This window comes from Pedobacter sp. UC225_61 (genome assembly GCF_044452285.1).
In the GTDB taxonomy this organism is placed as follows: domain Bacteria; phylum Bacteroidota; class Bacteroidia; order Sphingobacteriales; family Sphingobacteriaceae; genus Pedobacter.
In genome coordinates, this window is record NZ_JBIOAL010000001.1 from 2,998,918 (window position 1) to 3,114,260 (window position 115,343).

The 115,343-nt window shown below is 33.0% G+C and carries 105 protein-coding genes, 1 tRNA gene, 4 pseudogenes and 1 riboswitch (2 of these 111 only partly in view); of the genes and pseudogenes, 49 read left to right on the forward strand and 61 right to left on the reverse strand.

From position 1 onward, the window contains the following. From thrS to ACHMWN_RS13700, 6 genes and pseudogenes are all read right to left on the reverse strand, one after another. Positions 1-1,297 carry the 5' portion of a threonine--tRNA ligase gene (gene thrS, locus ACHMWN_RS13675; RefSeq protein ID WP_397302070.1) on the reverse strand. The gene continues 629 nt to the left of window position 1, outside the view, so only the first 1,297 of its 1,926 coding nucleotides appear in the window; its start codon is at positions 1,295-1,297; its stop codon lies off the left edge, out of view. A 122-nt stretch (positions 1,298-1,419) separates the two neighbouring features. Next, the gene (locus tag ACHMWN_RS13680; protein ID WP_397302073.1) at positions 1,420-2,511 is read right to left on the reverse strand and encodes an acyltransferase family protein; all 1,092 of its coding nucleotides are present in this window, start codon (positions 2,509-2,511) and stop codon (positions 1,420-1,422) included. Positions 2,512-2,673: 162 nt separating this feature from the next. Further along, positions 2,674-3,585, reverse strand: coding sequence for a hypothetical protein (locus ACHMWN_RS13685; protein WP_397302075.1), 912 nt, complete (start codon positions 3,583-3,585; stop codon positions 2,674-2,676). Positions 3,586-3,687: 102 nt separating this feature from the next. After that, positions 3,688-4,426 (reverse strand): annotated as a pseudogene (locus ACHMWN_RS13690) ((Fe-S)-binding protein). Between the two features lie 25 nt (positions 4,427-4,451). After that, entirely contained in the window at positions 4,452-5,774 is a 1,323-nt protein-coding gene (locus ACHMWN_RS13695; protein WP_397302078.1) for an MFS transporter, read from the reverse strand. A 64-nt stretch (positions 5,775-5,838) separates the two neighbouring features. Beyond that, on the reverse strand, positions 5,839-7,731 hold the full coding sequence (locus tag ACHMWN_RS13700; RefSeq protein WP_397302081.1) for a RecQ family ATP-dependent DNA helicase: 1,893 nt from the start codon (positions 7,729-7,731) through the stop codon (positions 5,839-5,841). Positions 7,732-7,808: 77 nt separating this feature from the next. Between ACHMWN_RS13700 and ACHMWN_RS13705 the strand changes: the two genes are divergently transcribed. Further along, positions 7,809-11,054, forward strand: a complete 3,246-nt coding sequence (locus ACHMWN_RS13705; protein WP_397302084.1) for an amidohydrolase family protein — start codon at positions 7,809-7,811, stop codon at positions 11,052-11,054. 151 nt (positions 11,055-11,205) lie between these two features. On the opposite strand, the gene ACHMWN_RS13710 is transcribed toward ACHMWN_RS13705, so the two are convergent. The 3 genes from ACHMWN_RS13710 to ACHMWN_RS13720 all read right to left on the reverse strand — a co-directional run bounded on the left by ACHMWN_RS13710 (position 11,206) and on the right by ACHMWN_RS13720 (position 15,776). Beyond that, the gene (locus ACHMWN_RS13710) at positions 11,206-11,985 is read right to left on the reverse strand and encodes a hypothetical protein (RefSeq protein ID WP_397302087.1); all 780 of its coding nucleotides are present in this window, start codon (positions 11,983-11,985) and stop codon (positions 11,206-11,208) included. A 257-nt stretch (positions 11,986-12,242) separates the two neighbouring features. After that, the gene (locus ACHMWN_RS13715; protein ID WP_397302088.1) at positions 12,243-14,456 is read right to left on the reverse strand and encodes a B12-binding domain-containing radical SAM protein; all 2,214 of its coding nucleotides are present in this window, start codon (positions 14,454-14,456) and stop codon (positions 12,243-12,245) included. A gap of 90 nt (positions 14,457-14,546) precedes the next feature. Then, a complete protein-coding gene (locus tag ACHMWN_RS13720) occupies positions 14,547-15,776 on the reverse strand; it encodes an NAD(P)/FAD-dependent oxidoreductase (RefSeq protein ID WP_397302090.1) in 1,230 nt (409 codons plus the stop codon). 16 nt (positions 15,777-15,792) lie between these two features. On the opposite strand from ACHMWN_RS13720, the gene ACHMWN_RS13725 reads away from it, so the two are divergent. Together ACHMWN_RS13725 and purE are read left to right on the forward strand one after the other, a co-directional pair. Then, a complete protein-coding gene (locus tag ACHMWN_RS13725) occupies positions 15,793-16,932 on the forward strand; it encodes a 5-(carboxyamino)imidazole ribonucleotide synthase (protein ID WP_397302093.1) in 1,140 nt (379 codons plus the stop codon). A 25-nt stretch (positions 16,933-16,957) separates the two neighbouring features. Continuing rightward, positions 16,958-17,447: pseudogene (gene purE, locus ACHMWN_RS13730) on the forward strand (5-(carboxyamino)imidazole ribonucleotide mutase). Between the two features lie 15 nt (positions 17,448-17,462). On the opposite strand, the gene ACHMWN_RS13735 reads toward purE, so the two are convergent. Continuing rightward, positions 17,463-18,026, reverse strand: a complete 564-nt coding sequence (locus ACHMWN_RS13735; RefSeq protein WP_397302095.1) for a YqgE/AlgH family protein — start codon at positions 18,024-18,026, stop codon at positions 17,463-17,465. A 129-nt stretch (positions 18,027-18,155) separates the two neighbouring features. Here ACHMWN_RS13735 and pdxH point away from each other — a divergent pair, with 129 nt between their 5' ends. Continuing rightward, positions 18,156-18,806 carry a pyridoxamine 5'-phosphate oxidase gene (pdxH, locus tag ACHMWN_RS13740; RefSeq protein WP_397302097.1) on the forward strand — a complete coding sequence of 217 codons (651 nt, stop codon included), beginning with the start codon at positions 18,156-18,158 and terminating at the stop codon, positions 18,804-18,806. A gap of 54 nt (positions 18,807-18,860) precedes the next feature. On the opposite strand, the gene ACHMWN_RS13745 is transcribed toward pdxH, so the two are convergent. Genes ACHMWN_RS13745 through ACHMWN_RS13760 form a run of 4 tightly spaced genes read right to left on the reverse strand, consistent with a single transcriptional unit; the run spans position 18,861 to position 23,863 of the window. Next, positions 18,861-20,351, reverse strand: coding sequence for a RagB/SusD family nutrient uptake outer membrane protein (locus ACHMWN_RS13745; RefSeq protein WP_397302099.1), 1,491 nt, complete (start codon positions 20,349-20,351; stop codon positions 18,861-18,863). 11 nt (positions 20,352-20,362) lie between these two features. Further along, positions 20,363-21,961: a SusC/RagA family TonB-linked outer membrane protein gene (locus ACHMWN_RS13750; RefSeq protein ID WP_397302101.1), complete on the reverse strand. Its 1,599-nt coding sequence runs from the start codon at positions 21,959-21,961 to the stop codon at positions 20,363-20,365. Continuing rightward, complete coding sequence (locus tag ACHMWN_RS13755; protein WP_397302104.1) at positions 21,921-23,513, reverse strand: TonB-dependent receptor plug domain-containing protein; 1,593 nt, start codon at positions 23,511-23,513, stop codon at positions 21,921-21,923. Before ACHMWN_RS13755 ends, ACHMWN_RS13750 begins: the two co-directional genes overlap by 41 nt. 23 nt (positions 23,514-23,536) lie before the next feature. After that, positions 23,537-23,863 (reverse strand): hypothetical protein, encoded by a 327-nt coding sequence (locus ACHMWN_RS13760; protein ID WP_397302107.1) that lies wholly within the window; start codon positions 23,861-23,863, stop codon positions 23,537-23,539. 375 nt (positions 23,864-24,238) lie between these two features. On the opposite strand from ACHMWN_RS13760, the gene ACHMWN_RS13765 reads away from it, so the two are divergent. The 3 genes from ACHMWN_RS13765 (at position 24,239) to ACHMWN_RS13775 (ending at position 27,804) form a co-directional block, all read left to right on the forward strand. Further along, the gene (locus ACHMWN_RS13765; protein WP_397302110.1) at positions 24,239-25,126 is read left to right on the forward strand and encodes a 3-hydroxybutyryl-CoA dehydrogenase; all 888 of its coding nucleotides are present in this window, start codon (positions 24,239-24,241) and stop codon (positions 25,124-25,126) included. Between the two features lie 71 nt (positions 25,127-25,197). Then, on the forward strand, positions 25,198-26,220 hold the full coding sequence (gene ruvB / locus ACHMWN_RS13770; protein WP_397302112.1) for a Holliday junction branch migration DNA helicase RuvB: 1,023 nt from the start codon (positions 25,198-25,200) through the stop codon (positions 26,218-26,220). Between the two features lie 75 nt (positions 26,221-26,295). Next, a complete protein-coding gene (locus tag ACHMWN_RS13775; RefSeq protein WP_397302115.1) occupies positions 26,296-27,804 on the forward strand; it encodes a GNAT family N-acetyltransferase in 1,509 nt (502 codons plus the stop codon). A 17-nt stretch (positions 27,805-27,821) separates the two neighbouring features. Here the strand turns inward: ACHMWN_RS13775 and ACHMWN_RS13780 are convergent, their stop codons facing one another. Then, the gene (locus ACHMWN_RS13780) at positions 27,822-28,043 is read right to left on the reverse strand and encodes a hypothetical protein (RefSeq protein ID WP_397302118.1); all 222 of its coding nucleotides are present in this window, start codon (positions 28,041-28,043) and stop codon (positions 27,822-27,824) included. Between the two features lie 80 nt (positions 28,044-28,123). On the opposite strand from ACHMWN_RS13780, the gene queG reads away from it, so the two are divergent. Next, a complete protein-coding gene (queG, locus tag ACHMWN_RS13785) occupies positions 28,124-29,059 on the forward strand; it encodes a tRNA epoxyqueuosine(34) reductase QueG (protein WP_397302121.1) in 936 nt (311 codons plus the stop codon). Between the two features lies 1 nt (position 29,060). Then, complete coding sequence (locus ACHMWN_RS13790; protein WP_397302122.1) at positions 29,061-29,912, forward strand: hypothetical protein; 852 nt, start codon at positions 29,061-29,063, stop codon at positions 29,910-29,912. A 180-nt stretch (positions 29,913-30,092) separates the two neighbouring features. On the opposite strand, the gene ACHMWN_RS13795 is transcribed toward ACHMWN_RS13790, so the two are convergent. Then, positions 30,093-31,952: a M1 family metallopeptidase gene (locus ACHMWN_RS13795; protein ID WP_397302125.1), complete on the reverse strand. Its 1,860-nt coding sequence runs from the start codon at positions 31,950-31,952 to the stop codon at positions 30,093-30,095. A 23-nt stretch (positions 31,953-31,975) separates the two neighbouring features. Further along, positions 31,976-32,923 carry an exonuclease domain-containing protein gene (locus ACHMWN_RS13800; RefSeq protein ID WP_397302127.1) on the reverse strand — a complete coding sequence of 316 codons (948 nt, stop codon included), beginning with the start codon at positions 32,921-32,923 and terminating at the stop codon, positions 31,976-31,978. A 165-nt stretch (positions 32,924-33,088) separates the two neighbouring features. Between ACHMWN_RS13800 and ACHMWN_RS13805 the strand changes: the two genes are divergently transcribed. After that, entirely contained in the window at positions 33,089-35,062 is a 1,974-nt protein-coding gene (locus tag ACHMWN_RS13805; RefSeq protein ID WP_397302128.1) for a transglutaminase domain-containing protein, read from the forward strand. Continuing rightward, positions 35,062-36,966, forward strand: a complete 1,905-nt coding sequence (locus ACHMWN_RS13810; RefSeq protein ID WP_397302130.1) for a DUF3857 domain-containing protein — start codon at positions 35,062-35,064, stop codon at positions 36,964-36,966. The genes ACHMWN_RS13805 and ACHMWN_RS13810 overlap by 1 nt, the downstream gene beginning before the upstream one ends. Positions 36,967-37,145: 179 nt before the next feature. Here ACHMWN_RS13810 and ACHMWN_RS13815 read toward each other — a convergent pair whose 3' ends face one another. From ACHMWN_RS13815 to ACHMWN_RS13840, 6 genes are all read right to left on the reverse strand, one after another. Beyond that, positions 37,146-37,757, reverse strand: a complete 612-nt coding sequence (locus ACHMWN_RS13815) for a thioredoxin family protein (protein WP_397302133.1) — start codon at positions 37,755-37,757, stop codon at positions 37,146-37,148. Positions 37,758-37,762: 5 nt separating this feature from the next. Further along, positions 37,763-38,248, reverse strand: a complete 486-nt coding sequence (locus ACHMWN_RS13820) for a TlpA disulfide reductase family protein (protein WP_397302136.1) — start codon at positions 38,246-38,248, stop codon at positions 37,763-37,765. 10 nt (positions 38,249-38,258) lie between these two features. Then, positions 38,259-38,813: a redoxin domain-containing protein gene (locus ACHMWN_RS13825; RefSeq protein ID WP_397302139.1), complete on the reverse strand. Its 555-nt coding sequence runs from the start codon at positions 38,811-38,813 to the stop codon at positions 38,259-38,261. Between the two features lie 4 nt (positions 38,814-38,817). Beyond that, positions 38,818-39,318, reverse strand: coding sequence for a C40 family peptidase (locus ACHMWN_RS13830; RefSeq protein WP_397302141.1), 501 nt, complete (start codon positions 39,316-39,318; stop codon positions 38,818-38,820). Positions 39,319-39,320: 2 nt separating this feature from the next. Then, positions 39,321-41,897 carry a DNA mismatch repair protein MutS gene (mutS, locus tag ACHMWN_RS13835; protein ID WP_397303599.1) on the reverse strand — a complete coding sequence of 859 codons (2,577 nt, stop codon included), beginning with the start codon at positions 41,895-41,897 and terminating at the stop codon, positions 39,321-39,323. A 275-nt stretch (positions 41,898-42,172) separates the two neighbouring features. Then, positions 42,173-42,748, reverse strand: a complete 576-nt coding sequence (locus ACHMWN_RS13840) for a 2'-5' RNA ligase family protein (RefSeq protein WP_397302144.1) — start codon at positions 42,746-42,748, stop codon at positions 42,173-42,175. Positions 42,749-42,838: 90 nt separating this feature from the next. Here ACHMWN_RS13840 and ACHMWN_RS13845 point away from each other — a divergent pair, with 90 nt between their 5' ends. Then, complete coding sequence (locus ACHMWN_RS13845; RefSeq protein WP_397302146.1) at positions 42,839-43,231, forward strand: hypothetical protein; 393 nt, start codon at positions 42,839-42,841, stop codon at positions 43,229-43,231. On the opposite strand, the gene ACHMWN_RS13850 is transcribed toward ACHMWN_RS13845, so the two are convergent. The 5 genes from ACHMWN_RS13850 to ACHMWN_RS13870 all read right to left on the reverse strand — a co-directional run bounded on the left by ACHMWN_RS13850 (position 43,226) and on the right by ACHMWN_RS13870 (position 47,144). After that, positions 43,226-43,951, reverse strand: a complete 726-nt coding sequence (locus ACHMWN_RS13850; protein WP_397302149.1) for a menaquinone biosynthetic enzyme MqnA/MqnD family protein — start codon at positions 43,949-43,951, stop codon at positions 43,226-43,228. The two genes, ACHMWN_RS13845 and ACHMWN_RS13850, sit on opposite strands and share 6 nt — an antisense overlap. Before the next feature lie 65 nt (positions 43,952-44,016). Then, positions 44,017-44,628 (reverse strand): histidine phosphatase family protein, encoded by a 612-nt coding sequence (locus ACHMWN_RS13855; RefSeq protein ID WP_397302152.1) that lies wholly within the window; start codon positions 44,626-44,628, stop codon positions 44,017-44,019. A 14-nt stretch (positions 44,629-44,642) separates the two neighbouring features. Beyond that, the gene (locus ACHMWN_RS13860) at positions 44,643-45,290 is read right to left on the reverse strand and encodes a DUF4279 domain-containing protein (RefSeq protein ID WP_397302155.1); all 648 of its coding nucleotides are present in this window, start codon (positions 45,288-45,290) and stop codon (positions 44,643-44,645) included. Positions 45,291-45,298: 8 nt separating this feature from the next. Then, positions 45,299-46,483, reverse strand: a complete 1,185-nt coding sequence (gene mqnE, locus ACHMWN_RS13865; RefSeq protein ID WP_397302157.1) for an aminofutalosine synthase MqnE — start codon at positions 46,481-46,483, stop codon at positions 45,299-45,301. A gap of 169 nt (positions 46,484-46,652) precedes the next feature. Beyond that, the gene (locus ACHMWN_RS13870; protein ID WP_397302158.1) at positions 46,653-47,144 is read right to left on the reverse strand and encodes a hypothetical protein; all 492 of its coding nucleotides are present in this window, start codon (positions 47,142-47,144) and stop codon (positions 46,653-46,655) included. Between the two features lie 106 nt (positions 47,145-47,250). Between ACHMWN_RS13870 and ACHMWN_RS13875 the strand changes: the two genes are divergently transcribed. From ACHMWN_RS13875 to ACHMWN_RS13885, 3 genes are all read left to right on the forward strand, one after another. Beyond that, positions 47,251-48,366, forward strand: coding sequence for a trans-sulfuration enzyme family protein (locus ACHMWN_RS13875; protein WP_397302160.1), 1,116 nt, complete (start codon positions 47,251-47,253; stop codon positions 48,364-48,366). Positions 48,367-48,536: 170 nt separating this feature from the next. Continuing rightward, positions 48,537-48,649: riboswitch (SAM riboswitch) on the forward strand. 249 nt (positions 48,650-48,898) lie between these two features. Continuing rightward, positions 48,899-49,957 (forward strand): homoserine O-acetyltransferase, encoded by a 1,059-nt coding sequence (metX, locus tag ACHMWN_RS13880; RefSeq protein ID WP_397302163.1) that lies wholly within the window; start codon positions 48,899-48,901, stop codon positions 49,955-49,957. A gap of 42 nt (positions 49,958-49,999) precedes the next feature. Continuing rightward, positions 50,000-51,241 carry a homoserine dehydrogenase gene (locus tag ACHMWN_RS13885; RefSeq protein ID WP_397302166.1) on the forward strand — a complete coding sequence of 414 codons (1,242 nt, stop codon included), beginning with the start codon at positions 50,000-50,002 and terminating at the stop codon, positions 51,239-51,241. Positions 51,242-51,372: 131 nt separating this feature from the next. Here the strand turns inward: ACHMWN_RS13885 and ACHMWN_RS13890 are convergent, their stop codons facing one another. From ACHMWN_RS13890 to ACHMWN_RS13900, 3 genes and pseudogenes are all read right to left on the reverse strand, one after another. Further along, a complete protein-coding gene (locus ACHMWN_RS13890) occupies positions 51,373-52,716 on the reverse strand; it encodes a dihydrolipoamide acetyltransferase family protein (RefSeq protein ID WP_397302167.1) in 1,344 nt (447 codons plus the stop codon). 55 nt (positions 52,717-52,771) lie between these two features. Beyond that, positions 52,772-54,019 (reverse strand): competence/damage-inducible protein A, encoded by a 1,248-nt coding sequence (locus ACHMWN_RS13895; protein ID WP_397302170.1) that lies wholly within the window; start codon positions 54,017-54,019, stop codon positions 52,772-52,774. 10 nt (positions 54,020-54,029) lie between these two features. Further along, positions 54,030-56,605, reverse strand: a pseudogene (locus ACHMWN_RS13900) (putative LPS assembly protein LptD). A gap of 203 nt (positions 56,606-56,808) precedes the next feature. Here ACHMWN_RS13900 and ACHMWN_RS13905 point away from each other — a divergent pair. From ACHMWN_RS13905 to ACHMWN_RS13915, 3 genes are read left to right on the forward strand one after another with little or no spacing between them, the layout of a single operon-like run. Beyond that, on the forward strand, positions 56,809-57,687 hold the full coding sequence (locus ACHMWN_RS13905) for an N-acetylmuramoyl-L-alanine amidase (RefSeq protein WP_397302173.1): 879 nt from the start codon (positions 56,809-56,811) through the stop codon (positions 57,685-57,687). Between the two features lie 40 nt (positions 57,688-57,727). Further along, a complete protein-coding gene (locus tag ACHMWN_RS13910; RefSeq protein ID WP_397302175.1) occupies positions 57,728-58,501 on the forward strand; it encodes an N-acetylmuramoyl-L-alanine amidase in 774 nt (257 codons plus the stop codon). A gap of 15 nt (positions 58,502-58,516) precedes the next feature. Beyond that, positions 58,517-59,470, forward strand: a complete 954-nt coding sequence (locus ACHMWN_RS13915; protein WP_397302178.1) for an MlaD family protein — start codon at positions 58,517-58,519, stop codon at positions 59,468-59,470. 79 nt (positions 59,471-59,549) lie between these two features. Here the strand turns inward: ACHMWN_RS13915 and ACHMWN_RS13920 are convergent, their stop codons facing one another. The 5 genes from ACHMWN_RS13920 to ACHMWN_RS13940 all read right to left on the reverse strand — a co-directional run bounded on the left by ACHMWN_RS13920 (position 59,550) and on the right by ACHMWN_RS13940 (position 63,251). Beyond that, the gene (locus ACHMWN_RS13920; RefSeq protein ID WP_397302181.1) at positions 59,550-60,461 is read right to left on the reverse strand and encodes a ribonuclease Z; all 912 of its coding nucleotides are present in this window, start codon (positions 60,459-60,461) and stop codon (positions 59,550-59,552) included. A 6-nt stretch (positions 60,462-60,467) separates the two neighbouring features. Beyond that, positions 60,468-60,854 carry an STAS domain-containing protein gene (locus ACHMWN_RS13925; protein ID WP_397302184.1) on the reverse strand — a complete coding sequence of 129 codons (387 nt, stop codon included), beginning with the start codon at positions 60,852-60,854 and terminating at the stop codon, positions 60,468-60,470. Positions 60,855-60,959: 105 nt separating this feature from the next. Next, entirely contained in the window at positions 60,960-61,913 is a 954-nt protein-coding gene (locus ACHMWN_RS13930) for a phosphoribosylaminoimidazolesuccinocarboxamide synthase (RefSeq protein ID WP_397302187.1), read from the reverse strand. A gap of 93 nt (positions 61,914-62,006) precedes the next feature. After that, complete coding sequence (locus tag ACHMWN_RS13935) at positions 62,007-62,255, reverse strand: hypothetical protein (RefSeq protein WP_397302189.1); 249 nt, start codon at positions 62,253-62,255, stop codon at positions 62,007-62,009. Positions 62,256-62,291: 36 nt separating this feature from the next. After that, on the reverse strand, positions 62,292-63,251 hold the full coding sequence (locus tag ACHMWN_RS13940; protein ID WP_397302191.1) for a PhoH family protein: 960 nt from the start codon (positions 63,249-63,251) through the stop codon (positions 62,292-62,294). Positions 63,252-63,353: 102 nt separating this feature from the next. On the opposite strand from ACHMWN_RS13940, the gene ACHMWN_RS13945 reads away from it, so the two are divergent. The 3 genes from ACHMWN_RS13945 (at position 63,354) to ACHMWN_RS13955 (ending at position 65,069) form a co-directional block, all read left to right on the forward strand. Next, on the forward strand, positions 63,354-64,133 hold the full coding sequence (locus tag ACHMWN_RS13945; RefSeq protein ID WP_173269168.1) for an S-adenosyl-l-methionine hydroxide adenosyltransferase family protein: 780 nt from the start codon (positions 63,354-63,356) through the stop codon (positions 64,131-64,133). A 190-nt stretch (positions 64,134-64,323) separates the two neighbouring features. Beyond that, complete coding sequence (locus tag ACHMWN_RS13950; RefSeq protein ID WP_397303601.1) at positions 64,324-64,524, forward strand: putative quinol monooxygenase; 201 nt, start codon at positions 64,324-64,326, stop codon at positions 64,522-64,524. 11 nt (positions 64,525-64,535) lie between these two features. Next, the gene (locus ACHMWN_RS13955) at positions 64,536-65,069 is read left to right on the forward strand and encodes a hypothetical protein (RefSeq protein ID WP_397302194.1); all 534 of its coding nucleotides are present in this window, start codon (positions 64,536-64,538) and stop codon (positions 65,067-65,069) included. A gap of 134 nt (positions 65,070-65,203) precedes the next feature. Here ACHMWN_RS13955 and ACHMWN_RS13960 read toward each other — a convergent pair whose 3' ends face one another. The 7 genes from ACHMWN_RS13960 to rpsO form a co-directional block, all read right to left on the reverse strand. Beyond that, positions 65,204-66,442, reverse strand: a complete 1,239-nt coding sequence (locus ACHMWN_RS13960; RefSeq protein WP_397302197.1) for a DUF1015 domain-containing protein — start codon at positions 66,440-66,442, stop codon at positions 65,204-65,206. A gap of 129 nt (positions 66,443-66,571) precedes the next feature. Beyond that, positions 66,572-67,522 carry a D-2-hydroxyacid dehydrogenase gene (locus ACHMWN_RS13965; protein WP_397302199.1) on the reverse strand — a complete coding sequence of 317 codons (951 nt, stop codon included), beginning with the start codon at positions 67,520-67,522 and terminating at the stop codon, positions 66,572-66,574. Continuing rightward, positions 67,515-68,594: a 3-phosphoserine/phosphohydroxythreonine transaminase gene (gene serC, locus ACHMWN_RS13970; protein WP_397302200.1), complete on the reverse strand. Its 1,080-nt coding sequence runs from the start codon at positions 68,592-68,594 to the stop codon at positions 67,515-67,517. Before serC ends, ACHMWN_RS13965 begins: the two co-directional genes overlap by 8 nt. A 124-nt stretch (positions 68,595-68,718) precedes the next feature. Then, the gene (locus ACHMWN_RS13975; RefSeq protein WP_397302203.1) at positions 68,719-71,160 is read right to left on the reverse strand and encodes a carboxypeptidase-like regulatory domain-containing protein; all 2,442 of its coding nucleotides are present in this window, start codon (positions 71,158-71,160) and stop codon (positions 68,719-68,721) included. A 9-nt stretch (positions 71,161-71,169) separates the two neighbouring features. Next, entirely contained in the window at positions 71,170-71,841 is a 672-nt protein-coding gene (rpe, locus tag ACHMWN_RS13980) for a ribulose-phosphate 3-epimerase (protein ID WP_397302206.1), read from the reverse strand. Between the two features lie 237 nt (positions 71,842-72,078). Beyond that, positions 72,079-74,214: a polyribonucleotide nucleotidyltransferase gene (gene pnp / locus ACHMWN_RS13985; RefSeq protein WP_397302209.1), complete on the reverse strand. Its 2,136-nt coding sequence runs from the start codon at positions 74,212-74,214 to the stop codon at positions 72,079-72,081. Between the two features lie 120 nt (positions 74,215-74,334). After that, positions 74,335-74,613 (reverse strand): 30S ribosomal protein S15, encoded by a 279-nt coding sequence (gene rpsO / locus ACHMWN_RS13990; protein WP_397302213.1) that lies wholly within the window; start codon positions 74,611-74,613, stop codon positions 74,335-74,337. Between the two features lie 522 nt (positions 74,614-75,135). On the opposite strand from rpsO, the gene ACHMWN_RS13995 reads away from it, so the two are divergent. Both ACHMWN_RS13995 and ACHMWN_RS14000 read left to right on the forward strand, forming a co-directional pair. Next, complete coding sequence (locus ACHMWN_RS13995; protein ID WP_397302216.1) at positions 75,136-75,555, forward strand: acyl-CoA thioesterase; 420 nt, start codon at positions 75,136-75,138, stop codon at positions 75,553-75,555. A 202-nt stretch (positions 75,556-75,757) separates the two neighbouring features. Continuing rightward, a complete protein-coding gene (locus tag ACHMWN_RS14000) occupies positions 75,758-77,182 on the forward strand; it encodes an MATE family efflux transporter (RefSeq protein WP_397302219.1) in 1,425 nt (474 codons plus the stop codon). Positions 77,183-77,283: 101 nt separating this feature from the next. Here the strand turns inward: ACHMWN_RS14000 and ACHMWN_RS14005 are convergent, their stop codons facing one another. The 3 genes from ACHMWN_RS14005 to ACHMWN_RS14015 all read right to left on the reverse strand — a co-directional run bounded on the left by ACHMWN_RS14005 (position 77,284) and on the right by ACHMWN_RS14015 (position 78,993). Further along, a complete protein-coding gene (locus ACHMWN_RS14005) occupies positions 77,284-77,874 on the reverse strand; it encodes a hypothetical protein (RefSeq protein WP_397302222.1) in 591 nt (196 codons plus the stop codon). Positions 77,875-78,008: 134 nt separating this feature from the next. Then, a complete protein-coding gene (locus tag ACHMWN_RS14010; protein ID WP_397302224.1) occupies positions 78,009-78,830 on the reverse strand; it encodes a D-alanine--D-alanine ligase in 822 nt (273 codons plus the stop codon). Next, positions 78,811-78,993, reverse strand: a complete 183-nt coding sequence (locus ACHMWN_RS14015; RefSeq protein ID WP_397302227.1) for a hypothetical protein — start codon at positions 78,991-78,993, stop codon at positions 78,811-78,813. The genes ACHMWN_RS14010 and ACHMWN_RS14015 overlap by 20 nt, the downstream gene beginning before the upstream one ends. Before the next feature lie 121 nt (positions 78,994-79,114). On the opposite strand from ACHMWN_RS14015, the gene ACHMWN_RS14020 reads away from it, so the two are divergent. The 4 genes from ACHMWN_RS14020 to ACHMWN_RS14035 are packed head-to-tail and all read left to right on the forward strand — an operon-like array spanning position 79,115 to position 82,355. Then, on the forward strand, positions 79,115-79,888 hold the full coding sequence (locus ACHMWN_RS14020; protein WP_397302229.1) for a PASTA domain-containing protein: 774 nt from the start codon (positions 79,115-79,117) through the stop codon (positions 79,886-79,888). Between the two features lie 14 nt (positions 79,889-79,902). Further along, positions 79,903-80,952, forward strand: a complete 1,050-nt coding sequence (gene mltG / locus ACHMWN_RS14025) for an endolytic transglycosylase MltG (RefSeq protein ID WP_397302231.1) — start codon at positions 79,903-79,905, stop codon at positions 80,950-80,952. Then, complete coding sequence (locus ACHMWN_RS14030; RefSeq protein WP_397302234.1) at positions 80,952-81,362, forward strand: acyl-CoA thioesterase; 411 nt, start codon at positions 80,952-80,954, stop codon at positions 81,360-81,362. The genes mltG and ACHMWN_RS14030 overlap by 1 nt, the downstream gene beginning before the upstream one ends. Positions 81,363-81,365: 3 nt before the next feature. Continuing rightward, the gene (locus ACHMWN_RS14035) at positions 81,366-82,355 is read left to right on the forward strand and encodes a YihY/virulence factor BrkB family protein (RefSeq protein WP_397302236.1); all 990 of its coding nucleotides are present in this window, start codon (positions 81,366-81,368) and stop codon (positions 82,353-82,355) included. Positions 82,356-82,371: 16 nt separating this feature from the next. Here the strand turns inward: ACHMWN_RS14035 and ACHMWN_RS14040 are convergent, their stop codons facing one another. Further along, entirely contained in the window at positions 82,372-82,740 is a 369-nt protein-coding gene (locus tag ACHMWN_RS14040; protein WP_397302239.1) for a hypothetical protein, read from the reverse strand. Between the two features lie 386 nt (positions 82,741-83,126). On the opposite strand from ACHMWN_RS14040, the gene ACHMWN_RS14045 reads away from it, so the two are divergent. The 10 genes from ACHMWN_RS14045 to ACHMWN_RS14090 all read left to right on the forward strand — a co-directional run bounded on the left by ACHMWN_RS14045 (position 83,127) and on the right by ACHMWN_RS14090 (position 91,654). Further along, positions 83,127-83,213: transfer RNA gene (locus ACHMWN_RS14045), tRNA-Ser, on the forward strand. 86 nt (positions 83,214-83,299) lie between these two features. Next, complete coding sequence (locus tag ACHMWN_RS14050; RefSeq protein WP_397302242.1) at positions 83,300-83,617, forward strand: hypothetical protein; 318 nt, start codon at positions 83,300-83,302, stop codon at positions 83,615-83,617. Between the two features lie 25 nt (positions 83,618-83,642). Then, on the forward strand, positions 83,643-84,827 hold the full coding sequence (locus tag ACHMWN_RS14055) for a DUF1624 domain-containing protein (RefSeq protein WP_397302244.1): 1,185 nt from the start codon (positions 83,643-83,645) through the stop codon (positions 84,825-84,827). Between the two features lie 146 nt (positions 84,828-84,973). Beyond that, positions 84,974-85,732, forward strand: a complete 759-nt coding sequence (locus ACHMWN_RS14060) for an ROK family protein (protein ID WP_397302247.1) — start codon at positions 84,974-84,976, stop codon at positions 85,730-85,732. Next, a complete protein-coding gene (locus ACHMWN_RS14065) occupies positions 85,732-86,340 on the forward strand; it encodes an HAD family hydrolase (protein WP_397302249.1) in 609 nt (202 codons plus the stop codon). The genes ACHMWN_RS14060 and ACHMWN_RS14065 overlap by 1 nt, the downstream gene beginning before the upstream one ends. A gap of 1 nt (position 86,341) precedes the next feature. Then, entirely contained in the window at positions 86,342-87,766 is a 1,425-nt protein-coding gene (gene gndA / locus ACHMWN_RS14070; RefSeq protein ID WP_397302252.1) for an NADP-dependent phosphogluconate dehydrogenase, read from the forward strand. A gap of 11 nt (positions 87,767-87,777) precedes the next feature. Continuing rightward, positions 87,778-89,292, forward strand: a complete 1,515-nt coding sequence (gene zwf / locus ACHMWN_RS14075; protein ID WP_397302254.1) for a glucose-6-phosphate dehydrogenase — start codon at positions 87,778-87,780, stop codon at positions 89,290-89,292. A 98-nt stretch (positions 89,293-89,390) separates the two neighbouring features. Then, entirely contained in the window at positions 89,391-90,116 is a 726-nt protein-coding gene (pgl, locus tag ACHMWN_RS14080) for a 6-phosphogluconolactonase (protein ID WP_397302257.1), read from the forward strand. A gap of 66 nt (positions 90,117-90,182) precedes the next feature. Further along, positions 90,183-91,031 carry a bifunctional helix-turn-helix domain-containing protein/methylated-DNA--[protein]-cysteine S-methyltransferase gene (locus ACHMWN_RS14085; RefSeq protein ID WP_397302260.1) on the forward strand — a complete coding sequence of 283 codons (849 nt, stop codon included), beginning with the start codon at positions 90,183-90,185 and terminating at the stop codon, positions 91,029-91,031. A gap of 11 nt (positions 91,032-91,042) precedes the next feature. Then, positions 91,043-91,654 (forward strand): alpha-ketoglutarate-dependent dioxygenase AlkB family protein, encoded by a 612-nt coding sequence (locus tag ACHMWN_RS14090; protein ID WP_397302263.1) that lies wholly within the window; start codon positions 91,043-91,045, stop codon positions 91,652-91,654. Here ACHMWN_RS14090 and ACHMWN_RS14095 read toward each other — a convergent pair. From ACHMWN_RS14095 to ACHMWN_RS14105, 3 genes are all read right to left on the reverse strand, one after another. Then, positions 91,651-92,535, reverse strand: coding sequence for an exopolyphosphatase (locus tag ACHMWN_RS14095; RefSeq protein ID WP_397302265.1), 885 nt, complete (start codon positions 92,533-92,535; stop codon positions 91,651-91,653). The genes ACHMWN_RS14090 and ACHMWN_RS14095 overlap by 4 nt on opposite strands. A gap of 5 nt (positions 92,536-92,540) precedes the next feature. Further along, positions 92,541-94,598 carry a polyphosphate kinase 1 gene (ppk1, locus tag ACHMWN_RS14100; protein ID WP_397302267.1) on the reverse strand — a complete coding sequence of 686 codons (2,058 nt, stop codon included), beginning with the start codon at positions 94,596-94,598 and terminating at the stop codon, positions 92,541-92,543. 102 nt (positions 94,599-94,700) lie between these two features. Further along, on the reverse strand, positions 94,701-95,342 hold the full coding sequence (locus ACHMWN_RS14105; RefSeq protein WP_397302269.1) for a hypothetical protein: 642 nt from the start codon (positions 95,340-95,342) through the stop codon (positions 94,701-94,703). 14 nt (positions 95,343-95,356) lie between these two features. Between ACHMWN_RS14105 and ACHMWN_RS14110 the strand changes: the two genes are divergently transcribed. Both ACHMWN_RS14110 and ACHMWN_RS14115 read left to right on the forward strand, forming a co-directional pair. Next, positions 95,357-95,848, forward strand: a complete 492-nt coding sequence (locus tag ACHMWN_RS14110) for a YajQ family cyclic di-GMP-binding protein (protein ID WP_397302271.1) — start codon at positions 95,357-95,359, stop codon at positions 95,846-95,848. A 57-nt stretch (positions 95,849-95,905) separates the two neighbouring features. After that, complete coding sequence (locus ACHMWN_RS14115) at positions 95,906-96,349, forward strand: GNAT family N-acetyltransferase (protein ID WP_397302274.1); 444 nt, start codon at positions 95,906-95,908, stop codon at positions 96,347-96,349. Positions 96,350-96,368: 19 nt separating this feature from the next. Here ACHMWN_RS14115 and ACHMWN_RS14120 read toward each other — a convergent pair whose 3' ends face one another. From ACHMWN_RS14120 to ACHMWN_RS14135, 4 genes are all read right to left on the reverse strand, one after another. After that, on the reverse strand, positions 96,369-97,331 hold the full coding sequence (locus ACHMWN_RS14120) for a glycoside hydrolase family 43 protein (protein ID WP_397302276.1): 963 nt from the start codon (positions 97,329-97,331) through the stop codon (positions 96,369-96,371). 54 nt (positions 97,332-97,385) lie between these two features. Further along, positions 97,386-98,333 (reverse strand): 23S rRNA (adenine(1618)-N(6))-methyltransferase RlmF, encoded by a 948-nt coding sequence (gene rlmF / locus ACHMWN_RS14125; RefSeq protein ID WP_397302278.1) that lies wholly within the window; start codon positions 98,331-98,333, stop codon positions 97,386-97,388. Further along, positions 98,333-99,646 carry a nicotinamide mononucleotide adenylyltransferase gene (locus tag ACHMWN_RS14130; protein WP_397302281.1) on the reverse strand — a complete coding sequence of 438 codons (1,314 nt, stop codon included), beginning with the start codon at positions 99,644-99,646 and terminating at the stop codon, positions 98,333-98,335. Before ACHMWN_RS14130 ends, rlmF begins: the two co-directional genes overlap by 1 nt. 203 nt (positions 99,647-99,849) lie before the next feature. Next, positions 99,850-100,284, reverse strand: coding sequence for an Hsp20/alpha crystallin family protein (locus tag ACHMWN_RS14135; protein WP_397302284.1), 435 nt, complete (start codon positions 100,282-100,284; stop codon positions 99,850-99,852). A gap of 72 nt (positions 100,285-100,356) precedes the next feature. Between ACHMWN_RS14135 and ACHMWN_RS14140 the strand changes: the two genes are divergently transcribed. Next, positions 100,357-100,845: an acyl-CoA thioesterase gene (locus ACHMWN_RS14140; RefSeq protein WP_397302286.1), complete on the forward strand. Its 489-nt coding sequence runs from the start codon at positions 100,357-100,359 to the stop codon at positions 100,843-100,845. An 84-nt stretch (positions 100,846-100,929) separates the two neighbouring features. Here the strand turns inward: ACHMWN_RS14140 and ACHMWN_RS14145 are convergent, their stop codons facing one another. Both ACHMWN_RS14145 and ACHMWN_RS14150 read right to left on the reverse strand, forming a co-directional pair. After that, complete coding sequence (locus tag ACHMWN_RS14145) at positions 100,930-102,330, reverse strand: FAD-binding oxidoreductase (RefSeq protein ID WP_397302288.1); 1,401 nt, start codon at positions 102,328-102,330, stop codon at positions 100,930-100,932. A 2-nt stretch (positions 102,331-102,332) separates the two neighbouring features. Beyond that, the gene (locus ACHMWN_RS14150; protein WP_397302290.1) at positions 102,333-102,695 is read right to left on the reverse strand and encodes a dihydroneopterin aldolase; all 363 of its coding nucleotides are present in this window, start codon (positions 102,693-102,695) and stop codon (positions 102,333-102,335) included. Between the two features lie 126 nt (positions 102,696-102,821). Here ACHMWN_RS14150 and ACHMWN_RS14155 point away from each other — a divergent pair, with 126 nt between their 5' ends. The 5 genes from ACHMWN_RS14155 to ACHMWN_RS14175 all read left to right on the forward strand — a co-directional run bounded on the left by ACHMWN_RS14155 (position 102,822) and on the right by ACHMWN_RS14175 (position 105,890). Then, positions 102,822-104,012: an acyl-CoA dehydrogenase family protein gene (locus tag ACHMWN_RS14155; protein WP_397302292.1), complete on the forward strand. Its 1,191-nt coding sequence runs from the start codon at positions 102,822-102,824 to the stop codon at positions 104,010-104,012. A gap of 35 nt (positions 104,013-104,047) precedes the next feature. Continuing rightward, entirely contained in the window at positions 104,048-104,434 is a 387-nt protein-coding gene (locus tag ACHMWN_RS14160; RefSeq protein WP_397302295.1) for an SRPBCC domain-containing protein, read from the forward strand. Further along, positions 104,434-104,790 carry a DUF1801 domain-containing protein gene (locus ACHMWN_RS14165; RefSeq protein ID WP_397302297.1) on the forward strand — a complete coding sequence of 119 codons (357 nt, stop codon included), beginning with the start codon at positions 104,434-104,436 and terminating at the stop codon, positions 104,788-104,790. The genes ACHMWN_RS14160 and ACHMWN_RS14165 overlap by 1 nt, the downstream gene beginning before the upstream one ends. Positions 104,791-104,972: 182 nt before the next feature. Further along, positions 104,973-105,632 (forward strand): hypothetical protein, encoded by a 660-nt coding sequence (locus ACHMWN_RS14170; RefSeq protein ID WP_397302300.1) that lies wholly within the window; start codon positions 104,973-104,975, stop codon positions 105,630-105,632. A 45-nt stretch (positions 105,633-105,677) separates the two neighbouring features. Next, positions 105,678-105,890 (forward strand): hypothetical protein, encoded by a 213-nt coding sequence (locus ACHMWN_RS14175; RefSeq protein ID WP_397302302.1) that lies wholly within the window; start codon positions 105,678-105,680, stop codon positions 105,888-105,890. A 374-nt stretch (positions 105,891-106,264) separates the two neighbouring features. Here the strand turns inward: ACHMWN_RS14175 and lysA are convergent, their stop codons facing one another. Continuing rightward, the gene (gene lysA, locus ACHMWN_RS14180; protein ID WP_397302304.1) at positions 106,265-107,425 is read right to left on the reverse strand and encodes a diaminopimelate decarboxylase; all 1,161 of its coding nucleotides are present in this window, start codon (positions 107,423-107,425) and stop codon (positions 106,265-106,267) included. Positions 107,426-107,618: 193 nt separating this feature from the next. After that, complete coding sequence (locus ACHMWN_RS14185) at positions 107,619-108,932, reverse strand: aspartate kinase (RefSeq protein WP_397302307.1); 1,314 nt, start codon at positions 108,930-108,932, stop codon at positions 107,619-107,621. A 177-nt stretch (positions 108,933-109,109) separates the two neighbouring features. Between ACHMWN_RS14185 and ACHMWN_RS14190 the strand changes: the two genes are divergently transcribed. Further along, positions 109,110-110,843, forward strand: coding sequence for a phospho-sugar mutase (locus tag ACHMWN_RS14190; RefSeq protein ID WP_397302310.1), 1,734 nt, complete (start codon positions 109,110-109,112; stop codon positions 110,841-110,843). Between the two features lie 96 nt (positions 110,844-110,939). On the opposite strand, the gene ACHMWN_RS14195 is transcribed toward ACHMWN_RS14190, so the two are convergent. The 3 genes and pseudogenes from ACHMWN_RS14195 to ACHMWN_RS14205 form a co-directional block, all read right to left on the reverse strand. After that, positions 110,940-112,334 (reverse strand): glycoside hydrolase family 2 protein, encoded by a 1,395-nt coding sequence (locus ACHMWN_RS14195; protein ID WP_397302313.1) that lies wholly within the window; start codon positions 112,332-112,334, stop codon positions 110,940-110,942. Between the two features lie 15 nt (positions 112,335-112,349). Then, positions 112,350-112,508, reverse strand: a pseudogene (locus ACHMWN_RS14200) (glycosyl hydrolase 2 galactose-binding domain-containing protein); the annotation flags it as partial. Further along, the gene (locus ACHMWN_RS14205; protein WP_397302316.1) at positions 112,462-112,941 is read right to left on the reverse strand and encodes a glycosyl hydrolase 2 galactose-binding domain-containing protein; all 480 of its coding nucleotides are present in this window, start codon (positions 112,939-112,941) and stop codon (positions 112,462-112,464) included. The gene ACHMWN_RS14205 and the pseudogene ACHMWN_RS14200, both read right to left, overlap by 47 nt. 97 nt (positions 112,942-113,038) lie before the next feature. Between ACHMWN_RS14205 and ACHMWN_RS14210 the strand changes: the two genes are divergently transcribed. From ACHMWN_RS14210 to ACHMWN_RS14220, 3 genes are all read left to right on the forward strand, one after another. Further along, complete coding sequence (locus ACHMWN_RS14210) at positions 113,039-113,434, forward strand: hypothetical protein (protein WP_397302319.1); 396 nt, start codon at positions 113,039-113,041, stop codon at positions 113,432-113,434. A gap of 127 nt (positions 113,435-113,561) precedes the next feature. Beyond that, on the forward strand, positions 113,562-114,329 hold the full coding sequence (locus ACHMWN_RS14215; RefSeq protein ID WP_397302322.1) for an MbnP family protein: 768 nt from the start codon (positions 113,562-113,564) through the stop codon (positions 114,327-114,329). A gap of 2 nt (positions 114,330-114,331) precedes the next feature. Further along, positions 114,332-115,343, forward strand: the 5' portion of a protein-coding gene (locus tag ACHMWN_RS14220) for a cytochrome-c peroxidase (RefSeq protein ID WP_397302326.1). The gene runs 32 nt beyond the window's last position; 1,012 of the gene's 1,044 nt are visible here — the first part of the coding sequence; it begins with the start codon at positions 114,332-114,334; its stop codon lies off the right edge, out of view.

Genomic DNA, 115,343 nt, shown 5'->3' on the forward strand with positions numbered 1-115,343 from the left:
TGGCCTTATTTTCTGGATCACGTAAAGAAACTTGAGCGATATAATTATCAAATCCTAACGATTTGAAAACATATAACACTAAATCAATTACCTTTTTAAATTCTTCTTTTACTTGATCTGGGCGACAGAATAAATGTGCATCATCTTGAGTAAATCCTCTTACGCGAGTTAACCCATGCAATTCTCCACTCTGCTCATAGCGATAAACAGTACCAAATTCAGCAAACCGAACTGGTAAATCTTTATAAGAACGAGGTTTGAATTTGTACATTTCGCAATGGTGCGGGCAGTTCATTGGTTTCAAGAAGAACTCCTCGCCTTCTTGTGGAGTTTTTATGGGTTGGAAACTATCCTTACCATATTTATCGTAATGACCAGAAGTTACATATAAATTTTTATGGCCAATATGCGGTGTAATTACTTGCTCATAACCCGATTTAACCTGTGCTTTAGTCAAAAACTGAGCTAAACGTTCACGCAAAGCAGTTCCTTTTGGCAACCACATTGGTAAACCTGCACCAACTTTATCAGAGAACATAAATAGTTCTAGTTCTTTACCCAATTTACGGTGATCGCGTTTTTTAGCCTCTTCGATCATTAACAAATACTCTGTTAATTCGCTAGCTTTTGGAAAAGTTACACCATAAATACGAGTTAACTGTTTTTTAGTTTCATCGCCACGCCAATATGCACCAGCAACATTCATCAATTTTATGGCTTTAATAAAACCAGTATTTGGAATATGCGGTCCACGACACAAATCTGTAAACTCACCTTGAGTATAAAAAGTGATTTTTCCATCCTCCAACCCTTCTAAAAGGTCTAATTTGTACTCATCACCTTTTTCTTTAAAGTATTGAATGGCATCAGCTTTGCTCACGCTTTTTCTGCTAAACTCTTCTTTTGTTTTAGCTAACTCTAGCATTTTAGTTTCAATTGCTTTGAAATCATCTGAAGAAAATTCTCTATCTCCAAAATCTACATCGTAATAAAAACCAGTTTCAATAGCAGGGCCGATACCAAATTTAGTACCTGGATAAAGTGCTTCTAAAGCTTCGGCCATTAAGTGAGCTGATGAATGCCAAAAGGTAGCTTTGCCAGCTGTATCATTCCAAGTTAGTAATTTAACAGTAGAATCCATTTCAATTGGACGTGAAGAATCCCAAATTTCTCCATTAACTTCTGCTGCTAAAACGTTTCTTGCTAAGCCTTCCGAGATAGATAAGGCAATTTGATGGGCAGTTGCGCCCTTTTCATACTGACGGTTTGAACCATCAGGTAAAGTAATGTTAATCATCTACAACTATGATTTAAAGGTTAATAAAATTGTTTAATAAATCACATACCAAGTGATTTTTGACATGCAAAGATGCCTTTTTTATAGTAGATTTCAAAGTATAAATGCTTCTTTCGAAATTATTAAACAGCTTTTCTTAGCTTACTTTTCAAATATTCACGTATTGGAATATCTATAAATTTCATAATCAAATAAGCTAGAATAATTAATGATATCACCGAAATTGAGATAACAATTGCCAATAGCGAAAGTGGTGGTTTAACTACTAAAACATAAGTTAAGAAGATCCAAACAAATGGATAATGTGTCATGTATAAAGGGTACGATATTTCTCCAGATAGTTTCGTGATTTTTGTATGTGACGGTTTCAAAATTGATCCTGCACCTAAAGAAACCAATAATGGAAAATAAAATATAACGATGATTGGTTCGACAATCCAGTTGTATTGATCTCTGTATGGTGTTAAGAAAGCGAAGAGTAAAAGAACACTCAATCCTAAAAAACCTAATTTGTTTTTAATAATCCAATTAGAGCGATACACTAACATACCCGCTACAAATGAAAAAAGAACTCTTGCTCCACCATCCCAAAAGTTTTGACCGCCCCAACCACCACTCACATTTGTGGAATGAAAGGCGACATAACATAAAATAATAGCGCCAATAAAAGTAAGGATTATTACTATTTTTCTGGATGCTTTAAAAAGTACTAGAGCATAAAAAATATTTGCAATATACTCCCAAAAAAGAGACCATGCAGGAGCATTTAAGCTAAAAAGGTTGGTATATCTTTCTGCCATTGCTGGATATGGAATTAAGAAAACAGAGTACAAGAAAATTAATGCTGTTTTGCCAAACCCATATATGGCATAAAGATTACTAAATGGATCAAAAAGAAAAGTTAATAAGCCTAATATTGAACCGATTATTACTAACGGCTGTAAACGAATAAGCCTTAGCTTAATAAACTGCCAAGTGGTCATTTGTGTTATTCTATTATCGTAAGCATAAGCTATTACAAAACCTGATAGACAGAAAAAGAAATCGACGGCTAAATACCCATGTCCGACAAAATTTTCACTATAATCTGTAATCGCAATTTCCATGAAATGAAAGATGACTACAACTATAGCTGCCACTCCTCTTAAACCATCTAAAATTTCGAAATGTTGTTTTGTTTTTAATAGATCGGTATTATTTTGTGTGGTATTCATTCAAGTTTTATTGTTTTGTGTGTCCAATAATAACCATTTGAGAATGATACACAAAGAAAAACAAAGGTATTGTTTGTAAAAGATTTAAAATGTTTCATTCATACGCAAAACAAAAAAGCCCTCGATTATATATCGAGGGCTTAAATCTATAGTATATGAAAATTAATTAATAATAACGTTTCTAACGGTGCCACTTGGGCCACCACCCTGTCTGTTACCACCACTAAATCTTTTCATCATCGCTTCCATTTTAGCTTTGTATTCATCAGCAGTAATTGGTAAAGCTTTTTTCGGAGCTGTTACATCTTTTGCACTTACATTTCTATATTCAATGCTTTTTGCAGTTGTATTATTTCCTTTGTTTTCGATAGCTAAAACCGTTCCTTCAGTCCATAAATTAGGATTTGGAGAAAAATTAAAACCCAAGTCATTCGTATACCATACAACGGTTTCATCAACAACGTCTTTATCCATACCTAAAACTTGTGCTTTACGAATAGATTTTACAATCACTTTGTTGCAATTGAAACCAAGAATTTTTTTTGTTTCATCAGTTTTAACTACTTCAAGAGTTGGCGGGCCTGGTAAAAAAACTACCGCACTTGTAGCTGCTGGAGCTGTAGCATTTGCACCTTGTTGACCTTGTCTATTAACTGGAGGGGCAGGCAATGCAACTGTTAATTTGCTAGCCATTGCATAAGTTGTATCACTTACATCAAAAACCTCTACTAATTTCTGATCAGCAAACGTATAATAATATTCTCTTGCACCACCAGCACCACCAAAACGCATCATCATACGACCCATTCCTCCGCCACCACCACCGTTACTGTCTTCTGTTTCTTCAACAGGCATATAGCTGGCATTAGTTGCGTTATATAACAATTCGAAATTTGTTTTAACTGATTTAGGCATTCGAGCCCTCATTTCATCACTTAATTGGATACCGTTTGCAGTTGCCATTGCAGCTGGATCTATGGTAGTCTCAAACTGGATTGCTCCAGATTTTTTTTGTGCCTGAGCTGTTAAGGCTAATGTAAATAAGCCAACAAAGGCAATAAGAATTTTTTTCATGGATATATTTATTGTTTTATACTACAAATTTATTGTAGTTTTTAGACTTCAAGTGTTAAAAAAGGTTAATTTATAGAAGTATAACCTTTCTTTTACATTAAATTAGTATTCTGTGCTTTCTAACCAACCATTTGCAAGCACATCTGCAATGTGCATTGTTTTTAAAGAGATGTTATTCTTTTTGATATAACCTTCTAAATGCATCAGACATGATAAATCTGTTGATATAATATATTCAGCATCCATTTCTAACGCATTATTTACTTTTTGTTCTGCCATTGCAGATGAAATTGCATCAAATTTAACTGCAAAAGTACCACCAAAGCCACAACACATATCCGTGTCTTTCATTTCTACCAATTCTAAGCCATGAACTTTAGAAAGTAAGCGACGAGGTTCTTCTTTTATTTTGCATTCGCGAAGACCACTACATGAAATCATGATAAACGGCTTTTCCATCTAACTCTGCTCCGAAATAATCTTTCTTTACCACGTTAATTAAAAAATCAGATAACTCGAAGATATTAGCTTGCATACTTCGGCACTTATTGTGAACTATTGTATTGGTAAACAAATCATTAAATCCATTTTTAACCATACCAACGCAAGAAGCTGATGGAGCTACAATGTAATCACTTTCAGAAAAATCAGTTAAAAATTTACCACCAATTTCTTTTGCTTGTTCCCAATAACCTGCATTATAGGCCGGCTGTCCGCAACAAGTTTGTTTTGAGTTGTAACTTACTTCGCAACCTGCTTTTTCTAAAATTTTAATCGTATTAAAAGCGGTTTCTGGGTATAATTGATCTACAAAACAAGGAACAAATAATTCTATCTTCATCGGGAAATATTAAAAATTAAGGCTCCTATTTTTCAATAACAGCAACTGATTTAGGTTGTACTTTTTTCAGGAACAGCAAAAATAGTAATCCTAAAACAAAAAAGATGGCTAATGCAATAACAGAATTTCGCATGCTACCACTTAATTCTTCAATATATCCAAAACTAAACATTCCAAATACTAAAGCTACTTTCTCAGTTACATCATAAAAACTGAAAAATGAAGTATGATCTGGGCTTTCTTGAGGCAAAAATTTAGAGTAGGTAGAACGTGATAAAGATTGAATACCACCCATAATTAACCCAATTACTGCCGCTAAAGCATAAAATTGGTATTCGGTATGAATGAAATATGCAGCAATACAAGCTCCAATCCAAATCAACACTACTCCTATCAGTACATTTACATTTCCATATTTCTTAGTAGACAAATACGACATCAGCATTGCGCCAGGAATAGCTACAATTTGTAATAATAAAATAGTAGCTATTAATTTCGATGTCGGAAGATGTAATTCTTTTTCCCCAAAAATAGTTGCCACTAGCATTACAGTTTGTACACCCATAGAGTAAAAAAAGAATGCGAACAAAAAGCGTTTTAAATATGCCATTTGTTTTACTTGACCCCAAACTTTTTTCAGCTCTTTAAAGCCACTAGTCATCACATTTTGTTTCTCACTTTTAAAATTAGGACTTCCTTTTGGTAGATTTTTAAATGGAATTTGTGCAAAAACCATCCACCAAATACCCACCATAAAAAACGATAATCTAGGTGGAATAGAATGATCAGTAATGCCAAATAAATCAGGTCTAAAAACAAAAACAAAACAAATTAATTGAAGAATTATACTTCCAATATATCCGTAAGTAAAACCTTTCGCACTTACTTTATCTTGTTCATCGATTGTTGCAATTTCTGGCAAATACGAGTTATAAAAAACTAAACTCCCCCAAAAACCAATAGCCGCTAAAACAAATAAAACCACGCTGATTTCCAATGTTTCTAATTTAAAATAAAATAGTCCACAACAGGCTAAAGAACCTATATAGGTAAACATTTGCATGAAAATCTTTTTATTTCCTCTAGTATCTGCGATTGAAGATAATATTGGAGAAATTATCGCAATAACCAAAAAGGCAAAAGCCATAGCGTAGCTATACAATGCTGAATTCACAAATTTTCTTCCTAAAAAAGTCACGTAATCTATCGTATTATCATTCTTATCGGAAGTAATAATGGTGTAATACGCTGGAAATATTGTTGAGGTTATGACCAAGTTATAAGCAGAGTTAGCCCAATCGAAAAAGGCCCAAGAGCGAATAACTTTTTTATCGTTTTTCTGTTGCATATTTTTATGAGAAACTAAATGTAAATAAAATAATAATAAAGAATAGAATTGTGCAAAATGCTTTTTACAAATAATACTTTTTGCCGTCCGATTTTATTTTTCCAGCATCTAACAATTCTCTAATTCTTTCAATTTTATCATTTTCCATACCTGTATTTAGCTTAATTACTAATTCATCTAAACTATAATGTTCACTTTGTAATAGGGTAATAATTTCAAAATCTATTTTATCTTTTACTTGGGCTAATTCTTCTACTTTCCTTTCAGCAAGGCAGATATCGCAAAATCCACATTTATCTGCATTCGTTTCTCCAAAGTAATGAAGTAATTGTTTACTTCTACATAATGGTGTAGATGCATACCCTAAAACTGCTTTAAGTTGATCTATTTGAATTTGTTGTCGTAGTTTAATATACTTCACATCAATATCCAAATGCAATTGATCTGCTCGTGGCAAAATAAATTGTAATTGTGGCTTGTCTGTTTGTGGTAAGTACGATAAGATTTCTAATTGCTGTAAGCGATTTAAATGCTCAACAACATCCTTAAAAGAAATTTTTAACCTATTGGATAAATCTGCTTCTTTAATTTTAACATAACCATCAAAAGCACCACCATAACTGCGTTGAATAGTTTTTATTAACGGATCATAACCAGAATTTTCTATTTGAAAACGGTAAACATCTTCATGATTAGCAGTAAACATGATTCTAGATTGTAAGAATATATTTTCTGATAAAGCTAAATAACCATCATGCTCTAAAAACTTTAACGATGCTAAGGTTTTAATTACACCAAGGTTAAATTTTTTACAAAAATCAGCTAAATCAAATTCAAAACTTAAACCTTCGCCAGCGCCAAAAGCGAGTTGAAAATAACTTCCTAAATAATGGTATGTTTTTTTAATGTCCTCAACTGTTGGAAAACTATCTGCATATTTCGCAGTTAATATCAATTGATCTGATTTATTAGCCAATAACACAGCAAAAGCACGTTTTTCATCTCGCCCTGCCCTACCAGCTTCTTGGTAATACGCTTCTAAACTATCTGGCAAATCTAAATGGATTACAAAACGAACATTCGGTTTATCAATTCCCATCCCAAAAGCATTGGTGGCAACCATAATCCGAATGATATCTTTTTTCCAATCCTCTTGTTTTTTAAAGCGAAGATCTTTTTCAATTCCTGCGTGATAAAAATCTGCAGCAATTCCATTTCGTTGTAAAAAATGAGCAACTTCTGCGGTTTCTCTCCTATTTCTTACATAAACTAACCCGCATCCTTTTACGTTATTAGCAATTTCTAACAGCTTTTTATGTTTGTCTTCTAAATCGAAAACTACATAACTTAAATTGGTACGAGCAAAGCTCTTTACAAAGATTTGAGGGTTTTTCAACTCTAGTTTTTGCAATATATCTTCTTTCACAAAAGCCGTTGCAGTAGCAGTTAATGCTAAAATTGGCTTATCAGGATGGATTTCTCGAAGCTCTTTTAACTTTAAATATGGTGGTCGAAAATCATAACCCCATTGAGAAATACAATGTGCTTCGTCTACCGCAATCAGATTTACATTCATGTAAGAAATCCGTTCTCGAACTATTTCAGACAGCAATCTTTCTGGTGATAAATAAAGGAATTTAATCTTGCCATAAATGCAGTTATCTAAAAGAATGTCGATTTCTCTTTTGCCCATTCCAGCATAAATCGCGATCGCTTCAATTCCTTTAGCCTTTAAATTTTCAACTTGATCTTTCATCAAGGCAACTAATGGAGAAACTACAATACAAATTCCATCCATTACCATTGCCGGCACTTGAAAACATAATGATTTTCCTCCGCCAGTTGGCAATAAAGCTAAAGTATCATTCCCTTTTAATACCGATTGGATAATTTCATCCTGTAAAGGTCTAAAGTTGTCAAAACCCCAATATTTCTTTAAAATCTCCGCTTCTGTCATAAAAAGATGTTTTCAAAACTAATAAAAACGGACTGATATTATTAAATTGCGCACATAAATTATCACAATTAACTAAGATGAAAAAAATTTCCTTACTCACTAGCTGTTTATTCGTACTCATTTCTGCATCTGCACAAGAAAAGAAAGAAGCCGCAAAATGGGATGTAGAAAAATATAAAGGACAAACCAAAAACTTCACTATTACTACCGATGAAGGCACTTGGATGAATTTAGATGTTAGTCCAGATGGAAAAGAAATTGTTTTTGATTTGTTAGGTGATATTTATAAAATGTCTATCAACGGAGGCCAAGCAAAGTTATTAAGTGGCGGTGTTGCTTGGGATGTACAACCACGTATTAGTCCAAATGGAAAATATATTTCGTACACCAGCGATAAAAGCGGTGGGGATAATATTTGGATTATGGATATGGAAGGTGGTAACAAAAAACAGATTACCAAGGAAACTTTTCGTCTATTAAATAATGCCACATGGATGCCAAATAGTGAATATTTAATAGCCAGAAAACACTTTACTGGCTCACGTTCTTTAGGCGCTGGTGAAATGTGGATGTACAGTATTTATGGCGGTGATGGCGTACAATTAACAAAAAGAAAAAATGATCAGCAAGATGCCGGAGAGCCAAATGTATCGCCAGATGGCAAATTCTTATATTTTAGTGAAGATGTTTCTCCAGGTCCAAATTTTGAATATAGCAAAGATCCAAATGGGTTAATTTATGCAATTAGACAATTAGACTTAACCACCGGAAAATTGACCAATTTAATAGCCGAACAAGGTGGTTCTGCTCGTCCACAAATATCACCTGATGGCAAATTAATGGCATATGTAAAAAGAATTCGTTTAAAATCGGCGCTATATGTTCAGAATTTAAAAACTGGTGAAGAATGGCCTTTATATGAGGATTTATCTCGCGATCAGCAAGAAACTTGGGCAATTTTTGGTGTATATCCAAACTTTGCATGGACGCCAGATTCAAAACGCATTGTATTTTATGCAAAAGGAAAAATCAAGCAAATTGACTTAAATAATTTATTGGTGAGTGATATACCTTTCGAAGTAAACAGCTCGCAGACGATACAACAATCTTTACATTTTGAGCACGACGTTTTTAATCCTGACTTTACAGTCAAAATGATTAGACAATTGACTACATCTCCAGATGGGAAATTAGTGATTTTTAATGCTGCAGGTTATTTATACAAAAAAGAATTACCTAACGGGATACCTGAACGTGTGACCAATGGAATTGACTTTGAGTTTGAACCAGAGTTTAGCAACGATGGTAAGTTTGTAATTTATACCACATGGAGTGATGAGTTTAAAGGAGCGATCAAAAGAACTGATCTTAAAACTGGAAAAACCATCACACTGACTGATGAGAAAGGCTATTACTACTCTCCTTCTTATTCAAATAAAGGCGATAAAATTGTTTTTAGAAAAGGCGTTGGAAACGAAACTTTAGGCTTAACCTATGGAAAGAACACGGGTATTTTTATGATGTCTGCAAACGGTGGAGCAAAAACATTAATTAGTGAAAGCGGCATTAAACCAATTTTTAATGCAGATGATAGCCGAATTTATTTCCAAGGATATGAAGCTGGTAAAAAGGCGTTTAAAAGTATGGATTTGAATGGAGGCAACGAAAGAACGCATTACACTTCTCAATACGCAACACAGTTTACGCCAAGTCCAGATGGAAAATGGATGGCGTTTACAGAATTATTCAATGCTTACATCACACCAATGGTGACAACAGGCGTTGCTTTAGATTTATCTGCGAACAACAAATCTATCCCTTTGGCAAGAGTTACAAAAGATGCTGGAACATTTTTACATTGGAGTTCAGACAGCAAAAAGTTACTTTGGACATTAGGAGAGCAATATTACAATCGAGAAATTAAAAACACCTTCAATTTTATTGAAGGCGCACCACAAGTTTTACCAGAGCCAGATACAGCCGGTATTGCAATTGGTTTGAAACTTAAAACAGATGTTCCTACAGGAATTTTAGCCTTAAAAGGTGCTAGAATTATTACCATGAAAGGTGATGAAGTAATTGAAGAAGGAACTATTTTACTAGAAAACAATAAGATTATTGCTGTTGGAAAGGATGTAAACATTCCAGCAAATGCAAAAATTGTTGATGTGACTGGTAAAACAATTATGCCAGGAATAGTTGATGTACATGCGCATTTACGTACCAGTCCAGATGGCATTAGCCCACAACAAGATTGGTCTTACTTAGCTAACTTATCTTTTGGTGTAACTACCTCTCACGATCCAAGTAGCAATACAGAAATGGTTTTTAGTCAGAGCGAAATGCTAAAAGCTGGCCGAATGATTGGTCCACGAGTATATTCAACTGGTTCTATTTTATATGGTGCCGATGGCGATTTCAAAGTTGTAATTAATAGTTTGGATGATGCTTTATCTCATTTAAGACGACTAAAAGCTGTGGGTGCATTTTCAGTAAAATCCTATAATCAGCCACGCAGAGATCAGCGTCAGCAAATATTAGAGGCTGCCAGACAACTCAAAATGGAAGTTGTTCCTGAAGGGGGTTCAACTTTTTTCACTAATATGAATATGGTTGCCGATGGACATACAGGGATTGAGCATAGTATTCCTGTTACGCCAATCTATAAAGATGTGGTTAACTTCTGGAATAATACCACCGTGGCGTATACCCCTACTTTAATTGTTGCTTATGGAGGTCAGTGGGGTGAAAATTATTGGTACGATAGAACGAATGTTTGGGAAAATGAACGCTTATTAAGTTTTACACCAAGAGCAATTATTGATTCTCGTTCGAGAAGGAGAACTACTTCAGAATATGGAGATTATAATCACATAGAAGTATCAAAAGCAGTAAAACAGATAGCAGATGGCGGTACAAAAATCAATTTAGGTGCTCATGGACAAATACAAGGTTTGGGTGCACATTGGGAATTATGGATGTTTGTGCAGGGAGGTGCAACACCACTACAAGCTATTCGAAATGCTACCTTAAATGGTGCAAGCTATTTAGGAATGGATAAGGAAATTGGCTCTTTAGAAGTTGGAAAATTAGGTGATTTAGTGGTAATGGATTCAAACCCTTTAGATGACATTAGAAATTCTGAAAAGATAAAATATGTAATGGTGAATGGTAGATTATACGATAGCATGACCATGAATGAAACTGGAACTAGAGAAAAAGTAAGGTCTAAATTATGGTTTGAATTGGATAAAGGCGTCGCATTTACATTTCCGTATAAACTATCAGATACTTGGACTTTTACAGTACCAAATTGCGATTAATTAATTTTTGTCATTCCAGTTTTTGTCATTCCGAGGAACGAGGAATCTATTATATATTTGCCAATAAATTCTTCGCAGGCTCAGAATGACAAACCTTAAGCTGTAAAATTAGCTACCGGCTTTTCTTTGTAATGACGGGTCTTTTTATATACTATACATCAATACTAAACCCTGTGTTATACCACCCTTCCGATATGAAGTCATCAGCAATTCCTTCTCTATAAATGGCTGCACAAATTCCTGCAGGATTAAATTCCTTATCGTTAACAGCGATTTGATTAGAGCTAAACAACAAACTAAGCCCAACTAAACAAACCGAACCCGCTGGAAGATCATAATTAAACGTTATTTCTTCAGCAAGCGCATGGGTCTTCTCTAAGTGTATGTATTCAGTGGGCGCTATAAACGCTAACCCTTTACTAAGCTTAAAAAATACAGGTTGTATTTGAATGATTACTTTGTTTGTGTTTTCAGGGAACTTCAAATTTTTAGCGATCTTGAATGAAGGAAAAGTAAGGTGTAGGCTATCATTCTCATAAGCTACCTTTGGCATCAACAACAGCGAATCAATTAATAGGGAATTTAAATTGAACTCAAAACCATTTAACCTCTTAAAACTATCAGCATTGAATAAGATTTTGCCATCGGGTTCCAGATGTTGGTTCATAATAATGGATACAGAAGAATTCATTCTGTTTACCATCTTCCGGTCAGCAAAATCATTTACTAAATTTTTAAAGTGAAACCTAATGTGCTTAGCAAATGGGCTAACTAGGTTACCAAAGAGTGATGCACTCTTTTTCGTACCTTCAGTTTGTTTCATCGTCCCCTTTCCAGGATTCGATTGTACTGTGGTAGTGTTTTTGTCAATTTTTCTGAAGCTAACATTACCAATGCTTCCTTTAATGTTTTTTCCGTCGTATAAAGCCATAAATCTTATTTATTTAAATCCATTCATTTTTAGGGATGATTGGGTATTGGCTATTAAGTATGCTTATCCAAGCCTACTTAAGGTTAAAGATACTACAAATCTAAAACTAATGCGCTATCAGTCCGCATTTTTAAGGATTAATGCGGACTAGCTGCGGACTAGATGCGGATTAGATACGAACATGTTATATAGGAGAACTAAAGGAAATGGCAATTAAACTAACAACAATCAATAGCTATTGACAGAAATAAAACTAATTACAAAACCAATAATCCAAACTCTTTTAAAGTATCGATTGGTTTTGAATACCAGAACAATTCAAAATGTTGTATCGTATTTTCAAAGTCGGCTTTGATTTCTTGAAATGCATAGGTTTTTTCATTGTAAACAGAGATTTTTTCTAATATAGAAACCAACCACTCTCCTTCTTTTTGGCTAGTTTGAATACTGAAAGTCTCCTTTTTACTATGAAAAGTCAAGATCATCATTTCCCACGAATTTCCTTTTTTAGATTTAGTGAAGGTTTCGGTCGTGGGCTTCCCTCCTAACCAAACTATTTTGGCGGTTGGCTTAATAGCAAAACTGTCATCGTTATTTAATGCCTTATCAATAAAATTAGATGGAATTGTAGTCCTGGGGATTTTGAAATCAAACCAATCTTGCAGTTTGTAATCGAAACAAATGCCATGCATAAAATTGAAAAGTGATTTTTTTAGTCCGAAACTGAATTTATTATGATCTATTCCTGTTTTATCGGTGTAATTAATATCATTATTAGCGAAAGTTCCGATTACTTCTGTTTCTTTTACTACACCAAACCTTTCAGGGTACAAACCAACTGGACTGTGTGCTGTCATTGCAAATTGGTGCCAAAAGCCAGACTGCAGAACTCCAGCTTCAAATAATTGGCGAACCATTTCTAAACTATCAACTGTTTCCTGAACGGTTTGCGTTGGATAACCATACATTAAATAAGCATGAACCATAATTCCAGCTTCAGTAAAATTTCTAGTCACTTTGGCCACTTGTTCAACCGTTACACCTTTATCGATTAGTTTTAATAAGCGATCAGATGCCACTTCCAATCCCCCAGAAACAGCAATACAACCCGATGCTTTTAATAACAAACATAAGTCTTGAGTAAAGCTTTTCTCGAAGCGAATATTCGTCCACCAAGTAACAGAAACCTTTCTGCGTAAAATTTCCAAAGCAACTTCACGCATTAATGCAGGAGGTGCAGCCTCATCCACAAAATGGAAACCATTTTCACCAGTTTTTATGCACAAATCTTCAATTCGATCCACAATTAGCTTTGCAGCAACAGGTTCATACACTTTGATATAATCTAACGATATATCACAAAAAGTGCATTTGCCCCAATAACAACCGTGTGCCATAGTGAGTTTATTCCACCTCCCATCGCTCCACATTCTATGCATTGGGTTTACAATTTCAATTACTGAAATATAATTGTCTAATTGTAAATCTGAATAATCAGGAGTTCCAACATCAGCTTGCTTATAATCACTTCTTAATGCATCATTCCTATAGACAACTTCATTATTTTCTATTAGAAAAGTTCTTTTATAGAGGTTGAATTCGCCTCCTTTTATACTTGCAGTATACAATAATTCGATTGGTAATTCTCCATCATCTAAAGTGATATAATCGAAAAATTCGAAAACTCTTTTATCAGATAATGAACGTAATTCTGTATTTGGGAAACCACCACCCATTGATATTTTAATCTCATGATAATGCTTTTTAACATATTGCGCACAACGGAAAGCTGAATATAAATTACCTGGAAAAGGGACAGAGATCAAAAATAATTTGGGTTGAACTTCTTCTATTCTTTTTTTAAGGATATCAATTAAGATCTTATCAATGTATGTAGGTTCTTGATTTAAAGCATCATACAATTCATCAAATGAATTAGCACTTCTTCCTAATCGTTCTGCATATCGACTAAAACCAAAATTTGGATCGACGCATTCTACAATAAAATCAGAAATATCTTCTAAATAAAGAGTGGCTAAATGTTTCGCTTTATCTTGCGTTCCCATGGCACCGAAAGCCCAATCTAGTTCTTCCAATTGCGCAAAACGAGAAGCTTCTGGCAAGAAATCCTCCTGGCAAATTTGTAAAGCTAATGTTGGATTTTTCCCTTGCAGAAAAGTAATCACAGCATCAATTGTTTTTAAGTATTCTTCTTTTAAAGCGAGAATACGCTGTAGATTAAAAGACAACTCACTTTTGTTTAGCTCGGCTTGAGCAAATAAATCTGATAATCCTTTTTTAGAGAATAATTCTAAAATCACTTCGATACCTAAATCGGCTTGAGTTGAAGAAATGTTCTTTGTATTGAGAAAACCTTTTATGTACGCAGTTGCTGGATACGGAGTATTCAGTTGAGTAAATGGAGGTGTAATTAAAAGTAAATCGGTTTTCAAAGGATTTGTTTTCTGCAAAAATACAAGATTTTATGCAATCGTCATGCTGAATTCATTTCAGCATCTTACTTACAAGTCAGACCCTGAAATAAATTCAGGGTGACGTAACTATAAATTCTGCGCTATTACAAAACCACTAGCCCACGCCCATTGAAAGTTATAACCGCCCAACCAGCCCGTTACATCCATACATTCGCCCCCAAAATATAAACCAGGTATCTTTTTGCATTCTAATGTTTTAGATGAAATTTCATTCGTATCAATTCCGCCACGCATTACTTCGGCTTTATCATACCCTTTATCGCCTGCTGGTTTTACTTTAAACTCGTGAATGGTCAGATTAATCAGCTCCATATCAGCTTTGCTTAAATCGGCTACGGTTTTAGTTAATGGTAAAAATTTTCCTAGGGCATCTGTAAATTTCTTAGCGTAAAAACGGTTTAATAAAGTTGATAACAACGTTTTGCCATTTGTTTTACGCTCCTCTTCAATCAATTCTAGCATACTTTGATTTGGCAGTAGATTGATATTGAAAGCTTCACCTTTACGCCAATACGATGAAATTTGTAAGATTGCTGGCCCACTTAATCCCCAATGGGTAAATAGAATATTTTCTTCAAAAGAAATTTCATCGTTACTTACCCCACAAAAAATAGAATTTCCCGAAAGTTGTGCATACCAATCTTCATCTTTTCCAGTAATAGTTAAAGGAACCAATGCCGGTGCAGTTTCTACAATTTTCAATCCATTTTTACGAGCAAAACGCAAGGCGAAATCAGTTGCCCCCATTTTCGGAATTGGTAAGCCACCACTTGCAATTACTACTTTTGGTGCAAAAATAGTTTTGATTTTATCGCCTATGGCATAATTTACATTAAATCCGTTAGCTGTTTGCTCAATATCTTTAACCTCAATATTACACCAAATTTCTTGCTCCATTTCTTCGCAAAGCGATGTAAAAACTGCTACAACATCCTTCGCATTTTTATCTTCTGGAAACAACTGACCTAACGTCTTTTCTTTTCCTACGATGCCGTAAGTTTCGAAAAAGCTAATCGTATCTTCAACTGTCCATTGATTAAAAGAAGATTTTAAGAAATGTGGATTTGCAGAAATAAATTGCTCTGTAGTAGCCCATTGATTGGTAAAATTACATCTGCCACCCCCAGAAATTAAGATTTTAGCTCCTGGCTTACTGTTCTTTTCGAGTACAATAACTTTTTTTCCTAAGAAACCAGCTTGTACTGCACACATCAATCCGCAAGCTCCGGCTCCAATAATTATCGCATCTGCATCCATCAATTGGTTTATATTGTTATTTTTGTGCAAAATAAGCATAAATTTATATTCGATAATGGCAAAACAGATAAGCGAGCTAAAATTAGGGATATTAGGCGGTGGACAACTCGGCAGAATGTTGATACAAGAGGCAATCAATTACAATTTAACCACCTTGGTTTTAGATCCAGATCCTGACGCACCTTGTAAATACATTGCTAATAAATTTGAATGTGGATCAATTACAGATTTTGACACGGTTTACAACTTTGGAAAAAAAGCCGACATTATAACTATCGAAATTGAAAAAGTAAATATTGAAGCCCTTGAACAATTAGAAAAAGAAGGAAAATTAGTATTCCCTCAATCTCGTGTTATTCGATTAATTCAGGATAAAGGCGTACAAAAGCAGTTTTTTAAAGAAAATGATATTCCAACCGCTCCTTTTCAATTGGTAAATTCAAAAGATGATTTAACTAGTGGAAATTTCGCTTTTCCATATATTTTAAAACAACGAAGAGATGGGTATGATGGTAAAGGTGTGATGAAAATTAGTAATCTAGCGGATGTAGAAAATGCTTTTGAAGCGCCATCTTTAATTGAAGAATTAGTAGATTTTGACAAGGAAATAGCAGTAATTGTAGCTAGAAATGCGAATGGCGATATGAAGACTTTCCCGATGGTGGAAATGGAATTTAACGCAGAGGCAAATTTAGTTGAGTTTTTAATTTCACCATCAACTTATCCAGAAGATATTCAAAATAAAGCGGAGAAAATAGCATTAAATATAGCTTCAGCATTAAATATTACAGGAATATTAGCTGTAGAGATGTTTGTAACTAAAGATGGAGATATCTTGGTAAATGAGTTAGCTCCTCGTCCACACAATAGCGGTCACCAGACTATTGAAGGCAATTATGTTTCTCAATTTGAACAGCACTTACGCTCAATTTTTAATTTACCATTAGGCGATACGCGTTCGATAAGCAATGCGGTAATGATAAATTTATTAGGTGAAAAAGGGAATGATGGTTTGGCAAAATATGATGGTTTAGAAAAAATAATGGCTGTTGATGGTGTTTATGTACATTTATATGGCAAAAAATATACTAAGCCTTTTCGTAAAATGGGTCACATTACCATTGTAGATCAAAATCGAGAAAATGCAATAGAAAAAGCAAGATATATACAACAAACCTTAAAAGTAGTTTCCTAAGAAAAACAAGATTAAAACATAAAATATGAGCGCAAAAGTAGGTATTATCATGGGCAGCAAATCAGATTTAAACATCATGCAAGATGCTGCTGATATCTGTAAAGAATTTGGTATTGAATTTGAAATGACTGTCGTTTCTGCTCATCGCACACCAGAACGCATGTTTACTTACGCAAAAGAAGCTGCTCATAGAGGTTTAAAAGTAATTATTGCTGGTGCTGGTGGTGCTGCCCACCTTCCCGGAATGGTTGCTTCCATTACTACTCTACCTGTAATTGGAGTTCCTATAAAATCTTCAAATTCAATTGATGGTTGGGATTCTATTTTTATCAATTCTTCAGATGCCAAACGGTATTCCTGTGGCTACGGTGGCTTTAAATGCAGCTAAAAATGCAGGTTTATTGGCTGTTCAAATCTTGGCTACGGCCAATGATTCCATCACACAAAAAGTGCAAGCTTATAAAGATGAGTTAAAGAAAAAAGTTGAGGAAAGTGCGGAAGAGATGGAAAAATAATTTAAGCTATAGTACTTAATTCAAACTCGGATCACTTGGAAAATTGCTTACATGAGCATATTTTGGACCAAGATTAACAATTACTTCTCTCCACAATTGTTCTTCGTTATTTGAAAATACAATATCTGGGTGGTATTTATCTGACACTATCCAAGTATTTGATTGAATTTCTTCTTCTAATTGTTCTTCAGACCAACCTGAATAGCCGAGAAAAAATTTCACATCCTTTTCAGAAATACTATTATTATTTACCAATATTTTAAGCGTTTCAAAATTCCCTCCCCAATAAATTCCACTGGCAATTTCTTCACCACTATTTAATTTATCATAACAACGATGAATAAAATGAACAGTATCAACTTCAACTGGTCCACCTATAAAAACTGGATAGTCTGCTTGTCCTAAATCAGGCACTAAATCTTTTAATACTAAACTACTGGGCTGATTTAAAATAAAGCCAAGTGTCCCTTCTTCTCCATGTTCAGCCATTAGTATAACCGATCGTTTAAAATTTGGGTCATTTAAAAACGGTTCAGAAATCAATAATTTTCCTGCAGAAGGGACAACTTTACTTAACATGTGCGAAATTTAAGAAACCATCGTCATTTTACCAATGAAAAAATGATATGGAATATGATAGTTATCATTAAATGGCAAAAATAAATTACTAGGTTAAAAATTGAAAGAACTAAAGCCTATTTTTGTGGTATGGAGATTACTAAAGAAATATTAGAAAATTTAAGACAAGATTATCGTTCTGAACAATTGAACGACAACGACATCAGTAAAAATCCGATTAAACAATTCGAAAAATGGTTTTCAGAAGCCATAACTGCCGAAATATTTGAACCAAATGCCATGACTTTGGCAACTGCTGATAAATCTGGAAAACCAAATGCACGCATTGTTCTATTAAAAGGATTTGATGAAAATGGATTTAGCTTTTATACCAATTATTTAAGTACAAAAGGCAAAGAATTAAAGAAAAATCCACAAGCCTGTTTAGTTTTCTTTTGGGCAGAATTAGAACGTCAAGTCCGTATAGAAGGAAAAGTTGAAAAATTAAGTAAAGAAGCTTCAGAAAAGTATTTCCATTCTCGTCCAAAAGGAAGTCAAATTGGTGCAATAGTTTCTCCACAGAGTCAAATTATAACAGATAGAAAACTATTAGAAGCTAAGGTTGAAGAATTAACAACCACTTATCAAGATAAAACAATACCTAAACCAGCACATTGGGGTGGATATATTGTTAAACCAACATCTATAGAATTTTGGCAAGGTAGAACAAGTCGTTTACATGATCGAATTAAATACGATTTGATTAATGGCAAATGGCAAACTAATCGTTTAGCTCCTTAAAACAAAAAACCCGCTTTATGCGGGTTTTTTGTTGAGTGTTAATTTATAAGTTAATTACAATTCATTTTGAATCATAATGTCGGCTCCTGTAGCATTGATTTCATTTCTTGGAATAAGGAACTGCCATCTTTTATCTCCAGCTGGAACACTAAGAACATTACCAGTAAGTGTTGCTGTATGCCCTCCAGTTAACGTTCTCTCTAATGGAACATTTAAGCGCTTCAAATCTAAGAAACGACGACCTTCACCCCAAAGCTCCAATCTTCTATTTAATAAAATCTCATCAATTAACGCACTACCAGTTTTAACTGAAAGTGTATAACTAGCATCTCTAGCACTAACCAAATTAAATAAAGTAGTTCTTGCTCCAGGCTCATCATTATTTCTTGCTTGAGCTTCAGCTTTAATCAAGTACATTTCCGCAGATCTCATGTAGACTAAGCCTCCAGCTCCAAAGTTTAAACCAGCAGCTCTGAACTTTTTAGATTGATATTTTGCTGTAGTAAATGTTGGTAATACTAAAGGAGCATACTCTGTATTTGTAGAAGCGAAATTTTTCAATCTCACATCAGTTGCAGGAAATGCATTATATAAATCAGCATTTATTTTCTTAGGATTTTGTCTAATGTTAGTAGAACTTAAATCCAAAGACATGTATGCGAAGAATGAACCGAAATAGTTATCCACCTGTTCTTCAATTGTAGTGCTTCCCCAAATCCACTCTGAATTTGATGTGTTATTAAAACCGGCTTGATAATCTGCTTGACTCATTAATGGATAACCAACCATGGCGTCAGTAGCTAAGGTTGCAGCTTCTGCCCATTTGCCGGTTGTTAAAGCAACTCTTGCTTGCAATGCTTTTATCACATTAATATTTATCTCATCTTTATACTTTCTTGTATAACCTACTATACCTGTAGCAGCTTGAGCCAAATCGTTATTAATTGAGGCATAAACTTCAGCAACTGTATTTCTAGGTTTTTTAGCAAAATCATTCTTTAAAGATAATACTACTCCTAAATCTGCATTTGTTGCTCCTGGAGAGTAATCATATCTTTTGCCATACAATTGAACTAGCATGTAATGACAAAATGCTCTATAATAATATGCTTCAGCTTTAAGCTGCACAAAATCTGGAGTTGTTTGAGTGATACCATCGATAACCTCATTTGCGTTACGTATAATACGATACAAATAGAAATAATAATAATATAAATCACCACTGGCTACATTTCTAAATTCTGTCCATTTATATGCATTATTATACCAACCATTACCAGCGTTATGCATTACTAGATCTTCACCTAACATATCCATGTTAATGTTTAATGAAGCTAAACCAAAAGTTCCTTGTGCATCATATAAATATAACATTCTGTGGATACCTTGTACAGCACCAGCAGCTCCTTGGTAAGTACTAAATACCGTCCCAGCACTTAATTGTTGAGTTGGTCTGGTTTCAAGGTATTCCTTTTTACAAGATTGTGCTGTAAACAATACCATTAGTATTGCTAAAACAGCTATTTTTTTATTAAAAATTTTCATAATCAATTAAATTAAAAACTTACGTTAGCACCAAATGAAAATATTCTAGAAGGTATGTATGAACTAGAGTTCGTTCCACTGAAAGAAGTAGTTGGATCTAATCCCTTTCTAGGTGTTAAATAAAGTAAATTATCACCTGAAGCAAATACATTAATTCTGCTCAATTTTAGTTTTGAAACATATTTTACTGGAATAGTATAAGCAAGGGTTATATTTCTTAATACCAAGAAATTATTATCTACTAACCATCTTGTACTTGTACCAGCATTTAAATTTGTTGCATCAGTATCGTCTACTCTTGGCACATTGGTGATATCACCTGGTTTTTGCCATCTATTTAATACATCTTGGTGGAATGATTTACCATAACTACTGTTCACAGCCATTAAAGCACTGTAGTTACTATCATAAAATTTACCCCCTAATGAATAACTTAAAATAGAAGATAGTGATAAACTTTTGTAAGTAAACACATTTTTTATACCACCAGAAATATCAGGAATTGCAGAGCCCGAATAATCAAATCTAGCTCTATTGATATCTGTAGTATAAATCGTATTACCTGCAGTACTAGCATCATCAAGATAGATAGATGAACCAGTCTGTGGATCTACACCTACCCATTGTCTCAACCAAAATTGATAAATAGATTGGCCTACTTTGTATTGTTTTGTACCACTGATAATAGTTGGAGTTTCAGTCGGCATTTTGGTAATTTCGTTTTTGAAAACAGATCCATTCAAGGTAAAGTCCCATGTAAAATCTTTCACTTTCACAGGTGTTACTGTTAAATCAAACTCAATACCTTTGTTGTACATAGTTCCTATATTTCTAGTAATAGATGTAGTACCAGCATTAGCAGGAAGTGGAACGTTGAAAATCAAATTACTTGATGCTCTTTTATAAGCCTCAACACTACCTCTTAATCTATTTTTAAACAAACTGAACTCTAAAGCAATATCTGCTGTTTTATTTGTTTCCCAACTTAATGCAGGGTTAGCAGCAGCTGCTAGATAATAAGCAGGTACAGTATTATTTGGTTTAATATTGTATAAACTCTGCCATCCGTAATATGCACTTCCATCAGAACCTGTTTCACCATAAGATGCTCTTAATTTTAACTGATCAATCCAGTTAATACTTTTCATGAAAGACTCTTCATTAATTAACCAAGCAGCACCTGCTGACCAAAAATTACCCCATCTTTTATCACTAGCAAATTTAGATGAAGCGTCTCTTCTCAATGTAGCAGAAATAAAATATTTTTGATCTAAGTTATATTTAACCTCTCCAAAAACACTTTCCATTTTATAGGTATCTTGATAAGAAGTTAAACCGCCAATTGTAGTGAAATTATCTAATTCATTAATACCTAATGCAATGATCCCTGTTTTGTTACCACTTAATACGCGAGAATTCAAATAATAGTTCTCGTGACCTAACAATGCAGAAAAATTATGTCTTTCAGCCAACGTTTTTTTATAGTTTAACAATTGAGTTAAAGTTAACGTAGTTGCATTATAAGCAGTTTTTGATTGCGATCCAGATGGAGCAGCATCACCTATAATATTATTTTGATAATTGTAAGACTTCTCTAGTATTGTGATCATAAGCTAAATTAACCCTAAAGTTAAAGTCTTTTAAGAAATCTACCTGAGCGTAAGTTCTAGCAGAAATCAAATGACGTTCTTGATCAGTAATGTTATATAAAGTTTCAGCTAAAACGTGTCTACCAGATGAACCACCTGCTGGACGATTAGGAAAAGTAATGCCATATTTAGTACCTAACGCACCGCTATCGTATACTTTTTCACCAGTAATTGGATCTAATACATAAGCTCCAGTTGTAGGATTATGTGCATACTGTGGATAAATTGGGCCCATACCTGTTACAAAATTGAACGGGTTAGCATAAGCTGTACCAGCATCATCAGCAGATCCATTATTTTGATAATCTGAGAAAGTATAAGATAAATTCATTCCAGTACTTAAGAAAGTAGTTGGCTTACTATTTAAATTCAATCTTGTGTTATAACGTTTAAGTCCAGTATTAACTAATGACCCCTCTTCTTTTAAATAAGCGGCAGAAAACAAATAATCAGATTTTTCTGTAGCATTACTAATCGAAGTAGAAATCTCTTGTCTAACACCAGTTCTCATTAAGCCTTTCCACCAATCTAAATCATCAGGATACAATAATTGTGCATTTGGATTTAGGGCACCAGTTGTTGGAGATACCAATTGATTATTAGGTACATTGTAAGCATTATAACCTAAAGTAGTAATAATGTTATTTGCTGCATCAATACCAGATTGAGCAAAAGTTTTTGTTCCTGCAAAGTAAGCACCATTTCTAACGGCTTCCCAAACTATTGGATAATATTGATCTACAGTTACTCTATCATAATTTTCGATACCTCTTGAAGTCAAACCAGTAGTGTATTTAACATTAACAGATGGTGCACCTGCTTTGCCTTTTTTAGTAGTAATAAAAACTACACCGTTCGCTGCTCTTGAACCATATAAAGCAGTAGACGATGCATCTTTAGCTATAGTAATTGATTCGATATCATCTTGGTTTAAGTTATTAATTGCGTAATCATAAGGTGCTCCATCAACTACATATAATGGATCATTTGAACTATTAATTGAACCAAAACCTCTAATTCTAATAGATGGAGCTGAACCTGGTTGTCCATTTCCACCTGCTAAAGTAACACCTGAGGCAACACCTTGTAAAGCATTAATTACGTTAGCAACAGGTCTATCAGCAATATCTTTTGCTCCTATTTGTACAGAAGCTCCAACAAAGTCCTTCCTTTTACTAGTACCGTAAGCTGTAGTTATGATAACTTCAGATAAATTTTTCGTGTCTGAAGTTAATGAAACCGTTATACTTTCTTTGTTAGTAATATTTACGCTATTTGAAGCGTACCCTAAATAACTAAATTCTAATGTAGTAGCACTAGTTGGTACATTGATTAAAAATTCTCCTTTGTCATTTGTTAAAGTACCAGCATTGGTGTTTTTCACTTTAACAGACACGCCAAGTAGTTTCATGCCTGTTTCTTGGTCAGTTACAGTACCACGCACAGTTCGTGTTTGCGCATACAATTTTGCTGAAAAGCAAAAAAGTAGCATTATAAATAATACTTTTTTCATTAATTTTTTTTTAAGAGTAATAATTAAAGAGTTGCGTGGAATAAAACTCTAACAGAGTACAATCTTTTTACGCCAGATGGACTAGTGAGTGTGTAAGTTACTGGGGCAATTGCTCCAACTGCTCCAGCAGCTAAACTTGGTGTCCCAAAAGAAACAGCTGTACCTGAAGCTGGACTTATAGTATAACCATTACCCACAAGTTCAAATGTCGGACTCAACATCAATGGAGTAGATTGCGTTTTAAAAGTTTTTGACATTGTAATCGTAATCTGGCTTGTACCCTCTACTGCTACAGTCGTTAAACTTGTAGGGACAGTTACAGATTTAATACTCACTGACTCAGCAAGCATTTCTTTTTCTTTTGAACATGAATTCAGAATAATTGCAGTTGAAAAGAAAAAAAGTACTAATAGTAATTTTTGTTTCATTTAAGTTAAATTAGTTAAATAATCGGTTAATTATCTGTTATAACTTGCAATGTAAGATGTTTGTAACAATCTTACAACTGAATTGCAACATTTTATTTACAAACAAATGCAATGATTTAATTGTTATAACACATTTTGTTAATTTTTAAGCTTTTAAATCGTTTTAATTCACTAAATAAAGTTTTCAACATTTAACATCAAATATTTATTCACGAACTAATAATAATTTAATATCTAGTTCATTTTAACTTTTGTTTATCTTTCTTATTCCTAGATTTGTTTCATTAAAATAAAGAAATGAAAAACATAACAGTAATAGGTTCTGGAACTATGGGAAATGGAATTGCGCATGCATTTGCTCAGTTTGGCTATCAAGTGAATCTAGTTGACATAAACATTGATGCTCTTGGAAGAGCAATCGCCACAATCACTAAAAATTTAGAACGTCAGATTACAAAAGGGACATTAACTGAAGAAGCTAAAAACTTAACTTTAGCTAACATTACTACAATTACGAATTTACAAGTTGGTATAGAAAATGCTGATTTAATTGTAGAAGCCGCTACTGAAAACATTGAGTTGAAACTTAAAATATTTAAAGATATAGATCAATTCGCTAAACCAGAAGCTATTTTAGCAAGTAACACCTCTTCTATTTCCATTACTCAAATTGCTTCAGTTACCAATCGTGGTGATAAAGTAATAGGTATGCATTTTATGAATCCAGTTCCGGTAATGAAATTGGTTGAAGTAATTAGAGGTTATGCTACAAGCAATGAAACTACAAATTTGGTAATGGAGCTTTCTAAAAAGTTAGATAAAACTCCTGTTGAAGTAAATGATTATCCAGGTTTTGTAGCCAATAGAATTTTGATGCCAATGATAAATGAAGCTATTTATACGTTGTATGAAGGCGTAGCTGGCGTAAATGAAATCGATACTGTAATGAAATTAGGTATGGCTCATCCTATGGGTCCGTTACAATTGGCAGATTTTATTGGATTAGATGTTTGTTTAGCTATATTAAATGTTTTACATCAAGGTTTTGGTAATCCTAAATATGCACCATGCCCATTATTAGTAAATATGGTAATGGCAGGCAAAAAGGGAGTAAAATCTGGCGAAGGTTTTTATGATTATAGTAATGGTGTTAAAGAAGCTAAAGTTGCAGCTAAGTTTAACTAATTTAGTTGATAGTTCATGGCCAATTAACTATAGGCTATGGACTATTGGCTACTAACCATTATCTTTACCAAATGAACGAAAATCTTGATCCTTCTTCAGATAACTTATCTCCAATTGAACGTGATATTGAAAAAGTATTACGTCCACAAGAATTTGAAGATTTTACAGGACAAGAGAAAATTCTAGAAAACCTTAAAATTTTCGTTAAAGCAGCCAAATTACGTGGAGAAGCTTTAGATCATGTGTTATTACATGGTCCCCCGGGATTAGGAAAAACAACCCTTTCTTACATCATTGCAAATGAAATGGGTGTTAATATCAAAGTAACATCTGGCCCAGTTTTGGATAAACCTGGTGATTTAGCAGGACTATTAACCAATCTTGAAACAGGAGATATTCTTTTTATTGATGAGATTCATCGTTTATCGCCTTTGGTTGAGGAATATTTATACTCTGCAATGGAAGATTTCAAGATTGATATTATGCTTGAAAGTGGTCCAAATGCTCGTTCAGTGCAAATCAGTTTAAATCCATTTACGTTAGTTGGCGCTACTACTCGTTCAGGCCTGTTAACAGCACCCTTAAGAGCACGGTTTGGAATAAACTCTCGCCTAGCCTATTATGATGCTAAAATATTAACTACTATTGTTTTACGTTCATCTGAGATTCTAAAAACTCCAATTACAGACGAAGGTGCTTACGAAATTGCTCGCCGTAGCCGTGGTACACCTCGTATTGCAAATGCGCTTTTGCGTAGAACGAGAGATTTCGCTCAAATAAAAGGTACGGGAAACATTGATACAGAAATTGCTCGCTACGCTTTAACCGCTCTAAATGTCGATGAACATGGTTTAGACGAAATGGATAATAAAATTCTATTAGCCATTATCGATAAATTTAAAGGTGGCCCAGTGGGATTAAAAACCATTGCAACCGCCGTAGGTGAAGATGATGGAACAATTGAAGAAGTTTATGAACCTTTTTTAATCCAAGAAGGCTATTTAATGCGCACCGCCCGTGGTCGTGAAGTAACCGAAGCAGCTTACAAACATTTAAATAGAATCAAATTAGGACAAACTGGTAAACTTTTTTAGTCTTATTGCTGTTCTTAATATATAATATTTTCTAACATAGGTAGAACTTTTCTTTTCTGCCTTTTACCGTATTTTATGAATATAGAAATAAGAAAACTCACGATAGAGGATTACAAAGATTTACGCGAATCAATGGTGCAAGCTTACGATACAAGTGGAAATGGAATTTGGAGTAAAGCTAACATTCAAAATTTGTTAAATATTTTTCCAGAGGGGCAACAATGTATAGCAGTAGATGATAAAGTAGTTGCTTGCTCTCTCTCTATAATAGTAGATTATGATATTTTTGGAGATAGTCATACATACGAAGATATAACTGGTAAATATACATTCTCTACTCATACAGCGAGTGGTAATGTATTATATGGTATAGAAGTTTTTGTTCACCCAGAATATCGTGGATTGCGTTTGGCCCGAAGGCTATATGAAGCAAGAAAAGAACTGTGTGAAACTTTGAACTTAGAAAGTATTATTGCAGGTGGTAGAATTCCTGGATATCACGAATTTGCAGACAAACTAAGTCCAAGGCAATACATCGATAAGGTTAAGTCAAAAGAAATTTATGATCCAACACTTACTTTCCAAATCTCAAATGATTTTCACGTTCGGAAAGTCTTAAAAAACTATTTACCAGGCGATTTAGAATCAAAAGAGTTTGCGACACTTATAGAATGGAACAATATCTATTATCAGGATAATGTTTCTGCAAGGTCTGCTAAAATAATAAGATTGGGTTTGGTTCAATGGCAAATGCGTTTATTCCCAAATATTGATGCATTTTATGAGCAAGTTAAATTCTTTGTAGATGCAGTAAGTGGTTATAAATCAGATTTCATCATGTTTCCTGAGTTTTTCAATACTCCTTTGTTAGAGCCTTATAATCATTTACCGGAAATGGAAGCTATGAGAAAACTGGCAGAAAGTACAGCTGAAATAGTTAAAAAACTTCAAGAATATGCTGTTTCTTATAATGTAAATATCATTTCTGGAAGCATGCCAATCATAGAAAATGGAAAACTGTATAATGCTACCTATTTATGTCATAGAAATGGATTAACTGAAGATTACAGAAAAATACATATCACTCCTAATGAACAAAAATATTATGGAATGAGTGGTGGTGATAAAATTGGTGTTTTTGATACGGATTGTGGTAAGATTGGAATTTTAATATGTTATGATGTTGAATTTCCAGAGTTGAGTAGAATATATGCAGATCAAGGAATGCAAATTTTATTTGTTCCTTTTTTAACGGATACCCAAAATGGATATACTAGAGTTAGAAGATGTGCGCAAGCTCGGGCTATAGAAAATGAATGTTATGTAGCAATTGCTGGATGTGTAGGTAATTTACCAAAAGTAAATAATATGGATATTCAGTTTGCACAATCAGCTGTTTTTACACCATCAGATTTTGCTTTTCCTACAAATGCTGTAAAAGCTGAAACAACTCCAAATACAGAAATGATGCTAGTTGTTGATGTAGATTTACATTTATTAGATGAATTACATCATTTTGGCACAGTTAAAATATTAAAAGATAGACGTAAAGATTTATATGAAGTTAGGTTGCTTAAAAGCTAAGCAACCTAATCATATTATTAAGCTGATACATTATTTCTAAAAAAGAAGAAATAAATGATAAGTAATATTACTACCACAATTGGTATAATCCACTTCATTGCTTGCCCTGCTCCTTTATTATCTGGCTCATTTACAGTTGGTGCTGGACCCGGATTTTCTTTGTGTGCTTCGTAATTAGTTTCTATTGGAGGGTGCTCTTTATTTGGATCTTCGATATGATTGGGCGTTGTATTTTCCATGACGATAATAATTTAGTTTCGTATAATAACAAATAAGGCATTAAAAGGTTTTTAAGCCAAAAGTCTATCTTTGTAATTCCATGTATAACAATTCTGCAAAATATAGTCAAATGATTAAAGCTGAAGCATTAAGGCTAGGTTTTATGGCATGCGGAATTGCTAAAGCAGAGTTTTTAGAAGAAGAAGCACCACGTTTAGAAACATGGTTAAGAAATAATTATCATGGCGAAATGGCTTACATGGAAAATCATTTCGATAAACGGCTAAATCCAACATTATTAGTCGATGATGCAAAGTCTGTAGTTTCGCTAACTTTAAACTACTTCACTGAAGATAAACAGTTAGATAGTAGTGCTCCAAAGATTTCGAAATATGCTTATGGAACTGATTATCATCTAGTAATAAAAGAAAAACTTAAAGAGCTTTTAGCATTTATTAATGATAATATTGGAGAAGTTTCTGGACGATGTTTTGTTGATTCTGCACCAGTAATGGATAAAACTTGGGCGCAAAAATCTGGATTAGGTTGGAGAGGTAAAAACTCAAATTTGATTAGTAAAGAAGCTGGTTCATTTTTCTTTTTAGCAGAACTGATTATCGATTTAGAATTGGAATATGATACTCCATTTGCTGCTGATCATTGTGGCTCTTGCACCCGCTGCATTGATGCTTGCCCTACAGATGCAATCATGGCTCCTTATGTAGTGGATGGCAGTAAATGCATTTCGTATTTAACCATTGAGTTAAAGAATGAAATCCCAAATGAGTTTAGGGGTAAAATGGAAAACTGGGCATTTGGATGTGATATTTGTCAGGATGTTTGTCCTTGGAATCGCTTTGCGACACCACATCAAGAACCAGCTTTTAAACCTGCTCTTGAACTACTAAAACTGAATAAAACTGACCTTATTGAAATGACAGATGAAGTTTTTAAACAAGTATTTAAAGGATCTGCAGTTAAAAGAACAAAATTTAATGGTTTAAAACGAAATATTGATTTTTTACGACTAATTTAATATGAAACAGCTATTTATTTTCCTCTTAGTCTCTGTTTTCTTTCAAAATGCAACTGCACAAGAATTAAGATTAAAAACCCGAAAAGCTGATGCATTAACAGGTAGTGAATTCGGAAAATCTATTGCGGATAGTTCATTAGCACTAAGCGATAGAGAAGAGATTATCTATAAAGAAATTAAAGGCGGTAATATTCCTGATTTTTTAAGACAATTGAAAAAAGTAAGTTATACTTCAAAAATAAATAATCAAGATTATTTGATAGAGTTTTATTCCTTACCAGATTATATGGCAATTGGCAGTGATGAAGATTATATATATATGCCAATGACACCAATTTTAGCTCAACGTGTTGCGAATTTGCTCAAATGTACATTGCCAACCAAAAAAATGGTCGATTTAATTTATCAAAATGCAAGTATTAAATTAGAACCACAACCTATTTCACCTACTAAAGCAATGACAACTGTTCCGATATTCATAACCCATAATGAATTAGTTAAAATGCAGTTGAAACCTTATTTAGTTCAGCATAAAAACACCGAATTAACAGCTGGTAATAAAAAAGATGTTGTAATCAGCAATAAGATTTATACAGAGAAAACTCCAAAAGTTGTTATTTATGGCTGGCATAAATTAGATGGAAAAGCCATACAACCACTATATAATAAACACACAAATACTTGGGCAGATTATAGTCATGGCATTCGATTAATTCAAAACAAAGTATTTATGAATGGTAAAAAAACTACGATTGCCAAAGTTTTAGCAGATCCAATTTTAAATCTATTATTAAGTGATGAAGGTGCGATTGAAAAAGCATATTACCCGATTACAGACTATAATATTTATTAGATTGCTAATTTACTCGTCATCCCAATTAAAATCAGGAATTGTAAGTCAATAAAACCTGATTGTGCATTAGTTCACACTACCTCATTACAATTTCCAGTCAAGTTGGGAATGATGGTCTACTTGTATAATAACTGTAGCAAAAAGCCCGACTAGTATTAATCGGGCTTTTTATTTGATTTTCTAATTCTTTAGAATAAATGTATTATCACTCCTATTTTTATCCGGAACATGGTCGCTTTTCATCACTACTTTACTAATTTGTTTATTGGTTTTAACGGGTGATATAAAAGTTTTATTCTCTTTTTCCCAAACACCAATGGTGTGATGTATTTTTTCAGTTGAGTTATCGCTATAAGTAATTGTTAAATCCACTGGTAAGGGCTTATTACTTTTATTTTCAATCTCAATATCATATCCAACATCTGTTTTAGTTATTGACTTAATTGCCATATCAGTTACTCCTTCTTCAAAAAACCAACGTTTCCAAAACCAATCCATATTTTTTCCAGCACCAGTATTCATACTGTAAAAGAAATCGTAAGGCATTGGATGTTTACCATTCCACTGAGTGATGTAATTATGTAAAGCCTTGGTAAACAATTCATCACCTAAATAATCCTTAACAAAAAGATAACCAAAACCTGGCTTAGGATAAGAATTAGTAAATGAACCAGAGCCTTTTAATTCTGTAGTTAATGTTACAATTGGACTATCATCTTTTGTACCAGAAGAACTTCCAGTAGGTCCAACGCCATAATCATCTACTATTGTACTATCTATCATTGGTGAAATTAACCACTCACCTATTGTTGCCCAACCTTCATCCATCCAACCGTATTTAGTTTCGTTTATACCCATATAAAATGGAAACATGGTATGAAAAATCTCATGATCGGTTAGCGTAATCGCATCAAATTTATTTTGAGTTGGATTATCATTTACCATCATTGGATACTCCATTTGATCTAAGCCATCAAAAACAGTTTCATGACTGTAGGGAAAAGGCCATTTTGGAAATACATAACTCATTGCATGAACTGTTTTACGAGCAAAATCAATTACTTCATAATAGTCTTTATGTTTTTGATTAAAAACGGCATCAACTCTAGTTCTTCTACCTGTTTTTGGATCTACAACCAAACTATTAGATTTCCATAAATAATGGTTACTAGTTGCAAATGCAAAATCGACTACATTTTTAGCTTCAAATTTGAATGTGTTGAAAGGTTTCTGAGCAGTTACTTTATTTTGTGCTAATTCACTACTATCTATTACATCAACTGTTTCATCACTTTTATTGGCCAATTGGTATTTTTTGTAAACGTTTTTTGAAAATACTTCAGCACCATTTGATAAATCACCTGTTGCCCAAACTGCATAGTTTATGGGTACAGTAATAGCGGCTTTAAAATTACAAAAATCATTATAAAACTCTTCAGCACCACTATATGGAATTTTATTCCAACCATCTACATCATCATAAACTGCAATGCGAGGAAAGAAATAGGCTAAAAAATGCGCCCCATCATCTACCTGACCAGTTCTTTGATGCGAACCTTTATTCAGAATGTAACTGTACTCAATTTTAAAATTCATTGTTTTACCAGATGCTAATGCAGGAACTTTGGTATGCATATTTGTTCCATCAATTACTAAAGTTGAGGTATCTTTAGGTAGATTATTTAAAAAAATATTGGTGATTTTAACACCTTCACCTAAATCGCGTTCATTTAGTTTAGATTTTCTAGTAACACCTTTTTTATACAGGTTTGGATACAATTTAAACCAAATTTCTTCCAAAACATCAGGGCTATTATTAGTATACTGAATTTCTACAGTTCCTTTTAATACTCTTGTTTCAGGATTAAAATCAATTTTAAGATTGTAATTAGCAGTATTTTGCCAATATTTTGCTCCTGGCGCTCCACTCACATCACGAGTGCCTTTTTGGTAAGCTTGCTTAAAAACTTGTTCTACTGGAAGTTGAGCCTTTGCATATAAACTCACTAAGAGTAGAATGCTAAATAGTTTTATTTTCATATTAAGTTATAGTATTAAAGAGGCTATTTTCGGAATTTCATTTTTAATTGCTCCAACATATCATTATTAATTGGTGCAGCTGGTTTTTCTTTTTGATGAGGTTTTGTAGTTGGAACGTCAGTTTTAGTAGCTTGGCTTTGCGCTCTGGCTACTTTTTGTTCTTCTTTCTTTTTATTCCATCTCATCCAAATCTCCTCTAATTTCTTCTTTGTATATAAAGGAAAATCACCTTGTTTCATCCATGCATAATAACTTGGTTCTGCATCAAAAACCTGTTCTACTGTTTTACCTTTATGCTTTCCAAAGTTAATCGTCTCCTCTCCTTTTTCATTATACACCATTCTACCAGCAAAATCTACCACTTTATTCATGTTGGTAAAGCTGTGCAATAGATCTACATCGTTTTGTACAGGTTTCGATTTATTTCCTTGTTTATCTTCAAATTCAATATCTTGATATTTATCAAGCTGCGCTAATAAAACCTCATAAGTTGCTTTAATATCAGCCTCTGCTGAATGTGCATTAATTATATCTTTTTCGCAATAAAACTTATAAGCTGCTTTTAGTGTACGTTGTTCCATTTGGTGAAATATATTTTGTACATCAACAAATTTTCGATCACTCATGTCGAAATCAACACCAACTCTTAAAAATTCTTCTAACAACATAGGTATATCAAATTTATTAGAATTGTAACCAGCTAAATCTGAATCACCAATAAATGCTGCAATCTCTTTTGCAACAGCACCAAATGTAGGCTCGTTTTTAATATCCTCATCATAAATACCATGTATTAATGAAGTAACTAACGGAATTGACATTTCCGGATTAATCCGCTTTGTTAAAATCACTTCCGATCCATCAGGCATCGCCTTTAATATGGCAATTTCTACAATTCGATCAACACCAATGTTTATTCCTGTGGCTTCTAAATCGAAAAAGGCTAAAGGACGTTTTAAATTTAATTTCATTTTATTTAGTATATACTGAGGTATTATTTTGAGCTATATTTTTCTTTTTCAAAAATGCTAAAAAGGTTTGGTTAGTTCTGTACTATTCAGCTAAAATTTTAGTTGAGAATTATTTCATATTGTTAACTAGGAAAATTAAATTGCTATAAATTAACTGACCTCTTTATGAAAAAAATTTTAGCTGTAGCTTGCTTTTATTTTATACTCTTATCTACTCATGCTCAGAACTTTAACTTTGGAGCAATTACATATGATGATTATGAGTTTAACAAAAAAACTTTAGATAGTAATGCAAATGCCGTGGTTTTAAAAGAATTTGGAACTGCAACCTTACAAATTGACGATGCTACAGGAAGGCTTATGTTGATGTTTGAATATCATGTAAAAATTAAAATTTACAATAAAGAAGGATTTAGTCAGGCCAATATTGTTATTCCTACATATAAAGATGACACAAGAGAAGAGTCAGTTAAAAACCTAAAAGCCTCTACTTTTAACTATGTTGATGGTAAATTTGTAGAGACTATTATGGATAGAAAAGCAGTATTTACAGAAAATAGATCTAAATACACTTCATTAACCAAATTCACTTTACCAAATATTAAGGATGGTTCTATTATAGAATATAGTTACTTATTACAATCTCCAAACTATTTTAATTTTAAAACATGGGAATTTCAATCAGATATTCCTAAAGTATCTAGCGAATATGTAGCGTACATACCTGGTAACTTTAATTACAATGTTACACTACGTGGATTTAATAAGTTAAGTGATCAAAAAGCTGAACTGAGCAGAGAGTGTTTACGATTAAACGGAGTAGCCATCGATTGCTCTAAAATGACTTATATTATGAAAAATGTACCTGCTTTTTTAGAAGAAGACTACATGACAGCAGCCAGTAATTTTAAGTCGGCAATTTATTTTGAGCTTTCAGATATGCAAATGACCAATGGAAGCAAACAAAGTTTTACTAAAGCATGGAAAGATGTTGATTACGAATTAACTTCTGACAAGAACTTTGGTTCGCACATGAAACGTAAAGATGTTTTTAAGGATTTAATGCCAGCGATTTTAAAAAACACTACTGACGATTTAAGCAAAGCCAAAGCGATTTATGACTATATCAAGAAACAAATAAAATGGAATAATTACTATGGAAAATATAGTGAAGAGAATATTAAAACTGTTCTTGAGAGTAGATCGGGCAATGCTGCAGGAATAAATTTAAGTTTAATTGCAGCACTTTCTGCAGCAGATTTAGATGCTGAAGCTGTTATTATCTCTACACGAGATAATGGAAACGTGAACAAATTATTTCCTATTATAAGTGATTTTAATTATGTGGTTGCTAAAGTTAATATTGGAGAAAAAAGTTATTTATTAGATGCTACAGAGCCTTTATTACCCTTCGGATTATTGCCTTTACGTTGTATAAATGATCAAGGTAGGGTAATTAATCTTAAAAAACCATCGTATTGGATAGATTTAAAAGCAGCTCAGAAAAGTGTTACAAATTATTCACTAACTGGGAAATTAAATCCAGACGGTAAAATTACTGGCACTATTACAACTACTACTCTAGGCTACGCAGCTTTTAATAAACGGAAAGACATTAAAAAATATAATTCTACCGATGAATATGTAGAGAAATTAGATGAGGGATTAGCAAAATTAAGTATCTTAAAACAAGAAATCTTAAATATTGATAGTGTAGATAAACCGCTCATAGAAACCTATGAAGTTGAATTTGCAGCTCACGATGGTTCAAGTAAAAATCAACTTTATATTAATCCTTTCTTTATTAATCGTATTTCTAAAAACCCCTTTAATTTAAATGAAAGAACGTATCCTGTTGATTTAGGTGCTGCATCTGATGAACGAATTTCAATAACCATAAGTTTGCCAGGAAATTACACCGTACAAGAAAAGCCACAGGACATGGGTTTAGCTTTACCAGCAACGGGTGGTCGTTATTTATTACAAACTACATTAACAGATAATAATTTGATATTAAACCAAGTTTTGCAATTTAACAAAGCCATTTACGCTCCAGAAGAATATCTTTACCTTAAAGAGTTTTATAGCAAAATCATCCAAAATCAAAAAGCAGATTTATTAGTAAAAAAGACTGATTAATGAAATTTACATCCTTATTTTTAATATCGTTCCTGAGTTTTTTTATAGGGTATGCTCAAGATAATTATGATGCTGAATTAATACCTGCTACACTTAGAAATAGAGCAAATGCAACCATCAGAAATGAAGAAACTGTTGTAGATATGCGTGTGCCAGATAATGTAGTTTATTCTGTTAAGCAAGCCATTACTGTTTTAAATAAAAATGGCGAGAATAGTGCTCGTCTAGTTCTATTTTACGACAAAAATACTTCTATCAAAAGCATTAAAGGCGAAATTTATAACGAAGTTGGTAAACTAAGTGGTAAATTTTCCCAAAACGATTTTAAAGATGAAAGTGCTGTACAAGATTTCTCTTTGTTTGAAGATAGTCGTGTAAAACATTACCTACCTTCTGTAAACACTTATCCATATACCATAGTTTATACATATGAAATGCGTTATAAGCAAAATTTGATTATTCCAGATTGGACACCAAAACCTGCAAACGATGTTTCTGTAGAGAAAAGCAGTTATACTTTTATTTGTAAGCCAACTGATCAATTTCGCATTAAAACTCAAAATTTAGCTAACAATGCTATAGAAACAGTAACTGAGAAACAAAAAAGTTTACTATGGACTGTAAATAATCTGGTAGGTGTAAAACCTGAACCTTATAGTCCTGATAGAGAAAACTATCAAACTAGTGTTAAAATTGCACCTCAAAACTTTAATTATTTCAATTACAAAGGCAATTACACGAATTGGCAGGAATTGGGAAAATGGGAATATGATAACTTATTAAAAAATCGAAAAAATATATCGCTTGCAACTATTCAAACCATAACAGACTTAGTTAAAAACGAAACTAACGATAAGGAAAAAGCAAGAAAAATATATCAATATCTACAAAATAAAACTCGATACATTAGTGTTCAAATAGGAATTGGCGGTTTTCAACCTGTTACCGCTGCAGATGTAGACCGATTGGGTTATGGCGATTGTAAAGCATTGGTTAACTATATGCAAAGCCTGTTAGATGTGGCTGGCATTGAATCATATTATTGTATTGTACAAGCTGGTAGTCAGAAAAAGAGTTTAGACCCCACCTATGCAAGCATGAATCAAGGAAACCATGTTATTTTATGCATGCCACTTAAAGGCGATACAACTTGGTTAGAATGTACTAGTCAGAAAATTCCTTTCGGTTTTTTAAGTGATTTTACAGATGATAGGTATGTGTTAGCATGCACAGCAGATGGAGGTAAATTATTGCGTACACCAAAATTAATTACATCAAAAAATCTTCAAGTCGGTAAAGCAGATTTAAGTATAGATAAGGATGGAAATGTAACTGGAAATTTAAAGACAATATTTTCTGGTGCGCAATATGATAATCACGAAGAAATTGTTGACAAACCTTTAACAGAACAACTAAAATTATTAAAAGAGGTCTACGACATTGATAATATCAATTTCGATAAAATTGAATACAGTCAAAAGAAAAATATTGAACCAGAACTCACAGAAAATTTAACTCTAAATATTAGAAATTACGCATCAATAAATAGTGGAAAAATGTTTCTTTTGTTGAACGCCTTTAATATTAGAGCAACTATACCTGATTCTAAAAACCGAACATTACCTGTTTATATAAACCGTGGATATACTGATATAGACACAATCACTTACACTCTACCAGAAAATGTAATTCCCCTTATCGAACCGAGTGATAAAAACATTTCTAGTGAGTTTGGTTCGTACATTTCAAGAACTACTTTAGAGGGTAATAAGTTAATATATTATCGGAAATTTATAATGAATGATGGTACTTTTCCAGCAGAAAGCTATGCAACATTCTTTAAATTTATAACCGATGTTAATACTGGTGATCACATAAAACTAGTATTTAACTTAAAAAAATAATACCCAGACCGATACCAATAACCATAATTAAATACATTAGAATTTCTGTCGTAGCAAAACGCTTGTATTTAGTCCAAAAAGAATAATCATGCTTAGGAGTAGCCATAAAAAACTTCAGATTTATTTCAGAACAAAAATAGTTATTTAATTAAGAAGGGTAAGAAATACCTTTAAATCAACTATTCAGCACTTTCTTTTTTCCATTTTATGCTACAACCAATTGCTTTTGTATAAGTTACAGTCGGCTTTTTGCCTTGCAGTAATAAGTTAACTGCATTTTGCACATAGCTTTCTTTTTGTAGATTGACCTCTTCTTGATCATTATCAATTGCCCCAATATAAGCTACCTCATTTCCTTTAGCGGTTTTTTGCAATACAAATACATGTGGAGTTTTATTAGCACCGTATTTTTTAGTGTAAACATGATTTGGATCTTCTAAATAAGCAAAGCTGAATTTCTTTTGCGTAGCTCGTTCTTGCATTTTAGAATAGCTATCCCCGGGTGATGCAACAGGATCATTTGTGTTAATCGCAATAACAGGATATCCCTTTGGAGCATATTCTTTATTTAATGCCTCAACCCTACTTTGATAAGCCTGGGCAACCGGACAAGTGTTACAGGTAAATACAACAATGTATCCCTTGGCACCTTTATAATTAGCTAAAGAAACATTCTTACCATCTACGTTCTTTAAATTAAAATCTGTAGCAACATCACCAACTTGATAACCATTTTGCGCCTTTGCCATAATGCCTAGCATCATTAAACATGCAAATAAAATCTTTTTCATTTTTTTTAAGGTTTATAATCTCCGTGAACCATATTTTTTACTAAATCTTCTAATTCTGTACCGGTAAATTCTTTCTCGAAAAATGTTCGTCTATTATTTATTACAATCAAAGTAGCTGGTAAAGCACCCGACCATTTTTTATCTACATTGTCTATAAATGCTTGCTGGTTGGGCTCATTAATTACATAAACTTCTGATTTCAATTTATGTTTTTTAACAAATGGAATAACATTAGATTTTACTTTAGATTTAAAATCCATACTAACCAAAATCACTTTTATAGGTTTTTTGAAATATTCGGTCTTTAAATTCTCAAAATATGGCAATTCCTCAACGCATGGCCCACACCAAGTTGCCCAAAAGTTTAGTACATAGGTTGTATCTTTTCCTTTGGAAAATCTTTTATCTAGCTCTTTTAATGATACTAATTTAACTTGAGCGTTTACTGCAAAAGTTAATGTTAGCAAAAATAAAATCAGCAAATATTTCATTAGGCTAGGTTTATTTAGTCAACAATTTGTTAACCTCTTGTTCTACAAATTTATTTTTAGGAACTAATTTTTGATTTTGCTCATCATCAATTCTTCCAATGTATTTAATTAAAAATCCATTTGATTTTTTCTGCAGTACAACAGCTGTTGGTGTTTCTTTTATACCCAATAACCAAGTATATTTAAAATTATCATCCGATAGATATGGAAATGTAAACTGTTTATTAATTGCCAATTTCTTCATTTCAGGCATCGCATCTAGCGGATATTTAATCGGATCATCACCATAAGGACCGATTGCTACCACAGGAAAACCTTTAACTTTATATTTCTTATCTAAAGCCATAATTCTAGGCTCATAGGCTATACAATGATCGCAGGTTGGCGTCATAAAAATTAAGATAAAACCTTTCACAGCTTTTTGAGCCTTTAAATCGTACACATTCCCCTTGGTACTTAATAAAGCCAAATTAGGTAATACCTCACCAATTTTTAACGTTTTTTGGGCATATACAGCCGATGTTAAACCAATTACTAAACAAAGAGAGCTAATTATTTTACGCATATTATTATTTTAAGGTTCCTGTTTTTACAATTGCATTCTGATAAACAGGCATATTCAGATCATCAACCACAACACCTCTTGTAGTAGAAGCATGTACAAAAAAATTACTATTCAAATAAACGCCAACATGATCAACTTCATTGCCTCCAAAAGAGAAAAAGATAAGATCACCTTCTTCTAAGTTATCTTTGCTTTTCTTTTTTATAGCCTCAGCTTGATCTTTTGATCGCCTTGGCAAAGTATGCCCATAAATATTCTTTTCTAATAGCAAAGCAAAACCTGAGCAATCTATTCCACTTTTATCCATTCCGCCTAAGCGATATTTAACCCCTGTCCAATCGGTAATAAAACGATATAAATCTTTACTTTTTAATGCAGCCATTGCATCTGCTGCTTTCGCTGCTTTTTCACTAGGCTTAACTGCATATTTTCTAGTACCACATGATGATAAAATCAACACTAAGACTAAAATAAAGCTATAGAGTTTAAAATTGTAGCTTTTCATACCTATGTTTTAATTAACCGTTGTATTTCATCCAATTTTAGTAAAGCTTCAACTGGCGTTAACAAATTTACGTCTAGGTTATTTAAGGTATCCCGTATTTTTACTAACACTGGGTCATCAATTGCAAACATCTGCAACTGATATGCTTGATTTTGCACCTTCTTAATGCTATCCTTAATACTTTGCCCTTCAGTTCTATCGATCTCTAAGCGTTTTAATATTTCGTTAGCACGATTAATTAATTTCGACGGCATTCCAGCCATTTTAGCTACATGGATACCAAAACTATGTTCGCTACCGCCTGGCACTAATTTACGTAAGAAGATTACTTTATTATTCAACTCTTTAATCGTTACATTAAAGTTTTTAATGCGGCTCATGGTATTCTCCAACTCATTCAATTCATGATAATGCGTCGCAAACAAAGTTTTTGGTCGTGCAGTTGGATGTTCGTGCAAAAATTCTGCAATTGCCCATGCTATAGAAATTCCATCGTAAGTACTCGTACCACGACCAATTTCATCCAGCAAAATCAAACTTCTATCCGATATGTTATTTAAAATACTAGCCGTTTCATTCATTTCTACCATGAATGTACTCTCGCCACTAGATAAATTATCTGATGCCCCAACTCTAGTAAATATTTTATCGATTATGCCAATATGAGCTGCTTTTGCGGGGACAAATGAGCCCATTTGTGCCATTAAAACAATTAAAGCCGTTTGTCTCAAAATAGCAGACTTACCGGACATATTTGGACCAGTAATGATAATTATTTGTTGACTGTCATTGTCTAAAAAGACATCGTTGGTAATGTATTCATCGCCTGTTGGCAACTGTTTTTCTATTACTGGATGGCGACCTCCTTTTATATCTAATTCCTTCTTATTGTTTAAGATAGGTTTAGCGTAGTGATTTTTAATTGCCAATTGCGCAAAACAAAGCAGCACATCTAATTGTGCGATTAAATACGCATTTAACTGAATAGGTTTAATATAATGCGAAACCTGGTACATCAATTCGTTGTACAAACGCACTTCAATAGTTTGAATTTTCTCTTCTGCGCCTAAAATCTGCTCTTCATATTCTTTTAATTCAGGGGTAATATATCGCTCTGCATTTACCAACGTTTGTTTACGTATCCAACTTTCTGGCACTTTATCTTTGTGTGTATGCGTAACCTCTAAATAATAGCCAAAAACGTTATTAAAAGATATTTTTAAGGATGGAATTCCAGTAGCAGCTGCTTCTCTTTTCTGTATTTCGACTAAATATTCTTTTCCGCCAAAGGCGATTTTGCGTAAACGATCTAGCTCTTCATCTATCCCATCGGCAATTACATTTCCTTTAATTAGCAAAGCTGGAGGATCTTGATTGAGCTCTCTTTCTAACTTTTCTTTAATGCTTAAACAAGGGTTTAACTGCGAAGCTAATACGGTCAAAAATGGATTTTCAGTTTGTTCAGCTAGCTTTTTAACATCTTCTATATGAGATAAAGCTCTCTTTAATTGCACCAATTCTCTCGGTCCAGCTTTTTGTAAACCAACTTTAGAAATTAATCTTTCTAAATCTCCAATAGGTTTAATGTGTGTTAAAAATTCTTGCAAAAGCTCGTCATGATGCACTAAATATTCCACCATTCCCAATCGCTCTTGAATAGGTTTTAGTTCTTTAAGTGGCATAATAATCCACTTATGCAACATCCTAGCGCCCATTGGCGTACAGGTTTCGTCTAACACATCAAATAAAGTTACGCCGTTATCGTTAGCTGTACTTACCAATTCTAAATTGCGAATGGTAAAACGATCTAGCCACATGTAACGTTCTTCTTCCAATCGAGAAATTGAGCTAATATGTTGCAAGTTCCGATGCTCGGTTTCGCCCAAATAGTATAAAACTACTCCTGCTGCTACAATACCCGCTTGTAATTTATCAACACCAAAACCTTTTAACGAGTTAACTTCAAAATGTTTAGTTAGTGTTTCGCTAGCATAATCTGTAGTAAAAGCCCAATCGTCTAGATGAAATGTATAAAATTTATCGCCAAATAGGTTTAAAAATTCCTGCCGTTTACTTTTCTGGAAAACAACTTCGGTCGGTCGAAAACCTTGCAAAAGTTTATCAATATATTCTGCATTGCCTTGAGCAACTAAAAATTCTCCAGTAGATATATCGCAAAAAGAAACACCAATATTTTGTTTATCGAAGAAAACAGCAGCAAGGTAATTGTTAGCTTTCTGGCTTAAGATATTGTCGTTATAAGCAATACCAGGAGTAACTAATTCTGTTACACCACGCTTAACGATGGTTTTAGTAGTTTTTGGGTCTTCAAGCTGATCGCAAATAGCTACACGTTGCCCTGCCCTAACCAGTTTAGATAAATAATTTTCTAATGAATGATGAGGGAAACCAGCCAACTCTAAAGCTCCATTTGGTCCGGTACCGCGTTTAGTTAAAACAATGCCTAAAATTTGAGCCGTTTTTACTGCGTCTTCGCCAAATGTTTCGTAAAAATCTCCAACTCTAAATAACAATAATGCCCCAGGATATTTCGCCTTAATGGTATTGTATTGTTGCATTAATGGTGTTACGGTTTCTTTTACTTTGGCCAAAATCTTTATCAATTACTAAGGTGTAAATATAGCATCTTGAGGCTTAGTGTTGAAGTTTTTGTGGAGAAATTATTGAATTGTTAAGAGGTAAAAAATAATTATTGGTTAATCATCTAGAAAAGAAAATTCTCAAATTTTATTAAAATTCAGTCCTGCTATCCACTTTAGTCAGTTTCACTCCATGTTCGTTACTATCAGGTTTAGATGTGAAAAGCTTGGTCAACTATTAAAGTTCATGACGTTTAAAAAAGACTTTGTTGTGCATTTGGTTTTGGTGGAATATTTAAAAATGGAAAGTCTTCAGAATAAATTCCATATTGTTTTTTTACTGGATCAAATTTCCTCAACACAAGACTTTCACATTTAAAATCCAATTTTACTTCAGCAAACATTTTTAAAGCAATGTCAACATTTTCTTTGCTCAATTTTCTTCCAATAGAAATATGCGGATCTTTACTTTTATACGTATCTTTAATGTTAGTATTCTTTTGAATTCTAATCATCAATTCAGTTAAAGGAACTCTAGTTGCTTCATCAGGTTTTAAAAACACGGCTCCATTTGAGTAATTACTAACTCTATCAAAACTTAAACGAAAAGAATTTTCATAATTAGCAACTTCCTTTAAAAGCGTTATAATCTCATCAAGTTCATCCTTATCAGCAGTAAATTCTAAAATAGTAAGATGTGCTTTAGAATTTCTACTATTATACCAACCAATTTTCGAATGTAATTCATCTTTAAATTTATCCACCACTGCAATTCCATTTTTATCTGGCATTATTACAATTGAATATTTTAATTTTTCAGAAAGAGACATAAATAAAATTAATAAATAGAAAGTTAATCACATAGATTTACATTGTAGCGTTTAACTAATATAGGTTATCTTTGAAAAAATAAAATACGAATGGCAGTTTTACATAGAAAAGAGGAAAAAATACAAGCGGTATTAGGAAGATTACCTAAGAAATACACAGATGAGCAATTTGTAGAAATGTTTATTAAACTGTATTCTAAAGATTGGGGTAAAATTAAATCGGCATACATTAAACAATCTCAAGATAAAGAACCCGGCACTGTAATAAATATGCCAAAACCAGATCTGTATTTAAAGCAAGTTTTAACTTCATATTTACAACAGAATCCAACTATCAAAGGTGATGATATACAGGAATCTACTATTGAACAACAACCTATAATCAAAGAAACTAAAGCATCTGTTAAAAAGAAGGTTGAAGTAGAAAAAGACGCAGTTGTAAATGTTAAAAAATCAAAGCCTGCTGCTAAAAGAGGCTTATAATTTCTCTATATACCCTAAAAACAACCCTAGCGCTTTCCTCTTCTCATCAGTTAATTCGAAATTTAGCTTATGCAAAAGGTAATCGTCCAAATCAAAATTTGAATGTTGAGGCAATTCTTTTAAAACTTCATTTCTATGAGCTAAACCAAATTGCAAAGCCTTATCAAAAGCAGCAACAAAGGTTGGAGAAATAACTTTATTAGCTACCCAAGCAGCATACACAAATGGCAAACCTGTAAATCTCATCCACTCCTCACCCATATCATAGGCATAAGCAAAATCTGATTTTCTACCAAAAGTACGATCTCCAATTAAAACAATTGCGTCAGTTTTGGCATCTTGATTGGTCGTAAATTCTACTTCAACTTTAAAATGAAATTTTAATAAAACCTTAGCCAAATTATTAGAAGTACGCGATTGTAAATCGAGTTTTACCGTTTTTATTTCTGAAGCAGGAACGTTAGCGAAAATAAATACCGAATTCACTGCACCCACCGAACCGATGCAATAAGAACCTATAATATTCGCATTAGGTACGTAAGGTATAGCAGCAACAGGAATTAAACCAATATCAACTTTGTTTGCAATTAATTTTGCAGCACAATCTGATGGGATATCTAAACTTAAATCTATTTCGTTGCAAATATCATTGTGTTCAATTCCGTAAATAAATGGTTTGGCATTGGTATAAGAAACTGCAGATATTTTTATTTTACTCACTTTTACTAATTTATGTCGCCTGAATTTATCCTACCCATATTTAGATATCGAAACAAGCAAGGCGTTTATTTTAAATGATCGGTATTGTTAAAGTCGATAACTGTAAATCCATTACCATCAAAACCCAATCTGTATAATGTTGTATTTTGATGTGGAAAATCCCCCATTTCAGATAGTGGTTTATTAAGTAATAAGCATAGCAATAAACGCATAGCTCTGCCATGCATGCACACTAAAATTCGTTTTTCATCAGTTTTGCTTTTAATAAGCGAGATCGTTTCTTGTAAACGTAAACTTACATCATTAGGACTTTCGCCACCTTCAAATTTCGCATCATAATTACCACCTTGCCATTTCTCAACTACCTCTCTAAATGCTGCTCTAGATTCTTCTGTATTTGGCTGACCTTCCCATAAGCCCCAAGCTAATTCATCTAAACCTGATTCTTGCTCCCATGGTAAGCCTAAATCTATAAATTGCTGTACAGTTTGATGAGTGCGTTTCAGTTCTGAAGTATAAATTTTATCGAATGCTACAGTTTTATACCTTTCAAAAAATGCAGCTGCTTGTGCTCGTCCAGTATCATTCAAATCACTATCTACACCCCTACCTTGTACAATTCCTAACCTATTTAACTCTGTTTCGGCGTGGCGGATGATGTATAATTCTTTAGACATGTTTTTAGGTTGATTTAATTAAAGAAATTTCCATCAGCACTACTATCAAAATCAATTGCCAAATTTAACCTACCCATTCTTTTAATTTGTTGTTTTTTAATACGATGACCACCTATCATTGTATTTCCGTTATGAAAAGATGAATAGACCTGTATATAACCTCCTGCATTCTTTATAAGGTTTTTGACACCCTCTTCGTCTTGCTCCAAATAATCCAACAATTTATCTAGTTTATCCTCAAATTCATCAGCTTCTGGATTTGGCTCAAAATCAATTGTACTTTCTTTCCATACACCATTTCCTCCTCTTATATCACCCTTATTTCTTCCATAAGTCGAACTAAGTTTAGTTAATTCTGATAGTTGTTGCAAAGATAAAGTATCAGAAAAAGCCCTAAAATACACAGAATGATAAGCTTCGATATTAACCGATCTTAATGATATAGTTGGTTTAATGTCAAAATAAACTACAAGAAAAAATTTCTCACCTTCTACTTTGAAATAAACAATAGCCTCATCATCTCTTTCGGTATCAACTCTTGCAATGCTGGGTTTATTATCTGTATAAACTAATTGATGAATTTCTAAAAATTGTTCTGTAACACCAAGTGTTCTGTTTTCAATTTCATCAATCGCTAATTTTATAATTAGCTCATCTGTCATATCACTTTTTAATTAATTACGGGTAATTTGTAATAAGATGGTTTAACATCGCTTTCAAAAACAACATCGGTAAAATCAGTTACCACATTGTACAACGTATCTCTTTCAATTGGTTTTCTGCCGACTTGTTTAATCAAATTAACCAATTCTTGTGTACTCATTGCTGGGTTTTGCTCTTCGGCGCCAGCCATCGAATATATTTTAGTCGTATCGTCTAGTGTTCCGTCAATATCATCAACCCCAAAGTTTAAAGAAAGTTGAGCAGTTTCTCTACTAATCATTGCCCAATATGCTTTAATATGGTCGAAATTATCCAAATAAATTCGAGCTATAGCATAATTCCGTAAATCTTCAATTACTGAAACCTCTGGCACATGGCTCATTTGGTTATGCTGATTTCTAAATTTTAATGGGATAAATGTTTGAAAACCTTTCGTTTGATCTTGTAAATTACGTAAACGCTCCATATGATCTACACGATGTTCGTATTTCTCAATATGACCGTATAACATGGTTGCATTAGATCGCATTCCTAATTTATGCCACTCTTCATGAATAGCCAACCATTGGTCTGCTGTACATTTATCTTTTGCAATTTGCTCCCTAATCTCTGGATGAAATATTTCTGCCCCACCACCCGGAATTGATTCTAAACCTGCTTCTTTCATCAATTTCATACCTGTAGCGTAATCTATTTTGGCTTTTTTGAAGATGTAATGATACTCTACAGGAGTTAATGCTTTTACATGTAGTGCAGGGCGATGTTTTTTGATAGCACTAAACAAAGTTGAATAAAATTCCACATCGTACTGCGGTAAAACACCTCCAACAATATGAACCTCAGTAACAGGTTCATTATCATATTTCTTAACTACATCGAGCATCTCATCCATAGTTAATGCCCAACCTTCTTCTTTCTGCTTAATTAAACGAGAATACGAACAGAATTTACAATCGTAAACACAAAGATTAGTAGGTTCTAAATGAAAATTCCGATTGAAATAGGTTTTATCTCCATGCTTTTCTTCTCTAATAAAATTAGCAAGTACACCTAAATATCCTAATTCTGCATGTTCATATAAGTATACACCTTCATCAAAAGTTATGCGCTGATGATTTTGAACTTTTTGGGCAATAGCCTTTAAAGGTGCTGCAAGAGTTGGGTTATTAAGAAGTAGAGTTAAAGCCTGCACGGTAATTCATTTTATGTTTAGGCAAAAGTACAATATTGACCTAATTGAAAATCATTTTCTTGTAAAAATGGCTTATTTAGAAACAATACATAAACAAAAGCCGCAAATGCGCAGATTAATTACTTAAAATCTGCGCATTTGCGGCTTATAATAAATATGCTTAGTGTTATTACTTAGCAGCTTTTGTAAAATTCATTACAATGTAGGCAGTTTTACTACCATATTCTATTGGCGATTTAACAACCATATTGGTTCCATCTGATGAAGAAAGCATCAAACGATAACCATCTGTTACGTTTTTAGCTTTATCGCCTTCATTTAATTTCTTAAATTGGAAAGTCTCATCAGCTGTGCTTACCGACCAAAAAATAGCTTGAGTTTTTGCTCCACAACTTGCACTTGATGGCAAACTGTAACTTCCATTACCACTATTTGTTAAATCCCAGGTGCTACCTACAAAACATTTATAAGAACTTTCACCTAAGAACGATTTTACGGCAACCTCAGGAATACCATCAAAAGTAATGTCGTTCAACACCCAATTACCTGTTACATCGCCACGTTTTACCGCAACTGTACCACTTGTTGTTTTCGGAGAGCAGCTTTGTAACACTATTAATGAACTACAAATTAAGGCTGCTATTAAAAATATTCTTTTCATATACTTGCTTTTTGATTAAGCTTTTACATAAATCTTGCCAAAAACATTTTTTTAGCAAGATAAAATTTAGCTTTGCTATAAATCTTTGTTATTTAATTCGTAAAAAATGAAACCAGAAACTGCTGCCATCCATGCATTAAATTTAGTAAAAAGTGCTACAGGTGATGTAACGATGCCTATTAGCTTATCTACAACTTTTTTACGCGATGAAAATGGCGGATATCCAGGCGGATATATGTATAGCAGAATGAACAATCCAAATAGAGCTGCTTTAGAAAATGTAATCACAACTTTAGAATATGGCGCTGATACTTGTGTTTTTTCATCAGGTAATACCGCTGGAATGTCTATTTTTCAAGCCTTAAAACCTGGAAGTCATATTATTGCACCTGATGATATGTATTGGGGTTTAAAAAAACAGTTATTAAGCATTTTTAATGAAACCTTAACATTCGATTTTATTAATTTAGTTGATATTGATAACTTAGAAAGTTTCATTAAACCTAATACAGCTTTGATTTGGGCAGAAACTCCTTCTAATCCACTCTTAAAAATTACAGATATTGAAGGATTGGCAAAGATTTGCAAAGTACATCAACTCATTTTAGCAGTCGATAGCACTTTTGCTTCTCCAACTTTACAAAATCCAATTACATTAGGTGCAGACATTGTGATGCATTCTACTACTAAATATATTGGTGGTCATAGCGATGTTTTAGGTGGTTCTTTAACTACCGCTACAAAAAATGAGTTTTGGGAAAGAGTTAAAAATATCCAACAAAATGGTGGTGCAGTTCCATCGCCATTCGATTGCTTTTTATTACTTAGAAGTATTAAAACCTTAGCATATAGAGTAAAAGGTCATTGTGATAATGCGATGAAATTAGCTCTCTATTTAGAAAATCATCCAAAAGTTGACACCGTATATTATCCTGGTTTACCTTCTCATCCACAACATGATATTGCTAAAAAGCAAATGAAAGATTTTGGAGGAATGTTGTCTGTCTTAGTTAAAGGCGATGCAGTAACTGCTAAAAAAGTGGTAAATGCTGTAAAAATATTTGCCCAAGCTACCAGCCTAGGAGGTGTAGAAAGTTTAGTTGAACATCGTGCTTCTGTTGAAGGACCCGATACAAAAACCCCACAGAATTTAATTCGGGTTTCGGTTGGCTTGGAACATATTGACGATCTTATTGCAGATTTTGAGCAAGCTTTGGGTTAATGGTCAATAAACCACTAGCTATTCATGATCAACTATCTAATTTTATCTGCTTATTTTTCAATTAGTTAAATAATAATCAGAATTTTATTTTGCATATTTTCTAATACAATCTTATATTTGAAACATTATTTGGTGAAAGCTAAATAAAAATCAAATCTTTTAATCGATTTGATTTATAAAGAAGTGGCGAGAGACAGGCTCTTTGACCCACTGGCAACCCTCCATAACGGAGAAGGTGCCAATTCCTGACCAGCCAACATGGTGTTGTTTGGAAATATAAATTAAGAAGATGAAAACAATTAATTCAATTTCGCTAAGCGAAAATTTTAAGTCAAGCCCTAAACAATCAATTGCATTTTTAAATGTAAATCTGATTTGCTGTAATATGCAGTTAACAAACTTTATGTGCTGTCGCATATACTAGTTTAAAAATCTTCCACTTTGTTATTTTCAATTCGGAAGGTCTCGAGAAATCGAGATATGCTGTTACCTATTATCAAGTCCATTACATTAAAAAGAAGATTAGTACCTCATGAGCACAGTAGCTATATATAAACACCCTAAAATATTCAAATTAGAAAACGGCAAAAAATTGCGCAATCTAGAAATTGCTTATCAAACGTTTGGTAAATTAAATGCCAACAAGGATAATGTAATTTGGGCTTGTCATGCATTAACTGCAAATGCAGATGTATTAGATTGGTGGAAAGGATTATTTGGAAATAATGCTTTATTTAATCCAGAAGAGCATTTTATAGTTTGTGCTAACATTTTGGGTTCAAACTACGGAACTACAAATCCACTAAGTAAAAATCCAACAACTGGTCAACCGTACTATTTATCTTTTCCAGAATTTACCATTAAAGATTTAGCCGCAACGCACAATTTATTAGCAAACTATTTAGAAATAAGCAACATTAAGGTTTTAATTGGTGGTTCTTTAGGAGGTCAACAAGCGTTAGAATGGTCATTAGCTAAAACACAGACCATAGAAAATTTAATTTTGGTAGCTACAAATGCTGTTCATTCTCCATGGGGAATTGCGTTTAACGAAAGTCAACGTTTAGCGATTAGTACAGACAGAACATTTTACGCTAATCAACCAGATGGTGGCTTAAAAGGTTTAAAAGTTGCACGGAGCATTGCGTTATTATCTTATCGTACGTACGAAGCGTATTCAGCAACACAATTAGAAAGTGTAAACGATAAAACGACTGGTTATCGAGCCGCATCTTATCAAAATTACCAAGGCGAGAAATTGTGTAAACGCTTTAATGCATACAGTTATTGGTATTTAAGCAAAGCGATGGACAGTCACAATGTTGGACGCGGGAGAAAAAGTATTACTGCAGCGTTAGCAGAAATTAAAGCAAATACATTAGTGATTGGAATTGAAAACGATGTACTCTTCCCTATCAGCGAGCAAAAGTTTTTAGCTAACCATATTAATGAAGCACAATTCAGTAGTATTAATTGTGCTTATGGACATGATGGTTTTTTAATAGAAACTGACAAACTAACGAACATCATAGGCAATTTCTTGAAAGAAAGTAGCGATAAGAAAATAATCAAATTACATAAAACAGCATAATAAGCTGAGAGCGAAAAAGCTTAAGGCACAATACATACACTAATGAGTAAGAAACTTAAAATAGGATTATTTGGATTTGGAGTGGTTGGACAAGGTTTGCACGATATTATCCGTGGGCAAAATTTAAATTTAGAAGTCGTAAAAATTGCAATTAAAAACCCTGGAAAAAAACGCAGTTTAGAGGCTCATCTTTTCACCACTTCCCATGATGAAATTTTAAATAATCCAGAAATAAATACAATAGTAGAATTAATTGACGATGCAGACGTTGCTTTTCAAATTGTAAAAAAAGCATTAAGCAATGGTAAACATGTAGTATCGGCCAATAAAAAAATGATTGCTATTCATTTAGAAGAATTGGTACAATTACAAGCAAAGTATGGTACATCTTTACTATATGAAGGTGCTGTTTGTGGTAGTATTCCAATTATTCGTAACCTAGAAGAATATTACGATAATGAGCTTTTGCATGGCATTAGCGGAATTTTTAATGGTTCATCAAACTACATTTTATCTAAAATATTTAATGAAGGTTTAGCCTATGAAACTGCTTTAAAACAAGCACAAGATTTAGGCTTTGCAGAAACTGATCCCATTTTAGATGTTGGAGGTTATGATCCTAAATATAAATTGGCTATTGCTACAGCACATGCTTATGGTTTATTTATCAATCCTGATCATATATTAAATGTTGGTATTCAGAATATTTCTGATGCGGATATTCAATATGCGAGAGAGAAAAATTTTAAAATTAAATTAGTACCGACAGCTCGTAAAATAAGTACTAAACAAGTTGTTGCATTTGTATTGCCAAAATTTGTGAAGGCTGACGATTTCCTATACAATGTAGAAAATGAATACAATGGGGTAACTGTACAAGCAGCTTTTGCTGATAAACAGTTCTTTTTTGGCAAAGGTGCAGGCGGACATCCAACTGGTGCAGCTGTACTTTCTGATATAGCTGCTTTACGTTATGATTACCGTTACGAGTATAAAAAATATCATCAATTAAATGGCTTAATACATACAGATAAAGTGAGTATTGAAGTATATATAAGATATGTACATGAATATACGATTGAGAAATTACAGATTGAGAACATCTCTGAACGTTTCTCACGTAATGAATATAAATATGTAATTGGCAATGTTAGTTTAAAAAACTTAATTGCACACCGCGATTTACTAATAAATAAAGATGTATTTATAGCACAAACTGGAAAATTAAGTTACAGTCAACAAGATATTGCTGCTATTGCCGAAGAAGGCATTCTGGCTAATTAATTGTTTTTTGTTTTGTTTTGAGCAAAAGCCTCGACACTATGTTGGGGCTTTGCTATTTATAAATAAATCAAAAAGGTCTGTGTTTCACAGACCTTTTTGATTTATTTAAGCTTCGTTCAATAACCAATGAACTAACTAACCTCTCTATTAATATCCCAATTCTCTAAATAATCTGCTACACGACGAACAAAAGAACCACCTAATGCACCATCAACCACTCTATGGTCATAAGAAAGTGAAAGGAACATCATGTGTCTAATTGCTATAACATCGCCAAATTCAGTTTCTAAAACTGCTGGTTTCTTTTTAATAGCACCAACAGCTAAAATTGCAACTTGTGGCTGATTGATAATTGGAGTGCCCATTACGTTTCCAAAAGAACCAACATTTGTTAAGGTAAATGTTCCACCTTGAGTTTCGTCTGGTTTTAATTTCGAGTTACGAGCACGTGATGCTAAATCATTAACCGCTTTAGTTAAGCCAACTAAATTCAACTGATCTGCATTTTTAATTACGGGTACAATTAAATTTCCACTTGGTAAAGCTGCTGCCATACCAATATTAATGTCCCGTTTTTTAATGATTTGTGTTCCATTAACAGTTACATTAATCATTGGAAAATCTTTTATCGCTCTGCTTACTGCTTCAACAAATATAGGTGTAAACGTAATTTTCTCATTTTCGCGTTGCTCAAATGCTTTTTTCACTTTATCACGCCACATTACCATGTTGGTTACATCAGCTTCTACAAATGAAGTTACGTGTGGCGAAGTATGTTTACTCATTACCATGTGTTCGGCAATAAGTTTACGCATTCTATCCATTTCTATAATTTCATCCCCGCCACTTACAGAAGTTACTGGTTTAGCGCTTGGAGTTATAGGTTTATTGGCTTCAACTGGAGATGGACTCTCCGTTGCAATTGAGGTTGCTTTAATAGTAGTACCACCTTTTTTGCTTTGGATATAGTTTAGCAAATCATCTTTAGTTAAACGTCCTTCAGCCCCACTTCCCTTTAGTTGATCAAGCTCTGCAACTGTAATATTTTCTTGTGCAGCAATATTTTTCACCAATGGTGAATAAAAACGATCAGAGTTTTTAAAATCTTGAGGAGTACTTTCTTCTGTTTTAGCAATAGGTAGTTGAGCAACACCTGGAACATTTTCTACATTAACTGTTGGTGCAGGAACTTCTTCTTGTTTAGTTTCAACAATTGGAGCACTTTCTGCAGCACCTTCAATTTCTATAGTTGCAATTACAGCACCTACTTGAACCACGTCATCGGCAGCAAAAAGTTGTTTAACCAATTTACCAGCCACAGGCGATGGCACTTCAGAATCTACCTTATCAGTAGCAATTTCTAGTATCGTATCATCCAGTTGAATCAAATCTCCTGGCTGTTTAGTCCATTTAATGATAGTTGCTTCTGCAACACTCTCTCCCATTTTTGGTAACAATAATTCGTATTGAGCCATTTGTTATTGCGTTTATAATTGGTATCTGTGGGCAAAAGTACGCCTTTTTACCTATTTAATTCAAATCTTGTTTTAATAGATTTAGCAACATGGTTAAAGCTGCTGTAGCTGAACGTTCTATATTTTGTATTCTTTTGCTACTAAATGTGAACAATTTAGCTACCACTTTATCCTTTGTTCCAATGGCAATCCACACAGTACCAACAGGTTTACCTGGTATACCACCATCAGGGCCAGCTATACCACTAACTGCAATTGAATAATCGGTTTTAAAATGAGTGATTGCACCTTGCGCCATTTCTTTTACTGTTTGTTCACTTACTGCACCGAATTCTGTTAAGGTTTGATGTTTTACACCTAAAATAGATTCCTTTAAATCGTAAGAATAGGCAACAGCACCACCTGCAAAAACAGCTGATGAACCTGCATGTTGTGTAATTAAATGTGAAATATAACCCCCGGTGCAACTTTCTGCAGTGGAAAGCGTCAAATTTTTAGCCTTCATTTTATCCAAAATGGCCTTTTCTAGTGGTACATCTTCATCAATTACTACATGCAAATTTATACGTTGAATGATTTGTTGTGCGTAACTATTTACATCTGCTCTTAAAGTAGATTCATCATTACCTTCAGCGCTTAATCTTAGTCTTACTTGCCCCAATTTTGGTAAATATGCTAGTTTAATATAACTAGGTAAACTATCTTCTATATCTTCAATTTGTTGTGCAAGAAATGATTCGCCTAAACCTGATGTTAAAATTGTTTTGTGGACAATGAAAGGTAAAACGAATGCTTTTTTAAGGCGAGGTAAAATTTCTTCCTCCATTAAATACATCATTTCAAAAGGTACTCCAGGCATGGAAACAATAATTTTACCGTCTACTTCAAACCACATGCAGGGTGCTGTACCATTTTTATTTTGAATAACAACACATCCATCTGGCACATCTGCTTGTCTAATATTTACATCTATCATTGGTCTGTTAAGACCTGCAAAAATTGTTTGTATGTGTTCAAGCGTTGCTTGATCTCGCCTTAAAGGCATATTAAAATATTTCGATAAGGTGAGTTTAGTAATATCATCCTTTGTTGGACCTAATCCGCCAGTAATCAAAATTAAATCTGCTCGTTTTTGCGCTTCATCTAAGGATTGTACAATATGTTCGGCGTTATCAGAGACTGATGTAATTTGCTTTACACTAATTCCTATCTTATTTAACTCCCTTCCCATCCAAGCAGAATTAGTATCTACTATTTGACCAATTAGTATTTCGTCACCTATGGTAATGATTTCAGCCAGCATAATAATTAATTTAGTACTTGGTATAATAACCTTTACGTTTGCTTAGTTTAAGGTCTTGAAGGATAGATGCTTTTACTTTTATATCTATCGAGTAACTTTGATAACTACCAAATGGTATCCAATTGGCGCTCAAATCCCAACAATGCAAATCTCTATAAATTGCAAATGAAGTATAAGAAACAGTTTTAGCTTTAAAATCGTAACCTGAATTAAATTGAATTTTCCATTTTGGAGTTAAGTTAAAATCTCCATTAAAATTTAATGTATTACTGATACTTCTCGTCGCTGCTAAACCTAAAGAGTTGTTATAGTTAAAGCTATAAGAAAAAGCAATATTCCAAGGAATGTTAAAATCTACAAAAGCATTTGGATCTCTACTTATAGCTTGTAACTGCTCAATTTGCTCTGGTGTTCTTCCAGCTTGTTGTTGTTCAGTTTGATTTTTTAGTGCATCCATGTTTTTATTACGTCCTTTTAACGCATCTGGATTTAAACTGTAATCAAAAGAGAAGTTAAAGCTAGTTAATCGTGGTAATTTACCATCTTTCCATACGTATCTATCTACTTCTTGGTATTGATATGTAGTAGTTTGTGTAGAGCCAGAACCTGAAGTTATGGGTACATTTTGTACAGCATACGGGCTAAAAACACCGCTAAAGTTAAAACCTAATTTATCTGTAAATTGAGATCTACCACCAAAATTTATGGGTGCTAGTTTTTTAGTTGGTGCCACAAAATTATAGGAACTAGAAAAATTCAAGCCTTGTATAATTGGTATTTTCTTTTCACCAGTTCCTGTTGTATCTTTCGAATCAGACACTTTTAATTCTACATTGTTATCTACAGAAAAACCTATACTTGCTTGTTTACCAGCAGATGGTCCACCGTATTGTGCACCTTCAAATATGGAGTATTTTTGAGGAAGCCCTTGGTAATCTCTCACTAAGTTATCACCATCTAATGGCACACTTTTTCCTGGTCTTATATCATTTGTATAATAAACTTTGTTTTTATAATACCCATAATTATTGGTAGAGAAATCAGGTTTATAAGAGAAACTTACGTTAGGAGTCATCACATGTCTTATGGCTTTAATACTACCTAAATTTTTAAATTTCTTTCCGCCATATAATTTAGTAGACATACCTAAACTTAACGAATATTCGCCAGCACGTTTAAAGCCATTAACAGTATCAATAGCTACACTATCAGATGAATTTGGTCTTTTAAAATATCTGTTTTGAACAGTTTGTAAATACCAACGTTCATTATAGTTTACACTACTATTAAAGTTTAAATATTTTAAAACATTAAACGGTAAACTGATTGGAATAGAGTGTTGCATTCCATTTCTAAATCTTTTTAGCCCGTCTTTATCAAATAATAAATCTTCCCTTGTATTTACAGTATTACTTGCTTGCATGCTGTATCCTACCGTAATTTTCTGATACCATTTTTGCTCACCTACTCTATCTTTTGAATCGAATGGACTAATGGTAGACATATTTAGACTTACTTGTGGCAAGGTTAAAGAAATTGTTTTAGCTCTAGTTTCTTGACTGTGGGAAAGTGAAGTAGTTAAATTAAACAATCCATCACCAAAAACTTTTCCATAGGCAATACTCGAACTCATGGTATTACTGGCAATCTGATTTATATCATATGTTCCGTTTGCAGCAGAAACACTAAAATAGTTTCCCGTACCTGCATTTACTGAAGCACTAAATGTTGTACCAGGTTTAGCGTTTGCATTTTGACTATGTGTCCAACCAATGTGAAAGTTTTTTTGCGGATCGTATTCAGGAGTGCCTTCTAGTCCTTGTCGATCACTTGCGTACGCAAGATTAAAATTACCGCCAAACTTATAGCGTTTAATATAGTTTGTCGCCAAATTTAGATGGTAAGATCCGTTTGTATAAATATCACCAGTTAACCTTGCATCCCAATAATCATTTAGCGCCAAATAATATCCACCATTTGTTAATGAAAAACCTTTTGTTGCATCTTCGCCAGGTGTGGGCAATATAATACCTGATGATTTTTATTTGGCTTTGGGAAAAAGCCAAAGGGGATGGCAATAGGCAACGGAACCCGTTCAAATTCTAAGTAAACTGGACCTGTAATAATCTGATTTTCTGTTGCAATACCTTTAGTAATGTGTATACCATAATGTGGCTCTGGTAAATTGCAAGTACTGTATGTTGTACCAGATACGTTAAACTCATTATCAGGTTGCATTTTAGTTTTACCACCAGAAAAAAATCCACCTTCTTGCTCAGTAAATACACCACTTACTGTTCCTTTACCTGTTTTTGTATTATAGGTTAATGAATCTGCAATAGAAGAACCTTCTCTACCCATTTTAAAAATTGGTCTGCCAATGTATTTACCTTTATCGGTTTTAATACCTCTAGCAAAAATTGTATTGTCTTTTGAATTAAATCTGATATAATCTGCATCTAATTCAAAATCCTGGTAAATTACGCGTGCTCTACCGTATAAATACATGATACCGTTTTTCCGATCAACACGTGTAGAATCTTTTGCAAAGTATTCAACTTTCTCATCGAGATCACTTTTCTTCATTTTGACCTTGGAGGTATCTCTTTTAGCAGAATCCGTTTGTTTTGTTACCTGTTGAAAGGAAAAATTAGACGAGGCTAGCGCATTGTTACCAACAGATGTTAATAAAAGAGCTGCAATAATAAAAATGATATCGCGTAAAAGTTTCAAATTCGTGTGTGAATGTTATTTTTGCAATAATGTTTATCCCAAAACGTTCAAAATTAATGAAAAATATACCATTGGTTAGACCAAATGCAATTTTGATTATATTTATTTCTGCTTTATCTATTTTAGGTATTGATAATCAATTACTTGCACAAGAATACAAAATAAAAACAATTGTTATCGATGCTGGTCACGGCGGCAAAGATGGCAGTACGAGAGGATTATATTCTACAGAAAAAGACGTTGCCTTAAAAACAGCTTTACGATTAGGCAAGTTAATTCAAGATAGTTTAAAGGATGTAAAAGTAATTTTTACGAGACAGGATGATACTTTTATTCCTCTTTATGAGCGAATTGCTATTGCCAATAATGCAAAAGCAGATTTATTTATTTCTATCCATTGTAATGATATGCCAGTTTACAGCACACGTTATATCAGTGGTTATACTAGAAATAAAAAAGGTAAAAAAGTTCCAATTTATAAAACAAGATATGCTAAAAGTACGTCTACTAAAGGTGTAGAAACCTTTGTTTCTGGTAGTGGACGGGTAAATGAGCAAGATGCAGCAATTAAAAGGGAAAACGCATCTATCTTTTTAGAGGATAACTACAAAGAGAATTACGATGGTTTTAATCCAGATGATCCAGAAAGCGCTATCATTTTATCCTTAATGAAAAATACCTTTAGAACACAGAGTTTAAAACTTGCCAAATTAGTGCAAGATGAATATATCCAAGTGGGGAGAATAAACAGAGGTGTCCAAGAAAAAAGCCTTGCCGTATTAGCTCGTGCTGGTATGCCAGCTATTTTAACGGAAATTGGCTTTATTAGCAATCCTGGCGAGGAAGACTATATGAATTCGGAAGCTGGCCAAAAAGAAATAACCAATTGTCTGTTAAAAGCAATAGAAGCCTACAAAGTAAGTGTAGAAATATAGTTGACGATATTTATTATAAATTTGTAAAAAATAAGTTTAGATGAGATTAAAAAGTGTCCTGTTAACCTTTGCCATTATATTTCTTTTTTATTCAAGTAATGTTTTCGCACAGGGTTATAAAATCAAAACTATTGTAATTGATGCAGGTCATGGGGGCGTGAAACCAGGTGCAGCAGGTAAGTATTCTTTAGAAAAAAATGTTGCATTAAAAGTTGCTTTAAAACTTGGTAAGAAGCTAGAAGAAGAATTACCCGGAATTAAAATTATTCAAATTCGTAAAACAGATGTTGATGTTGACTGGTATCGCAGAGCTGAAATAGCGAATGATGCAAAAGCAGATCTATTTATTTCTATTCATTGTAACTCAATGGGCGGAAGTGATAGAACGACAAAAGGAACTGAAACTTTTGTTGGTGCATATAGACGTATCAATGAAATGGATGCTGGCTTGAAAGAAAATGAGGATATTTTAAAGGATAAAGATTATAAAAAGAAAGGAACTTACGATCCTACAAATCCTGAAGAATTAATTATGTTATCTTTGTACAAATCTCTTTACCGAGCAAAAAGCTTAGCTTTAGCAAAGATGATTCAAAAAAACTACACCAATGTGAACAAAAGAGTTAATAGAGGTGTTAAAGAACAAGGATTATTGATATTACAACGTGCAGCAATGCCATCTGTATTAACAGAAATTGGTTTTATTTCTAATCCAACTGAAGAAGATTACATTAACTCACCAGAAGGACAAGAAGAAATAGTAACTGCTATTGTGAATGCAATAAAACAATACAAAAAGGAAATTGAGATTTAACAAACAACAAACTAAGTGAAGATAAAAAACGAAACCAAAGTAGGCGTATTAGCAGCATTTGCTATTGCTTTATTAATAATTGGCTATAACTTCTTAAAGGGAAATTCTATATTTTCTAGCGAAACAGTATTATATGCTATCTATTCTCGTGTTGACGGTTTAGGCGTTTCAAAGCCTGTTTTAATTAATGGTTTTCAAATTGGTAGAGTCGATAAATTAACTTTACAACCTAACGGAACCATTATTGCAACCTTAAAAGTGCAGGATGAATATGAAATTCCTAAAAATACAATTGCTAGATTAGAAAGCACTGATCTTTTAGGCGGAAAAGCTATCGTTATGATTTTAGGAAACGATAAAAACTTTGCAAAAGATGGTGATACCTTAAATGCTAATGTGGTTAAAGGTTTGATGGAAACTGTACAACCAGTACAGAAAAAAGCAGAGCTCTTAATTGCTAAAATGGATTCGATTTTAACAAGTGTAAACTCAATTCTTAATGCTAATTTCCAGAAAAACGTTGATAGAAGCTTTACCAGTATTGCTTCTACCTTAGGCTCTTTAGAGGCTACTTCTAAAAAAGTAGATGCATTGGTAGGTTCAGAAAGTTCAAAACTCTCTGCTATTTTATCAAATGTTGAAGCAATTACTGCCAACTTTAAAAACAATGGCGCTAAAATTGATGCCGTTTTAACAAACTTAAATACAGTTACAGATAAAGTAGCTGCATTAAACTTTAAACAAACTATTGATAACGCGAATAAAGCAGTAGCTGATTTACAAGGTATAGTAACCGATGTTAAAAATGGAAAAGGTTCATTAGGTCAGTTAATAAATGATAAACAGATGTATGATAATCTGACTAATGCCGCTAAAAACTTAGATAATTTAATGATTGATTTAAAAGCTAACCCTAAGCGTTATGTACACTTCTCTGTATTTGGAGGTGGTAACAAAACAGATAAGTAATTAAATTATATATTAACCGCAGATGTGAAGATTTTATCAGTACATCTGCGGTTTTTTTATGCAATTCTAAATAGTAAAATTATATCTGGTAAGTAATACCTTCGATAGCCAATTCTGTATTTTCAAAAACAGTTTTTGCTTCTTCTAAAAGCTCATGAAGTGTTTTATAACGAGAAGAAAAGTGACCTATTAATAGTTTTTTAGCGTTCACAATTTTAGCTACTTGTGCTGCTTGTAAAGCAGTTGTATGATGTGTTTCGTTCGCTCTTTCTAACATTTCATGTAAAAAAGTGGCTTCGTGATATAAGGTATCGCAGTCTTTTATGCTATCAAAATAACGTTCATCCATTAATGTATCCGAACAATACGCATAAGATTTTGGTTGAGCCGAATCTGTAGTGTACTCTATATTTTTTAAAATAGTTCCATTAGGTAAATCTAAATCCACTCCTCTTTTTAATAAAGGATACAACTCTAATGGAATATTATCTTTTTCTAATTTCTCAACTATCAGTTTACGTAAACGTTTTTTCTCTGTAAATTTAAATCCAGTACAAGGAATACGATGATTTAATACGATTGTTTCTATAGTTACATCATTATTTTGAAAAATGACAGCAGGTTGTGTTGGATCAATAACGTAATAGATTAATTCATATCTTAATGTAGTATCAGAGTGTTTAAACTGAAGTTCTAAGATCTCTTGTATTGCTTTTGGAGCAAAGATATGCATGGGTTTAATTCGTCCATTTAAATGCATGCTAGAAAGCAAACCAATTAAACCAAAATAATGGTCGCCATGCAAATGACTAATAAAAACGTAATCTATTTTTGATGCTTTTAATCCAAATTTTATCAATTGTTGTTGAGTACCCTCACCACAATCAATTAGATAAAATTTTTCATTGCAGTTTAATAATTGGGCAGTAGGATTTCTGTTGTATACCGGGGTTGCAGAACTGCTACCCAAAATGGTTACTTCAAATTTCATTAAAAATTATCCCTTATCTACACTGCCACGTAATTCTTTCTCTATTTCTTCCATAAAGATTAAATCGGTAGCTTCATCTAATTTATTTACAAAAGTAACCGACTGATGAAGATTAGATATCTTCACAATATTGGCAATTGCAGCATTTACTCCTGTCACTATAAAAACTCCACCTGCACTTTTACAAAGTCTATCCCCAACTAATAAACAGCTTAAATCTTGTGAATCATTACATTCTTTTACAGCTGATAAATCAAGCACAATATTACGATAGCCTTCAGTATTTAAGAGGATAAATTCAGATTTTAATGCTGGTGTATTATCATTGGTGAACTTTGGTTCATCCAATTTTAATACCACATATTTTTCGTGTTTATCTGTAGAGAATTTCATCTGTTTATATTTATTGTTTTACAATGGACTGATGTAGCTTTCCATGATTTTAATCATGAACGGTTCATGGTCTTGTCTATTTATTTAAAACGAAAGTAACGATTATTATCTTGATAATAAATCACTAATCGCATTTTTCACATTTTCCTCTATTCTATTTACAATGCTTGACGAAGGATTTTTAACGAATTTTTCACCCGTAATTTGTTCATATAATTCTATATAACGATCTGATATTGAATTCACAATCTCAAGTGTCATTTCAGGAATTACTTGTCCATCTTTTCCTTGAAAATTATTTTCGATTAACCACTTACGCACAAATTCTTTAGATAATTGTTTTTGTGCTTCTCCTGTTTTTTGTCGCTCTGCATAACCATCAGCATAAAAATAACGCGATGAATCTGGTGTATGGATTTCATCAATCAAGTAAATCGTATCTCCTACTTTACCAAACTCATATTTTGTATCCACTAAAATCAAACCACGCTCATCAGCCATTTCTGTTCCGCGTTTGTACAATGCTTGTGTATATTCTTCAAGCTGCGTATAATCAACTAACGAAACGATGCCTTTGGCTAAAATATCTTGTTTAGAAATATCTTCATCATGCCCTACAGCAGCTTTTGTTGTAGGCGTAATAATTGGTTGAGGCAACTTATCATTCTCTTTTAACCCCTCTGGTAAAGCAACACCGCAGACTTCTCTTTTACCTGCACTATATTCACGCCAAGCATGACCTGCTAAATAGCCTCTAATTACCATTTCTACTTTAAAAGGCTCACAAATTCTACCGATAGTAACCATTTCATCAGGAGTAGATAAAACCCAATTTGGAACAATGTCTTGTGTAGCAGCTAAAAATTTAGCAGCAATCTGATTTAAAACTTGTCCTTTAAAAGGAATTGCTTCGGGTAAAACAACGTCAAATGCAGAGATCCTATCAGTAACTACCATTGCCATTAATTGGTCGTCAATAGTATATACATCGCGTACTTTACCTTTATAAAAATTGGTTTGCTGTGGAAAATTAAAGTGGGTTTCTTTGATTGCTTTCATGAGGCTATAAAAATACGATTTTAAAATAAAAACCCTGTAGGTTTAAGGCTACAGGGTTAAAATTATTATAATTTATTTAAAATCTGTTCAAAATCAATGGATGAAACTACCGCTATTGGTTTGTTTTTTAGTAGAAATCTCAATAATATCTGATTGTTTATGTAATTGTAATCTTCCTTTAAATATTTTAGTTTCATCTTCAGTTAAAAACTTTTTCAAATTCTTTATCGTTTCTTTTCGACAAGCTAATTCAACCTCAGCCTCTGAAATAATTAACCTAGCTTTTTTACCTAGTTGTTCAAAAGATAAAATTAACTTATCGTTGAGGATTAATTGTAGCATTTTTAAATTCAATTTTGTTACAAACTGATTTAGTGTTTACTGAATATCTCCGTACGCTTTCAGAATCTGTTTAACCAATTTATGTCGCACTACATCATCTCCGTTTAGGTAAATAATATCAATGCCTTTTATTTCTTCTAAAATTCGAAGTGCATTGTGCAATCCAGATTGGGCTTTTCTAGGTAAATCTATCTGCGTTACATCGCCTGTTACAATAAATTTTGCAGTTGGTCCCATACGTGTTAAAAACATTTTCAACTGCAAATCTGTAGAGTTTTGCGCTTCATCTAAAATTACAAAACAATTGTCCAATGTTCTGCCACGCATAAATGCTAATGGCGCAATTTCAATTGTTCTATTTTCTAAATATAACTTCAGTTTTTCAGGCGGAATCATATCATCCAACGCATCATAAAGTGGACGTAAATAAGGATCTACTTTTTCTTTCAAGTCGCCAGGTAAAAATCCAAGGCTTTCCCCTGCTTCTACTGCTGGTCTTGTTAAAATAATACGCTTAATCTCTTTGTTCTTTAATGCTCTAACTGCCAAAGCTACAGCAGTATACGTCTTACCTGTTCCCGCAGGGCCAATCGCAAACAATACATCATTTTTACCGATACTATCAACCATTTTGCGTTGATTGGCAGTACGTGCCTTAATCATTAAACCATGATTACCAAAAACAATTACTTCACCCGTGTTGATTGGTGTAGCTGGGGCATCATCTGTTTTTTCAGTTGTTTTTTTTGAACCTAAAATAGATTCTACATCGTTATGAGAAAGCGTTCTGTACTTTTCGAGGTGAGCAACTAATTGTTCGAACTTTTGCTCAAAGGCCTTTAACTCAGCCTCATCGCCCAGCGCTTTAACGTCATTTCCTCTTGCTACTATTTTTAATTTTGGGAAAGCAGTTTTGATTAACTCATAATGCTCATTGTTGGCGCCCCAAAATTGTACTTGGTCTGTTGTTTCTAATGTTAGCTTTAGTTCGTTCAAAATATTGTATTTTTATTTAGAAGTGTATATTTTGATTTAAAAATTGAATATTTGTAGGCGATTTGCCTCTACACAAGAATAAGAATAAATATTGAATTTTTAATGGCTATAATAACATTAACGACAGATTTAGGTTCAAAGGATTTTTATCAAGCTGCTTTAAAAGGTAGCATCTTGAGTATTCTACCTACTGCCAATATTATAGACATTACCCACGAAGTTCCGTCTTTCAATATTTCTTATGCGGCTTTCGTACTTAAAAATGCTTATCCCTACTTCCCAAAAAATACAGTACACTTAATTGGTATTGATTCTGTATTTAGCGAAAACACAAAATACATCGCATTGCGTTATAAAGATCATTATTTTGTAGGGGCCGATAATGGGATTTTCTCACTCTTGTTAGATGAAGCACCAGATGAATTGGTAGAGTTAAATATTATGCAGGATCTAAAATATTTACATTTTCCGTTGGTAGATATTTTTGTAAAAGCAGCCATTCATTTAGCCAAAGGCGGAAAATTAAAAGATATTGGTTTACCTACAGGAGATATTGAACAAAGAATGCTTTTACACCCTGTAATAGAGAGAGATATAATTAGAGGAAGTGTAATTTATATAGATACTTTTTGCAATGTAATTACCAATATTACGAAAGACCTTTTCACTAAAATACAACGCAACAGAGACTTCACTTTATACTTTAGAAAGAGCGAAACTATTACTCAATTAAGTTGGCACTACAATGAAGTTCCAGAAGGAGAGAAACTTTGTTTATTTGGGATAAGCAACCATTTAGAAATAGCGATTAACAAGGGTAAAGCCAGTGGATTATTAGGATTGCATTTGAGTGATATTGTACGTGTAGAGTTCCATCCCTAGTATTTTTGTCATGCTGAGCTTGTCTAAGCACCACTATTGAATATCTAAAGCCACTTCAAACTTCAAGATCACTAGTTTTAAAAATAATAGCATTAAATTATGTTAGTTCGAGTTGTAAAAATGCACTTCACTCCTAGTTTTATTGAAGAGTTTAAAACCTTATTCGATCAATTAAAATCTCAAATCTCAAATTTCAAGTTTTGAAGGATGTAATGGTGTACAATTATTACAACATCAAACTCAACCAGAGCTGTTTTTCACCATTAGTAATTGGCAATCTGTCGAACATTTAGAAAGTTATCGCAATTCCGAATTATTTACAACCACTTGGGCAAAAGTTAAACCTAATTTTGCGAGCAAAGCTGAGGCATGGAGTTTGCTTGAACAATAAAAACCTAAGTCATGATAAAAAAAATAGCTTTCTTATTTCTAATGATAAACTCAATTGCAGCACATGTTTCCGCACAAGATACTTCAGCTTATGAAATTCAACGATCAAAAATTAATGCCTTGCTAGCAGAAAGAAGTGCAAAATTTGGACAGTATGATGAAAGTTTAAACACTAAAACAGGCATATTTGGATTTCAAACTAAAAGAGATATTCGAAATTCTAATGAAATTTTAAGGCAAATTGCTTTGAACGATAATGACATATTTAAGGAATTAAAAATATTGTTGGACTACAAAGATTTACAGGTTGAGCAAGTTAAAACAACTGTTAATACAAATTCTGAAAGTATACAAAATTATAGGAGAAGCATTAAAAATTTACAAGATCAAAACGAAACTTTAAGTGCTACAGCCAATCAATTAGAGAAATCTAGGAATTGGGCTTATCTATTTATTGCCTTATGTATAGTAGGTTGTAGTGTATTGGTTTACGCTATAAACTTAAAAAACAAACGGCTTAAAGTCTATGAGAAAACAACTGTTTAAAGCATTAGTAAAACTAAATAAGTTAATTCTACCAAGTTATTATCGAAAAGATCCGATGAAATTAACTGCTTTTCAGAAAGCAATTTTAGGTTTTAGGTATTGGGTTTTAACAAATTCTCTGAAATAAATTCAAATTATTTGTTAAAGCAGTGTGTTAATAAGCCAACCAAAAATTTAGGTTCAACCCAAGTGGATTTTGGAGGCATTGTTTTATTCGCATCAGCTACACTAATTAGCTGATTTATAGCGATTGGTGCCAAAATAAAAGCAGCTTCATTTATCCCATTATCCACTTGTCGTTCTAGTAATTTTATTGATGTTTTTTCACCTTCAAACGTAATTCTAGCATCTGTTCTAGGGTCTTTAACCTTTAAAATTGGTGCTAAAACTATATTTTGTAAAATACTTACATCTAAAACATGAACTGGATCTTCAGTATACGTGTGTGATTTTGCAATTAATGTATACCAACCCGATTTCACATACATAGCAAAATGATGCAAAGTTGTTGGTTTAACAAATTGATCCGTCTTTTTTACATTAAAATCAGCTGAAATCTTCTTCAAAAATTCCTCTTCCGTTAAACATGCTAAATCCCTTACCAAACGATGGTATGCCAACACTTTTACTTCTTGTGTATCCATGTAAACTGTAGTAAAATAGTTAAACGCAGCATTTTCGTCGTTTTTAAACAACATTCTTTTATGCAAACCCATTTTAGCCATTGATGCAGCTCTGTGGTGTCCGTCAGCAATATATACTTCTGGCATTTCTGCAAAAGCATTTATTACATTATTTAAATCATGTTGGTCATCAATTTTCCAAATGCGATGACGTGTGTCATCAACATAAGTGAAATCTAGGTCGGCTTTTAAAATTGTGTATTTTTCTAGTAGTCGCTGAATTATTTTATTAGGATGATACGTAATTAATACTGGATTAGCATCTAAACCTGTTTGTTGTAAATATTCTGCAAGTAATCTTTCTCTAGTCTCTACTGTTAATTCGTGCTTTTTTATGTTTCCCTCTAAATAATCATTGATATGGGTCAAAGTCCAAATTCCAGTTTGCACCAAACCATCGTGTATCACCTGATAAATATAAATGCAAGGGTTTTCTTCCGATACTAAAATCTCTTTTTCTATAAATGATTCTAAGTTTTCAGAAACAGTTTTATAAATCAATTCTTGTCTTGAGCCACGCAGATAAGGATTATCTAGTTCAGGATTAATCAAGTGTAAAAAGCTAGCGGGGTTTTCTGAAGCAATCAGTCGGGCTTGCCCAATACCATAGTTTTCAAGAGGTCGCGTAACTACCGTATTGAGTAAGGCAGGTGCAGGTTTTAAGGCACAAAACGGCTTTATTCTCGGCATAAGGATTTATAAATGGCTAGGCGAAGATAGTCGGGATTTCCCTCCTTTTCAAAATAAATTATAAGTTAATTCTAAACAAAAAACCTCCAGTTTTAGCTGAAGGTTCTAAAATCCTATATTAAAAATAGCTTATTTCTTAAAATGATCAATAATCAAATTAGCCAATTCTGTTCCAATACGTTCTTGAGCTTCATTAGTTGAAGCGCCAATATGCGGTGTTAATGATATTTTAGGATGTGTTAAAATCGCTTCAAGTGGTGTTGGTTCATTATCAAAAACATCTAAACCCGCAAAAGCTACTTTACCAGAATTTAAAGCCTCAATTAATGCAGATTCTTCAATAGTTCCCCCACGAGAACAATTTACAATACCTACACCTGGCTTCATTGCAGCAAATTCTTCAGTGCCTAAAATTGGTTTATCAGCGAATGGCGTGTGTAAAGAAATGAAATCACTTTGTGAAATTACTTCTGCTAAACTTACCGTTTGTACAGGAATATCAACTTTAACTCCACCTTGAAAATCTAAAGAAATAGAACCGCTAAATGGATAAAGATCATATGCCAATACATTCATTCCTAAACGCAATGCGATAGTAGCAGTTTCTCTTCCAATTCTACCAAATCCAATTACACCTAAAGTTTTACCTTTTAATTCGATGCCTTTAGCGTATGCTTTTTTTAAGTCGTTAAATTTAGTACTTCCCTCCAAAGGCATTTTGCGATTAGAATCATGCAAAAAGCGAATACCTGTAAATAAATGCGAGAAAACCAATTCAGCAACTGATAATGATGATGCTGCTGGTGTATTTACTACTGCAACACCCTTACTTCTTGCGTAATCAACATCAATATTATCCATACCGACTCCACCTCTACCAATTAATTTGATATTTGGACAGGCATCAATTAGTTCTTTTCTAACTTTTGTAGCGCTACGAACAGTAATTCCATCGTAATTTAATAACGCTTCAGCTAATTTATCTTGAGGAATTGTTTGAGTATCGACTTGAAAACCAGCTTCTTCTAGTAACTTTTTCCCAATTGGGTCTATGCCATCATTGGCGAGTATCTTAATCATAATTTAACTTATTTTGTTTTTCTTCAAAAGTTTGCATTAAATCTATTAAAGCATGAACGCTTGTAATTGGAAGTGCATTGTACATTGATGCTCTAAAACCACCAACACTTCTATGTCCTTTTAATCCTTCGAACCCATTATCGTCTGCAAATTTTGCAAATGATTTTTCTAATTCAGGATTTTCCATTACAAAACACACATTCATTCTCGAGCGATCTTCAACTGCGCAGGTTCCTTTGAATAATGGATTTCTATCAATTTCTTTATAAAGTGCTTCAGCTTTTGCTTTATTTTCTTGTTCAATTTCTGCAACACCACCTTTCGATTTTAACCAATTTAAGTTTAACATAGCTACGTAAATTGAAAATACAGGTGGGGTATTGTACATTGAACCACCTTCTATGTGCACTTTATAATCTAACATTGAAGGAATTCCTCTGCCCGTTTTTCCTAAAATTTCATCTTTAACAATTACAATGGTTAATCCTGCAGGGCCGATGTTTTTTTGAGCTCCAGCGTAAATTAAATCATATTTTGAAACATCAATTACACGACTCATAATATCTGATGACATATCGCATACTACAGGAACTTTTGTTACTGGTAAAGTGAACATTTCCGTTCCGTAAATGGTATTATTCGAGGTGCAGTGAAAATATGCACTATCTTCTGGAATTGTATAATCTTTAGGAATAAAGGTATAATTAGACTCTTTTGAAGAAGCTACGATGTTGGCGTTTCCAAAAAACTTAACTTCTTTAATCGCTTTGTTTGCCCAAACACCAGTTTCTAAATAAGCAGCAGTTTTTCCTTCTGGCAACAAATTCATTGGCACCATTGCAAATTGCAAACTTGCTCCTCCTTGTAAAAATAAAACGGAGTATCCTGATGGTACATTTAAAAGTTCCTTTACCAATTTTGTTGCCTCTTCCACTACACCTTCAAACTCTGGGGTGCGATGCGAAATTTCTAAAATTGATAAGCCGTCTTTAAAATCTAAAACTGCTCTAGAAGCTTGCTTAAATACTTCTTGAGGTAAAATACAGGGTCCTGCACCAAAATTATGTCTCATTTTTTATCGTTATAAATTGTTTTGAATGGCAATAAAGCTATCATGGTTTAGTCATTAATTTTTAGGTTAAATCATGATTGTTTATTTAAATTTTATGAGCGTAAATCTAGTAAATCAGTCGCAATTATTGATGGTTTTTAAACTTTAAAATCAATTTAAAATTGAATTGCCTACCGGTTAAGTAATTTGGAACAGCATATTGCACATTGTCTACATCTTTTAACCACAAATAAGATACTGTGTTATTGATATTGAGCAAATTAAACACCTCAAAATAAGCAATAAACGAACTAAAATATTTATCTAATAGTTTAGGTTTTCGAACAGCAACATCATCTAAAAAATCTTTTGAAAACCCAATATCAACTCGCTTATAAGCAGGTATTTGGAAATCATCTGTGTAATGATCGCTTTGTGGAGAGCCAATTGGTAATCGAGACCCATACAACATATTTAAATGTACCTTATAAGTTGGACTTTTTAACAGTCTATCTTGAAAGAAAACAGAAAAATTTATGCGTTGATCAGTAGGCCTTTTTAAATAGCCAGGATATATTACAGTTGATGAACCGAATTTATCTTTCTTTATATATGAGTCGCCAATAACATCTTGATCCGCTTTCATAAAAGATAGTCTGAAATAAGAAACTAAATCCTTTACAAACTCACCACCTACGCTAAAATCAACTCCGTATGTATGCCCTTTAGCTATTTCTGATGAAAGATATTTAATCCTTACATTATCAATTATGTATGGGATTAATCTATCTGAATACTTAAAATAAGCTTCAGAACTAAACTTTAATCGTGTTCCTAAGCCATCAAAAGCATAATCAAAACCTGCAGAAGTATTATAAGAACGTTGCGCTTTCTGATTTAAATTTAAAATTCCATCATAAGCTCTCATACTACGGTAAGTTGGTGCTTGCTGGTAAATTCCTGCAGTAAAACGAATAATTTTATTATTACTAGTTGGGCGATAGGCTAATAATAAGCGTGGACTTATCAACAATTGATTAGACAAATTATTATAGCTTCCTCTAACTCCTAATTGCAAATCTGTATTGTCCGTTAAACTATAACTATCTTGTATAAAAGCAGTTAAATTATTAATATCAACCTTATTGGCTATTCTAATTGATTGTTCTAAGAAAAAATTCTTTGCATCATATGGTAAGATATAACCAGCCGAATCGGTAAGATGATATTCATTTAATTCATCTTTAAATTTATTTAATTCTAATCGTGCACCCCACGAAAAAACATGGTTATAAAAATTTTGATCTGTTTTTATTTCGGAACTGAATGTTTGTGAATTTAAGCTATTACGAGCATAATTTAAGTAGGTTCCAATACCTCTATTTATACGAACAGAGGTAAAACCAGTTGCGCCAAACCCAGTTTCCAACTCATCAAAAACATATCTTCCTTCAATATCAAACCGCTCTCTTTCCTTAGTAGTAAAGTAGCTATTAATCCATTTAATTACCAAATTTGGCCGTGGACTAAAAATTCCAGTTATAGCTCCACCTACTGTTCGATAGCTATCTATTTCTTGTCCATTGTAAGCAATATTTAACCTTAACTGGGTATCAAGCGTACCAAATTGTGTTTCTCTATCTTCAGGTATTAATTTAAATTGCCCAATATTATAATTACCAAGTGCACTTAAACTAAATTTATCTGAAAAATTGTATTGATAAAGCAGTTGTACATCTCCAAAGTTTGGACTATAATTTCCTTTACTATCTTGCTTATTTAACACGCTACTGTTGTTTTTATAGCGTAAACCCATTAATAAAAAACTTTTATCTGTTACATATTTAGAACTTAAGGATGTTCCTAAAAATCCTGTTGTTATAACCTGTTGATTACTATCTGGCCTATCGTATTTCACATCTAAAACAGAAGATAATTTATCACCATAACGGGCTTCGAAACCACCAGCTGAAAACTTCGCTCTTGTCACTAAATCGCCATTAATAAAGCTTAATCCTTCCTGTTGTCCATTTCTAATCAATATCGGTCTACTAATTTCCACATCATTTATGTAAATTAAGTTTTCATCAAAATTACCTCCTCTAACACTGTATTGTGAACTCAATTCGTTATTAGTAGATACTCCAGGTAAAGTTTTTAAAACAAATTCAAAATTTCCAGAAACTGAAGGTAATGAAGCAAGATCAGCAATATTTATAGTATTTGTGTTGCTTAACTGATTTTGTTTATTGGTGACAGTTACTTGTTCAAGTTCATTTATATTGGTAAGTAAGGTGATATTTCTAACAATTCTACCCGCAGCTTTTTCATTTATTTTAACCAATACTGGCTTATAACCAAGCAAATTGTACTTAACAGTAAAAGAAGTTGTTTTAGAATAAATGGTATAACTTCCATCTGGAGCCGTTAATGTGGATTCTTGCTGACCGAGAATTGCAACGGTTACTTGTTGTAAAGGATCAGATTTTAAATCTTGCACTACACCTGTAACTCTTACCAAAGGTTGAGCATTTACCAACGTAAATCCTAATAGTAAAGCTAGAATTAACAGATAAACTTTGCGCATTCAAGGGAATTAGATTTGATTTGAAGTGATATCGATGTTTTTCATAGTGGCAATCATATCAGTTGGATTTGATGCAGCGTAAATTGCATTACCAGCTACAAAAGCATTTGCACCAGCTTTAATTAAACTTCCGATATTTGAACTACTAACTCCACCATCAACTTCAATTAATAAATTAGAATTGATCTCATTAGCCATTTTTCTTAATTCTACAATCTTATTTAAAGATTGGGGGATAAATTGTTGTCCACCGAAACCTGGGTTTACCGACATGATCAAAACCATATCTAAATCAACCAAGATATCTTTTAATAAACTAACAGGAGTATGTGGGTTAAGTGCCACACATGCTTTACATCCTACAGCCTTAATCATCTGTACTACTCTATGTAAATGTGTACAAGCTTCATAATGAACTGTAATGATATCAGCACCTTCACTTGCAAATTCTTGGATATATTTTTCAGGATTTACAATCATTAAATGCACATCTAAAGGTTTTTTAGCGTACTTTTTAACTGCTTTTAAAACTGGAAAACCAAAAGAAATATTGTGCACAAACACTCCATCCATCACATCAACGTGGAACCAATCAGCTTCGCTCATATTAATCATTTCAGTATCGCGTTGCAGATTAGCAAAATCAGCAGAAAGTATGGAAGGAGCTATGATGTGTTTCATTTGTTATTTAGTATTTGTAGTTTTCGTCATTGCGAGGCACGAAGCAATCTTAAAGCTATACCTCATGAGATTGCTTCGTGCCTCGCAATGACGATTGAGATAGGCAAGTTACAAAAGAAGTATGAAATTTTTTAGTGACTAACAGCGAAAGTTTAAGCAATAAAAAACCCTTCCAGTAAAACTGAAAGGGTTTATCATTATTCGACTTTCCGATATACGGACTTCTGGACTTTTTAATTATGCTTGTGGAGCTGCAGGTTTTTCAGGTCTCGGCAACAAAACTTTACGAGAAAGTTTCATTTTACCTTGTTTATCTACATCTAACAATTTAACCTCTATTTTATCGCCTTCTTTTAAAACGCCATCCATAGTTTCTAAACGCTCCCATGAAATTTCAGAGATGTGTAATAAACCATCTTTACCTGGCATGATTTCTACGAATGCACCAAAAGGCATGATAGATTTTACTTTACCTTGGTAAGTAGCACCAATTTCTGGTTTAGCAGCAATTGCATTGATACGTGCAACAGCAGCATCAATTGCAGCTTTGTTATCAGCAAAAATTTCAACGATACCTTTGTTACCAACCTCTTCAATAGAGATAGATGCGCCAGTTTCACGTTGCATTTCTTGAATAATTTTACCGCCTGGTCCTATTACCGCACCAATAAATTCTTTATCGATACTTAAAGAAACGATACGTGGAGCGTGTGGTTTTAAATCTTCATTAGGTTTAGCGATGGTTTTCTTCATCTCACCTAAAATATGTAAACGACCTTCTTTAGCTTGTAATAAAGCTTTAGTTAATACATCATAAGATAAACCGTTTATTTTTAAGTCCATTTGACAAGCAACAATACCATTTTCAGTACCAGTTACTTTAAAGTCCATATCTCCTAAGTGATCTTCATCACCTAAAATATCTGAAAGGATTGCATATTTACCTGTTTTCTCATCAGTAATTAAACCCATTGCAATACCAGAAACTGGAGATTTGATTTTAATACCAGCATCCATTAATGCTAAAGTACCAGCACAAACAGTTGCCATTGATGATGAACCATTAGATTCTAAAATATCAGAAACAATACGAATAGTATATGGGTTTTCTGCTCCTTCTGGTAATACTTTTTTCAACGAGCGTTGAGCTAAAGCACCGTGACCAATTTCTCTACGTCCAGCACCTCTATTAGGTCTAACCTCTCCAGTTGAGAAACCAGGGAAATTATAGTGTAATAAGAATTTGTTATAACCATTAAAGAAAGCACCATCAATCATTTGCTCATCATCTTTACTACCTAAAGTAACTGATGTTAAAGATTGGGTTTCGCCACGTGTAAACACTGCTGAACCGTGAGCTGCAGGTAGATAACCAACTTCACTCCAAATTGGGCGAATTTCAGTTGTTTTACGACCATCTAAACGAATTCCTTCATCTAATAATAGATTTCTAATTGCATCGTACTGCACATCATGATAATAATGTTTAGCCATTGCTTTAGTTAAATCTGCAGTATCTTCTGGCATTGCCTCAAAAAACTCATTAATGATTGCAGTGAAACCAACTTTACGTTCATCTTTGTTAGAACCAGATTTCGCTACTGCGTAAACTTTATCGTAAGTATCAGCATAAACCTTAGCTTTTAAATCAGCATCATGGTCTTCGTGGTTATATTCACGTTTTACAGTTTTACCAGTAGCTTCAGTCAATTCAACCTGAACAGCACATTGAACTTTAATTGCAGCGTGTGCAAATTTTAAAGCTTCAACCATTTCATCTTCTTGAATTTCATCACACTCACCTTCAACCATACCTATGTCGTTAGCTGAACCAGCAACCATAAATTCTAAAGTTGCACGCTCTAATTCGCTAGCTAATGGATTGATTACCAATTTACCATCGATTTTAGCCACACGTACTTCAGAAATTGGACCGTTAAAAGGAATATCAGAAACTGATAAAGCCGCAGATGCTGCTAAACCAGCTAAACAATCTGGCATAATATCTTTATCTGCCGAGATTAATGAAATCATTACTTGTGTATCAGAGTGATAATCTGATGGGAACATAGGGCGTAAAGCTCTATCAACCAAACGAGAAATTAACACTTCATAGTCAGATAATCTTGCCTCACGACGTAAAAATCCTCCTGGAATACGGCCAGTAGCCGCATATTTTTCTTGATAATCTACCGATAATGGTAAAAAATCTGTACCTGGTTTGGCACCTACGGTAGATACAACTGTTGCTAACAACATGGTATCTCCCATTTTAACTACAACAGAACCATCAGCTTGTTTAGCTAATTTACCTGTCTCAATTTCTACAATTCTTCCATCGCCTAAATCAAACGATTTTTTTATTACATTCATTTACAAATTGTTGTGGTCTATTTTTCCTCTTTTTAATAGACCTTGTTTATATATTTATTTTTGAGTATTAAACTAAAAAAAGCCACTCTAAAAGAATGGCTTTTAATTGATAAAAGCTTTTTATTTAATGATATCTCTTAGCTGCAAAGCTTTGATGATAGCACGATAACGAGCAATATCTTTTTTAAATAGATACGCCAATATACCGCGACGTTTACCTACCAATTTTTGAAGTGACAACTGAGTTGAGAAATCTTTACGATTTTTCTTTAAGTGTTCTGTTAAGTGCGCAATACGGTATGTAAATAACGCTACTTGACCTTCTGCAGAACCAGTGTTGGTTGCTACTTCGCCGTGTTTTTTAAAAATATCGGCTTTTACTTCTTTACTTAAATACATTCTTGAATGATACTAAAGTTTATAATTAATTAATTGTGCCGCAAAGATATGGTAAGTTTAGTACAAAAACAAGAATATGAAATGTGTATTTGAATATTTAACATTAAGTAATTTAGGGATTTAAGCTTTCTGTTACAAGAAAATGGAAAGGATTGTTTTATGACCTTTCCAAATCAATTATCAAAACCTTGTTAAGCTACAAGTTAGACAAAAAGAGAATTAGTTTTTATCTAAAGGTTCTCTTCGTATTAAGGTTATAGTGAGACTATAATAAATCCACATCTAGTCCGCATTATCTTGGAAAAAATGCGGACTAGATGCGGACTTGCTACGAAGAAGACTCGAGCATCATCTTAATTTATTTCATTGGTATATACTAGATTTTGTTTAAAAAGAGGAACTTGGTAAAAGCATGTATTACATAGTAATTTACTACATTTTCACTAGAAAAAGTAGTACTTTAAATCTTTTGGTAGCAAACCCAGGCCTAATAAATCACAAAAATGCTTTACTTTTACAACTATGATCCAAAATCAATTTAGCATCTTCGAAAGTGAGTTAAATGTTCGTCCTGATGATATAGACATGTTTAACCACGTACATAACAGCAAATATTTAGATTATGTATTGGCTGCCCGTTATGAGCAAATGGATAAATTTTATGGCATGAGCTGGGAAAAATTCTCTGAACAAGGTTTTGGATGGGTTGTAGCAAAAGTAATCATCAACTTTAAACGTCCTTTAAAAATGGGCGACAAAATGATAGTGCGAACTGGCATATTAGAAATGAACGAAAAAGGTAGTAATGTTCAGTTCGAAATCATTAATAAAACCACTGGCAAAGTTTCTTCAGATGGTATTTTTGAATATGTGATGATAGATTTACAAACTCAACGTTCTTGCAAAGTAACCGAAGAAATGATTAAGGCGTATAGTATTTAGCTAATTACATCTTAATCAGTAGATAAGAATAAAATACTATTTGCTGTTTCATTTATTTTTATATTTTTGCTTCATCAAAATCTATTGAACCATGATAGTGTCGAGGGAAAAATTTGGCTGTTAACAGCTAAATCCACATTCTTTTATCAAATAATTGATGCTTAAAACAAGCATCTTATGGTTTATATCTTATATTTTTCAAATGTTACAATCTTCTAAGACCAAAGGCGGTCTTTCTAATTTTTTTACTGTTTTATGGCAAGCAATTATTGGCAAAGAAACAGATTATACAACAATCAGTATTCGCAAAGCAATTTTTCTTCTAGCAATTCCTATGATGTTAGAGATGATGATGGAATCTGTGTTCGCGTTAGTAGATCTCTACTTCGTTGGCCATTTACCAAATAGCAGTAACGCAATACAAACAGTTGGTTTAACAGAATCTGTTTTAACCATCATTTATTCACTAGCTATTGGCATGAGCATGGCTGCTACTGCAGTAGTTGCACGTAGAATTGGTGAGAAAAATCCTGAAGCGGCAGCAAAAGCAGGAATGCAAACTATCGTGATTTCTATATTTATAAATATAATTATCAGCGTTGCTGGATTAATTTATGCAAAGGAACTTTTATTGCTTATGGGTGCTACAGAAACCACTGCTCTTCAAGGTACTACCTTTGTTCAAATAATGATGGGTAGCAGTATGATTATCATGCTATTATTCTTAATTAATGGAATATTTAGAGGAGCTGGTAATGCATCCATCGCCATGCAGAGTTTAATCATTGCCAACGTGGCTAACTGCATTTTATGTCCTTTGTTTATTCGAGGTTTTGGACCAATTCCGGCATTTGGATTAACAGGTGCTGCAATGGCAACTGCATTAGGTAGAGGCATCGGAGTTGGTTATCAAATCTTTCATTTAGTAAGAGGAAATAGCGCATTAAAAATTAAGTTATCTTATTTTAAACCGCATTGGGAACAAATTAAAGCAATTGTTAAAATAGCTGCTCCAGCAATTTTGCAATTTGTAATCGCTTCTTGCAGTTGGATATTCTTAGCAGAATTGGTTGCGACAACTGGAGGAGATCATGGATCTGCTGGATATCAAACTGCTTTACGCTTAATGATGTTTTTCATGCTTCCTGCTTGGGGCTTAAGTAATGCTGCTGCAACTTTAGTCGGACAAAATATGGGTGCTGGGCATATGGATAGAGCACAACAATCTGTATTCGTAACGATGAAGTATTCTGTCATATTTATGGCATGTGTTACCGTGTTATTCCTAACCTGCGGTAAATATTTCGCAGCATTTTTTACTACAGACGATCAAGTTAAGGTTGTAGCAGTAGAAGCGCTAAGAATTTTAAGTTATGGGTTTATACTATACGGTATTGGGATGGTATTAGTAAGTGCCTTTAATGGTGCTGGCGATACTTGGACCCCAACAAAAATTAATGTTATTGCCTTTTGGTTGTTCCAAATTCCTTTTGCTTTCTTTCTGGCTAAGTATTTAAATATGGGACCAATAGGTGTATTTATCGCTATTCCAGTAGCAGAAGTTGGAATTACCATAGCAGCATATATTTTGTTTAAACGCGGTAAGTGGAAGAAAACTTTGGTTTAAGTTTTAAGTTAAATTAATTGGCTAATTAGCCAATTAATTTAACTTCTTCCTACATGCAAACTTGTGATATTCGTTTGATATCCGATGATAGCCTGATGTTTTTATTGCAATCTAATAGCATTTGTTTCGGCTACAAACGTTGAACCATCTTCTTGACGGATCTTTATTTTAAAGTTCAAGTATTCATTTGAAACAATGGGTTCTTTAAATTCTATATACCACTGAAATGCTAAAAGATATCCACCCACGTTTAAAATTCTAATCCATTCGTCGATTGTTTGTCGCTGATTTTTTGAATCCTCATTGAAACCAATTTTATAGATATTCATCTTATCAAAACTGATCGGTTGTCCTGCCTCAACTCCTAGGATTTTCTGATTACAGGAAATCGAAAATTCAGTAATATCTGCCTTCAGCCCAACATGATTATCCTCACAACTAGTTGCGTATGCTGAGCTAATTGTTGAAAATTTGGCGTTATTTTTCACAAAGGAATTCGCTTTTAGGTCGACAAGAATCCGATGCGCTCCACGAGCTATTATGGAATGATCTGGTGAGGGTTTATCTAAAGCACAGTTTCCTATGTTCAATTCATTTATGCTATAATAAATGGTCATTGCATCATGACAACAGGATAACATAAGATTGACTAAGCCCCACAATACAGAAATGATTATTATTTTCTTTTTCATTATGTCGTGTATATTGATTCAGCTGCAAGCTTTTTCTAAATACCTGCTTAAAGTTGCCCTAAATAACTAAAATTAATTAGCTAATATATTACACAATATATTAAAAAACAACACATTAACAACCAAGTATTTGATTAAATCGCTTCCTCAATTACCTGTGTATAAAACTCTTTTAATTCCATGCCCATAGCGGCAACTTGTTGTGGAATAAAGCTGGTAGCTGTTTGACCAGGAATGGTATTAATTTCTATAAAGTAAAAATTGCTAGTTTCGTTTTGTAAAAAATAGTCTATCCGTACTACACCATTGCAATTTAATTTTTGGTAAACAGCTGTTACTATTTCTTCAACTCTGTTCTTTTCTTCATCAGTCATGCGACCTGGCGTAATTTCTTCAGTTGCTCCAGGTGTATATTTTGCTTCAAAATCAAAAAACTCATTTGCAGGAATGACTTCAGTAGCTGGTAAAACAATAATTTCACCTTTGGTTTTAAAAACGCCAACTGAAAATTCTCTGCCTTCTACAAATTCTTCAATTAAAATCTGATCATCTTCATTAAACGCTTTATCTAAGGCAGCTTGCAAATCATCAGCATGTTTAACTTTGCTCATTCCAATACTGCTACCACCACTATTTGGCTTGACAAAATATGGTAGTTTTAAATTGTTTTTAATGTCATCAATATTGAAATCGATGTTTTTAAATATTTGGATTGATTTAGCAACATGTAAATCTTTAATTCCATTAACTATTGCTTTTGTATAGCCTTTATTCATGGTAATTGCCGATGTTAAGGCGTTGCAAGTAGTATAAGGAATACCAATCATATCAAAATAACCCTGTAATTTCCCATCTTCACCAGGCGAACCATGAATAGCAATAAAAACACCATCAAACTTTATTTTTCTCCCGTTTAGGGTTAAAGAAAAATCATTTTTATCGATATCTATTTTCACTGAATTCAGCTGGCTCATAAAACCATCCTGACTCTGTTAGCATTATTTTATATACGTCGTATTTAGTCGAATCTATATTTTGGGCAATTGTTGCTGCGCTTTTTACAGACACCACCCATTCGCCTGTTGTACCACCTGTTAATAATGCAATTGTTTTCTTCATTGGATAATCTTCTATTTATATCCAAAAATATAAATTAGTTGATGCAGATTTGATTTTAATTGAGATAAAATATTTTTTTAAACTAAATTTGGACTATTATACATCTATCACTGAGAAATAAATGAGCAACTTTATTGCATATCTTAAAACAAAATCTTTCAGAAATAATCTTATTGCGGCTATATGTACAGTAATAGCCATTCTATCTATTGCTTTCTTTAGTTTACGATTTTACACTAAACACGGCGAAGGCTTAAATGTTCCTGAAGTAAAAGGACTTACACTCGCACAAGCTGTTAGTAAATTAGAAGAATTAGGACTTCGTTATGAGATTGATTCTGTTTATATAATGGATAAACCCCCTGGAATTGTGACCGATCAAGATCCAGATGCAAATACTTTTGTAAAGGGAAATAGAACAATTTACTTGACAATAAATACTTCACAAGCACCAAATGTGAAATTTCCTGATATTGAAGCTAAATCTTTTAGAGAAGCACAATCTATTTTAGAAAGTTATCGTTTAAAATTAGGCGATACTACTTATAAACCAGATGTTGCTAAAGATGTAGTTTTAGAAGCATATTTTGGTGGCCAATTAATTAAAAGTGGAGAAGTTTTACCTACTGGATCGAGAATTAACCTAACCTTGGGCGATGGCAGAGGCGCAGAAGATATTGAGATGCCAAACCTAACCGGATTTACCATTGATGAAGCTAGGTTCTCGTTAAGAGGATCAATGCTAACCTTAGGAACTATTACCTACGATGGTGTAATTACAGATACAGCTAATGCAGTAGTCATTTCACAGTTCCCATTACCGGCAGACACGGCTATAAAAGTAAAAATTGGAACACCTATAAACATCACGCTATCTAACAAACCAAAAAATTAGCAGTCAATCATAAAATGAATAACGAGAAAAGACCATTGAAAAATAATAGTAAGATTATAATAGGCATAGCAGTAATAATAGCAGCAATTGCTGGATTTTTTGGACTTCAATTTTATTCGCTCTATTTCGCACCAAATATTAGAACTAACAGTTACATCTACGTAAAAACAGGTACAGATTATAATGGATTTTTACATGATTTGTTAGAAAGTGGAGTAATAAAAAACGAAGAATCTTTTAAAGACGCAGCTGTTAAAATGAATTTGGCAAAAGCTATAAAACCAGGCCGTTATGCTGTAAAAAAAGGAATGAATAATCGCACCTTGATTAACAAGATAAAAGCTGGTAATCAAGATGCTGTAAAATTGAAATTTCAAAACATAAGAATGAAAGAAAATTTTGCCGCCTATTTAGCAAAAAATATGGAGGCCGATTCTTTAGCTTTTATTCAAGTGTTAGATTCTGCTGCTTTAGTGGAAAAATATGGGTTTAATACAGAAAATATCTATGCGATGTTTATTCCAAATACATATGAATTATATTGGAATATCAGTCCAACTGAATTCTTTGAAAAAATGCAAAAGGAATATGTTAAATTCTGGACTGATGAACGTAAAGCAAAAGCAGCAAAACTTAACTTAACTCCTATTGAGGTTTCTATTTTAGCATCTATAGTTGATTCAGAAGCGCTCTACGATAAAGAAATGCCAATTATCGCCGGATTATATTTAAATCGTTTGAACAAAGGCATTTTGCTGCAATCAGACCCAACGGTAATTTTTGCTACTGGTGATTTTACAATTAAAAGAGTACTTAATTCGCATTTAGCCTTTAATTCTAAATATAACACATATAAATATGCAGGATTACCTCCAGGACCAATCATGATGCCTAGTATTAAAGCAATTGATGCAGTTTTAAATAGAGAAGCTAACAATTATATCTACATGTGTGCTAAAGAAGATTTTTCTGGTTACCATAATTTTGCTGAAACCAGAGAGCAACATGAAATTAATGCCAAAAAATATAGAGAAGCCTTAAACAAACGTAATATCTATAAATAATGTTTGTATACGAAAGCAAAGTTAGGGTTCGCTATGTAGAAACTGATCAAATGGGTATAGTACACCATAGTAATTATGCTCAATATTACGAATTGGCAAGAACTGAATGTTTTGAAGCATGTTCTGGCATGACTTATGAATCTATGGAAGCAGAAGGAATTATGCTTCCTATTTTAGAACTACAATCTAGGTATCTAAAACCAGCATATTATAATCAGGTTTTAACCATAAAATCTATTGTAAAGGAATTACCTACCGTTAGATTAAATGTAGAATACGAAATTTATAATGAAACAAATGAACTTATTAATACCGGCAAAACCACTTTAGTTTTTGTAAATAAGCAAACTAGAAGACCTTGCCAACCACCTGAGAGTTTCATGAAAAACGTTCGTCAATATTTTAGTTAACAAATGAATTGGATACACAAACAGTTATTAAGGCTTAAAATCTATTCTCTTTTTATTGAATGGACAAAAGTTTGTGTATTACCTGGCTTTAGTCCCCTACCTATTTATACAGTAGCTACTTTCTTTTTTAAAGAGATTGGAAAAGAAGCATTAGTAAATAAAGCATCATCACTATCTTACAATTTTATGTTGGCTATTTTTCCTGCCATCATTTTCTTGTTTACTTTAATTCCATACATACCCAAAAGTATAGGCTTTCAAGACACTTTGATGTCTCTATTAGCATTGGTATTGCCAAACAATGCATTTTTAGCTTTTGAAACTACTATTAATGAAATTGTAAACATTCAAAATGGCAGTTTACTTTCTGTTGGTTTTGTATTGTCTTTATTTTTTGCAACAAATGGAGTTCATAAATTGATGGTAGCTTTTAATAAATCATCACTTATAGTAGAAACTAGAACTTGGCTGAAACAAAGATTAGTTGCAGTAATTTTAACGGTGATTATTTCCTTATCTGTAATTGTTTGCATTGTTGCAATGGCCATGGGCGAGCTTCTATTAACCTATTTACAAAAAGAGCTACATTATAAAGGTGGTATTACACTTTTTGCTATTCAGTTTACTCGTTGGACATTATTGGGTGTTTTGTACTTTATTACAGTTTCCATTTTATACCGTTACGGACCAGCCCATGCTAAAAAATGGAAATTTTTTAGTGCAGGTTCATGGTTAGCTACTATACTCGCCTTTCTTACAATATGGGGATTTTCATTCTATATCAATAATTTTAGTTCCTACAATAAAATTTATGGTTCTATTGGTACCTTAATCGTAGTTATGATTTGGCTCTACCTAAATTCATTGATTTTATTGGTGGGCTTTGAACTTAACGCAAGTGTTGATTTATCAAAAAGAAGTGTTAAAATCATTCGACCAAACTTCAATATCTTCAAAAAACCCCTTCCTGTAGAAGAAAAATTAGAGAAATAACTTCTCTCCCTTTTAATTATAGTTTCTTCAAGGATAGAAATCCGATAATAGCAAAGCCACATACGATATAACCAACATAATCATCTATAGGACAATTATTTACAAGACTGTATTGTACAATTGTTCCTGGACTACTAGTGTATCCATCACGTGTTGAGTAAATATAGCAACCCTCTCCAGTATTTACTTGACAATAAGTATTAGTACTTGCTATACGATCAGATTCATATCTATGATAGTAAGAGGGAACCCCATTTCGATTTTTTCCTTCGGGATTAATATAGGTGTACGTGGTACTACTAGACAAACAACCATTTGCGGCTTTAGCGCTAAAAGAAAGTGAACTAAAAAAGAAAATAATAAATAGGGATGAGAAAAGCTTCATTAAATCAATAGTGTTGAGAACCATTTAACGAAAAACATGCCCAACATTTACTTTAAAGAGAAAAGATTTCTTAAAAGTATAATTAATTGATTATTAATAGTTTAAAATTAATTAAAACTTATCTCAATTAATACCAATTGCGTTTATTTAGCATAACTGAGTATTATTTACCATCTATAAATCGCATATTGGGGAATATATTACTCATTTTTCTTATTTTAAATGTTAATGAATGAAAATTTACTAAACAACAATTTAATGTCTATTACAACATAAAAAAGAGAAATTATAAATTTTTATCCCTCTGTTATAAGCTTTTAGCCACTTTCTTCAAAAAAAAGCTATTCAGAGTTTGCAGATTTAATCAGAGTTTGTACTTTTGCGGCGGAGAGTTGGCAGAGTGGTCGATTGCGGCAGTCTTGAAAACTGTTGACTTGTCAAAGGGTCCGCGGGTTCGAATCCCCCACTCTCCGCATAATTAAATGCTATTAGTCGCAAGGCTGATAGCATTTTTTGTTTCATATCAAATTATTTGCTTCTCATTATTATCTTTACCCTAATGATATATGCAAATAAAAAAGTAGTTTCAAAATCTGATTTAGCTCAACAAACCGCTCAAATTATTTCCAATATTAAAGAATGGGAAAGTAAAAATTTGGTACGGCTAGAATCTGATACTGTTTTTTTATGTCCTCAACTATGGAAAAACAAAATTGCTGCCCTTAACTGGATCAATTGTTTACACCATTACTATTGCTTAAAAAAGCAACTAAAAAAATCAGACAGTTTATATTTTAAAAACATAGAAACTGATGAGCTGATGGGTTCAATGGTAAATAAAAAACCTAAAGTTTTAATATTCAATGGAATAGTGTAATTTTAGTTAACCAACCAACGCTCTTATGACAACTGCTAACAAACGCATTCTCTCTATTGACATTTTAAGAGGATTAGTGATGATCATCATGGCTTTAGATCATACCCGCGATTTTTTCCACAATGGCAGTATCATGGCCGATCCTATGAATCCAGAAACTACCACTATTTTTCTGTTTTTCACCCGTTGGATAACTCATTTTTGTGCACCTACATTTGTTTTTTTATCAGGAATATCTGCATATCTTTCCTCACAGAATAAAGAACCAAAACAAGCAAGCAATTTTTTAATTAAAAGAGGACTTTGGCTCATAGTTGTAGAGATCGTATTAATTACATTGGGCTTAACCTTTAACCCTCTTTACAATTTCATTATTTTACAGGTAATTTGGGCAATAGGCTGTAGCATGGTTTTATTAGGTATATTGAGTAGAATTTCTCACCAACTAGTTCTGATAGTTGGATTTCTCCTATTTTTTGGTCATAACATTTTCAATTATCTTCAACTACCAGCTCCAACTACTTTTAGTGGTGGTTTAATATCAATTTTATTTACTACAAGTGGCACAATCATTCCGTTAGATAGCAATCACTTTATAGGTGTCTTTTATGCTATTTTACCTTGGACTGGTGCTATGTTTTTAGGATTTTCTATTGGGCATTGGTACACTAAAGAATTTGATATAAAAAGAAGAAAACAACTATTATTTTATAGTGGATTAAGTTTATTTCTATCTTTTATCATTTTACGTTATTTTGGTTTATATGGAAATCCGACTCAAAGGATTGTCTATGATAATTCATTTAAAACGGTTTTTTCTTTTTTTAATGTGAGCAAATACCCACCATCATTACAATATTACGGTATGACTTTAGGACCAGCGCTAATGCTGCTTTCTGGATTAGAAAATGCAAAAAATTGGTTAGCTAAGATTACAATGACTTATGGAAAAGTTCCATTCTTTTATTACGTTTTACATTTCTATATTCTTCATTTTTTATTAGTTATAGTTTTCTTTGCCAGTGGTTATGGTGTAAAGGATATTGCTACTCCACAAGTACCATTTTTATTTCGTCCAGCAGCATTAGGGTATAATCTACCTATTGTTTATTTACTTTGGCTTAGCGTAGTTGCAATTTTGTATCGCCCTTGTATTTGGTTTCAAAAATACAAAGCCACACATACACAATGGTGGCTTAGCTATTTATAAGATAAATCGTGTTTTAATCAACATTTTTAAGCTTTTGTTAATAATTAACGGCTAACTTATTACATAAATATTACGGCTAAGCTACTTAATGATTGTATTTTTGTTAATCGATGATGAGCAACAAATTTTATAAATCTATTTAGCTTATGCCATTACACAATAAGGTTCCACAGGGAGATATTTTATCAATTGACATAGGCGGAACTAACATCAAAGCATGTTTATTAAGTCCAAAAGGGAAATTATTAACTGATTTCAAAAAAACACCAACTCCTAAAAAATCAACTCCAGAAGCTGTTTTAAAAGGCATAAAAAAACTTACAGCAGATTTTAAATCTTTTGAGAAAATTTCTATCGGCTTTCCAGGTTATGTAAAAAATGGAATTGTACAAACTGCACCAAATTTGGCCGAAAATAAATGGGTTAATGTAGATCTTGCTCAACAAGTAAGTAATTTGTTTGGTAAGCCCGTACGATTAATAAATGATGCGGATCAACAAGGTTTAGGCATTGTGAGCGGCAAAGGTTTCGAAATTGTATTCACACTAGGCACAGGTTTTGGCACTTCGCTTTTATTCGATGGAGAATTACTTCCTCATTTAGAATTATCTCATTTACCAGTTAATAAAACTGATGACTATGATGATTTTATTGGCGATAGAGGTTTTCATAAAGTTGGTAAAAAGGAATGGAACAAGCGCTTACAGTACATTATAGAAGTTTACAAAACAGTTTTCAATTACGATAAGTTGTATATCGGAGGAGGAAATTCTAACGAAATTAATTTCAATTTAGATAAAAACATCAAATTAGTTTCTAATAAAGATGGCATTAAAGGCGGCGCAAAGCTATGGCTTGCCAAAGAAAAATATCATGTTCACACTACTTATCCGCAGAAAAAATAATGAAACACGTTAAGTTACTTTTCTTAGATATTGGAGGTGTACTTTTAAGTGATGGATGGAACCATAAAGCAAGAATGCAAGCTGTTGAAAAATTTGGGTTAGAACCTATTCAATTTCAAAAAGATCATGCTGTAGCTTTCCCTTTATTCGAGAATGGAAAATTGAATTTAGATCAATATTTAGATGCTGTTATCTTTAATGTAGACTGTCCTTTTTCTAAAGAGGAATTTAAAGAGTTTATGTTTTCAAAATCTGACCAGTTACCTGAATTTTTACCTTGGTTAATTGATTGGAAAAAGAAAAACAACATTAAAATTTTCTCTATTAACAACGAGGGAAAAGAATTTAACGATTATCGAATTAAGAGATTCAAACTACACGACTGTTTTGATGCTTTTATTTCCTCATGTGAAGTAGGCTTTTCTAAGCCAGATCCATCTATTTTTAAACTCGCATTAGGGATTGCACAAGAAGAACCACAAAACTGCTTATACTTTGATGATAGGGCCATTCATGTAGCAATAGCTAAACAAATGGGAATTAATGCGCATGTACACAAGAGTTTTGAGCAGAGTAAACTAATTTTAGAAAGTATAAATAAATCATAAAATGAATAACGATAAAAAAGCACAATACACCTTCGGAATGGTTGGTTTAGGAACTATGGGTCGTAATTTGCTATTAAATATGGCCGATAATGGATTTGCTGTTACTGGCTACGACAAGAGTGAAAAAATGCTTCAAATTTTTGAAGAAGAAGGCAAAGACCATAACCTAAAAGGATTTTCAGAGATTAAAGATTTTGTACAAAGTTTACAAACACCTCGTACAATTATACTTTTAGTACCTGCTGGAGCAATTGTAGACAGTGTAATTTTAGAACTTCAACCCTTATTGGATGAAGGTGATATCATTATTGATAGTGGAAACTCTCATTTTACGGATACTAGCAGAAGAGCGATTGAGTTAAAAGAAAAAGGTATTCATTTCTTCGGAATGGGTATTTCTGGGGGTGAAGAAGGGGCTAGATTTGGTCCTAGCATGATGCCAGGTGGCGATAAAAAAGCATATGCAGTTGTTAAAAAGATGCTTGAAGCAGTTTCTGCCAAAGTTAATGGTGAACCTTGTGTAACTTACATTGGGCCAGGTGCTTCTGGTCACTTCGTAAAAATGACGCACAATGGTATTGAATATGCGATTATGCAATTATTGGCAGAAACGTATGAAATTCTTAAAAATGGATTAGATTACGATAATGCTCAAATTCAAGGCGTATTTGAAAAATGGAATAATGGTCGTTTAAAGTCATTTTTAATGGAAATTACTAAGGATGTATTTCTTTTTAAAGATGTTAAAACAGGCAATTTATTGGTAGATGAAATTAAGGATGAAGCAAAATCTAAAGGAACCGGTAAATGGACTTCACAAGTTGCAATGGATATTGAAACCCCAATTCCGATAATTGATTCTGCAGTATCTACAAGAAATTTATCAAAACTTAAAAAACTAAGAGTTGAGCTTGATGAGGCTTATGGTCCATCAGAAAAAATGAAAGCTACAGCAGATTTTATCGATGATTTAGAGGAAGCTTTCTATTTCGCAATGGCAAATGCCTATGCACAGGGTATGCATTTGTTATGGAAAGCATCTATCGAGTATAAATATGATTTAAACTTATCAGAAATCGCGAAAATTTGGCGTGGTGGATGTATAATTAGAGCTGAATTTTTAGAAGATATTTATCAGGCTTATAAAAAACAACCTGATTTAGAGCATTTATTTGCTGATGCGGGTATTCAAGTAAAAATAAAGAAGAGTTTAAAAGGCACAAGAAATGTGGTTTCATCTGCAATTAATGCAGGTATTGGCATTCCTTGTTTTGCTGCTGCCCTAACCTATTTTGATACTTTAAAAACAGGTAGAATGCCCTCTAATTTAACACAAGCTCAAAGAGATTTCTTCGGTGCGCATACATTTGAGCGCATAGATAGCGAAGGAATTTTTCACGCAGATTGGAACGAAAAGAATTTATAAAGACTACTAAGATGAAGAAAAAAAGCAAACTTAATCCAACCATATTTGTAATTTTTGGTGGCACAGGCGACTTAAACAAAAGAAAACTTGCTCCTGCTTTATATAACTTATTTACAGAAGGTTATATGCCAGAAAAATTTTCAATTATTGGGACTGGTAGAACAAAATTTACTGATAAGAAATACCAAGAAGTTATTTTAGAAAATGTAAATGAATTCTCTAGAAATGGAAAAGTTAAAAAAGAAACTTGGAGCTCTTTTGAATCTAATATTAAATACTGTCCAACAGATATTACTACTCCGAAGACTTTTGAAAACTTAAAAGAAACAGTAGAAAAATTGCAAGCTGATTTTGGTAAGGAAACACAAATTATTTACTATTTGGCTGTTGCGCCTAACTTCTTTCCACTAATTGCTGAGTGTTTATGCAAATATAAATTAACTGAAGATGAAGATAACAGTAGAATTGTTATTGAAAAACCATTTGGCCACGATTTAGAGAGTGCAAAAGAGTTAAATTTATTATTAAGCAAAATTTTCACTGAAAAACAAATCTATCGCATAGATCATTATTTGGGTAAAGAAACCGTTCAAAATATGATGGCTTTCCGTTTTGCTAATTCCTTATTTGAGCCATTATGGAACAGAAATTATATTGAGCATATTCAAATTTCAGTAACTGAACAACTAGGTGTTGGCGATCGTGGTGGTTATTACGAAGGTGCTGGTGCATTGAGAGACATGATCCAAAATCACTTATTACAGTTACTATGTTTAGTAGGTATGGAAGCTCCTATTTCATTTGATGCAGATGAAATTAGAGATAGAAAGGTTGAAGTTTTAAGAGCGATGCGACCTTTTAAACCTGAAGAAATTAGTTCTAATGCAGTTCGTGGACAATATAGTAAAGGTTGGGTAGAAGGGAAAGAAGTACCAGGATATAGACACGAAACCGGTGTAGACGCACATTCGAATACCGAAACCTTTGCTGCAGTTAAATTTTTTATCGACAATTGGCGTTGGCAAGGAATTCCTTTTTACTTGCGTACAGGGAAAAGGATGAACCAAACCTCCTCAATAATTACGATTCAATTTAAAGATGTTCCTCATCATATCTTTTCCGCAAGAGCTACTGAAACTTGGCAACAAAACCGCTTAATTATAAGCATACAGCCAGAAATGAGTATTCGTTTGCAGGTTCAAGCAAAAAGACCAGGCGTAAAAATGGTTCTAAATCCGGTTGACATGGTATTTGACTATAAAGGTACATATGATACAGATACACCAGAAGCTTACGAAACTTTACTGTTAGATGCAATGAATGGGGATCAAACTTTATTTATGCGAGGTGATCAAGTAGAGGCAGCTTGGGAATTGGTAATGCCAATTATAAATACTTGGGAAAGCAAAAAATCTTTAAATTTCCCTAATTACCAAGCAGATAGTTGGGGACCAGAAGATGCAGAGGCATTAATCGCAAGAGACGGTTTCCATTGGTTTACATTACCATTAAAGGATAAAGAATAAATTAGTATAAACTTCATTGCGATCAAAGCGAAGCAATCTTTCCTACAAGATAGATTGCTTCGTCGTTTTACTTTTCGCAATGGTGATAAATTAAAAACATGAACTTACACATCTTTAAATCTGTAGCAGAATTAAATGAAAATCTAATTGCTTATGTAATTGAAATTGCAAATAAAACAATTACTAGCAAAGGTAGATTTGATTTTGTTTTAACTGGTGGAAATTCTCCAAAAGAACTTTATAAAGAATTATCAACTACTTTTAAAGATAAAGTTGATTGGACAAAGGTTTATTTCTTTTTTGGGGATGAAAGATATGTTTTACCCGAACATAAAGATTACAATGGATTAATGGCCAAGGAAAATTTGTTTAATAACCTACAAACTCCCGAAGATCATATTTTCTATATCGATACTACTTTGCCACCAGTAGATTCTGCAAAGGCTTACAAAGCAGCTTTAGACAAGCATTTTAATGGTGAAGAAATTGTATTTGACCTTATCCTTTTAGGCATGGGAGACGATGCGCACACTGCTTCTATTTTCCCTGAAACTGAGTTAGTAAAAAGTATTCATCCGACAGTTGAAGCTGTTTGGGTAGAAAAATTAGATACTTTTCGTATCAGTTTAACTGCACCCTTAATTAACAAAGCTAAAAATATTGCTTTCATCACCTTTGGAGAGAATAAGGCGAATGCCTTAAATCATGTAATTGCCGATGAGCAAAAAGATTATTTTATTTATCCAGCACAGCTGATTAAACCCTTAAATGGTAATTTAGATTGGTTTGTTGATGATAAAGCAACGAGCTTTCTTGACTTATAAAAGAGCAACTTTCGGGTTTCATTAGGTTATATGGCGAACTACCTTTGATGTATCAAAAGAATTAAAATGAGTACACAAGAGCAGTTAAATTATTATCGTATTGCAGAAGCAATTAGCTATTTGCAAGAGAACTTTAAAGCACAACCAGAGTTAGACGAAGTAGCCAAAAGAGTAAACTTAAGCCCTTTTCATTTTCAAAGATTGTTTACTGAATGGGCAGGAGTTAGTCCTAAAAAGTTTCTGCAATATCTGAGTTTATCATACGCAAAAAACATCTTAAGAGATCAACAATTGACTTTATCCGATACAGCTTTTGAAACTGGCTTATCTAGCACTGACCGCTTACACGATTTATTTATAAATATTGAAGGAATGACACCTGGAGAATTTAAAAATGGCGGGGCAGATTTAGCGATTAATTACGAATACTACTCTACTTCATTTGGTAATTTATTAGTCGCTTCAACAGCTAAAGGAATTTGTTATATGGCATTTGCCGATGATGAAAATAATGCTTTTAGCGAAATTAATCAGCAATTTCCTCAAGCTAAATTCAACAAACAAAAGGATACCATACAAAAAGCTGCATTACCTATTTTTAATCAAGATTGGAATGAAGCAGCGGAAGTAAAATTGCATTTAAAAGGCACAGCGTTTCAACTAAAAGTTTGGGAAACATTATTAAAAATCCCGAAAGGAAATTTTACGACTTATGGTGCAATTGCAAAAGCAATCGGTAATCCTAATGCATCTAAAGCAGTGGGTTCTGCTATTGGCGATAATCCTATTGCGTTTTTAATTCCTTGTCATCGAGTTATCCAGTCTTCAGGTAATTTTGGGCAATATCATTGGGGACAAGTCCGAAAAAGTATGTTATTGGGTTGGGAAGCTGCTCAAATTGCAAATGCTATTTAACTAAAAGAAAAATGGATTTATTTAGCACCGAATTAGATCAAACCCTGAACCTTTTGCCATACGAGGGAACTGTAAATTATTACGGCAAGATTATGCCAAATTCACTAGCTAATCAATATTGTGATAGTTTATTAAAGACTATAGAATGGAAACAGGATGAAGCCATAATTTTCGGAAAACACATTTTAACCAAAAGAAAAGTAGCGTGGTATGGTGATAATAATTTTGAATACACCTACTCGAATATCACTAAGCAAGCATTAATTTGGACGAAGGAATTATTAGCCTTAAAAACTTTAGTTGAAGAAAAATCTGGCGAAAAATACAATTCTTGTCTCCTTAATCTATATCACAACGGTGATGAAGGAATGGCGTGGCATAGCGATGGCGAGAAAGATTTAAAGAAAAATGGAGCTATCGCTTCTTTAAGTTTTGGGGCTGAACGGAAATTTTCATTTAAACATAAAACGACCAAAGAACGGATTTCTTTGGTTTTAGAAAATGGCAGTTTATTGGTGATGAAAGATACTACACAAAAGAATTGGTTACATCGGTTACCGCCAACTAAATTAATTAACAAGCCAAGAATAAACTTAACTTTCAGAATGATGGTTGAGCATTAAATCTCCAAATTTTCTTCAATTAATAAATTGATAATACCATCAACCATACCCACTTTAGGTACATAAATTTGCTTAATTCCTGTCCATTTCATTAAAGTAAGGTAAATTTCACAAGCTGGAATAATTACATCTGCCCTATCCTGATTGAGTTTCATCAGCGTAATACGCTCTTTTAGCGAATACGAATTAAGTTCGTTATACAACGTTTTCAGTTTCAAGAACGTAAGTGGCATATCCTCTTTTTCTCCAGACATGCGGAACAATTTATTGATGTTTCCACCAGTACCAATACCTGCTAAATTCTTTAAATCTTTGGTATGTTCTTTTACCCAAACTTTCATATCTTCCCAAGTTTCATCTTTATCTTGGTTATCTAAAATACGGATGGTACCAATGTTGAATGATTTTGAAGCAAGTGGTTGTTTGTTTACAAAAACAGAAAGTTCTGTACTACCACCACCAACATCAATATACAAATAGCTCTTTTTTGAATCTAAATTTTGTTCAATATGATTTGAATAAATAATATTAGCTTCACGTTGACCTTCAATAATTTCTAAATCTATATCTGTTAAAGCCTTTATTTTCTTTATAATATCTCTCCCATTTTCTGCTTCACGCATAGCGGATGTTGCACAGGCTAAATATTTCGAAACATGATAAACATCCATTAGATTTTTAAAAGCGCTCATGGTTTTCACTAAGTCTTCTGTCTTTTTTGCTGATATTTTATGATCTAAAAAAGCATCATCACCTAAGCGCAAAGGCACCCTAACTAGTGTATTCTTTTTAAAACCATAACCATTATCATTCAATGTAATATCAGCAATTAGCAATCTAACAGCATTAGAGCCTATATCTATGGCAGCGTATCGTATCATGAGCGTTATTGATGTTTGTTTTTAAGGTAGTTATAGGTTTGTACTTGGGCTCTTATTTTTGTTGTTAAACGATTTTTATGATATTTATTATTATTCAGTCGATTTATATCTCGTGCTTTAACGTTGTCTTGTAACTGAAATTCGATAATATCTCTAATTTCCTGCTTCACTCCTTCATCTAAAACCGGAAATCCAACTTCAACTCTATGTTCAAAATTGCGGCTCATTAAATCCGCCGATGAAAGAAACATTTCCTCTTTACTATTATTTCCAAAAATGAAAACTCGGGCATGTTCTAAAAATTTATCGATAATACTAATAATGGTAATGTTTTCACTGAATCCTGCAACACCAGGCACTAAGCAACAAATTCCACGTACAATCAACTTAATTTGAACACCTGCATTGCTGGCATCATATAATTTTTGAACAATTCCTTCATCAGCCAAACTATTCACTTTTAAAATCATGTAAGCAGGCTTACCAGCTTTTGCAAATTTGATTTCTCTATTAATTAAAGCATAAATTTTGTTTCTAGAGTCTAACGGCGAAACGATTAAATGTTTAAAATCTTTAGCTACAGTGCGTTTATTTAACGCATTAAAAAGCTTAAGTAAATCGGAGGTAATTTCTTTTTTCGAAGTGAAAATACTGTGATCGCAATAAATTCGAGCAGTTTTTTCGTTAAAATTACCGGTTGCCAAATTTGCATAATACACAGCTCTTCCTCTTTCCATCCGTTTTACTAGGCAAATTTTAGAATGCACTTTATAATCTGTTAGACCATAATTAACATTTACCCCTTCTTCCATTAATCTATTTGTCCAAAAAATATTGGCTTTTTCATCAAATCTTGCTTTTAATTCAACAACACAATTCACTTTTTTACCATTTTTGGCTGCATTAATTAATGCGTTGATTACTTTAGAATTTTCCGCAAGACGATAAAGTGTAATGTTAATTTCTGTTACTTTAGGATCAATCGCTGCTTCACGAAGAAATAGAATAATGTAATCGTACGATTGATAAGGTAAATTCACCAGGTAATCACGATTGGCAAGTTTATTAAAAATACTTTCAGTTCTGTGTAAACCACCTACCTTAAGTGGCTCGTTTACTGCATATTCTAAATCTTTTGAACCAACATTTGGAAAAGCAATAAAATCACCAAAACGATGGTAACGGTTACCAGGAATTAGTCCTTCAGCTTCAATTTTTAATTTAGTGACTAAAACACTCAACATTTCAAAAGGCATTTGCGTATCGTACAATAATCGCATTGGTTTGCCTTTTTTACGCTTATCGAGACTGGTTTTTAATTCCTCAATAAACTTATCGCTTATATTTTTATCGATGTCAAGTTCGGCATCTCTCGTTAGTTGGATAGAAAATGCTTGCATTTCATCATAATTAAACACATAGAAAATATCATCTAAGCAGTATTTAATAATATCTTCTGCTAAAATGATAAATTTCAATCCATTAGTCTCAGGTAAAACTAAAAATCGAGGTAAATTCTCAGGCAATTCTATCAAAGCAAATTTTTCGCTCTTTTTGCCTGTTTTTTTTGTTAAACGTACAAAAAAGTACAAATAACGATCTTTTAGCTCAGGAAAAGGATCATCCAAATCAATCATAATTGGAACCAGATTGGATAGAATTCTATCTCTAAAATGGTTTCGTACAAATTCCCCTCTTGATACGTTGAGTTGAGTATCGTTTAAAATGAATATCCTATTTTGAGCTAATTCGTTAATTAGCGTGGCTTGAAAGATATTTTCGAATTTTCGTTCGTGTTTAACAACAATATTTTTGATTTCGTTTAGTACTTTTTTTGGATTAAAGCCTAATAATGCTTTTGCTTTATCGTTTAAGTTAACTAATCGACTTAATGTAGCTACTCTTACTCGATAAAATTCTTCGAGGTTTGACGAGAAAATAGAAAGAAATTTAATGCGCTCAATTAACGGAACCGTTTCATCTGCAGCCTCCTGCAAAACTCGTTCATTAAAATATAGCCAACTTATTTCTCTATTTAAAAATGGTAGCTTCTTTTTAGCCATGTATAAAAATCAAAAAAATCTCCCGAGTAATCGAGAGATTTCCAAATCTGCAAATTTTAGTGTTAAGTTAGTGTTAATTAATAGCTAATTTGACACTTGAATTTACTTTGTGCTCGATGTATTTTTTTTAGCAGGAATAGCTTTAGCTGTAACTTTCTTAACAGGATTATTTGCAACCGCCTTTACAACTGGTTTTTTTTCGCTACTTACTGTTGTTTTTGTTTTATTTGCCATAGCCTTAGTTTTAGTTACCGCTTTTCTTACTGGTTTTTTAAGCACAGCAGCTGCCTTTTCTTCGGTTTCAATACTTGCCACTTTTACACTTGATGCAATAGGTTTAGCTTTAGCAACTGCTTTTTTAACTACTTTAGTTACAGATTTATCTACCTTTTTCATCAGTTTAGATGCATCTTTTTTAGCTAATTTTATTTTTTTAGGTGCAGCCTTTTTTGCAGCTGAAACATCTTCAATTTTATGTCCAACTGCTTCTTTCATTTCATTAAATTTCTTAGATAGCTTTTTAGCAGCTACTTTACTAGCTTTTGCAATATCTTCTGCAATTATTTCTGCATTATGACCCAAGCCTTTGACTGTTTCTAAAAACCTTGCTGTTAAAGTTTGTTCAAGCTGCTTCTTCGCTGCTTTCTTTGTTATTTTTTTCTGAGCTGTTGTTTTATTGGTTTTCATATATTTTTTCGCGTTTTTTGTATGGTAATTATTATTAAATCTATTATTTTTTATCAATTAAAGCTAAAATTATGCCCACTTTCGATATCGTAAGCAAAGTAGATGCACAAACACTAGATAATGCCATCAACAATGCAAAAAAAGAGATTTTAAACCGTTATGATTTTAATGGTTCGAATAGTACAGTAGAGTTAGATAAAAAAACGAACGTCATAACTATTGTAACCGAAGATGATATGCGTTTAAAGGCCATCACTGATTCGATTATCTCTCGTATGATGAAACAAAATTTAGACCCAAAAAGTTTGGATTTCGGGAAAGATATTGCTGCATCTGGCAACATGATTAGAAAAGAACTAAAAATTAAAGAGGGAATTGATAAGGAAGCGGCAAAAAAAATTGTTGCTAAAATTAAAGACAGCAAACTAAAAGTTCAAGCTTCTATGATGGATGATCAAGTTCGTGTGCAAAGCAAAAGTATTGATGATTTACAAAAAGTAATTTCGTTATGCAGAGGAGAAGATTTTGGGCAGCCTTTACAATTTATTAATATGAGAAACTAATTAATTTAAGCATTTGGTCAATGGCCCATAGACTATCGACTATTTACTATATTTTAAATGGAAATTAAAGAAAACGGTTTCATATTCTCCGATGATAGCAATTTAGTTTATATAACTGCTGTTCATCATTATTTAAGCACACAATCTTATTGGGCAAAAAGCATCCCGTTAGAACTGGTCAAAAAATCTATTGCTAATTCCTTGTGTTTCGGAGTATATAAAGATGGTAAACAAGCTGGTTTTGCTCGTTGGGTTACAGATAGGGCTACTTTTGCTTATTTATGTGATGTGTATATTGAAGAACAATTTAGAGGATTAGGATTATCTAAAAAACTAATGTCATTAATGATGTTTCACCCAGATTTACAGGGTTTAAGAACTTATACTTTAGGAACATTAGATGCACATGGTTTGTATGAACAATATGGCTTTAAAGCTTTAGCATCTCCTGAAAGAAGAATGGAAATTGTAGTTAAAGATATTTATCAAGCGAAAAGTTAATACTTTGAATAACAATTAACTACAATTTATTTTTTTTCACTCCTTCTTTTGTAATCTTTACAGGGTTAATCAATCCATCCTTATCAAAAGACATTTCATCTATACAGGTTACACGATGATTCCCATCCTTCTCACCCAACGGTCTGCGATGATAAACAATATAATATAAATCTTTTTTAGCATCATGTATTACAGAATGATGCCCTGCTCCAGTTGCAATGGTAGTATCTTGTTTTAATATTCTACCAATACGTTTAAATGGTCCTAATGGAGAATCAGCCATTGCATAAGCAACAAAATAATCTGGTCCTGTCCAACCGCCTTCACTCCACATAAAATAGTATTTTCCATTTCTAATGAACATGAAAGGACCTTCTACATATCCTTCTGGAGTGATTTCTTTAAATGTACTACCATCAGCATAAGGAATAAACCCTGTAAAATCATTATTTAATTTAGCAATATTACAATGCGACCAACCACCATAAATTAAGTAATACTGATTGTCTTTATCTTTAAATACAAATTGATCAATTGGTTGCGCTTTATTATAAAACTTATCGATTAATGGTTTTCCCAAATGATCTTTAAAAGGTCCATCTGGTTTATCTGCCACTGCTACACCAATTCCACCAATTTCTTTATCGCTTTGAATATCATTTGCGCCAAAAAATAAATAGTATTTCCCATCTTTTTTAGTAATTGATGGAGCCCACATCGCTTTACTTGCCCATTTAATGGCTGATGTATCTAGAATTTTTTCATGCTTCGTCCAAGTAATTAAATCCTTTGATGAAAAAGCATCCATAAAAACCTGCTCTTTATATTTAGCCGAATAGGTTGGATAAACCCAATATGTTTTACCAAATATTTGAGCTTCTGGATCAGCATACCAGCCTGGAAATATGGGATTTCCTGATGTTTGTGCTTGAGAAAATAAAGGTAGCACAAACAAGAAAAAGATAAATCGATTTAGTTTCATACTGCAAGATAAAAAAATTGATTTAATAACAGATGTCGATTGTGAAGAATGAAACTACCAGTTTTTAATCCACTCTTTTTGTTGGTTTTCATCTAAGAAAGTCCAAGCCACAACTCTAGTGATTTTATTTCCTGTCGACATTTCGCTTGTTCTAATTTCTAATACATCAGCTCTTTTTAACATTGCATAAATAGAGGCTAAATTCTCACTCTTAGAAACTAAACTGGTAAACCAAAAACATTGATTTTTATAGGATTTACTTTCCTCAATCATTTTTCCAACAAAAGCAACTTCACCACCTCTTGTCCATAATTCACTGTTTTGTCCACCGAAATTAAGGATAGGTTTAGTGTAATTTTTATTGCCTAAATTTCTATTTTTCCGTTGTGAACCAGCGTTTGCTTCTTCGGCTGATGCGTGAAAAGGAGGATTACAAATAATTAAATCAAAACGCTCTTCTTTATGAATGATTGTTTTAAATATTTCATTTTTAACCAATTGAGATCTAATTTCTATTGCATTTTTTAAAGAAGTGTTGACATCAACAATATTTTTAGCAGAACGAACAGCCATATCATCAATTTCAGAACCTACAAAACTCCATCCATATTCTTGATGACCAATTAATGGATAAACGCAATTTGCACCTACACCAATATCTAAAGCTTTTATCTTTTTACCAGTTGGAATATGTTGATTATTACATGAAGCTAATAAATCTGATGCGTAGTGGATATAATCTGCTCTGCCTGGAATTGGTGGACAAAGGTATCCTTCTGGGATATCCCAAAACTCTATTTGATAAAAATGTTTTAATAGGGCTTTGTTTAATACTTTAACCGCATTTGGGTTGACAAAATCAATTGATTGATCACCATATTTATTTATGGAAACAAAATCTTCAAGCTCTGCACACGAATTAATTAACGCTTTAAAATCATACCTCGAACGATGCTTATTTCTAGGATGTAAAGTGCTTTTTTCTTGCTTAAACTTTTCCATTAAGCCGTTTTAACATCTTCTTCGCTATAATCCTTAATATCAGTTATATATCCATTAATCAGTAAGAAATCAAACAATGGTTTTGCGTCTGGAGTTACAGGCATATTTTCAGTAGAAATAACTGTATTCGTCTTTTTATCCATAAAAGGATAAGCGAAAAGTTTTACGTTTTGTGTAAACATATCACTTACATAGGCTAACAACTGACTTGAATAATTATCACCGAAATTTTTAGAATTGAAAACGAATTTAAGGTTATTTATATTAGTTGAAATTCCAACACTTTTAGGTTTGCAACGCCCTAAATATTTAGCTAATCTGTTGTGCCGAGTAAAATTAGAAACAATTACTAAATTTCCTGTTTTACACATATCCTCTGCCCTTTTAGCTACAAATTCCAAATCAATATCATCAGGTGTTTCTTGCTCGTTTGTTAAAACGTTAGTTAGTAAAACCTCAATCATTACTGCAAGATTTCCATCTTCAACAGCATTGGTGCGCTTAAATTGATCAGTCGCCTTATTAAATAAATTAAAGTTAGGTAATGATTTCTGACCATATTTAGTCCTTAAAATCATAATATCTTTTTTATATAATAAATCTTTCGCTTGGCGAGGATGACCATCTGCATCAAAAATAGCGGCTGCAGAAAAATCTTTCATAATTAAATAAAGATTTAAAAGCGTATTATTTACCTCTCCAAAAGCTGGTCCTTTTACTGAAATTAAGTCAATTTCTACCGATCCAACAGTTAAATTATCTGCTAATGACTCTATCATTACCTTAGGTTCATGGTAATGGTAAAAAGCTGCATACACCAAGTTCACACCAATAATGCCTAATACGCGTTGCTGCATATTCACGTCAGTATCTAATAACCGAACGTGGAAAAATATTTCGTTTGGTAAACCTCCTGGTTCATTTTGAAAACGTATTCCTACCCAACCATGAGGCTCATTTGTACGTTTAAAATTTAAGGTAGTAACAGTATCAGCAAATGCGAAAAAAGTACGATTATCATATTTTTCACCCAACAATCGTTCGTTAAGCAACCCAAATTCATGGTCGAGCATTCTTAAAAGTCTATTTTGACTTACATATCTACCAGAAGCTTCTGCGCCATAAATTGCATCACTAAAAGTCATATCGTACGCCGACATGGTTTTAGCAACTGTACCAGAAGCGGCGCCAGCTGTAAAAAAATTACGTGCTACTTCTTGCCCTGCACCTATTTCTGCAAATGTTCCATAAATTTGTTCATTTAGGTTTATTTTTAAGGCTTTACGCTTGGTATCAAGGATTTCTCTTTCCATGCTGCAAAAATAACAAAAATCATTAGTTCAATTGTATTAATTGGTTCAATAGTTCAGTAGCGTCAGTGGTTCATTAGTTCAATTGACTAAGCACTAAACCTAATTAACCAATGACTAATGAACCTAATCGGCTATAAAAAAGATAAGGGCAACATCTTTCGATGCGCCCTTATCAACCTTAAACTCAAAATCAAACTATTGTATTATGAAACTACAATTTCTTTATGTGCTTCTTTAGCTTCGTCTTTTTTACCAATGGTGATGGTTAAAATTCCGTTTATATATTCTGCACTAATTTTTTCTGCATCAATTCCTTCTGGTAATACAAAAGATCTTGCGAATGAACTATATTCAAACTCTTTACGTGTATAATCTTTTTGTACATCTGTATTTTCAACTTTTTTCTCTACCCAAACAGAAAGATTATCTTTTTTAAGATCAATTTTAAAATCTTCTTTATTTAAGCCTGGAGCAGCAACTTCAATTTTGTAATCGTTAGCATTTTCATAAATGTTTACATTAGGCACCTTATTTACACCGTAATTTTTATTCAATGCATCACTAAACAAAGAATCGAAAACATTGTTAAAGTATGGTGCTGTGTTTCTTGTTTTGTTGTTAAATTTTACTAAAGTCATTTTTAAATCCTCCGTTATATATTTTTAAATTATAATTGCTAATATTCAAACCTCATTCCAACCTAAAATTTTATGTTTTTTAAGACATTTTGGCGTAAAAAAGAAAAACAAACAGACAATAAGTCAGTTTCATTGGGTCACATAGACAGTTTTAAGTATAAAACGACTATTGAAATGCGTTTCGCAGATTTAGATATGTTGGGACATGTAAACAATGCTGTTTACTTTACTTACATGGAAATTGGGCGAACAAAATATTGGAATCATGCTATAAATTGGGATTGGCACAAAACAGGTGTGATAATTGGCCAGGCATCAATTGATTATCTTGCTCCTCTTTTCTTAGGTGATAAAATAACGATGTATGTACGTACCTCCCGAATTGGAACTACAAGTTTTGATTTGGAATATTTGATCGTAAAAGATGTAAATGGTAAAGAAGTTACTTGCAGTAAAGGAAAAACAGTTTGTGTGGCTTTTGATTATAGCTCAAAAAAACCTGTTCAGATACCCGAAAGAGAAAGAAATAAAATGATGGAGTTTGAGCAACTCGCTGGCTAGTTTGTTAGACGATTAGTTTTTTAGATTTGGTTGATTTATTGACCACTAATTTATTCCAATCAACCAAATCTAAAAATCAACAAACTAATTAAATATCTTACCCGGATTTAAAATTCCTTTTGGATCAAAAACCTGTTTAATATTACGCATTAAATTCAGATGAATGTCGCTGTACTTTATTGGCATATAGTCTCTTTGAACCAAACCGATTCCATGTTCACCAGATATTGTTCCACCTAGAGCAGTGGTTAATTCGAAAATTTCTACTATTCCATCTTTTAATTTATGGTTCCAATCGTCATCACTCATGCCACTTTTAATAATATTGATGTGTAAGTTCCCATCTCCTGCATGCCCATAACATACACTTTCGAAACCATATTTAGCCCCAATTTCTTTAATTCCATGTACTAATTTCGGCAATGCTGCTCTTGGAACTACTGTATCTTCTTCTTTATAAACAGAATTTGATTTTACAGATTCAGCCATAGTTCTGCGCATTCGCCAAATTTCTTCTTTTTGTTGTGCCGTATCAGCAAAAAGAACATCAGTACAACCAAATTCTTCCAACACCATATTGACTTTTTCACAATCTTTAAATATCGTATCTAAGTCATCACCATCAAATTCAATCATTAAAAATGCATTTATATCATCTTTCAAGTCAAATTTAATATCATCGAATTTTATCACCCATTCCACTCCTTTTCTTTCCATAAATTCTAAAGCAGATGGTGTAATGCCAGCTCTAAAAATAGCCGAAACTGCTGCACAAGCCTGTTCATTCGTAGCAAAAGAACCTAACATTAATACTGTCTGACTAACTGCTGGAATCAACTTTGTTACAATTTTAGTAACCACAGCTAAAGTGCCCTCAGAACCAATCATCAACTGTGTTAAATTATAACCCGAAGCATATTTTAATGTATTGGCGCCTGTCCAAATTACATCACCATTTGCTAGCACAATTTCTAAATTAAGAATATATTCACGAATCGTACCGTATTTAACCACTCTTGGACCTCCAGAACCGTGCGCCACATTTCCACCAATAAAACATGAACCTTTACTGCTTGGATCCACAGGATAAAGCAATCCTTTTTCAGCAACTGCATTCATAAATTCTTCAGTAATTACGCCAGGTTCGACAGTTGCTTGTAAATTTTCGGTATCGATATCTATAATGGCTTTAAACTTTTCCATAGACAATAAAACACCGCCAAAAATTGGCAAAGCAGCTCCACTTAAACCTGTGCCACCGCCTCTTGGCGTAACTGGAACATGATATTGATTACATATTTTAAGCAAAGCTGAAACACTCGCAGTATCATTTGGTTTAACCACAACTTCAGGAAAATATTTCAGATCTTCCGTTTCATCATGAGCATAATTCGCTAACGATTCATTATCAACAAAAACATTTGCTGCACCAATAGCATTTTCAATTTCTGCTAAAATAGCGCTGTTTATTTTAGTGTATTCCATTTTTATTTTGAAGAAGTATAAGTCAATTGAACAAAAGAATGGCCAATTTCACCTGGCATTGGTGGATGTAGTTTTTTAATTCCAACAACAGCAGTAGTTATAAATGGATAGATTTTAATTAATTCATCTATTATATTTTTAACAACCGTTTCTAGCAATTTTTGAGTGTCTTGCATAGCTGATATAAGAATTGAGTTGATCACCTCGTAATTTACTGTTTGATTCAAATCTTCAGTATCGACAGATGGAATAAAATTTACCTCAACATCTACAGAAAAATGACTTCCGGTGAGCTGTTCTTCAGGATAAAATCCGTGAAAAGCATAAAATTTAACATCTTTTAAGGCGACAGTTTGTACAAACATTAGGTTTAGCTAATTTAAAGCAATAATATGTAGCAAAATTAATTTTTTTAACGGTTTTAACTAGTCATTATAGTAAATTATTACCTTTGGTTTTACCGAAAAGCATAAACCAAATAGTTATAAAACATGAATAAATCAGCCAAGAAAGATCTTTACGAAGCACCAGATTATTATCAATTAGACGAACTTTTATCAGAAGAACACCTTTTAATTCGCTCAACTGTAAGAGATTGGGTTAAAAAAGAAGTAAGTCCTATCATTGAAGATTATGCGCAAAGAGCTGAATTCCCAAAACATTTAATTAAAGGCTTAGGAGAAATTGGTGCTTTTGGACCCACAATTCCGGTTGAATATGGTGGAGCAGGTTTAGATTATACTGCTTACGGTATTATCATGCAAGAAATTGAACGCGGAGATTCTGGAATTCGTTCTACCGCATCTGTTCAAGGTTCTTTAGTAATGTATCCTATTTATGCTTATGGTACCGAAGAGCAACGTAAAAAATATTTACCAAAATTGGCTACAGGCGAATTAATGGGCTGTTTTGGTTTAACAGAACCAGATCATGGCTCAAATCCTGGTGGAATGGTAACTAATATTAAAGACAAAGGCGACCATTATCTTTTAAACGGTGCTAAAATGTGGATTTCAAATGCTCCGTTTGCAGATATTGCAGTAGTTTGGGCTAAAGATGAAGAAGGAAAAATCCGTGGAATGGTAGTAGAACGTGGTATGGAAGGCTTTAGCACTCCAGAAACTCATGGTAAATGGAGTTTAAGAGCATCTGCTACTGGCGAATTAGTTTTTGATAATGTAAAAGTTCCAAAAGAAAATATTTTCCCAGATATTAAAGGATTAAAAGGACCCTTAGGTTGTTTAAATCAAGCTCGTTATGGTATTGCCTGGGGAGCTTTAGGCGCTGCAATGGATTGCTATGATACTGCTTTACGCTATTCTAAAGAGCGCATTCAATTCGGAAAACCAATTGGTGGATTTCAATTACAACAAAAGAAATTAGCCGAAATGATTACAGAAATCACAAAAGGCCAGTTACTAGTTTGGCGTTTAGGGGTTTTAAAAAGCGAAAATAGAGCAACCTCTGAGCAAATCTCGATGGCAAAACGTAATAGCGTTGAAATTGCTTTAGATATTGCTCGTAATGCTCGTCAAATGCTAGGCGGAATGGGTATAACTGGAGAATATTCGATTATGCGTCACATGATGAATTTAGAATCTGTGGTCACTTATGAAGGGACTCATGATGTACATTTATTAATAACGGGAATGGATGTAACCGGATTAAATGCCTTTAAATAATTTCCAGTTCACAATTTTCAATTAACAATTCATTAATGAAGAATTTTAAAAAATACCTACCGCTACCTGCTCCGCCAGAAGAAGTTTATTTAGCATTGACTAAAGCTCAAAGTATTCAACTATGGACTGGAGCTGAAGTTGAATTTACAGAAGAAGCTGGAACAGAATTTTCTTTTTGGGATGGTGATATTGTAGGAAAAAACATTGAGTTTGAGCCCAATAAAAAAATTGTACAGCAATGGTATTTTGGAGAAGATGGTGAGCCATCAATAGTCACTATTAAACTACATGAAGATAAAAAAGGTACTTCTCTAGAATTTGTTCAAACTAATATTCCTGATGAAGATTATAAAGATTTTACAGAAGGAATTGAAGAATATTTTTTAGGTGGATTGGCTGACTTTTTTGAGATTGAACATTAATGTTAAGTGAATTAGATAATTTCTATTTAAAATATGAAGAGCCAACAAGAGGTTGTTTACTTGCACTAAAAGAAATTATTTTAAAACACAGTTCGCAAATTACTGCAGAATGGAAGTATAAGCTTCCATTTTTTTATTTTAATGGAAAACCACTTTGTTATTTGTGGCTGCACAAAAAATATAAAAACCCATATATTGGTTTTGTCGATGGAAATTTAATTGACGATGTAAATTTATTAGTAGAAAAACGCTCTCGAATAAAAATTTTATTGATTGATAAAAACGAAGATCTTCCTATAGAAAAGATTAATCATATTTTAACACAAGCCTTATATATTTGCTTAAATAAAAAATAATAATCGTCTAAAATCTTTAATCAACACTCTCGAATATGTTTATCAAAAGGAATTGTTTCCTACTCATTTTGCTTTTTCTCGTAAGCACTATTATTTCTTCATGCGGTAGCTTAAATAGCAATTTACCCGTATTTTACACACCTGCGTCTACATCAAATCATGTTTCATATTTACCAAAACCTATGGTGGCAGATAGTGTAAAAACGAAAAATTACCTAAGCGTAAGTTTTTCTAACAACAGCCTACCCTATGAAACAGGAGAAATGGTAATGGGATTTATTAATTATAACCGTTCTCATGTACTAGAAAATATTAATTTCTCTTATGGTGGCTTTGCTTATTTCGGTGGCACATCTAGAGGTTATGATAATTCACAACGTAAAATAAGTGAAGAGTTTTATGGAAAAGGCTTTCATGGTATTGGGTTAAGAACATCTATTGGTTATGCCGAACAATCGGGTAATACAGAATTTAGAGTATTAAATTGGGAAAACTCTTTAGTTTTTGAAGGAGGAAGCTATTCTTCTTTTAGTAAAAAAGAAAGAGGAAAACACGATCCTTTATCCATTGCATCAGATAAAACAACTTTATATACTACAGGTGGCTCTACGGAAGTTATTTGGTATGGTAAAAAAAATAGAGATAGACAATATGGATTTCGTCTGTTTTTAGGAGCAACTTTAGGCTTACAACATAACGTTAACTATACATCTGAAAAAATTAACGGCATGGCCTCCGATTTTTCTTTTTTCCTAAAGATTAGAAATGCTTACGGGATAATTAGCAATGGTAATAATTTAATGAATTCCTCAGGCAAAATTACATTAGGCTACTCATTTTAAAACAATTTTGCATTTAAGTCTGTTCCATAATAAAATTCAATTATTATGAGCAAAACATTAGGAATAATATTAATCGTACTTGGAATTGTATTATTAATTTGGACAGGATTCACGTATACTCAAAAAGAAAAAGTAATCGATGCTGGACCTATTCAAGTATCTGCAGATAAAGAAAAATCAGTTAACTGGCCACCATATGTTGGCGGAATAGTTTTAATTGCTGGCGTTGTCGTTTTTGTAAGTTCAAAACGTAAATAATTTTCACAGAATCCCCTTTTTAAAAGCTTTAATTTAAATTTAATTACATAGCGAGGGGCCAAATCTCTAGCTTTTAATATACGTACTGATTAGGATGGCTGAGTTATAAAATAACATAGCTAATATCGTTAAGATACCTTATAAATATTCATTTATAAGTCTTCATTTATATAACAGCACATAAAATTCGCATTAAGTCCGCCTTTTTTCGGTAAAACGCGGACTTGACGCGGACTCTATGCGGACTTAACCAAACTAAAACCAAGTGTATACTACTTAACAATTCAGTGAAAAGTGATATAAAATAAAGGAAGATTAGGACTAAATAAAGTAGGTGACTAAATGTAAACTTATCTTGAAATAGATTAAAAAATTTAGGAATTAAGGTCCTCGCTAGAAACTGTTTGTACACTCTCTCTTAAATTGTAATGCGATGCCATTACTTCACCGTATGCACCTGCACTTCTAATAGCAATAAGATCATTTCTAAACGTTTCTGGCAATTCTACTTCCTTACCAAAGCAATCTGTACTCTCACAAATTGGACCTACCACATCGTACTTAGTAATATCTTTATTGGCTTGTGATAAATTTTCTATTTGGTGGTACGCTTGGTACAACGCTGGACGCATTAATTCTGTCATACCAGCATCTAAAATGATAAAATTCTTTTTCTTACCATTCTTAACGTAAAGTACCTTGCTAATTAACGATGCACTTTGTCCAACTAATGCTCTACCCAATTCAAAATGGACTTCTTGATAAGATTTTACTTCAAGAAAATCTGCGAAAATTTTAAAGTAAGATTCAAAATCTGGAATTTGTTGATTTGGATGATGATAATCGATACCTAAACCACCGCCAACATTTAACACAGTTACTTTAAATCCATGATCTTCAAACCAAGAAGCAAATTCATTTACACGAACACAAAGGTTTTTATAGACATCTAAGTTGGTAATTTGAGAACCTATATGAAAGTGAATACCAATGAATTGTAAATTCGGAGAAATATTCAAAACATCTGCGCATGCTGGCATATCCCAAGAGTTTACACCAAATTTATTTTCATCTAAACCAGTGGTGATATTGGCATGGGTGTGTGCATCAACATTTGGGTTAATTCGAATAGCAATTTTTGCAATTTTCCCTTTCTTTTCTGCCAATTCATTAATTACTGAAAGTTCTTGTACAGATTCTACATTAAAGCAAAAAATATCATTATCTAATGCCTCATTAATTTCCTTATCAGATTTACCAACCCCAGCGAAAACAACTTTTTCTTTCGTAAAACCTAGTTCTAATGCTTTTTTAACTTCATTTCCACTTACACAATCTGCACCGAAACCCACTTTTTCAATCTTTTCTAATACAATTGTATTAAAATTAGCTTTCATCGCATAATGCACATGAAACTTGTATGCACTCGCAGCTTTATTACATGCATTTAAAGTGCTTTCAAGCAAATTCAAATCGTAATAGTAAAACGGAGTTTCTAATTTAGAGAAATGTGCTATATCTTTATCGGAAAACATAATCTTGAAATTTCTATTTATACTCTTCTTGGTCTTTTTGGCAATACTTTATGCCGGTAATTATATCGATTACAAAAATGGAAATATTAGTCGAAAGGAGTTTGAACGAAGAATCCGACTTTCTATCTTACTTTTGTTGGTTATCATTTTTCTCTATTTCTATCTCAGAAAAAGAGTGTAATTGAATATTATTTTACTCAAAAATACGATCGTGTAAGCTTCTTAGTGCTTCAACCTTGTTTTGCGTACTTACTAAAAGTGAGATATTATAAGCACTTCCACCATAAGAAATCATACGAACTGGAATGTGTTTAATTGAATCTAATACTTTAGCCGCATAGCCATGTTTTTCTGCTCCAAAATCACCTACAACACACACAATAGTTTGATCTTTATCAATTTCTACCGAGCCAAAAGAATTCAACTCTTTAATAATTTCATCCAAATTATCCGTAAAATCAATAGTTAACGATACCGCAACTTCTGAAGTGGTAATCATATCAATTGGTGTTTTGTATCTTTCGAAAATCTCAAAAATTCGACGTAAGAAACCATAGGCCAACAACATTCTGCTCGATTGGATTTTAATAGCAGTAATGCCATCTTTTGCCGCAATAGATTTAATTTTACCTTTTTCGCTTTCAGTACTAATCACCGTTCCCAAAGCTTTAGGCTCCATTGTATTTAACAACCTAACGGGAATTTTGTATTTCTGAGCAGGAAAAACAGATTGTGGATGCAAAATTTTAGCGCCGAAATAAGCTAATTCTGCCGCTTCATCAAATGATAAATGAGAAATAGGTTTAGTACCTTTTACAATTCTCGGATCATTGTTGTGCATACCATCAATATCGGTCCAAATTTGAACTTCTTCAGCCATAATAGCTGCGCCTAATAATGAAGCTGTATAATCACTTCCGCCTCTGCGTAAATTATCTACTTCTCCAAAACTATTTCTACAGATAAAACCTTGGGTAATAAATACTTTATTGCCTTTATGCTGAGCTAGTAATGGAGTTAAATGTTCAGTTGTAAATGGAACATCTGGCTCATTATCTTCATCGATTTTCATAAAATCTAAAGCTGGTAAAAGTACCGATGGCACGTCAATAGATTTTAAATAAATATGATATAAAGTAGTGGATAATAATTCGCCCTGAGCCAAAACTACCTTCTCTTCTATGCTTGTGAATAGATCATTTGTTAATGAATTCAAGAAATTGAAATGATAATCAACCACTTCTTGTCCTTGTTCTCTAAAATCGCCAGCTGGCAAAAGTTCAATTACAAACTCATTGTATTTCTGGTGTAAAGCATTAATTAATTCGGTTGCACTCTTTTTATCCTCCTTGAGTAACTTGGCAGAAATTTCAACTAAACTGTTTGTAGTACCAGACACCGCTGATAATACTACGATTTGTTCTTCAACTGGATTAATGATATCCAGCAATTTTTTCATGCGCTCTGGGCTACCTACAGACGTACCGCCAAATTTTAATATCTTCATTTTTTATTTTAGAATGCGTATTTTTCTTATTATTGTAACGCGGCGTGAAATTAACGAAAAGACCACTAATTTCCGCTTAAATGACAAAATAAAATTCTGATTGAGTTCTTAAAAAATAGAATGAACAATTTTAATTCTGTTTTGTAATATATACCAAAACATCAACCAAATTTAGTTATGCAATTAGAAGAAGCTACTTTAAAAACCATAAATCAATGGCTTACTGGCAATTACGACCAAGATACCAAATCAGAAATTCAATCTTTATTAGATAAAGCAGCGTATACCGAATTAACTGATTCATTTTATAGGAATTTAGAGTTTGGTACTGGCGGATTACGTGGCATTATGGGTCCTGGATCGAATCGCATTAACAAATACACTATTGGCACAGCTACACAAGGTTTAGCAAATTATTTGAATAAAAAATATGCTGGAGAAAAAATAAGTGTAGCTATTGCGCATGACAGCAGAAACAACTCAGATTATTTTGCGAAAATTACAGCAGATGTATTCTCTGCAAACGGTATTCATGTTTACTTTTTTTCTGCATTAAGACCAACCCCAGAACTCTCTTTTGCCATCCGTACATTAGGCTGTAAAAGCGGTGTAATGTTAACAGCATCACATAATCCGAAAGAATACAACGGTTACAAAGCTTACGGAAATGATGGCGGACAATTTACTTCTCCAGACGATAAAATGGTGATGGATGAAGTTGCTGCTATTAAAAATATTGATGAAGTAAAATTTGACCGCATTGATAGCAACGTAGAATTAATAGGAGAAGAAATTGACAAACTTTATTTAGATAAAATCACTGAACTTTCAGTTTCACCAGATGCTATTGCTCGTGAACATGATTTAAAAATAGTTTACTCTCCTATTCATGGTACTGGAATTACCTTAGTTCCTAAAGCATTAGCTCAATTCGGTTTTACGAATGTAACTGTAGTTGAAGAACAGAGTAAACCTGATGGAAATTTTCCAACAGTTGTTTATCCAAATCCTGAAGAAAAAGAAGCATTGACTTTAGCACTAAAAAAAGCAAAAGAACTTGATGCTGATTTAGTTTTAGCCACTGATCCAGATGCCGACCGTGTGGGCATTGCAGTAAAAAATAACGATGGTGAATTTGTTTTATTAAATGGAAACCAGACAGGAAGCTTATTAATCAACTACATTTTAACTGCTTGGGAAGAGAAAGGAAAACTAACTGGAAACGAATATGTGGTTTCAACTATCGTGACAACTAGTTTAATTAAAGCTATTTGCGATGCGAAAGGAGTTGAATACTTCAATACGTTAACCGGTTTTAAATGGATTGGAAATGTAATGACCAGCTTAGAAGGCAAAAAAACTTTTATTGCCGGTGGTGAAGAAAGTTATGGTTATTTAATTGGCGATTTCGTTAGAGATAAGGATGCAGTGGTTTCTTGTGCATTTATTGCTGAAATGACTGCTTTTTACAAAGATAAAGGCAGCAGTTTATATCAAGCAATGATTGAAATGTATGTTAACTATGGCATGTACAAAGAAGATTTAGTATCGATTACTAAAAAAGGTAAAACCGGTGCTGAAGAAATCAAAGCGATGATGGAAAAATTCAGAAACAATCCACCTGCAAAATTGGGCGGTTCTGAAGTTGTTACCTTAAAAGATTATGAACTAAATAAAGAAACAGATATTAAAGCAAGTACTAGCAAAGAACTAGGGTTTCCAAAATCTGATGTTTTACAGTTTATTACTGCCGATGGAAGTATTATTTCTGCCAGACCAAGTGGTACAGAACCTAAAATTAAGTTCTATTGCAGTGTAAATACTCCTTTAGCGAGTGTAGCTGATTTTGATGAAACTGAAGCAAAACTCACAGAGAAAATTAAAACAATAATGGAGGATTTGCAGGGTTAAACAGATTCGTCATTGCGAGGTACGAAGCAATCTCATATAAAAAAGGTTGGCGCATAAAGCACCAACCTTTTTTATTATCCATCATTTCAATGGCAACTAATTAACCACATCCCAAAGTGATTTTAACCTAACTACAATAGCCTTACCTTTTAACTCTTTCAAGTCAAAAGTAATGACCTTATTTTTTCCAGGTTCTAAATCGAAGTAATTCTCGCTGAGTTTACCTTTGTAACTAGCAATATCCACAAAAACATATTTAGCAAAGCTTGATGATTTTAAAATGATTTGATTTCCTGTAATTTGATAGGTGATTTTCGGATTAGTTAATTTTAAGTCTTTAGGTTTTACTATATCTCTTTCAGGTTTACCATCATCTCTATAAGCTTCTTTTACTGCGTACCAAGCAGCTTTTGGTGCTCTATCGTAATAATCGGTAATACTCCAACTCGCAACTGGCCAACAATCATTTAATTGCCAAAGCAGGGTTCCCATGTTATAGGGCTCCTTACTCTGATGAATTAATATCATGTTTTTAAACCCATAATATTGTACACATTGTGTGAGATACGTATAATCTTCAACAGAAAGCTTACTAATTTTTGCAGAATCAATCATGTAATTCTTGAGATAAATATTCAGTTTATCAAATCCGTTTCCAGCTTTTTGATGATGTTTTAAAACCTCTGAAAACAAATATCTATCCTGTGGTTGGGTAAACTTTAAAATACTCGAATAATTTGGCATGGCTTGCATTCCATATTCACTTACAAATCTGCCTGTTTTATTTTCAAAAGCTTCGAAATCTTCATTACCCCACCAAACTCCCCAATAATGACTATCGCCTTCGGTAAAGCTATTTCTAACCCCCCATCCATATTTAGGTGAAGAGCTAATGTATGGTCTACTATCATCAACTTCCTTTAACCATTTAGGAATACTGTCTCTAAATAATCGGGTATAATCGTTCCAGAGTTTTGCAGAATCTTTAGGCGGAATACGAAATTGATTTTGCCAGCCCCATCGATTAAAGGCTTCATCAATTTCATTATTCCCACACCATAATACAATACTTTTATGATGACGTAATCGTTTAACTTGATATTTAACTTCTTCTCTCACATTATCAAAAAAGGCTTTATCTCCTGGAACCATCGCTCCAGCGAACATAAAATCTTGCCAAACATGAATGCCCAACGAATCACACAGATCATAAAAATCATCTGATTCATAAATTCCTCCACCCCAAACTCTCAGCATATTCATATTAGCATCCTTTGCCATTAACAGCATTTTTCGATAATCATTTTTAGTCATTCTTGTTACAAAAGCATCTGATGGAATGTAATTTGCACCCTTCATGTACACAGGTTTTCCATCAATTTTAAAATAGAATGATGTTCCTTTTTCATCGGGTTGTTGAACTAATTCTACGTTTATCGGAGCAACAAATGGTTTTTCAATAGGTTTTTGATCATACCCTTCTAACCTCATTTCTTTCCAAATTCCACAACCTGTTAACTTTGGCCCCCAATCCCAACCAAAATGAAATTGTGCTTTACGTACATAAGTTCGTGGATTGTCAGGAATTATAAACGGAACATCAGCTTTTGCTAAAGAGTTAAACTGTATTTTGAGCAGAGCGGAAACGGATAAGCAGTTTATTATCTTTCTGTTTAAGTACTTTTTTTACATCAATTTTCCATTGGCGAAACATATTGTTAGCTTGTAAAATCAGTTTTCCATTTAAATATACATCAGCATAGGTATCTAAACCATCAAACACCAATTCTACATGTTGTTTCTGAAAAACATCCGATAAAACCGAAAAAGCACTTTTATAATCCCAATTTTCTTTTTCTATCCATTGCAATTTCTTTTCGTTATCACGATAAAATGGATCTGGAATTAATTTATTAGTCATCAAATCTACATGCACCTCTCCTGGTACTTTTGCAGGATACCATTTTGCATCATCCTGTTCTTGAAAACTCCAATTTGCAGTCAGTTTTTGTGATGAAACTTGTGCATTTACTTTAAAAGCTAAACTTAAGCCTATAACCAAAAAGAGAATTGAGCATTTATAATTGAGTTTTAACATCAGTATCTATTAAAGTATTTAGTGATGAATTGGAAGCTAAAATACATAATCTACATCCTTATAAAAATTATAATTAATCGCTAACAAATAGAAATCAATGCTTACTTTTGCGACGATGATTATCCGTAGAAAAGTTATTGCACTCTTTTTATTGTTTGGCATATTAGCCAATTGCTTTAATTACTGGGTATTATCATCATCTTATTCCTTTAATAGAGCATATATTTCATCTGTGCTTTGTACCAATAAAGATAAACCTGAGCTGCACTGTGAGGGTAAATGTTTTATGGATATCAAGTTGAAAGAATTGGAGCAAAAGAATAAGCAAGAACAAGATAATTTAAAAAGAATTGTTGAAACGGTCGCTCCTATCACCGCAGATTTATTGGCCCCTGTTTATGAAACATCATTTTCATTGGCAATTCCAAATTATCTACAAAAAAGTCCAATTAATACCGCCATTTCTATTTTCCATCCGCCTAAGCAAGTTTAGGCCTTTACAACATTGACCTTAATGCAAGGTCAAGCTGTTATCTCAGCAAAAACAATTTACATTTTAAAAATAGTTATGCACTAGCATCAGCTTTGCTATGGCTATTTCCACCTTATAAATTCAACTAATGAATATCAAAAATATATTGATTTTACTTTTCACAGTAATCATAGGATTTACATCTTGTAAAAAAGATGAAGCGATCAACTCATCAGAAAAAGGCACATTTACAATTGAATTCGAAAATGAAGTAAATGGTGCACCATTAGTTCTAAACAATCAAAATTATAAAAATGCTAACGGTGATAATTTTAACATTTCAGTTTTTAAATATTATGTGAGTAATATTAAATTGACTAAAACGGATGGTAGTATTTATAGCCTACCAGAAAGTTACATTTTGATTGATGCAGCGAAACCAAGTTCATTTTTAACCAATTTCAAGAATATCCCGTTAGGAGATTACACTAAAATTTCCTTTATTATTGGTGTAGACAAGGAAAGGAATTTAGCAGGTGCACAAACAGGCGCACTTGATCCAGCTCTGGGTATGTTTTGGACTTGGAACAGTGGTTATATTTTTGTAAAATTAGAAGGAACATCGCCACAATCAACTGCAACTAATAATGCGCTAACTTTCCATATCGGTGGTATTGTTGATCCAAATAATACAATTAGGACATTCAGCACTGATTTTAGTACTGGAAATCCATTAAGAATTAGAGCTGATAAAAATCCTCAAGTACATTTTACAGCCAATGCTGGAAGTTTATTTTCTGGTAAACAAAACATCAGCTTTGCTAATCTAAACTTTACTATGGGTGGCGCAAACTCTGTGTTAGTTGCCGACAATTACGCAACTAGTTTATTTGAATTTAAACACATACATAATTAACTATGAGGTATTTAAAAATATACTTCATACTTTTTGTAAGTATTGGAGTATTGTATGCCTGTAGCAAAACTGAAGTTATAAAATCACAAACCGAGGACATTCGGTTTGTGGTTCCTAAAAATTTTCCAGATGCTGTATACAAATTTGAAGGTAATATTTTAACAAATAGTGGTTTCGCTTTAGGTAAAAAACTGTTTTATGACGTTAGATTATCTGCAGACAAAACAATTTCTTGTGGCAGTTGTCATCAACAATTTGCCGGTTTTGCAAATTTAGATCATAAAGTAAGCCATGGTGTAAACAATTGTTTAGGTAAACGAAATGCACCAGTATTATTCAATTTGGCCTGGCAAAAAGAGTTTTTTTGGGATGGTGGCGCTAAGAACTTAGAAATTGTGCCTATAAATGCAATTACAGACGTTTGCGAAATGGGAACTGATTTAAATACGATTGTAAATCTTTTAAATACAACTAGTCCATACCCTCAGCTTTTTAAAGATGCATTCGGTTCAGCAACTATAAATTCTCAGAATTTGTTAAAAGCTTTGGCTCAGTTTACGGCTGCTATGATTTCTGCAAATAGCAAATACGATAAAGTAATGCGAAATCCTCAGCAAAATACTTTTACAGCCGATGAACAGCAAGGTTGTCAGTTATTTAAAGAGAAGTGTGCTAGTTGTCATACAGAGCCTTTGTTTACCAATTTAAACTATACCAGCAATGGTTTAGATTTAAACGGTGTTGATGAAGGAAGAAAAGTGATTACAGGTTTATCAACTGACAAAGGAAAATTCCGTGTACCAACATTAAGGAATATAGAATTATCCTCTCCCTATATGCACGATGGTCGTTTTAACACTCTTGAAAAAGTGCTAGAACATTACAATTCTGGTGTGCAACATAGTGAAAATTTAGATCCAGCTTTAATTAAAAGCTCACAGCTTGGCATTCCCCTATCTTCCATTCAAAAACAACAATTAATTAGTTTTTTAAAAACATTAACAGACGATGAAT

Coding starts and splice junctions, on each gene's coding strand:
- ACHMWN_RS14020 (WP_397302229.1), top strand. CDS start 79,115: ATGAGCAACTTTATTGCATATCTTAAAACAAAATCTTTCAGAAATAAT.
- ACHMWN_RS14005 (WP_397302222.1), bottom strand. CDS start 77,874: ATGAAAAAGAAAATAATAATCATTTCTGTATTGTGGGGCTTAGTCAAT.
- zwf (WP_397302254.1), top strand. CDS start 87,778: ATGAAGAAAAAAAGCAAACTTAATCCAACCATATTTGTAATTTTTGGT.
- mltG (WP_397302231.1), top strand. CDS start 79,903: ATGAATAACGAGAAAAGACCATTGAAAAATAATAGTAAGATTATAATA.
- ACHMWN_RS13775 (WP_397302115.1), top strand. CDS start 26,296: ATGAATATAGAAATAAGAAAACTCACGATAGAGGATTACAAAGATTTA.
- ACHMWN_RS13895 (WP_397302170.1), bottom strand. CDS start 54,019: ATGCTGGCTGAAATCATTACCATAGGTGACGAAATACTAATTGGTCAA.
- ACHMWN_RS13995 (WP_397302216.1), top strand. CDS start 75,136: ATGATCCAAAATCAATTTAGCATCTTCGAAAGTGAGTTAAATGTTCGT.
- ACHMWN_RS14210 (WP_397302319.1), top strand. CDS start 113,039: ATGCTTACTTTTGCGACGATGATTATCCGTAGAAAAGTTATTGCACTC.
- queG (WP_397302121.1), top strand. CDS start 28,124: ATGTATAACAATTCTGCAAAATATAGTCAAATGATTAAAGCTGAAGCA.
- ACHMWN_RS14115 (WP_397302274.1), top strand. CDS start 95,906: ATGGAAATTAAAGAAAACGGTTTCATATTCTCCGATGATAGCAATTTA.
- ACHMWN_RS13710 (WP_397302087.1), bottom strand. CDS start 11,985: ATGGCTTTATACGACGGAAAAAACATTAAAGGAAGCATTGGTAATGTT.
- ACHMWN_RS13960 (WP_397302197.1), bottom strand. CDS start 66,442: ATGCCGAGAATAAAGCCGTTTTGTGCCTTAAAACCTGCACCTGCCTTA.
- ACHMWN_RS14195 (WP_397302313.1), bottom strand. CDS start 112,334: ATGAGGTTAGAAGGGTATGATCAAAAACCTATTGAAAAACCATTTGTT.
- ACHMWN_RS14185 (WP_397302307.1), bottom strand. CDS start 108,932: ATGAAGATATTAAAATTTGGCGGTACGTCTGTAGGTAGCCCAGAGCGC.
- ACHMWN_RS14000 (WP_397302219.1), top strand. CDS start 75,758: ATGTTACAATCTTCTAAGACCAAAGGCGGTCTTTCTAATTTTTTTACT.
- ACHMWN_RS13860 (WP_397302155.1), bottom strand. CDS start 45,290: ATGACAGATGAGCTAATTATAAAATTAGCGATTGATGAAATTGAAAAC.
- ACHMWN_RS14155 (WP_397302292.1), top strand. CDS start 102,822: ATGAATAAATCAGCCAAGAAAGATCTTTACGAAGCACCAGATTATTAT.
- ACHMWN_RS13790 (WP_397302122.1), top strand. CDS start 29,061: ATGAAACAGCTATTTATTTTCCTCTTAGTCTCTGTTTTCTTTCAAAAT.
- ACHMWN_RS13800 (WP_397302127.1), bottom strand. CDS start 32,923: ATGAAATTAAATTTAAAACGTCCTTTAGCCTTTTTCGATTTAGAAGCC.
- ACHMWN_RS14050 (WP_397302242.1), top strand. CDS start 83,300: ATGATATATGCAAATAAAAAAGTAGTTTCAAAATCTGATTTAGCTCAA.
- ACHMWN_RS14120 (WP_397302276.1), bottom strand. CDS start 97,331: ATGAAACTAAATCGATTTATCTTTTTCTTGTTTGTGCTACCTTTATTT.
- ACHMWN_RS14055 (WP_397302244.1), top strand. CDS start 83,643: ATGACAACTGCTAACAAACGCATTCTCTCTATTGACATTTTAAGAGGA.
- ACHMWN_RS13905 (WP_397302173.1), top strand. CDS start 56,809: ATGAAAAATATACCATTGGTTAGACCAAATGCAATTTTGATTATATTT.
- rpsO (WP_397302213.1), bottom strand. CDS start 74,613: ATGTATTTAAGTAAAGAAGTAAAAGCCGATATTTTTAAAAAACACGGC.
- ACHMWN_RS13725 (WP_397302093.1), top strand. CDS start 15,793: ATGGCAAAACAGATAAGCGAGCTAAAATTAGGGATATTAGGCGGTGGA.
- ppk1 (WP_397302267.1), bottom strand. CDS start 94,598: ATGGCTAAAAAGAAGCTACCATTTTTAAATAGAGAAATAAGTTGGCTA.
- ACHMWN_RS14160 (WP_397302295.1), top strand. CDS start 104,048: ATGAAGAATTTTAAAAAATACCTACCGCTACCTGCTCCGCCAGAAGAA.
- ACHMWN_RS13805 (WP_397302128.1), top strand. CDS start 33,089: ATGAAAAAAATTTTAGCTGTAGCTTGCTTTTATTTTATACTCTTATCT.
- ACHMWN_RS13845 (WP_397302146.1), top strand. CDS start 42,839: ATGGCAGTTTTACATAGAAAAGAGGAAAAAATACAAGCGGTATTAGGA.
- ACHMWN_RS13815 (WP_397302133.1), bottom strand. CDS start 37,757: ATGAAAAAGATTTTATTTGCATGTTTAATGATGCTAGGCATTATGGCA.
- serC (WP_397302200.1), bottom strand. CDS start 68,594: ATGAGACATAATTTTGGTGCAGGACCCTGTATTTTACCTCAAGAAGTA.
- ACHMWN_RS14060 (WP_397302247.1), top strand. CDS start 84,974: ATGCCATTACACAATAAGGTTCCACAGGGAGATATTTTATCAATTGAC.
- ACHMWN_RS14135 (WP_397302284.1), bottom strand. CDS start 100,284: ATGACTTTAGTAAAATTTAACAACAAAACAAGAAACACAGCACCATAC.
- ACHMWN_RS14040 (WP_397302239.1), bottom strand. CDS start 82,740: ATGAAGCTTTTCTCATCCCTATTTATTATTTTCTTTTTTAGTTCACTT.
- ACHMWN_RS13700 (WP_397302081.1), bottom strand. CDS start 7,731: ATGACAGAAGCGGAGATTTTAAAGAAATATTGGGGTTTTGACAACTTT.
- ACHMWN_RS13855 (WP_397302152.1), bottom strand. CDS start 44,628: ATGTCTAAAGAATTATACATCATCCGCCACGCCGAAACAGAGTTAAAT.
- ACHMWN_RS14015 (WP_397302227.1), bottom strand. CDS start 78,993: ATGAAGAAAACAATTGCATTATTAACAGGTGGTACAACAGGCGAATGG.
- ACHMWN_RS13720 (WP_397302090.1), bottom strand. CDS start 15,776: ATGCTTATTTTGCACAAAAATAACAATATAAACCAATTGATGGATGCA.
- ruvB (WP_397302112.1), top strand. CDS start 25,198: ATGAACGAAAATCTTGATCCTTCTTCAGATAACTTATCTCCAATTGAA.
- ACHMWN_RS14065 (WP_397302249.1), top strand. CDS start 85,732: ATGAAACACGTTAAGTTACTTTTCTTAGATATTGGAGGTGTACTTTTA.
- ACHMWN_RS14205 (WP_397302316.1), bottom strand. CDS start 112,941: ATGTTAAAACTCAATTATAAATGCTCAATTCTCTTTTTGGTTATAGGC.
- ACHMWN_RS13920 (WP_397302181.1), bottom strand. CDS start 60,461: ATGAAATTTGAAGTAACCATTTTGGGTAGCAGTTCTGCAACCCCGGTA.
- ACHMWN_RS14030 (WP_397302234.1), top strand. CDS start 80,952: ATGTTTGTATACGAAAGCAAAGTTAGGGTTCGCTATGTAGAAACTGAT.
- ACHMWN_RS13875 (WP_397302160.1), top strand. CDS start 47,251: ATGAAACCAGAAACTGCTGCCATCCATGCATTAAATTTAGTAAAAAGT.
- ACHMWN_RS13935 (WP_397302189.1), bottom strand. CDS start 62,255: ATGCTACAATTAATCCTCAACGATAAGTTAATTTTATCTTTTGAACAA.
- ACHMWN_RS14145 (WP_397302288.1), bottom strand. CDS start 102,330: ATGGAATACACTAAAATAAACAGCGCTATTTTAGCAGAAATTGAAAAT.
- ACHMWN_RS13810 (WP_397302130.1), top strand. CDS start 35,062: ATGAAATTTACATCCTTATTTTTAATATCGTTCCTGAGTTTTTTTATA.
- mutS (WP_397303599.1), bottom strand. CDS start 41,897: ATGCAACAATACAATACCATTAAGGCGAAATATCCTGGGGCATTATTG.
- ACHMWN_RS14130 (WP_397302281.1), bottom strand. CDS start 99,646: ATGGAAAGAGAAATCCTTGATACCAAGCGTAAAGCCTTAAAAATAAAC.
- pgl (WP_397302257.1), top strand. CDS start 89,391: ATGAACTTACACATCTTTAAATCTGTAGCAGAATTAAATGAAAATCTA.
- ACHMWN_RS13910 (WP_397302175.1), top strand. CDS start 57,728: ATGAGATTAAAAAGTGTCCTGTTAACCTTTGCCATTATATTTCTTTTT.
- ACHMWN_RS13885 (WP_397302166.1), top strand. CDS start 50,000: ATGAGTAAGAAACTTAAAATAGGATTATTTGGATTTGGAGTGGTTGGA.
- ACHMWN_RS14035 (WP_397302236.1), top strand. CDS start 81,366: ATGAATTGGATACACAAACAGTTATTAAGGCTTAAAATCTATTCTCTT.
- ACHMWN_RS13830 (WP_397302141.1), bottom strand. CDS start 39,318: ATGAAAAGCTACAATTTTAAACTCTATAGCTTTATTTTAGTCTTAGTG.
- ACHMWN_RS14190 (WP_397302310.1), top strand. CDS start 109,110: ATGCAATTAGAAGAAGCTACTTTAAAAACCATAAATCAATGGCTTACT.
- pnp (WP_397302209.1), bottom strand. CDS start 74,214: ATGAATGTAATAAAAAAATCGTTTGATTTAGGCGATGGAAGAATTGTA.
- pdxH (WP_397302097.1), top strand. CDS start 18,156: ATGGAGATTACTAAAGAAATATTAGAAAATTTAAGACAAGATTATCGT.
- ACHMWN_RS13975 (WP_397302203.1), bottom strand. CDS start 71,160: ATGCGCAAAGTTTATCTGTTAATTCTAGCTTTACTATTAGGATTTACG.
- ACHMWN_RS13820 (WP_397302136.1), bottom strand. CDS start 38,248: ATGAAATATTTGCTGATTTTATTTTTGCTAACATTAACTTTTGCAGTA.
- ACHMWN_RS13760 (WP_397302107.1), bottom strand. CDS start 23,863: ATGCTTGCTGAGTCAGTGAGTATTAAATCTGTAACTGTCCCTACAAGT.
- ACHMWN_RS14175 (WP_397302302.1), top strand. CDS start 105,678: ATGAGCAAAACATTAGGAATAATATTAATCGTACTTGGAATTGTATTA.
- ACHMWN_RS14165 (WP_397302297.1), top strand. CDS start 104,434: ATGTTAAGTGAATTAGATAATTTCTATTTAAAATATGAAGAGCCAACA.
- ACHMWN_RS13680 (WP_397302073.1), bottom strand. CDS start 2,511: ATGAATACCACACAAAATAATACCGATCTATTAAAAACAAAACAACAT.
- lysA (WP_397302304.1), bottom strand. CDS start 107,425: ATGTTTTCCGATAAAGATATAGCACATTTCTCTAAATTAGAAACTCCG.
- metX (WP_397302163.1), top strand. CDS start 48,899: ATGAGCACAGTAGCTATATATAAACACCCTAAAATATTCAAATTAGAA.
- ACHMWN_RS14110 (WP_397302271.1), top strand. CDS start 95,357: ATGCCCACTTTCGATATCGTAAGCAAAGTAGATGCACAAACACTAGAT.
- ACHMWN_RS13755 (WP_397302104.1), bottom strand. CDS start 23,513: ATGAAAAAAGTATTATTTATAATGCTACTTTTTTGCTTTTCAGCAAAA.
- ACHMWN_RS14140 (WP_397302286.1), top strand. CDS start 100,357: ATGTTTTTTAAGACATTTTGGCGTAAAAAAGAAAAACAAACAGACAAT.
- ACHMWN_RS13685 (WP_397302075.1), bottom strand. CDS start 3,585: ATGAAAAAAATTCTTATTGCCTTTGTTGGCTTATTTACATTAGCCTTA.
- ACHMWN_RS14170 (WP_397302300.1), top strand. CDS start 104,973: ATGGTGGCAGATAGTGTAAAAACGAAAAATTACCTAAGCGTAAGTTTT.
- ACHMWN_RS13745 (WP_397302099.1), bottom strand. CDS start 20,351: ATGAAAATTTTTAATAAAAAAATAGCTGTTTTAGCAATACTAATGGTA.
- ACHMWN_RS13795 (WP_397302125.1), bottom strand. CDS start 31,952: ATGAAAATAAAACTATTTAGCATTCTACTCTTAGTGAGTTTATATGCA.
- ACHMWN_RS14150 (WP_397302290.1), bottom strand. CDS start 102,695: ATGTTTGTACAAACTGTCGCCTTAAAAGATGTTAAATTTTATGCTTTT.
- rlmF (WP_397302278.1), bottom strand. CDS start 98,333: ATGGAAAAGTTTAAGCAAGAAAAAAGCACTTTACATCCTAGAAATAAG.
- ACHMWN_RS13955 (WP_397302194.1), top strand. CDS start 64,536: ATGATAAAAAAAATAGCTTTCTTATTTCTAATGATAAACTCAATTGCA.
- ACHMWN_RS14215 (WP_397302322.1), top strand. CDS start 113,562: ATGAATATCAAAAATATATTGATTTTACTTTTCACAGTAATCATAGGA.
- rpe (WP_397302206.1), bottom strand. CDS start 71,841: ATGAAACACATCATAGCTCCTTCCATACTTTCTGCTGATTTTGCTAAT.
- ACHMWN_RS13870 (WP_397302158.1), bottom strand. CDS start 47,144: ATGAAAAGAATATTTTTAATAGCAGCCTTAATTTGTAGTTCATTAATA.
- ACHMWN_RS13930 (WP_397302187.1), bottom strand. CDS start 61,913: ATGAAAGCAATCAAAGAAACCCACTTTAATTTTCCACAGCAAACCAAT.
- ACHMWN_RS13965 (WP_397302199.1), bottom strand. CDS start 67,522: ATGATTAAGATACTCGCCAATGATGGCATAGACCCAATTGGGAAAAAG.
- ACHMWN_RS14095 (WP_397302265.1), bottom strand. CDS start 92,535: ATGATACGATACGCTGCCATAGATATAGGCTCTAATGCTGTTAGATTG.
- ACHMWN_RS13750 (WP_397302101.1), bottom strand. CDS start 21,961: ATGATCACAATACTAGAGAAGTCTTACAATTATCAAAATAATATTATA.
- ACHMWN_RS13765 (WP_397302110.1), top strand. CDS start 24,239: ATGAAAAACATAACAGTAATAGGTTCTGGAACTATGGGAAATGGAATT.
- ACHMWN_RS13840 (WP_397302144.1), bottom strand. CDS start 42,748: ATGTCTCTTTCTGAAAAATTAAAATATTCAATTGTAATAATGCCAGAT.
- gndA (WP_397302252.1), top strand. CDS start 86,342: ATGAATAACGATAAAAAAGCACAATACACCTTCGGAATGGTTGGTTTA.
- ACHMWN_RS13890 (WP_397302167.1), bottom strand. CDS start 52,716: ATGGCTCAATACGAATTATTGTTACCAAAAATGGGAGAGAGTGTTGCA.
- ACHMWN_RS13780 (WP_397302118.1), bottom strand. CDS start 28,043: ATGGAAAATACAACGCCCAATCATATCGAAGATCCAAATAAAGAGCAC.
- ACHMWN_RS13825 (WP_397302139.1), bottom strand. CDS start 38,813: ATGCGTAAAATAATTAGCTCTCTTTGTTTAGTAATTGGTTTAACATCG.
- ACHMWN_RS14090 (WP_397302263.1), top strand. CDS start 91,043: ATGGATTTATTTAGCACCGAATTAGATCAAACCCTGAACCTTTTGCCA.
- ACHMWN_RS13945 (WP_173269168.1), top strand. CDS start 63,354: ATGGCTATAATAACATTAACGACAGATTTAGGTTCAAAGGATTTTTAT.
- ACHMWN_RS14085 (WP_397302260.1), top strand. CDS start 90,183: ATGAGTACACAAGAGCAGTTAAATTATTATCGTATTGCAGAAGCAATT.
- ACHMWN_RS13705 (WP_397302084.1), top strand. CDS start 7,809: ATGAAAAAAATTTCCTTACTCACTAGCTGTTTATTCGTACTCATTTCT.
- ACHMWN_RS13695 (WP_397302078.1), bottom strand. CDS start 5,774: ATGCAACAGAAAAACGATAAAAAAGTTATTCGCTCTTGGGCCTTTTTC.
- ACHMWN_RS13735 (WP_397302095.1), bottom strand. CDS start 18,026: ATGTTAAGTAAAGTTGTCCCTTCTGCAGGAAAATTATTGATTTCTGAA.
- ACHMWN_RS13925 (WP_397302184.1), bottom strand. CDS start 60,854: ATGAAATTCTCTACAGATAAACACGAAAAATATGTGGTATTAAAATTG.